We start from the raw sequence: 115,343 nt of genomic DNA on the forward strand, positions 1-115,343 counted from the left end.
CTTTAAATCATAATAAATATCCTGGAGGAACAGGTAGCCACCATTGAATAGACAAGGCTGATTTTTTTCGATTTGTTTGATAGGGGATAAGGGAGCGAGGATTTCTCGCTGGTTTTCTTTTTCCTTCGCAGTAAGCTCCGACACATACGTTTTTGCCCATGCATAAGGATCTTGCCCATCCAGTTTTTCACGGAGCTCCTTTTCAGTGCCGAGCTTCTCTACCGTGATGGTTCGTTCCTTTCCGTTCTCATAGATGGTTTTGGTAACGTAGAAGGAGGCAGCGTTTTTAGATTTTGAAACTTTCAACCGCATAAGAACAGCTCCTTTTTATTTTCATTATAACAAATCACGCTAAGTCACGCAAAATTTAACCGATAAATTTGACAAAAAAAATAAGCCCTCTCGGGCTTTCCGGATGCTTTTTCGATTCGTAAGTGTCAAACTCCCGCGTATCGGTGTTTCGAAGAACAGATCCAACTGAGAAAAAGAGGCCAGAGATGGCCTCTTTTTTTTGGAGCCATTTATTTATTTCCTGACAATTAATTAGTGGACGCGACGATATGCACAAATTATCTGCAGAAATAGTTCACAATTTCATTCTGATGTATTGTAACATATTATTATACCTGATAAAGAATATGAATGTAAACGATTTTCTTAGTAAATTCTTAGGCGATAGTCCGACAAAAAACAGCTTGTTGGTTTTTTTTTCAAAATATTTATGTTAGTATAGTTTGAGAATATGGGAGGAGTGCGTCACTTGGACTTAACGCTGTTTAACGGTATAATAGTATTGCTTTCCCATATGATATTCATTTTCATTTCTTTTTGGTCGTTAAAAGCCATCAGGCTGGAGAAATGGATCAGAAAGGGACACATACGCGAAGCAAGGGTGCTCTATTTCTTTCTGTCGATTGCTTTAGGCTTTACGGTAAGTAAGTTTCTGCTTGAGTTGGTGACAACCTCGCGAAATATCAGTTACTTACTGTTCTCATGATCCCGCTCACAGTTGCACAATAGAATGTGCCTGTAAAGGCAGATCAGAGTTCCATTTTTTACAATAGTTGCATACAAACATACAAATGAAATCACAATTGACTTTCGGAGGGATTTTTAATGGAAAAAATAATTGTTCGCGGCGGTAACCGTCTTGAAGGAACAGTTAAAGTTGAAGGCGCAAAAAACGCAGTTTTGCCGATTTTGGCTGCTACACTTTTGGCAAGCGAAGGGCAATCTGTATTGACGAACGTTCCGATACTGTCTGATGTTTTCACAATGAATAATGTTCTGAAACATCTGAATGTCGGCGTTGAATTTCAAGAAAACAACAACACCATCTTAGCGGATGCATCAAACGACATCAATTTTGAAGCGCCCTTTGCTTATGTCAGCAAAATGCGTGCGTCAATCGTCGTTATGGGTCCGCTATTAGCACGTCTGGGTCACGCGCGTATCGCTTTACCTGGTGGCTGTGCCATCGGAACACGACCTATCGACCTTCACTTGAAAGGTTTCGAAGCAATGGGAGCTGACATCAAAATCGAGAACGGTTTTGTTGAAGCGAAAGTCGACAGATTGGTCGGTGCACGCATCTATTTGGACTTCCCGAGTGTCGGTGCTACTCAGAACATCATGATGGGCGCTACTTTGGCGGAAGGGACCACCATCATCGAAAACGTCGCACGCGAACCTGAAATCGTCGATTTGGCTAATTTCCTGAACCGTATGGGCGCGAAAGTGGTCGGAGCCGGAACAGAAACAATCCGTATCGAAGGCGTTTCGTCCATGAAGGCAACAGAACATTCGATCATCCCGGACCGAATTGAAGCAGGAACATTCATGATTGCAGCAGCAGTCACGAACGGGAATGTTTTTATCGAAGATGCGATTGCCGATCATAACAAGCCGCTGATTTCGAAACTGAAGGAAATGCACGTTGCTTTCCAGGAAGAAGAAAATGGTCTGCGTGTCATCGGTCCACGTTCTTTGAAAGCGACCGATGTCAAAACGATGCCACATCCAGGGTTTCCTACCGACATGCAGGCACAAATGACGATTGCGCAATTAGTATCCCAAGGAACCAGCACGATGACCGAAACGGTATTCGAAAACCGTTTTATGCATTTGGAAGAGATGCGCCGTATGAATGCTGATTTCAAAGTCGAAGGGCAGACGGTCCTGATTCATGGCAATACTGATCTGCAAGGCGCTGAAGTAGCCGCATCGGATCTGCGAGCGGCAGCTGCTTTGATTATCGCTGGCCTTGTTTCCAAAGGCTATACACGCGTCACGAATCTGTCGCATTTGGACCGTGGTTATTATGAATTCGATAAAAAGCTGCAGGCTTTGGGTGCTGATGTTGAACGTGTAACCGAAGATGAAAAAAATGTTTTCAGCGATGCGGAAGTTGAAGCACTTTTCGTAAAATAAGTCGGACAACGGTCGTCCGCAAGATAGCTATCGCTAAATGATGAATGTTTGAGAGGGGAACAACGTGGCCAGAGATATAGGAATCGATTTAGGTACAGCAAACGTACTGATTCACGTTAAGGGGAAAGGTATCGTCTTGAACGAGCCTTCCGTTGTCGCAGTAGACACAAAAACCGGAAAAGTTTTAGCAGTTGGGGAAGAAGCCTATATGATGGTTGGGCGTACGCCGGCAAACATCAGAGTCATTCGTCCGCTGAAAGGCGGCGTTATCGCAGACTTTGACATCACAGAAGCAATGCTGACCCACTTTATTGATCGCTTAAATGTGAAGGGTTTTTTGACTAAGCCGAACATTTTGATCTGTTGTCCGACGAACATCACTACGATTGAACAAAAAGCGATCATCCAAGCCGCAGAAAAGAGTGGCGGCAAGAATGTGTATCTGGAGGAAGAACCGAAAGTTGCTGCTGTCGGAGCCGGGCTTGATATTTTTCAGCCGAACGGTAATATGGTCATCGATATGGGTGGCGGAACGAGTGATATCGCAGTATTGTCTTTGGGCGGTATCGTAACGAGCAGCTCGATCAAAACAGCCGGTGATAAACTGGATGCCGACATCATGAATTTCGTCAAACGAGAACACAAATTGTTGATCGGTGAACGGACTGCTGAAAAAATCAAAATAACGATCGGGACCGCTTTGGAGCCTGAGAAGGAAGAGAAGATGGAAATCCGTGGCCGTGACATGGTGACGGGACTGCCGCGCACTATTTACATCACTTCGAAAGAAGTATATGAAGCGATGCACGAGACTTTGGTTCTGGTCGTGGAGCAAGCGAAGGAAGTTTTGGAAATGACGCCTCCTGAGCTGGCTGCCGACATCATCAATACCGGAATCGTGTTGACAGGTGGGGGTGCTTTGATCAGCGGAATCGAGAAACTCTTCTCGAGCGAGTTGAAAGTTCCGGTATTTGCTGCTGAAAAACCATTGGATGCAGTTGCTTTGGGAACGGGTATCCTACTGAACAACATCGATCAAAAGAATCGTCCGTCCAGCGGACTTTTCGGTTTGTTGGCGCGACTGATCCAAAAAACAAAAATAAAAAAAGGAAGATAGGTGATCGCTTTGAAATTTGATTTCAAACCTGTACTGTCAACGGTGATGTGGGTTTTGATATTCATGTTGATGGCTTTCATTCTCTTCGGAGCCGGATTGATGGTCGGATACGGTGTTCTGGGTGACGGCAATCCGGCCCTCGTGTTCAGCAAGCAGACCTGGGAACATATCTTTGATTATATCCGTTAAGGAAATAAGAAGGGCAGACAGGAACGATTGCGTTCCGTCTGCCCTTTTTTGATTTTTTTCCTGAATAGGTGCGAGCGGGTGGGGTTTCGGATTATTTCTTTGTTCTTCATTTGCTGTGCTCCGGTGAGCGAAGGCTTCGCCGGAGCACAGACGCAATTAGATGAGCGAACTCCTGAAAGGATGGCCTCGCTGGAGTTTGCACCGATATCAATCGGTCTCCGCCGGTAAGCGGGCGCCTCACCGGAGCTGCGAACTCGTATCCGCTGTTGTGCCAATGAAAAAGGTCAAATCTTTCTACCCATGCTCCACAAAATCAGCCATATAAAAACGAGGACGGCCAGCATCCTTCTGCTGGTCGTCCTCGCTTTTGTCGCATATTTTTATTTCAATGATTTTGAATTGACCATGACTTCGTCGATCAATCCGTATTCTTTCGCTTGTTGCGCGGTCATGTAGTTGTCGCGGTCGGTATCGCGTTCGATGACTTCCATCGGTTGTCCTGTGCGTTCAGCCAAAATTTTATTCAGGCGTTCGCGTGTCTGTAGGATATGGCGGGCTGCGATTTCAATTTCGGTTGCTTGACCTTGTGCACCGCCAAGAGGCTGGTGGATCATGATTTCAGCATTCGGCAACGCAAAACGTTTGCCTTTCTCGCCGGCAGTCAGCAAGAAGCTGCCCATTGAAGCTGCCATACCCATTGCGATGGTCTGAACATCCGCTTTGATGAAGTTCATTGTATCGTAGATGGCCAAACCAGAAGATACGCTGCCGCCTGGAGAGTTGATGTAGATATAGATATCTTTTTCGGAATCTTGGGCATCCAAGAATAGCAATTGCGCGATGACTGAGTTCGCCGTATTATCGTCGATAGGGCCGCTCAACATGATGATGCGGTCCTTCAGAAGACGGGAATAAATATCATATGCACGTTCACCACGGGATGATTGTTCGATTACTGTAGGGATTAAGTTCATATATGTTTCCTCCTCGTTCGTTTTGAATGAACAGTTTTTCTTTACATGGTTTATTTTAACTCATTGGTCAGGAAAGGTCAATTGTAATGTTTGTCCATAAGTCTGACGATTTCTGGTGAAATATACCTTAGTCAATCATATCGTTTCAGTCAGCAAATGTCCAAAAATAGATAGCAGAAATGCGGATTGTATTCAGGGTGAATAAAAAATCGAATAAAAAAATCTCCTCTTCCGCGAGGGAAAGGAGATTTTTTGCATTTGCTTTGCATTCAAATGCTGGGAACGTTGATGCATCAATAAAATAATACGTCTCCTGAGGGAATCGAACCCCCATCTCAAGAACCGGAATCTTACGTGATATCCATTACACTAAGGAGACAAGCAACATTAAAATTATAACCTATAGCGTGAAAGATGGCAAGGGGGAAATTCAATTTCAAATTCCAGAGTTGTCTGGGACGTCTCTTTAAGTCGGAAGAACGTCCTTTAAACTACAGAATCACCAATCCTGCTGCGATTGAAATCCAATCCCTTTAACTGAAAACGATTTCAATAAATGCTTGTGTGTGATAAAATGATTCTGAAAAGGGGAGGAGGGGTTGATGTGTCAGTTATATCAAGTGTGCATATGGATAAGGAAAGCTTAGAGGAATCGCTGAAGCTTGTGGGATACGACAACGAGGAGTTGTTCGCTTATCTTCAACAAAAAGCGTTGGGCAATCCTTTGATCGAAGTGAAAATAAATAAAGAATTCGACGAACGCGCTGTAAAAGAAAAAACGGTTGTATACAAGCCGGATAAGGACGACCCTATGGACACTGCTTCCGCAATGGATCAAGTGTCTGAAGAAGTGCCGGCGTTGGATACTTTTTTATTGGAACAAATCTATGCAAATATGCGGGATACACCCTTGCGCGATTTGGTGTTATTCTTGGTGGCGTTCATCAATCCGGAGGGGTACGTCACCATCAATCTGAATGAAGCCGCGGAACAGAAGGGCGTCGAACCGATTGAGATGTTGGATGCATTGACGCTTCTGCACCAATTGGATCCCCCAGGTGTGGGTGCCCGGAATCTGCAGGAATGTCTGATGCTGCAGACGGAGCGGGATGAACACGCGCCGGAAATCGCCTATTATGTCTTGGAAAATTTCTTCACGGCTTTCAGTGATAAAAACTGGCAAGAAATAGCGGATGAAATGGCAGTTGATCTGGCCGACGTGAAAAGTGTATTCGAGTATGTCCAATCGTTGGACCCGACACCGGGATCCGCATTCGGCGATGACAATCTATTTTTGCCGAGACCGGATCTTTATCTGCAACTGCTGGATGGGCACCTGACTGTGAAATACAATGAGTGGGCTTCTCCATTTGTTGTTTTTCAAAAAGAATATTATGAAGAGATGCTGCAGCATGATGATGAAGACGTACAACAATTTCTGGCAGCGAAGAAAACGGAAGGGGAGCAACTGCGGTCGGCGTTGGCATTCAGAAAAGAAATGTTGCTTGCGGCGGGAGAATTGATCTGTTCCTTGCAGAAAGGCTTTTTCCTGGAAGGCCGAGAACTGGAGCCGCTCGATGTGACTCGCTTGGCTGAAGATTTAGCGGTCCCGGTCACTGTCATGCGCGAAGAAATATTGGAGAAAATGATTGAAACGGACCGTGGGACATTTTTGTTGCGCCAGCTATGCGGTGAATAGCCACGAAAAGCGGTTAAGATAAGTAAAAAGATGCGAAGCGCTAAACAATAACGGGACGAAAAACGACCCTTTTTGAATGGTTGTTGTATCAAGGTTTTTTGAAAGCGCATATCTGAAAGGCAATCGGATTATAGGTTACTCGTGATATATTGAACGAATCTATTTTGAAGGAATTTGAATTAATTTATCAAAACGCTTGAAACGTCTAGTATTTACTGTTAAAATGATGGAGTAAAGACGAGGGAGAATAGACGGAAGTAAAAAAATATTTACAGTCTTATTCCATCTCTCCTGATATGAAATAAACGAGGACCGCCTTAGATTGCAGCGGGGCGAAAAGCGTCCACGTGCAAATGAAGAGGGTTGTTATGGAAGAGTCTATTTCAGTCTTGCAGCAAATAGTCCCGGATATTATGTCAGCCCTTCAAAATCGTTACCACATCATGCGTAATATCCAAATGTACGCTCCAGTCGGAAGACGCGTCCTGGCCGATAAAGTTTCCTTATCAGAAAGGACTATGCGGACTGAGACAGATTTTTTGCGGAAACAAGGTCTCTTGTCGAGTTCTAAGAACGGAATGGAGTTGACCGAGGAAGGCGAAAATGTTTTCCGTCACCTGGAAAAATTCATGCGGTTATTGCTGAATATGAATGCGAAAGAGAAGGCCTTAGCGGATTATTTGAACATTCAGTTTTGTAGGATTGTTCCTGGTGACAGCGATGAAGATGCATCCATTCTGGATGAAATCGGAAAAACGGCCGCCAAAGAACTGCATGCGTTATTGCCGGCAGGCGAATTTATCGTTGCTGTGGCTGGTGGGAGTACAATGGCACGGGCTGCCGAACATTTTTCACCTGAATTGTCCCAGAACAGGAATTTTATTTTTGTTCCGACACGAGGTGGTTTAGGCGAATCGATGTCGATACAAGCCAACAGTGTCAGCGATCGTATGGCGCAATTGGTCGGCGGTGAGAACATGGCACTTTTCGTTCCCGATAACTTGAGCGAAAAAGCTTATGCATCAATGAAATCCGAGCCATCGATCAAACATACTTTATCCGTCATGAAAAAGGCAAACTGCTTGTTATATAGCATCGGTAATGCTAAAGTAATGATGGAAAGACGCAGGATGTCGCATGGGATGATTTCGTCCCTGGAAGCGCACAATGCGGTAGGTGAAGCCTTTGGTTGTTACTTCAATGAAAATGGAGAAATCGTCTATCGGTTGTCCCGCTTCGGGCTTCAGATTGAAGAAATCGAAAAGATCCCGTACGCAATGGCCATTGCAGGGGGAAATACGAAAGCCAAGGCAATTAAAGCATTCATGAAATATGCCCCGCATCAAACATGGCTGATTACAGATGAGGGTGCAGCTAATCTGATTTTAAAAGGGGTAACCCTTTAAAATAAAAATTTTGACTTATCCTAAGGAGGAAATCTCAGTATGACAGTAAAAGTTGGTATTAACGGTTTTGGACGTATTGGACGTTTAGCATTCCGCCGTATTCAAGAAGTAGAAGGAATCGAAGTTGTAGCAATCAATGACTTGACTGACGCTAAAATGTTGGCTCACTTATTGAAATATGATACAACTCAAGGCAGATTCAATGGTGATGTAGAAGTTAATGACGGATTCTTCACTGTAAACGGAAAAGACATCAAAGTGTTATCACAACGTAACCCAGCGGATCTTCCATGGGCAGAACTTGGCGTAGAGTTCGTATTGGAATGTACTGGTTTCTTCATGAGCAAATCAGGCGCTCAAGCTCACGTTGATGCAGGTGCTAAACGTGTTCTATTGTCTGCTCCAGCAGGCAGCGACGTTAAAACAATCGTTTATAACGTTAACCACAACATTTTGGATGCTGACGATGTTATCGTTTCAGGCGCATCTTGCACAACTAACTGCTTGGCTCCAATGGCTAAAGTATTGAACGACGAATACGGAATCATTGAAGGCTTAATGACTACAATCCACGCTTACACTGGCGACCAAAACACTTTGGATGCTCCACATCCTAAAGGCGACTTCCGTCGTGCACGTGCTGCTGCTGCAAACATCGTTCCTAACACAACTGGTGCTGCTAAAGCTATCGGTGACGTATTGCCTGAATTGAAAGGCAAATTGGACGGAGCTGCTCAACGTGTTCCTGTTGCAACTGGTTCATTGACTGAATTAGTTACTGTATTGGAAAAAACTGTAACTGTAGAAGAAATTAACGCTGCTATGAAAGCTGCTTCTAACGAATCTTACGGCTACACTGAAGACCAATTGGTTTCAAGCGATATCGTAGGCATGAACTTCGGTTCTTTATTCGATGCAACACAAACTAAAGTAATGACAGTTGGAGACAAACAATTGGTTAAAACTGTTGCTTGGTACGACAATGAAATGTCTTACGCTTCACAATTAGTTCGTACTTTAGTAGAATTTGCTAGCTTATAAGATCTCATCTTTCATCTAATGAAAGCTGAATCGTAGAAGATATCAAAAGCGGGGAGGCAACGCGCTTCCTCGCTTTTCTTATGTAGATACACATATCAGGAGGCGACGTAATGACAAAGAAAGTTGTAACAGATTTAGATGTAGCTGGAAAAAAAGTATTGGTTCGTGCTGATTTCAATGTTCCTATGAAAGATGGAGCAATCACTAACGACAACCGTATCGTTCAGGCTCTTCCTACAATCAACTACTTGATCGAAAATAACGCAAAAGTCATTCTTTTCTCTCACTTAGGAAAAGTAAAAACTGAAGAAGACAAAGCGAAGTTGAGCTTGAAGCCTGTAGCTGATCGTTTGGCTGAATTATTGGGCAAAGAAGTCACTTTCGTTCCTGAAACACGCGGAGAAGCTTTGGAAACTGCTATCGCAGCATTGAAAGACGGAGATGTTTTGGTATTCGAAAACACTCGTTTCGAAGATGTTGACGGCAAAAAAGAAAGCAAAAACGATCCTGAATTGGGCAAATACTGGGCTAGCCTGGGCGACTTGTTCGTGAACGATGCATTCGGTACAGCTCACCGTGCACATGCTTCCAACGTCGGAATCGCTTCTAACCTTGAAAGCGCAGCTGGATTCTTGATGGAGAAAGAAATCAAGTTCATCGGCGGAGCTGTTGACGAGCCTGTACGTCCATTCGTAGCAATCCTTGGCGGAGCAAAAGTAAGCGACAAAATCGGCGTCATCAAACACTTGTTGAACAAAGCCGACAAAGTACTTATCGGCGGCGGCATGGCTTACACATTCATGAAAGCACAAGGCTTGGAAATCGGCAAATCCTTATTGGAAGCTGATAAAGTCGAATTGGCGAAAGAATTGTTGGAGAGCGCTGGCGATAAATTGATTTTGCCTATCGATGCTAAAATGGCTCATGAGTTCGGCAACGATGTGGAAATCACAATCGCTAAAAACGAAGAATTCCCTGCTGACCAAATGGCATTGGATATCGGACCTGCTTCCGTTGAATTGTTCGCTAAAGAACTTGAAGGCGCGAAAACAGTTGTATGGAACGGACCAATGGGTGTGTTTGAATTATCAAACTTTGCTCAAGGAACAATCGGTGTCTGCGAAGCAATCGCTAAATTAAGCGATGCTGTAACGATCATCGGTGGTGGAGACTCAGCTGCAGCAGCTATGCAATTAGGCTTTGCTGATGATTTCACGCACATCTCAACAGGTGGCGGAGCATCATTGGAATACCTTGAAGGTAAAGAATTACCAGGTGTAGCATCAATTTCTGACAAATAAGCAACCTATCTTAAGGAGTGAGTATATTGCGTAAACCGATTATTGCCGGTAACTGGAAAATGAACAAAACAGCTAAGGAAGCACAAGCATTCATCGAGGCTGTAAAAACTAAGGTTCCTGCTTTTGATAAAGTAGAAGCTGTTATTGGATCACCGGCTTTATTTTTAGAAAACATGGTAGCAGCTACAGAGGGAACTGATTTGAAAGTTGCCGCGCAAAACTGTTACTTTGAAGAAGAGGGTGCCTTCACAGGTGAAATCAGCCCGAAAGCTTTAGGCGACTTAGGCGTCGACTACGTCATTATCGGACACTCTGAAAGACGTGAGTACTTCCACGAAACAGATGAAGACATCAACAAAAAAGCGCACGCTATTCTTCGCAATGGTATGACACCGATCGTTTGCTGCGGCGAAACATTGGAACAACGCGAATCAGGCGTTACAAACGAGTGGGTTTCAGGACAAATTACAGCTGCCTTGAAAGATTTGACTGCAGACCAAGTAGCTAACCTGGTTATCGCTTATGAGCCAATCTGGGCAATCGGTACAGGGAAATCTTCTACTGCAAAAGATGCGAACGACACTTGCGGCGTAGTGCGCGCAACTGTAGCTTCAATCTTCGGCCAAGAAGTGGCTGACAAAGTCCGCGTTCAATACGGCGGCAGCGTTAAACCTGAGAACATTGCAGAATACATGGCTGAAGAACATATCGATGGCGCTTTGGTCGGTGGTGCGAGTTTGGTTTCTGATTCATTCTTAGCATTATTGGAGGCTATTAAATAATGAGTAAAAAACCGGTAGCGATAATTATTTTGGACGGCTTCGGCTGGAGAAACGAAATGATGGGCAATGCGGTTAAGCTAGCAAAGAAACCGAACTTTGACCGTTATTGGAACAATTTTCCGCATGCAACGATGCTGGCTTCCGGATTGGCTGTAGGACTTCCTGAAGGCCAAATGGGTAATTCCGAAGTAGGGCATACAAACATTGGTGCCGGACGAGTTGTCTACCAAAGTTTGACCAGAATTGATAAAGCCATCATCGATGGTGAATTCTTGACGAACGAAGCGCTTGTCGGTGCTTACGATCACACGACTGAAAATGATTCTGCTTTGCATCTTTTCGGTCTGCTTTCCGACGGTGGTGTGCACAGTCACATCAATCATGTCATCGCTTTGATCAAGAGCGCTAAAGAAAAAGGTGTCAAAAAACTTTATCTGCATGCTTTCCTTGATGGCCGCGACGTGGATCCTCACGCTGCACCAGGCTACATCGAAACAGTGGAAAAAGCGATGGAAGAGATCGGACTGGGCGAAATTGCGACTGTTTCCGGTCGCTACTACGCAATGGACCGTGACAACCGTTGGGAACGTGTTGAATTGGCGTACAACGCCATCGCACACGGCGAAGGCGAGAAGTTTGAGTCTGCACAAGATGTCGTAAAAGCAAGCTATGCAGACGGTAAAACGGATGAGTTCGTACTGCCGACTGTCATCGTTAAAAACGGCAAGCCAGTAGGACCGCTGCAAGACAATGATGCGATCATTTTCTTCAACTTCCGTCCGGACCGCGCGATTCAATTGTCGAATGCCTTCACTAACGAAGAGTGGACGAATTTCGATCGCAAAGAGCGCGCAACAAACGTGAAATTTGTGACAATGACTTCTTACCAAGACACAGTTATTGCGGATATCGCCTTCAAGCCGATCCCGATGACGAATGTGCTGGGTGAAGTGTTGGCACAACACAACCTTTCACAACTGCGTATCGCGGAAACTGAAAAATATCCGCATGTAACTTTCTTCATGAACGGCGGACGTCACGAGCCTTTCGAAGGCGAAGGACGCATCCTGATCCCTTCACCGAAAGTTGCAACCTATGATTTGAAACCTGAAATGAGTGCTTATGAAGTGGGCGAAGCATTAGTGAAAGAGATCAATGACGACAAATACGACGCCATCATCCTTAACTTTGCGAACCCTGACATGGTAGGCCATTCAGGTATGTTGGAACCTACAATCAAAGCGATTGAAGCAGTGGATGAGAACTTGGGTGCTGTCGTTGACGCTATCCATGCAAAAGATGGCTATGCCATCATCTTCGCTGACCACGGTAACGCGGATACTATGTCCACTGAAGACGGACAACCGCATACTGCGCACACAACCGTACCGGTTCCTGTGATCGTAACCAAAGAAGGCGTTACGTTGCGCACCGACGGCAAATTGGCCGACGTTGCTCCAACTATGCTTGATTTGTTGAACGTAGAAAAACCAGCAGAAATGACAGGCGAATCGCTGATCGTTAAAGCGTAAGCAAAACGCTTCAGCTATTGCATAAAGTAAGATAATTGTCTAAAATGATACTTGGTAACACAAGTAATTCAGCCAACTAAAAGGAGAGAAAACCATGCCATACATTACAGATATTTTAGCTAGAGAAGTACTTGATTCACGCGGAAACCCAACTATCGAAGTTGAAGTTTACACAGAGAGCGGCGCTTTCGGACGCGGAATGGTTCCATCAGGAGCTTCTACCGGCGAACACGAAGCAATCGAATTACGTGACGGCGACAAAGCGCGTTACCTTGGAAAAGGTGTTTTGAAAGCTGTAGCGAACGTAAACGACATCATTGCTGATGCTATCCTAGGTTTCGACGTACGTGACCAATTAGCTATCGACAAAACAATGATCGACTTAGATGGCACTCCTAACAAAGAAAAATTGGGCGCTAACGCAATCTTGGCAGTATCTATCGCAGTAGCTCGCGCTGCAGCAGATTACTTGGATGTACCTTTGTACCAATACTTAGGCGGATTCAACGCTAAAACATTACCAACTCCAATGATGAACATCATCAACGGTGGATCACATGCTGACAACAGCATCGACTTCCAAGAATTCATGATCATGCCTGTAGGCGCTCCTTCATTCAAAGAAGCTCTACGTATGGGTGCTGAAGTATTCCACGCATTGGCTGCAATCTTGAAATCTAAAGGTTACTCTACTGCTGTAGGTGACGAGGGTGGATTCGCTCCTAACTTGGGTTCAAACGAAGAAGGTTTCGAAGTAATCATCGAAGCTATCGAAAAAGCTGGCTATGTACCTGGTAAAGACGTTGTTCTTGCTATGGATGCTGCTTCTTCAGAATTCTACAACAAAGAAAAAGGTGTTTACGACTTAGCTGATTCAGGCGAAGGCGAAAAAACTGTCGATGAAATGATCGAATTCTACGCTGACCTATGCAAAAAATACCCAATCATCTCAATCGAAGATGGCTTGGACGAAAATGACTGGGAAGGTACTAAGAAATTAACTGAAGTTTTAGGCGACAAAGTTCAAATCGTTGGTGACGACTTGTTCGTTACAAACACTGAAAAACTTTCTAAAGCTATCGAATTAGGCGTTGCTAACTCAATCCTGATCAAAGTTAACCAAATCGGTTCATTGACTGAAACTTTTGAAGCTATCGAAATGGCTAAAAAAGCTGGTTACACTGCAGTTGTTTCTCACCGTTCAGGCGAAACAGAAGATGCTACAATCGCTGACATCGCTGTTGCAACAAACGCTGGACAAATCAAAACTGGTTCATTGAGCCGTACTGACCGTATCGCTAAATACAACCAATTGTTACGCATCGAAGATCAATTAGGTGAATTGGCTGTATACGATGGTTTGAAATCTTTCTACAACCTAAAAAACAAATAATTTTAATTGATTAACAGGAAGGCAGTGCTTGGAACACTGTCTTCACATAAAGACCGTCTGGGATGACCAGACACGAGAAAAGTCCGGCGCTTGGAACGCCGGACTTTTTTTGTTGCGTAAAGCTATAACGTTCGGGTTTTGGTCGATAAATTCGACTTAGGTTCCAATATTATGATATTTTCGAGGTTTGTTCCTAACATCCGTATGTAATTATTTTTGGAAAATAGGCATTTTCGCTTTCATTCGTCGCATAATCTGCTATAATAAGATTAAATTATTATTAATAAATAATGAGGACAATTGATAAGGGGGAGACAAAAGGATGAAAAGAGCAAGAAATTTTTCCGCTGGTCCAGCAATATTACCAGAATCAGTCTTAGAGAAAGTACAGAGTGAAATGCTATCCTACAAAGATAGTGGCATGTCAGTTATGGAGATGAGTCACCGCTCCTCCTTGTTCGAAGAAATCATTCAGGATGCAGAACAATTATTAAGGGAATTAATGAATATTCCGGATGGATACAAAGTTTTGTTCCTGCAAGGTGGTGCAAGTCTGCAGTTCTCCATGATTCCGATGAATCTTGGAAAAGGCGGCAAAGTCGGTTACATCAACTCCGGATCATGGGCTAAGAAAGCCATCTCTGAAGCTAAGATTTTAAAAGTGCCCAATATTGAAGTATTGGCAAGTTCCGAAGCGGATAATTTCACTTACATTCCTGAAATTCCGGAAACAGACGAAGCATATGACTACATCCATATCACAACCAACAACACAATCGAAGGAACAGCATTCCAAACAATCCCTCGTTTCGTGAATGCACCGATCGTTGCCGATATGTCTTCCAACATTTTATCCAATCGTTACGATGTCAACGACTTCGGATTGATCTACGCTGGAGCACAAAAAAATATCGGGCCTGCAGGATTGACGATTGTGATCGTGAAAGAAGACCTGATCCAAACCGAGAATGCATTACCAAGCATGCTTGATTACCGTACACACATCAAAAACGATTCTCTATACAATACACCACCAAGTTTCTCTATCTATGTAGCTAAATTAGTCTTCGAATGGTTGAAGGATTTGGGCGGCGTGGAAGCTATGGTAAAAATGAACGAAGAAAAAGCTGGCTTACTGTACCGTACGATTGAAGAATCAGATTTATTCTCTTCTCCAGTTGCTGTCAATTCCCGATCATTGACGAATATCCCATTCGTTACCGGAGATAAAGAATTGGATGCGAAATTCGTCAAAGAAGCTACAGCGTTAGGCTTCCTTAACCTGAAAGGCCACCGTTCCGTAGGCGGTATGCGCGCAAGTATCTACAATGCATTCCCGTACGAAGGTGTCAAAGAATTAACAGAATTTATGAAAGCTTTTGAAGCTAAGGAAGGGAAATTCAAATAATGTTCGAGATTAAAACTTACAACGCGATTGCCCCAGAAGGTTTAAATTCACTGAATGCAGATCAATTTGTCCTTAATTCAGGCGCAAATCCTGACGGCATCATCCTCCGCAGTGAAAAACTGCATGGCATGGAATTCCCTGAGAGCTTGAAAGCCATTGCCCGTGCCGGCGCCGGCGTCAACAACGTACCCGTTGAAGAATGTTCCGAAGCAGGCGTCGTTGTCTTCAACACACCAGGCGCGAATGCCAATGCGGTCAAAGAGCTTGTGTTGGCAGCTATGATCATGGCTGCCCGTCCAATCAAAGAAGGACTGGATTGGGTCCAAACATTAAGTGGTGACGATGTTGAGAAGCAAGTTGAAAAAGGCAAAAGCCAATTTGCGGGGACGGAAATCTCCGGTAAAACATTGGGTGTCATCGGCCTTGGTGCTATCGGCGCGATGTTGGCCAATGATGCATTCCGTTTAGGCATGGAAGTCATTGGTTATGACCCATATGTTTCAGTGGAAACAGCATGGAACATCAACCGTCGTGTCCAAAAGGCAGCTTCAATCGCTGAAGTATTGGCTAAAGCTGATTACATTTCCATCCATGTGCCCGTCAATGCCGAAACAAAAGGTATGGTTGATGCAGCTTTCCTGGCTCAAATGAAAGACAATGCTGTTCTTTTGAATTTTGCCCGTGGCGAATTGGTCAACACAGCTGATATGCTGGCAGCATTGAAAGAAAAGTGCATCCGCAAATATGTTACAGATTTCGCTGACGAAGCTTTGCTTCATAATGATGACATCATTGTAATGCCTCACTTGGGCGCTTCTACTGAAGAAGCTGAGGTGAACTGCGCAATCATGGCAGCCCAAACATTAAAATACTTCCTGGAAACAGGGAACATCGTGAATTCCGTGAACTTCCCGGGAGTCGATATCGCGATGCATTCTCCTATCCGCATAACGGTCATCAACAAGAACATCCCGAACATGGTCGGACAGATTTCATCCGGTTTGGCTAAATACTTCATCAACATCGAAGATATCCTGAACCGCAGCCGCGGCAACTATGCCTACACTGTCATCGATATCGCCGAAACTGACCAAGCAGTACTGGATGAAGTTGTCGAGAATTTCAAAAAAATCGACGGCATCGTAAACGTCCGCGTCATCAGAAGATAAGAGAGTGTGATGATTCGCGTTTAGACACCCGTACGTTGGAGAAACCAGCTGTCGGTCACCTCTTTTGTGAACGACAGCTGGTTTCGAAACGGTAGTGGTGTCTGCGAATCAGAACACATTTCAAAGAGAGTGTGATGATTCGCGTTTCAAGAAGAGTGTGACGGATCCCTGTTTTAAACGTGGGACATCCCCCTAAAAAAGAACGGCAAAAGTGTCCGGACAGTCCCCTTCGTTGGAGGCGGCAGGTCCGGGCGCTTTTCTTTTCTGAAATTGCTAGCAAAACCCTATAATTTGTGCTACAGTTAGTAGTAGAAAATTATTATAGGGAGGTCCATCCTTTGTCATTATACGATGTACTATTAACGGCCCTGTTGGTTGTTTCTGTGCTGTTGATCATTGTTGTGCTGATGCAACCGTCAAAAACAAATGCAGCCAGTACACTTACAGGTGGAGCAGAGCAATTATTCGGAAAACAAAAGGCAAGAGGTTTTGAAGCGGTATTGCGTCAGATCACAGTCGTTCTCGGAGCGCTGTTCATCCTGATCGCCCTGGCTTTGACCTATCTATCCTCAAATTAACTATTGCAGGCAGAGACCCACTATCCGGTTTCTGCTTTTTTTAGTTAAGGCACGCAAACAGACCAAAATTCCCGGCGAGGAGCAGTTCACCGAGAATTTCCAGAGCGGGATCGACATCGAGCAAAATATTTTCCCAATGGACAAACGGTCAAAATTATTTATAGTCAGATTGGATATATTAGGAAAAAAGCTGTAAATACAGTAAAATGAAGATGAACGAGTTGGGAGGAATATTATGAAAGCAATCCATTTACCAGAACCCTTTTTCTTCGAAGCAGGCCCGCGCGCCGTCCTTTTGCTGCATGCCTACACCGGCAGTGCAAATGATGTGCGTTTGTTGGGACGGTTTTTGGAACGGAATGGGTATACTGTATATGCACCGAATTTTACGGGGCATGCAACCGACCGATTTGAGGATATCCTCGATTTAGGCGGCCCTGATATCTGGTTCGCTGATGCCATGCGTGCAAAAGCAGAACTGATGGAAAAGGGATACGATCAGCTTGCCGTTTTCGGACTGTCGATGGGTGGCATTATGGCAACAAGAGCCATCGAAACTGGCGGATTTATCGGTGGCGGATCTTTCAATTCACCAATCATCAGTTTTGAGGATTCCCGCGTGCCGATCAGTTTTATGCATTTCGCCAAGCTGTCGAAAAAGAAACTCGGTATGGCGAATCTGGAAATCGAGCACGAATTGGCGCTGATGAAGCCAAAATTGAATGCCCAGCTTGCCCAATTGGATGAGTTTACGGAACTGATCAAGGCGAATCTTGCCGACATCACAGTTCCCTATTACATCGCACAATCCGGCAAGGATGAAATGATCAGCGCCGACTGCGGGAAATTGTTGGCGGATCGCCTCGTAAATGCAGAAGTGGATTATCATTTCTTCTCTGAAGCAACGCATGTTATTACTGTCGGGAAAGACAGAAACGTATTTGAGGAAACAGTTTTGGCATTTTTGAACCGACTATATTGGAATGAGGGATAAGTATGAGAAAGATAGATCAGATCCAAATTGACGTTCTAGCCTATTTTCAAGAGCATGCCGCAAAGAGCATGACCTTGAAGCAAGTAAGTGAAGCGTTGGGTTACACGGAATCCGATGAATTCAAAGCACTAGTAAAAGTCTTTGCTCAGTTGGAAGAAAGAGGGATTCTGGTGCTGAACAAAACCGGACAATTCCGTCTTAAAACGCAAAGTGCCACAATGACAGGTACTTTCAGAAGCAACGATCGTGGTTTCGGCTTTGTGACGATCGATCCGAATGAGAGTGATCTCTTCATCCCGCGCGGCAAAACCGGCAGCGCGATGGAAGGGGACACGGTCGAAGTTAAAATCACCCGTGAGGCCGAGCCTTGGAATGACAGAGGTGTCGAAGCCGAGGTAACTGCTGTTTTGACGCGCAAGTCGAATCAGGTCGTCGGTGAGTTTGTTCCTTACGATTCGGACCGTCGTGAAGAAACTGGGTTTTTGGGGTTTGTCATCCCACAAGATACTAAAATCAACAGCATTGTTGTCTACATCAAGCCAGAAGGCCTTCATCCTGTGGAGGGCAGTGTCTGTCTGGTTGAAATCACCAGCTATCCGACACCGCAGAATCCAATCAAAATGGAGGGGCTGGTCACGAAAGAAATCGGCCATAAGGATGCGCCTGGTGTGGACATTCTGGCCATCTTGTATAAGTTCGGCATCCCTTCCGAATTTCCGGAGGAGGTGTTGGCCCAGGCCGAAAATATTCCTTTGGAGATTCCGGCCGAGGCGTTGGAAGGCAGACGGGATTTGCGTTCGGAACAGATCGTCACGATTGATGGCGCTGATGCAAAAGACCTGGATGATGCGATTTCCCTGAAACGACTGGAAAATGGCAATTATCTGTTGGGTGTACATATCGCGGATGTTTCCTATTACGTGACGGAAAATTCTCCAATCGATCGCGAAGCTTATGAACGCGGAACCAGTGTCTATCTGACGGATCGGGTCGTTCCGATGCTTCCCCAAAAATTATCGAATGGTATCTGTTCCTTGCTGCCGCATGAAGATCGTTTGACATTATCCTGTGAGATGGAATTGGATGCGGATGGGGAAGTGGTTGCTTATGATATTTTCCCGAGTGTCATCGAGTCGAAACAACGGATGACCTACTCCGACGTCAACGCAATCTTGATGGATCACGACAAAAAACTACGTGATAAATACAGCGATTTTGTGTCGATGTTCGAAGATATGGCAATACTCCATGAAACCCTTTTGAAAAAACGTCAAAAACGCGGGGCCATCGATTTCGAATCCGATGAAGCGAAAATCATCGTGGACGAAAACGGCCGCCCGCTGGACATCTATGTGCAGGATCGCGGTGTCGGCGAGCGCCTCATCGAATCTTTCATGTTGAGTGCGAATGAAACGATCGCCCATCATTTCACGAAGGCAAATCTGCCTTTCATCTACCGGATCCACGAGCAACCGGACCCGACCAAAATGATGCGCTTCCTGGAATTTGTGACGACCTTCGGCATTCTTGTGAGCGGTACGCATGAAAACGTAAAACCGAAGCAACTGCAGGCTGTCTTGGCGAAAGTCAAGGACGAGCCCTACGAAGCCGTTGTTTCGACCACGCTGTTGCGCAGCATGCAGCAAGCGAAATATGATGCAGTTCCCGTGGGCCACTACGGGCTGGCTGCAAAAGATTATACTCACTTCACTTCACCGATCAGAAGGTATCCCGATCTGATCGTTCACCGGTTGATCCGCACGTATGGAAAAGGTATCGTCGATCCGAAGGTGGTTGAGAAATGGAAGGGGCAATTGCCGGATATCGCTGTTCAGAGTTCGCAGATGGAACGCCGCTCCGTAGATGCGGAACGCGAAACCGAGTCGCTTAAGAAGGCAGAATTTATGATGGACAAAATTGGACAAGAGTTCGAAGGCGTCATCAGTTCCGTTACAAAATTTGGTATTTTTGTGCAGTTGCCTAACACCGTGGAAGGCCTCGTGCATATCTCGAAAATGGCGGAAGATTACTTTAACTACATCGAAAGTCATATGCTTTTGATGGGTGAACGCACCGGGGTCATGTACCGCATTGGCCAAAAAGTCAAAATCAAAGTAGAAAATTCTGATCCTGTCACGCGCGCCATCGATTTCTCATTGGTCATCGATAAGGATAGGACTCAGAGCCAGAGCGATCAGGATCTGGTCAAACAGATCCGCTCGAAGATTCCGAAGGGCAAAAAACGGAAACCGGGCCAATCCGATCGCGACAGCGGGCCGCGCAAAAAGACCGCAAAAGGAAAAGAGCCATTCTATTCCCGTACAGGCAAAAAAACCAAAGGGAAAAAGGACAGAGGCAAAAAGAAGTAAGCTAACGAAATGAAGGTGTCGAAGTATGCCAAAAGGCGAAGGAAAAGTTTTAGCGCAGAACAGAAAAGCCAGTCATGATTACATCATCCTGGATACGATAGAAGCCGGGATGGTGCTGACAGGAACGGAAATCAAATCCGTCCGCAAAGCGAAAATAAACTTGAAGGATGGCTATGCAAGTATCCGGAACGGGGAAGTATTTCTCCAGAATGTGCATATCAGCCCATTCGAACAGGGCAATATCTTTAACCACGACCCGCTGCGTACCAGGAAATTACTGCTGCATAAAAAACAAATCAAATATTTGATTGAAGAGACCAAGACGACAGGCGTCACGTTGGTGCCGTTGAAAGTCTATCTCAAAAATGGAGTTGCGAAAGTGCTCATCGGGCTGGCAAAAGGGAAAAAGAGCTACGATAAGCGCGATGCATTGAAACAAAAAGATATGAAACGTGAAATCGACAGAGCAATGAAGGAAAGATAAGCATAAATGTGAATAACGAACGCGCCCGCATTCCTGATGGAGTGCAGGCGCGTTTTTTCGGTATGTGTGGTAAATTACTGTCAGCTCCGGCGAAGACGTCTTGCGTCGGAGGAGAATTTAGAATCCGCATCCCGCTCCGGCGAAGCAGGCTTCGCCGGAGAAGCGGGTCATGTTGTCGTCGCCAACTCCGATGAGGCAATCCTCACCGGAGCTGGCGCACTCCGGTTTGGACTACAGCAACCATCGGACAGGTACACTGTCGAAATTGTGACCAATTGTGTAATTTTTGTATCTTGTCTATCATTTTTTTTTAATTCAAGCTATGATAGAAGTAATCATCTTGTCACCAAAAATAAAGATAATCCTGTAAGCAATGTTTGTCTTGCGGGGTTCCGTTCTGAGTGAAATGAAAAAAGTAGGGGTGTAATTGTAATGATAACGAAAGACAAGTATCTCCGATTGCTGGCAAAAGAATATCCGACAGCAGCAAAAACAGTAACCGAAATCATCAACTTGGAAGCCATCATGAACTTGCCGAAAGCAACCGAGCATTTCATCAGCGACTTGCACGGGGAGTATGATGCCGTGCAGCATGTGCTCAGGAATGGATCCGGAAACGTCAAAGAAAAGATCCGCGAGATTTTTCAGGGGAGATTGAGCACCCGTGAGATGAACCAGCTCGCGACGATCGTCTACTATCCGGAAGACAAAATCGATATGATCGTGGACAGCTTGGAGTCCGAGGAAGAGATCAATGAGTTTTATTCGTTGACCTTGTTGCGTATCACGGAACTTTGCGCTTTCACCGTTTCGAAATACACGCGCTCAAAAGTCAGAAAGGCGATTCCGGCCGACTATGCCTATATCATCGAAGAGTTGCTGTTCAAAGATACGATCATGACAAATAAAGAGGATTATTACGAAAAAATCATCAAGACCGTTATCTCTTTGGACCGCGCGCCCGAACTGATCGCGGCCATCTCACATGTCATCCAGCGCCTGGTCGTCGATCACCTGCATGTTGTCGGGGACATCTACGACCGTGGTCCATTCCCTGACAAAATTATCGATACCTTCATGGATGGCCACGAACTGGATATCCAATGGGGCAACCATGATGTCCTCTGGATGGGTGCCGCTAGCGGGTCAGCAGCCTGTATGGCTAATGTCATCCGCATCTGTGCCCGCTACAACAACCTTGAGATCATCGAGGATGCCTACGGAATTTCTTTGCGTCCGCTGATCACATTTGCGGAAATGGTTTACAAAGAGGACCGCTACGAACCGTTCATGCCGAAAATCAACACCGAAGACGAAAGTAAAATTTTCCCGGAAGAACTCCGCCAAATCGCTAAAATGAACCAGGCGATTTCAATCATCCAATTCAAGCTTGAAGGGGAAATCATCAAACGCCATCCGGAATTCGATATGGCCGATCGGATGGTGCTGGATTTCATCAATTACGAAACAGGAACGGTGAAATTGGATGGGAAAGAATATCCGATGCTGTGCGATTATTTTCCGACAGTCGATCCAGCTGATCCCTACCGCTTGACCGAAGAGGAAAGATTAGTTGTAGAAAGACTCATGACTGGCTTCTTGAATTCGGAAAGACTGCAGAAGCACGTCCAATTCCTTTTCAGCAAAGGCAGCATGTATTTGAGCTACAATGATAATCTTTTATTCCATGGGTGTGTGCCGCTGAATCCGGACGGCAGCTTCATGGAGTTGCCGATTGCGAACGTCAAGTACAGCGGCAAAGCCCTCCTGGACAAGTACGAAGAAGTATTGCGCAAAGGCTATTTGAACCGCGAAGGAAAGAAACATAATGTGCGTATTCTGGATTTGATTTGGTATCTATGGGAAGGAAAAGCATCGTCCTTGTTCGGCAAGGATAAGATGACGACTTTCGAGCGTCTTTATGTCGCGGAAAAAGAAACGCATATCGAGAAGAAGAACCTGTATTACGAGCAACGCGACAATGTGGAACTATCACACAAAATACTGAAGGAGTTCGGACTGGATCCAAATAAAGGCCATATCATCAACGGCCACACACCCGTCAAAGAAAAAATCGGTGAGAATCCGCTGAAGGCGGATGGCAAGCTGATCGTCATCGACGGGGGCTTCTCGAAAGCCTATCAGAATACGACAGGCCTGGCCGGTTATACATTATTGTACAACTCTTTTGGGATGCAGCTGGTTTCGCATCAGCCGTTCACTTCCCGTCAGGATGCCATCGAGAACGAAAAGGACATCGTTTCGACCCGACGCATCGTCGACAAGGAATTGGAACGCAAGACGGTAAGACAGACAGATGTCGGCAAGAAACTGACCCAGCAAGTCATCGACCTGCAACAATTGCTGCGGGCCTACAAATCCGGCGAAATCGTGGAAGATCTGCTCAGCGACAAATAGTTGTATGAAATAGATGCAATCAGCCGCCGAAATTGTTAAGATAAGGGAAGGAAAGCAAGTATCCTACTGCGAAAATAGCTTGAGAGAGGCGGGTTAACCTTGAAAAAGGGAGTAACGTTTTATTTTATGCGACACGGAGAAACTTATCTGAATAAATACAATCGGATGCAAGGCTGGTCCGATACCCCACTGACGCCCAGAGGCAGACGCGATGTCATGAGAAGCGGAGCGGGCTTGGGCGATGTCAAGTTCGATGCTGTCTATTGCAGCGACTTGAGACGTACATTTGAAACAGCACAGATCATTTTGAAAGAAAATCAGCATGCCGATCATTTGAAAGTAGTGGCTATGTCTGAGTTCAGGGAGATATTCTTTGGCTCTTTTGAAGGGCTGGATGCGAGCGAAACCTGGGGGAACCTGAATAAATTCCTTGGAAGCGCGGATGGTCAACCGAATTATGAAGCCCACCGCTCCGTCATCGAAGAGCTGAACGGATTGAAAGAAATGGATCCGTATCATGAAGCGGAAGATTATATGACTTTCTGGCTACGCGTCGAGCGCGGCTTGATCAAACTGATCAGCGAGCACCGTGATTCCGAAAGAAACATACTGATTGTTTCCCACGGGATGACGATCCGCAACATGATCCACGCTGTCATTCCTGATTTCTCGATCGACCGCCATCTGGATAATGCCAGCATTTCGGTCGTCCGCTATGAGGATGGCTTTTATCACTTGGATCTATATAACGGCACCGATCATTTTGTCGATGACTTCACGCCTGGCGACGAGCAAGAACCGGAAGTCCACAAAGTGACGCCTGCCGATAAAGTCGAAGAGGACGTAAAATAAATTATGGTCAGTACCCTTGGAACAAAAGCCTTTGGTTCCAAGGGTATTTCTATGTTTAAAATTCAAAAACAATTAAAAATCACATCTTTTTTTCCTTTTTGGGAAAAATCAATTGAAAATCTTATCCAGATAGTCTAAAATTAACGTAATCCACACTACTGTACGGGATACAGCGTGGCCAGAACGTCTTTAAATTAGCACAGAGAGGCTAACAAGGCATGTGAAACGATTAATGTAAACAACCGTTGAAACACGCCCATCAATAGGTGTGTTTTTTTTACATTTTCCTATTTTTCATGCAAGCGTGAGGTATGAACCTTGTCAATCAGAAATCAGGAGGAAGAACATGAAACAACGTAGATTTTTAGTTTTAGAAGATGGTAGCTGCTATCCAGGATATGCTTTTGGCTCAGAAAAGGATGCAATCGGGGAGATCGTATTCAACACAGGGATGACGGGTTACCAAGAAACGTTGTCCGATCCTTCCTACACAGGCCAGATCATCACGTTCACATATCCGTTGATCGGCAACTACGGCATCAACGAAGATGACTTTGAAGGCTTACATCCAGGCTTGAAAGGAATGGTCGTGCATGAGTTGGCGGAGCATCCGAGCAACTTCCGCTGCACCAAAACGTTGGATGTCGCTTTGAAGGAATTTGATGTCCCTGGAATCTACGGTGTCGATACACGCAGCATCACCAAAAAAATCCGCAACGCCGGCGTTATGCGCGGTACAATGGTAAAAAATGCGGACAACTTGGATGCGATTGTGGCATCATTGAAAGCCTATGAATTGCCGGTTGACGAAATCCAAGTGAATTCTACAAAAGAAATCAAGAAATATGCAGGTGAAGGTCCAACCGTTGTCTTGCTTGACTTCGGATTCAAGGACAACATCCTTGCTGAATTATTGAAAAGAGGCTTCGAAGTCATTCTGGCTCCTTGGAATACAAGCGCAGAAGAAATTTTGGCCTACAAACCGGATGGCATCATGTTAAGCAATGGACCTGGAGATCCGACATCCGTTCCGGAAGCAATTGAAACAATCAAGCAATTGATTGCCCAGGAAAATCTGCCGATGTTCGGTATTTGCTTAGGCCACCAGTTGATCTCATTGGCGAGCGGCGCGATAACCTACAAATTAAAATTCGGTCACCGCGGTGCGAATCATCCGGTGAAAGATCTCGAAACCGGCAAAATCAGCCTGACGAGTCAAAATCATGGCTATGCCGTGGATGAGGAAAGCCTGAGCCAAACAGATTTGCTCGCAACGCATCATGCTCTGAACGACGGTACGAATGAAGGCGTCAAACACAAAACCAAACCGGTCTTCTCGGTTCAATACCACCCGGAAGCAGCGCCGGGACCGCACGATGCCAATTACTTGTTCGATCATTTTGTAGATATGATGAAAGCAGTCCAAGGAGGAAAAAAACATGCCTAAACGTACCGACATTCAATCCATCTTAGTAATCGGCTCTGGCCCCATCATCATCGGTCAAGCCGCTGAATTTGACTATGCCGGAACGCAAGCATGCTTGGCTTTAAAAGAAGAAGGATACAAAGTCATTTTGGTCAACTCCAACCCTGCTACGATCATGACGGATGTTGAAATCGCCGATAAAGTCTACATGGAGCCACTCTCTGTGGAATTCATCACGAATATCATCCGCAAAGAGCGTCCGGATGCTTTGCTGCCGACATTGGGCGGACAGACCGGTCTGAATATGGCTGTGGAATTGGATAAAGCAGGCGTGTTGGAAGAGTTCAATGTCGAGTTGTTGGGAACCAAATTGAGTTCCATCCAACAAGCCGAAGACCGTGATCTGTTCCGTCAATTGATGGCGGAATTGCATCAGCCGGTTCCGGAAAGCGACATCATCCATACGGTGGACGAAGCGCTTCGCTTCGCAGCCGAAATCGGATATCCTCTGATCGTCCGTCCGGCCTTCACAATGGGCGGTACCGGCGGCGGCATCTGTCATAATGAAGCCGATCTGCGCGAAATCGTCGCCAATGGCTTGCGCTACTCACCGGTGACACAATGTCTGTTGGAAAAATCGATCGCCGGCTTCAAGGAAATCGAGTACGAAGTAATGCGCGACAGCAACGACAACGCCATCGTCGTCTGCAACATGGAAAACATCGACCCGGTCGGCGTTCATACAGGCGATTCCATCGTCGTGGCGCCTTCCCAAACCTTATCCGATAAAGAGTATCAAATGCTGCGCGACGTCTCCCTACAGATCATCCGTGCCCTGAAAATCGAAGGCGGCTGTAATGTCCAGTTGGCGTTGGATCCGTACTCGTTCGACTACTACATCATCGAAGTGAACCCGCGCGTCAGCCGTTCTTCGGCTTTGGCGAGTAAAGCGACCGGTTATCCGATTGCGAAGATGGCGGCGAAGATCGCTGTCGGCTTGACTCTGGATGAAATGAAGAACCCGGTCACCGGCACTTCCTATGCGGCTTTCGAGCCGGCTTTGGATTACATCGTCTCGAAAATCCCGCGTTTCCCGTTCGATAAATTCGAAAAGGGCGACCGCACTCTCGGCACGCAGATGAAAGCGACAGGCGAAGTTATGGCCATGGGCCATACGTTCGAGGAATCGATGCTGAAAGCCGTCCGCTCGTTGGAGTATGGCGTCAACCATTTGGCCTTGCCGAAAGACCAAGGCCAGACCGTGACGATGGCAGAAATCGAACAGAATATTCGCGTTGCTTGCGACGAGCGTCTGTTCTATCTGGGAGAAGCGTTGCGCCGCGGCGTGACACCGGAAACGATCCACGAATGGAGCGAAATCGACTACTTCTTCCTGTACAAATTCAAGCACATCATCGATCTGGAGAAGGAAGTGGCGGCAGCCGAACCGAAAGACCTTGAGATCCTGCGCGAAGCGAAGAAATACGGCTTCAGCGATGAAATCATCGCGGAACTGTGGGGCATGGCTTCGGAAGACATCTACGCGTTGCGTAAAGCCAACGGCATCGTCCCTGTCTTCAAGATGGTGGATACGTGTGCGGGCGAATTCGAATCCTTCACACCGTACTTCTACAGCACGTATGAAATGGAACAGGAATCATTCCCGAGCGACCGCGAAAAAGTCATCGTCTTGGGCTCCGGTCCGATCCGTATCGGCCAAGGGGTCGAGTTCGACTACGCGACCGTGCATGCGGTCTGGGCGATCCAGGAAGCCGGCTACGAAGCGATCGTCGTCAACAACAACCCGGAAACCGTTTCGACGGATTTCTCGATCTCCGACAAGCTGTATTTCGAACCCTTGACCGAAGAAGACGTGATGGCGATCATCGACCTGGAACAACCGTTGGGCGTCGTTGTGCAGTTCGGTGGCCAAACGGCCATCAATCTGGCAGACAAATTGGTCAAACACGGCGTGAAGATCCTGGGCACGAGCCTGGAAGATCTGGACCGTGCCGAAGACCGTAAACTGTTCGAACAGTTGTTGCGCGACTTGGATATCCCGCAGGCACCCGGTAAAACAGCCGTGACCGTTGAAGAGGCGGTCGCAGTTGCCGACGAAATCGGCTATCCGGTCTTAGTGCGTCCGTCCTATGTATTGGGCGGCCGGGCGATGCAGATCGTCTACAACCAAGCCGATTTGGAGAAATACATGCGCGAAGCGGTCGTGGCCAGTCCCGAACGGCCGGTCCTGGTCGATCATTACCTGATCGGACAAGAGCTGGAAGTCGATGCGATCTGCGACGGCGAAACCGTCCTGATCCCGGGCATCATGGAACACATCGAACGCGCCGGCGTCCACTCGGGCGACTCGATCGCGGTTTACCCGCCGCAGAATCTGTCGGCTGAACTGATCCAAACGATTGAAGATTACACAATCCGCGTGGCGCAAGGGCTGAACACCATCGGTTTGGTGAACATCCAGTTCGTCATCAGCAACGGTGTCGTCTACATTATCGAAGTGAATCCGCGCGCGAGCCGGACAATCCCGTTCTTGAGCAAAGTAACCGGCATTCCGATGGCGAAGTTGGCTACGAAGGGTATCCTAGGACTGAAACTGAAGGATATGGGTTACAAGACAGGTCTGGTTCCGTCGAAATCCGGCGTATACGTGAAGATGCCAGTCTTCAGTTTCAGCAAACTGAAGAAAGTCGACACGGTTCTGGGTCCTGAAATGAAGTCTACCGGAGAAATCATCGGTAAAGATGTCAACTTACCGAAAGCTTTGTATAAAGGCTTCATCGCATCCGGCGTGCACGTGCCAGACTACGGTACGGCGTTGATGACGGTATCGGATAAAGACAAAGAAGAAATCATCCCGTTGGCGAAACGCTTGATTTCGTTGGGCTACCATATCGTTGCTACAACAGGTACCGGTAAAGCGTTGGAAGCAGAAGGAATCAAAGTCGACGTCATTGAGAAAATCAATGAAAACAGCAACGACATTCTTGATGCCATCCGCGATGGCCGCATCAACCTGGTTGTCAATACGATGACGGAAGGTAAGACAAGCGAGACCGACGGATTCCTGATCCGCCGTGAAGCAGTCGAAAACAACATCCCATGTTTGACTTCATTGGATACAGCAGAAGCTTTGCTGCAAGCAATGGAAACCATCCATTTCCAATTGGAAGATATGAGTAAATAAGCTAGAAAATGACTGATGGACAAAGAACCACCGGCAAGGGCAAGCGAGCCCCGGCCGGTGGTTCTTTACTTTTTGGTTGTAAAATATTTTGTGCATAATCCTTGCTTTTTGGTATGGATGACGTATAATATGAAATGCAAGATAACTCTGTGCATTCCCATTACGGGGACGTTACGGATTCGACAGGTATAGGTCGAGCTTTTGATGCGCTCCGTAGGTTACGTCTACGCTAAAACGTTACAGTTAAATACAACTGACAAAACACAAAACAACACTTTAGCTTTCGCTGCTTAATTGTAGCTAGCTAAGATCCTCCTGGTATCGCCCATGTACTCAGATCAGGGTCTCAATGATGTGGGATACGCTGTGACCTTCCATCTGGAGGAATCAGAAGAGATCAATCAGATTAGCCAACAATAATGCCTGTTAAACGGCTAGTTCAAGGCGAATTCCAATAGTTTAACTATGAGCGTAGATTTGGAAGTGCCGATATGCTTGGACACGGGTTCGACTCCCGTCGTCTCCATCTAGATGTAGATGAAACCCTTAGAAAGGTTGATATGAAGCGATTCATATGACTTTCTAAGGGTTATTTTTTTTGAAATTACATTTCTCATCATAGGTTAGTTAATGCATATCTTCTTGATTTAAAATCTACTGTAATGTTGATTTCCCTTTTTTATCTTTGATGAGTGGTTTTATTGCTTGATAAATCTCCCCGGCTTGTTTACTTTTATACTTAGATACAAGTGCATTATTAATGCCTTGTTTTGTTTTATAGTTAATAATGTAATCAGTCACTACTTTTGCAATTTCTTTATCATTTACGAGTTTTTCAACTTTTTGAAGGAGCTGCTGCTGTTCCTGGATAATATTTAATCGTGTTAAGTTTGCGACTATTGAAATGCCTATCTTTCTTTTTTTCCAATAATTATAAACGCTAGTATATCCAGTGTCTTTGCTTACAATATAGTACTCATCATCTTTTTTACTGGCAATTTCATAACCCAAAAAAGTCGCTAATTGAAAATCCAATGCGTTTTTAGACCCAACTTCGACCTTCTCAAACGTAATGGTGGCTTTCGACTCATTAAGTCTTTTATGGAGATCAAATGTTAAGGTATCTGCATGTTCACTATAAAATATACACACCTTATCACTTGGTTCGAGTTTGTTAATGCCGTTTAGTCCATCTATCTTTACGTTTTCATAATCAACAAAATAATATCCCATAACTACCACTCTTTCTTTATGTAATTTGATAGATTAGAGTTATCCGTTCCATCTCCATCTTACTTTTTCAAATGGTCCGCACAAGTCTGCGTTCAATTTATGTATCATATTTCGCGGATATAAAATGATTATAAGTTAATTATACAATAAAATTGATTTTTGATATATGATAAAGCCGCATAAAAGTGCAATGGTTCCAATGTTGTATCTGTTTTCAGAAAAAAATATCAAACAATAATCTTGAATGCTTCAACGAGAAGTTGAGATATAGGTTATTCTTTGAGCTTATTCTTTGATAATTATGCAATTGTCCTTTACACTGATTATAGCTAGACAAAAAAACCATGAGAAAGGAAGGATAGGAATGAAACAAAGAAAATTGTTGATGAGTTTGTTCAGTCTATCTGCCGCCGCTTTATTGGCAGCTTGTTCAACGGACACTAACACGGAGGAAGCTTCTGTTGGATCGGAGAGTGTTTCGATGGAAAGCATGGTTGAGGAGTCTTCATCCAGCAGTTCGGAAGGCATGGGGGATATGGTCCATGACGATTCCGGCGTGATTCCGGATGGTTTGATGGAAGCTGAAAATCCTACTTATAAAGTGGGGGATACTGTCATCATGCAGGCAGGCCATATGGAGGGCATGGAAGGTGCGGAAGCGACAATCATTGGAGCCTTCGACACGATCGTTTATGAAGTTTCCTATGATCCAACCAATGGAGGTCCAAGAGTGGAGAACCATCAATGGGTGATCCAGGAAGAAATCATGGATGCCGGAACGGATCCATTTGGTGTCGGCAGTGAAGTGATGCTGGTAGCCGAGCACACGGAAGGGATGAGCGGCGCTACTGCTACTATAGATGCTGCTGAGGCAACTACAGTCTATATGGTGGATTATATAGATACGGTCACTGGGGAAACAATCAAAAACCATAAGTGGGTGACCGAACAAGAACTTTCGCCAATTGAAGAACTATAACAGTAGGTTGAACATATAAAGATTTTCCTGAATATAAGAAAGGACTGGTCCTAATGAAATTCGGGATACGCAAACCAAGCCTGAAACGCTCATTTAAAGCTAGGACAACCGGGAAGGTGAAGCGGGCGATCAAACGTAAAACCAATCCGTTCTACGGCAAAAAGGGGATGGGGCTGGTCCGGGATGCCAAAAGGGCAGCCTACAATAGAATATACAAAAAAGCCACTTTCTCGATTTGGGATCTGTTCAAAAAAAGAAAATAAATCAATAATAATGACCGCCTCCTTAGTTGGAGCGCGGTCATTTTTTTGCCCGAAAATGCTGCGTCAATTCGAACTCATCCGGTATTCGTGCGGCGTCATATCATAGGCTTGCTTGAATTTCTGGTAGAAGAAAGTGACGTTCCTGTAACCGATCTGTTCGCTGATGTTTTCGATCGGGGTATCGGTATTCTTCAGCAGGATGCAAGCGTTGTTGAGGCGCAGTTCCTGGACCAATGCAACATAGGATTTTCCGGTCTGGCTCTTGATGAAACGGCTCAGGTAACTCGGATTGAACTTGAAAGTATCCGCGATCTGTTGCAAACTGCAGTCCTGATAATTCTTTTCGATAAAAAGCAGGATATCACCGATATAGGAATGATCCGCCTTGCGGTGTTCGCTGGATTGTTTCTGCTGGAACGCCTTCAGCAGTTCGGAAAAGAGGATGATCATGTAGGCGTCGGTCACATCTTTTGAATAGGACGACGGTTCATAGTAATTGACGAGCATCCCCTCGATAGCGTCGATCAGGAATTCGCTGTTTGTTGTGTTGAAAAGAAGATAGCGGTCATGTTTCTGTGTTTTGGAAAGCGCGTTGACCGCAAACTGGGTGATGATGCTGTTTGAGGCCAGCCGGCTCAGCATGTGGGTAGAGAAGTACTCCTTCCTCATCAAGAAGTTGATCAGAATATCATTTTCGCCCGTTTCCAGGATCCGATGGCAAACGCCGGTGTCCAGGATGCAAAAATCTCCCTCTTTTAATGAAATTTCTGTCCCATCGATTATAATATCTATATTGCCTGAGTAGACGTAGTTCATTTCGATAAAATCATGGACGTGCAGCGGGGTATAGGAAAAGCGCGCGTGTTTCAGAAGCAGCAGTTGGCTGCCTTCTATAAAAGCGGCTCGTTCTTTCTGTCGCTCTTCGGCACTTTTCAGAATCTTTTCAAACGTATAACGGTATACGCGTTCAGCGTCCTCGTTCAGATAGGAATCAAAATTTTCGAAGAAGTCCGACGGCGGACCATCTGAATTCTGAAGATAAAGTTTCTCTGTCACTGTATGGGTGAATAGTTTTTCGCGAATCTGTGCTTTATCCATAATAACTCCCTAATGTAAGAAATGGTCAATCATTTCGTAAGAATATGATATTAATAAAATATGGTACATCAGTTAAGATGTACTTGTTAGCGATACCATAATGATAATCCGGATGATAAATTTAGTCAATATGATTCGCCTGACATTGTTCTTTGCACAGAAGTATCAAATATAGGAGGAAAATTCATGAATACTGAAAAAATGTCCCTCAGCGACAAGATTCAAAACACCGTTGGACCTTTCGCCACCAAGGTGAACAATAACATTTACCTGACTTCCGTTAGGGATGCCATGTTGGCATACATGCCCTTTACTTTTATCGCTTCGATCTTTTTGATCATCGCCTTTTTCCCGATCACCCAGGTTACTGACTTTATAACGATGATTTTAGGTACAGAGAATGCATTTGTGTGGCAATCTAAATTATTATACGTGAACAGTGCAACGTTGGCAGTAGGCGGCTTGATTGTTGTCATTTCCATGGCGAAATCTTTGGCGGATAAGCTGGAAACAAACGTGCTGCAATGCATCATTACAGCAGTCGTTTCCTTCCTTTTGTTGACACCGCTGGATAATATCGAAGGCGTCGATTTTCTGAACATCACAAAGATCAGTGCTCAATCCATGTTCCTGTCCATCCTGGTCGGCATGTCCAGCACCATCATCTACAAAAAAATTGAAGAAAGAGGAATCAAAATCAAACTGCCGGAATCCGTTCCGCCTGCAGTAGCCGGACCATTTGAATCGGTCATCCCTTCCTTCATCGTCGTGACCACATTCTTCATAATCCGTTTGATCATCGAGTTGTTGCTGAAGAGTGACGCATTGACATTGATCAACGGCACATTAGGCAAACCATTGACTTACTTGGGCGGATCGATCGGCGGATTGGTTGTAGTCAAAATCTTCGAACAATTCCTTTGGTTCTTCGGCTTGCACGGCGGTTCAATTATCCAAGCCGTGATGGATCCTATCCACCAAGTTCTGGAAGATCAAAATAAAGTTGCGTCATTGGCAGGAGCAATCCCTCCGAACATCATCAGCATGAGCTTCCGTAATCATTTCGCATCGATCGGTGTCGTGGGTGCCGTCATCGCGATTCTTATCGTAGCCAAGAGCAGACAGTACAAAGAAGTCGGCAAAATCTCAAGCGTACCTTACATGTTCAATATCGGCGAACCAGCGTTGTTTGGTATCCCATTGATGCTGAATTTCTTGTACTTCATCCCGTTCATCTTCTCGAATGCCATTTCGACTATTGTCGCTTATGTCGTCTTCGCGATGGGACTTGTGCCGCTTCCGACAGGATTGGCGCAGATTCCATGGACAACGCCACCGATCATCAGCGGCTACTTCGTCACCGGCAGTATCAGAGGTTCACTCCTGCAGATTGCCCTGATCGCAATCACGACATTGGTTTGGATTCCTTTCGTTCGAATGGCCGACAAAGAACTGTACAAAGAGGAAAAGGAAATGGACAGCACGGATTCGGATGCGACTGTCCAGGAAGCAGAAGGAATCCGTTAAATGACCGCATTGGATCAAGAAACGACTGACGGAATGGTCCAACCTTTGAGCGCCAGTTTGGGTCAGGCCAGCTGGATTACGCGGTTGGACAATCCGCTTGAAAAAGAAGCAGAATTTCTGAATGAACGGCCTAACATCATTCTTGAAAAGACGTTCGACATTCCCGATGAAATTGCAGAAGCCTTGATCGATATCTGCGGCTTAGGTTATTACACCTTGTACGTCAACGGGCTGCGGATTTCTGATGCCTACTTGAACAACGATGTGACGAATTACGACAAAACGGTTTATTACGACACCTATGACATAAAAAATTATTTGAAAAAGGGCAGCAATAAGTTGTCGGTGGAACTGGCGAATGGTTGGTACAATGCGGCTCCCATCACTATTTTGGGTAAATACAATGTGCGCAAGCAGCTCGCTGTCGGCAAGCCTTGCCTGATCAGTCAATTGACGATCAAGACTGCTGCAGATGAAAAAATCGTGATCGCCTCGGATTCGAGCTGGGAAAGCAAGCCAGGCAACTATCTGTTCAATAATCTCTACATCGGTGAAGTCGTGACGGATGACATCCCGGAGGCAGCCACAAAACAGAAGACTGTGAAAATCGCTGGACCGGGAGGTAGTTTGACTCCCGGTTTCATCCCAAAGATCAAACGGCAGAAGCATTACCTTCCTGCCGTGGTCGCGAACCATTCTGCAAATGAAGGCATGCTGATCGATTTCGGGACGATCCTGTCCGGGCATTTCCTTTGCGATATCGCCGCAGATTATCTGGGCCAGGTCACTTTCCTGTACGCCGAGGAGCTGAACGCTGATGGTACCATTAGTTTTGATTCCAGCATCAGCGGAACCTATGGGGTGACGGATGAGGAGCACGGCATAAATGCGGGCGATCCGATCATCCAGAAGGACGTCATCAAAAAAAATAAGCAAGAGATCTTCCGGTTTGAAAATCAGTACTGCTACCACTCCTTCCGTTATGTGCTGGTGAAGGCAGAACCGCAAACAGATTCGTTTGAGGAGCTGCTTTCAAACATCCAGGCTTACAGCGTCTACACAGACCTGGCTTCTGTTAGCCGGTTCGAATCGTCTTCAGAAGAGTTGAACCGGTTGTGGGAAGCGGCGCAGAATACCCGTCTGAATAATATCCATTCCTACTTCGAAGACTGCACAAGGGAACGTTTCGGTTATGGCGGGGATATCGTCGCCCTGATCGATTCGCAGCTCTACAGCCACGATATGCATAATCTGCTGAAGAAAGTCTTTATGGATTTCGCTTATGATCAGACCCCAGCAGGCGGGATTCCGCAGACAGCCCCTTACGTCGGCATCATGACGAACGGGACTTCCAACGGGGCCGGCTCCTTGGGCTGGCAATTGGTTTTTCCGGTGCTTGCCGCAAAAATCGAGCAGTATTACCAAGATAAGGCATTTGTACAAGCTCAGTTGCCATCATTGGTGAAGCATCTGGAATATCTGCTGGATTACGATTTCGACTATATCCGATACTGTTGCCTCGGCGACTGGGGCTCAGTCGATGCCAGCATCCAGAATAACCGCATCGTCTCGCCGGATCAGGAATTCTGTTCGGCCAGCATGTATCTGATCCTTTTGGAGGAATACAAAGCGTTGTTTGCTGCGCACGATGTTTCTGAAACGATGAGGGAAACCTTGGAATTGCACATCGTGGAAGCTAGAAGTGCAATCATCGCTCTGTTCCGCAATGAGGACGGCAGTTTTGCCTCGGGGGCACAGTCGAGCACTATTTTCGCCTTGAAAGCGGGATTGCATGAAAATGAAGCCGAAAAGCATCAGCTCGAAAGAAACTTGATCGAACGTATTCAGAAAGAAGATGGCGTTTTTCGCTTCGGCATTTTCGGGATGTCATGGGCATATACCATCCTATCAGAGCTCGGTGAAGACGGTTTGATCTATAATTGGCTGTCCCGCCGCCAGGAACCGAATTATCTGAGCATGCTGGCGAACGGCAACCAGACCTTGAGTGAATATTTTCCGCTGCATAACGGTACGAATGAGTTGCAAGGCTCACTGAACCATGCGATGTATTCTTCGTACACGGTCTGGATGATGGAAAAGCTGATCGGCATTTCCGTCAAAAAAGATCGTAGTATTCAATTGGCGCCTTATTTCGCTACGGATCTGACAGAAGTGAATGGTTCGCTCCGCACTGCGCAAGGGGAAATTGAAGCGCAGTGGGTAAGGATCGATGCCAATAATTTTATGTACAGCGTGACGCTGCCGAAATCAATGGACTACGATTTCCGATTAGGGGATACGTATCAAATCATCAACAAAGAGATAACTGCTGCTGGAGTCGATCGCCAAATAATCAAGCTATCGCTCCAAACGACGGCTCCGATTGAAGCCGTAGGAAGGGGAAATGCTTGAGCTTCACCTGTCCCGCTATCCTTGAATGACCATTTCAAAATAATGGAGGCAAAATAATGAATATCAAAAAAATCGGTCAAGCGGCGATGATGCTAGCCTTGCTGAACCTGGCTGCCTGCGCAACGCCTTCCGAAACGGCGGAATCAGCCGTAAGTTCGTCGGAAACAGGCATCACCTTAGAAGCATCGGAAACGGATGAAGCGTCACAGCTGCAGTACTTTACATATGATGCCATGAAGGATGGTTTCACAAGCTCACGCTCGGATGTATTGACTCCGACTTTCTACATCTACGCAGGCCAAAAGACCGAAGAGGAAGCAGAAGAACTGTTGTCCGAAATCGGATTGTTGACGGATGTTCAGGAATGGGCAGGGCAAGCCTACGTAATCAATCCTCTGAATGAGGAGGGGTATCAAGCGGAGGATGCGGAAGCCTTCATCAAATTGTTGGCGAAAGCGCCCGTGAAGAACGTCAAAGTGATCGCGCTGGATGAAGGTGCGACCTTCGTCAACAACTTCCTGGCGCGGAAAAGCTATCCAATCGCAGGGATGATGCTGTACGGCGGGGATATCGAAGCGGACAGCGCTTCGACAACGCCTGTTCCTGTATACCTCAGCAATGCCGGAGAAGCAGTAACGGATTTCTACATCTCGGCCAATGCAGCCGATGGACAGCTGAAAGAGGACGATCTGGCCATTTACCAAAACCAGGATAATGAGTTCCAGCAAGTCGTCGTGAATGCGGAAGAAGAGACTGTGCAGGAAGCCTATGCCAATGCTTGGGAGCATGTCTTCTCGAAAAATTACCGGATGCATAACGAACTGACGGAATTTTACATGGCTGATGTCAGCAAATACACAGAGCCTTACCCGTTTGTTGGGGTTCCCGACTTTGAGGAACTTGGCATCACCTATAATCAGATGATAGCTGAGCCTGTCAACGGGGAGGGTGCGTATACCTGGTACGAATACATTCCTGAAGCAACAATGGGGCAGGATGAAAATACCGTGCCGTTGATCGTGACGCTCCACGGATTTGCGAACGATCCAAGACTGCAGGGTGATGCCAGCGGTTTGACCGAGTTGGCAGCGGAAGAAAATCTAATCGTCGTTTCCCCGGAATGGCAAGACAAAGAAGTGAATTTCGATGGCGTTGAAGGTTTGGGTGAAGAGGATGTCCTGAATCTGATCGAGGATCTGAAAGAAAAATATCCGCAGATAGACCCTTCGCGGATATACCTGACCGGATTGTCGGCAGGTGGATCCAAAGCTACCTTGATGGGCGTCAAATATCCGGGCATTTTCGCAGCTGTGGCAGCTGTCTCAGCACCGGGCGTTGATAAACAGGAACTAACCGCAATTGCGGAAACCTACGCTGGGCCTGAAGTGCCGTATCTTTACATCTGCGGCGATCACGATAATTTCCAGATGATCCCTGTGGACGGTTCCGGCCAATTCGGCACACCGGGCATTTTCCAAAATGACCCGAACGTCGACATGTTCCCGTTCATCCAAGCTTACCAAAAAATCAACAAGCTTGAGGCAGCGCCGCAGTACGACATGTCGTTGAACGAATTCTACGGTGTGGCGTTGGACAATCAGGAATGGACGACACTCGGCGAAAAACAGATGCTGACAGGTACGTTGTCGAATCAGAGCGGCGTCATGATGAAGTTGGCGGCCGTAAAAGATCTGGCGCATTGGAACTACAAACCGGAAGCGGCATTCATCTGGGACTTCTTCCAGGATTACCAGAGAAATACCGAGAACGGAGCACTGATCATCAACAGTCCGGAAAAATAACTGGCTGAAGTAATATCTTTTCTTATTTGAATAGAAAACCAAAGGGGGAACCCTTGAAGGGATTGGATTTATACCTTTTCTTTCAAGGTTTTTCTATATTAGAATAACAGTCATCGATTATATTGCTGCTTCTTGCATAAAATTCTGTATATATTTTGAAAATAAGGGTATAATGAAAGCGTTACCTGACCAATGTGGAAAAACATTACCTCGTTCGATCGTTCAGGCTAACAACGACATAGGAGGCGGTTGCGATGACAATGAAGAAATTCCAAGTGGAGCTACCCGAAGATATGCTTGAAAAAATGAGAAAAGGGTATGCCGCAAAAAGAAAACAGGGCGGCTACGAAGTGAAAAATATCAGCGATGAAGAGCTGGCTGAATATTTCATGAGTATGGGCTTAAATTATGTCGACAGAAAAATATCCGAAATCCTTGATAAAGAAAAAAAATAAAGAAAACAAGAGAAGCAATCCTTTGCGGGATCGCTTCTCTTTATTTTATTTTATTCAAAGTCACAATATTATAGTAGGTAGGGCTTGCACAATCCAAAAATACATGGTACAATGACTTTAACATTTTGTGAAGCGCAGAAAAGAATTGTTTCAAAACATTCCGATTCGTAACGTTAGCAACAATGTATCATAAAGTGCAAGACGCACGAGGAGGATTTTCAATTATGGAACAAGGTACAGTAAAATGGTTTAACGCAGAAAAAGGTTTTGGTTTTATCGAACGCGAAAACGGAGACGATGTATTCGTACATTTCTCAGCTATCCAATCTGAAGGTTTCAAATCTTTAGAAGAAGGCCAAGCAGTAACTTTCAGCGTAGAAGAAGGTAACCGTGGACCTCAAGCAACTAACGTTGTTAAAGCTTAATTCAAATTAAACTTTTAGGAATCTGATCTTCGGATCAGGTTCTTTTTTTTGCATTTGTTCGATGGGTACAGAGCCTTATCCGGTTATGAAGATTTATGATATGATTGCAGTAAGCGCATATAGGAATTATTGTTACGTGCAAAAATATGATTGAGGAGTGTGTTTGAGGATTGGCAAAAGAAACATTTTATTCCAGATTGGACAAACAAGAGAGGTACATCTTGCTTTGTTGCTTCTTTGTATTTGCGGTGAATGGCTTATACGGAATGATTTTGGGCTCAATGCTACCGTTGATAAGTGATGAGTATGGCCTAAGTAATACCGTAAGTGGCACGTTACTGTCCGCCCATTCACTTGGGAATCTCACTGCCGGATTTCTGGCGGGGATTCTTCCTGTCTATCTAGGCAGAAAAAAAGCAATCATCTTTCTGTGCAGTTTCGTCGTGGTGGGCTTTGCCATCATGATAATGACCGGAAATCCAGTCCTGTTGATATTGGGCTTCCTGTTTACCGGCATCAGCCGGGGAAGTATCTCCAATTTCAACAATAGTGTAGTCAACGAGGTGTCGGACAGCAGTCCTGCTGCCCTGAGTTTTTTGCACAGTATCTTCGCAGTAGGGGCATTGAGCGCACCTTTTTTGGTCATTTTTTCAACGCGATTGTTCGGACTTTCGGGCTGGAAGGTTGCTGCGGGCATTATCATTGTCTTGGCCCTCGTGTCTATGGTCCTTTTTTCGAGAATGAAACTCAGCGATAGTGCGGTGAAAAATAAGAATGCGACCTCCTATACTTTTTTGAAATTGAAAAGCTTTTGGGTCGGGGCAGGCATTCTCTTCTTTTATCTGTGTGCGGAAGCGTGCATCAACGGGTGGATGGTCAAATATTTTGTGGATTCAAATCTGATGACGACGGAATACGCGCAAGTCCTGGCTTCGCTCCTTTGGGTGGCGATGCTGGCCGGCAGACTGCTTACAGCCTTCTACGGTGACTTCTTTAAGAAGGGAACCCTTTTGCTGTTGACTTGTTCCGGGACGACAGTTTTCTATTTGTTGCTGCTGTCCACAACAAATGTCCGTTTGATAACATTTGCGATTTTTGGTGTAGGTTTCTCGATGGCCGGCATTTATCCGACGATCATCGCCGCTGTCGGGAAAACCTTGCAGACCTATCCCATGGCTTTGGGCACTTTGTTGGTCATTGGTGGTTTGGGTTCCATCATCATGCCGATGGTCACAGGGGCTTTATCCGATGCATTCGGGATTTTTGCCGGTATGAGCGCCGTCATCGTAGCTATTTTATTCTTGCTGGGCTTTGCCGGTAGCTATATCTTGGAGGAAATAAAATCAGAAAAGAGACCTGAAGAAGCAAAAGAGATTTGACTGGAAGTGGATTCACGAAAAAAATAGAGAAACAGCCTGTCAGTTGTGGCTTTTATCAATAAAGTTGTCGTTTTTCAGATTGTTTGCCATTTCGATTTGCATTATTGAATAAAGCATGATACAATGAATTTAACATTTTGTTGGGTTAGAGAAAAGAATTGCATTACGAAAATTCCGATCCGTAGCGTTAGCAACAATGTATGATAAAGTGCAATAGCACGAGGAGGATTTTCAATTATGGAACAAGGTACAGTAAAATGGTTTAACGCAGACAAAGGTTTTGGCTTCATCGAACGCGAAAGCGGAGACGATGTATTCGTACATTTCTCAGCTATCCAATCTGAAGGTTTCAAATCTTTAGAAGAAGGCCAAGCAGTAACTTTCAGCGTAGAAGAAGGTAACCGTGGACCTCAAGCAACAAACGTAAACAAAGCTTAATTCAAAATTAAACTTATAGGAACCTAGTCTTCGGATTAGGTTCTTTTTTTGGCATCAAATGGATCAATCTTCCTCCGAGGAAACAAATCTTCTCTTGAGAAGCGGATCGAAATATAGACAAATAAGCCTCTGGAAGCCGAAGCAGCATCGGATTCCTGAGGCTTTTGCTATTTTTTTCAGTATTTCTTCTTGGGATGGCGGTCGACGACTTCCGGATATTTTGCCAGGATCGCTTCGCCTGCCGGAGTGATGCGGTAGCCCCTCAGTGGGAATTGGGAGGCGAGCTGATCTTCGCTCAATTCCTGTTTAGCGAGCTTCATCAATTCCGGCTTCTTCATCTTAGAATACCCGGTTACTGCGTAATGTTTCAGGATGGCTTTCAGGCCGGCTGCGTTCAGGTGGTCCAGCGAATCGGTCGCTGACTGTTCCACCGCATAGCCTTTTTCGATCACTTCATCCAAAGCTTGACGGCCATTGATACCGTAATTGTATTCGAAATATTTCGGATAAACGCTCTCGTTCGTGAAGGTGCCAAACTGAATGCGCCACAACAAGATCAGGTGTCCAGGTAGGATATCTTCTTCAAAACGGATTATATTGCGTTTTGGGACAAGCTGTTCTGACCCGATCCGGACGGCACTGAGCCAACCTTCCTTGTCGCGTTTTTCGGAGATGTAAGGCACTTCCGGATAATCCTGATAGAGCAAGAAAATATCCTGCACCGCTTGATCCTGCAAGTTCAAGTGGCTGTTTTGTTTTTCGATGTTGTTGGTATTCATAAAAATCCCTCCTACTCGTTCCTGTTTTTATGCTTCAAAATCAAAGGCGTAACCCATTCCTTTTTCGAGTGCTCTTCGGTAAACTTCTCCGGCGATCGCAACATCCATCGCTCCGGTGCCGATCGGGATGCAGAGGGTGATGCCCTGTGAAAGATCGCCTGCATCTTTCTTTCCGACCGCTAATTCGCCCAACGTCGCAAAAATATTATTTTCGGATAATTTTCCTTCACCTGTCAGTTTTTTTAAAGCACCGCGATGGAGAGCTTGGTCCACATGGTCAACGATGATCTTGTCCGCCTTCAGGATGAGTTCATCCTCGATTTCCTGGAAAGATCCCAACGGAAAAATGATGGTGCTTTGTTTGATCCACTCTGCTTTGATGAGGGGAGTCTGCGCTGAGGTGACGGTGATGAGGACCTCAGCCTGACTGGCTTCTTGGGGGTCCTCGACGACCCGGATGGCGCCTTTGACGTGTTCCTGCATATTTTCGGCAAATGCTTCCGCGGTGCTGCGTCTGTGGTTCCAGACGGTCAATTCGGTGATGTCGAACAGATCCGCGATTGCCCGGATGTTGGTGCTCGCTTGCATCCCTGCTCCGTAAAGGCCGATCGTGACGGTCGGTTTCTTAAGCAAATACCGCAATGCGTTTGCGGTCTGGGCTCCGGTGCGCATATTGGTGATATAAGCGCCTTCAAGTGCAGCGGTGAAAGTACCGAGATGCGGATTGATCAGCAAAATCATCCCTGTGATATAAGGCAGTCCGGCAGTTTTGCGTTCGCCTAAAAATCCGCCGACCCATTTCAGGCCGGCGATATCCTGCGAGCCGATGTAGGCCGGCATTGCGTTCATGAATCCTTCGTAAGGCGGATAACCGCCAGTTTCGCCCAGATCCAGCGTCAATTTTGTCGGGTTGATGACCGTACCGTCGCCGAGTCCTTGGAAAGTCTGATGCACGAGATTGTTGAAATCTGCAATATCCAATAATTCCTTGATGGTGCTCTGATTGATCAAAAGCGTATTGCGTTCTTCCATGGCCATTCTCCTTTAAACGAGATGTGTACAAAAGTATCTTTCCATTTGGACAGTCACATAAAGTATAGCATTTTTCGGAGCAGAACAAAAAATCGCAAGCACCGGATATCAAAAACTATCCATAAAATCATATCAATTGGAAAGCATTTTTTATTGGTATATACTGTGTGTAAGCATGACACAGGAATATGAGGTGAAGAAATATGGAAAAGAAATCCGAAAAGGCTAAGGTGAGAAAACCGGAACTGGTTTTCTATGCTGGATCGACATTGTTGGAAGGACCGCACTGGGATGCGCAGAACAATCTGATTTATTGTGTTTCCATCGAAGACAACATGATCTACGCCATCGATCCTGAAACTGGGGAGGTGGGGACCTACTTAACTGAGGGGCCAGTCGGATGCGCCGTTCTCGATCAGAAGGGCATGATTCTGGAGGCTGAAAAAAGCGGTATTTTCCGGATCGATCCGCGGACGAAAGAAAAGCAACTAGTGGCAAAGGCACACGACGATGAACGGATGCGCTACAACGACGGGAAGCTGGACCCGAAAGGCCGTCTGCTTGTCGGGACGATGGGCTATGACGATACCTATGAAGGGGAAGCCGCTTTATACGCCATCGAAAAGGACGGTACGGTCCGAACAGTTTTGGATGGCCTCACTTTAGCCAACGGGATGGGCTGGTCACCGGATGGAAAGACGCTGTATTTCATTGACACGCCGACCAAAAAAGTGGGCAGCTATGCTTATGATCCTGAAACAGGTGAAGCGATATTTGAAAAATATGTGATTGAAATTACTGATGGTAGCAATCCGGACGGCATGTGTGTGGACCTGGAAGGTATGATCTGGGTGGCGCAATACGGCGGCGAAAAAGTCTGCAGGTGGGACCCGGAGAGCGGCGGAAAGCTTGAGGAAATCCGGATGCCGGTTAAGAATGTGACGTCCTGCTGTCTGGGTGGGGAAAATTTGGAGTATCTGTATATAACGACCGCAAAGGATGGCGAAACGCAAGAGCCGTTGGCTGGCGGATTGTTCCGCGTGAAGTTGTCTTAGAAGAGGCTTCTCTGGTAAATCAAATCATTGGAAAAGGTAGTTTTGTTTCACTATAATAAGAGTGTGAAGCAATTCAAAAATAAGAGAGGCGATGATTTTTATGGTGAAGAAGATCGGATTCTTGGTTGGCAGTCTGCGCGAAGAGGCCTACAGCAAAAAAGTGGCCTTGGCGTTTGCGGAACTGTTCCCGGACGGGTATGAAACTGAGTTGATGGAAATTGGCCATTTACCTTTGTATAATCAGGATTTCGACGATGTGGCGGGCATGCTTCCTGATGCATACACCCCGTTCCGTGAAGAAATCAAAAGCTATGATGCCTTTGTGCTTGTGACCCCTGAATACAATCGTTCCTATCCGGCGGCTTTGAAGAATGCCTTGGATGTCGGTTCGCGGCCTTATGGTGCCAACCTTTGGGACGGTAAGCCGGTCGCGGTCATCAGCCAATCCCCGGGTGCGCTAGGGGCATTCGGTGCAAATCATCACTTAAGGCAAGTGCTTGTTTTCCTTAATATGGTGCCTTTGCAGCAGCCGGAAGCCTATATCGGAAATGTCCACAAATTGTTGAACGAAGACGGTTCCGTTAAGGAAGAAACGACGAAAGAATATTTCCAATCAATTGTGGATGCTTTTGTCCAATTGATCGAAAGCACAGAACAACCGAAATAGTAAACGCTGGAAATACCCGTCCTCACGAAAAAGCGTGAGGATGGGTATTTTGTTTGTCTCGGTTCTTTTTTCCTCTGCTATAATGAAGGCAGACAACTATCACCCAGAAAAGGAAAAACAAATGGATAAACATACAAATAAACCTTCTTTGTCGGACAGACTGAAAGCACATGCGGCATCCAACAGCATTCCGATGCACATGCCGGGGCATAAGCGGAACACCGCTCTGCTTGGCACAGATCTGCCTTACAGCATCGACATTTCGGAAATAGACGGATTCGACAATCTGCACGGCGCGAGCGGCATCCTCAATGAATATATGGAAGAAATCGCAGACTTCTACGGCACCGAGCGCTCATTCTACCTCGTGAACGGCAGTACCTGCGGAATCTTGGCGGGAATCCGCGCCGCGATGAAACGAGGTGGCAAGATTGCCATCGCCCGGAATTGCCACAAGTCAGTCTACCATGCGATCGAGCTTTTTGGATTGGAAGCCGTCTATCTGATGCCTGAGATGGACGAAGCGTTTGGAATCTATGGTGGTATTGCGACTGCGAGCATCGCAGATACGCTAAAAACGCATCCGGATACGCAGTTGGTCGTATTGACTTCGCCGACGTACGAAGGCGTTGTCAGTGATATCGCGGCGATTGCGGAAATCTGCCATGCATACGGCATCCCATTGTTGGTCGATGAGGCGCACGGCTCGCATTTCAATCACTCGGAACATTTTCCGTCCAGCGCGACCGCACTGGGCGCTGACATCGTAATTCAGAGTCTGCATAAGACGTTGCCATCGTTGACCATGACGTCTTTGGCCCATCTTACTGGCGACCTGATCAGACCGGAAGAAGTGGCACGGCAACTCGCCATCTTCGAAAGCAGTTCACCGTCCTATGTATTGATGGCTTCGATCGACCGCTGTTTCCGCTTGCTGCGGGACGAGGGAGAGCAGCTATTCGAAAACTACAATCAAAGGTTAGCCGGCTTCTCGGAAAAAATGGAACAGCTACAGCATCTCAAGGTGCTTTGCCACGGGAACGATAGGTCGGCGCTGCACCCAACCTTTTTCGCCTTCGACAAAGGCAAAATTTTGATTTCGACGCAAGGAACCGGATTGACCGGACAGAAACTTTCCGAAATGTTGCGGAGCGAATACCATATTGAAATGGAGATGGCTTACGGCGATCATGCGTTGGCGATGACCAGCGTCTGCGATACTGACGTCGCTATGGATGCTTTGGCCGATGCGCTATTGGCCATCGACGGCACGCTCGACTCTAAGTCTGGCGAGCACACTCTGTACAACGGAACGTTGCTATTCTCCTTACCCGATAAGCAATGCGAAATCTGGCAGGCCTTGGAATCGGAAAAAGTAGATTGCCCGATTGAAAACGCGATAGGGCAAACAGCAGCCGAATACGTCTGGGCTTATCCGCCCGGAATTCCTTTGCTGGTGCCTGGAGAAGGGATCAGCAATGGGTTTATCCGCCAAGTCCATACGCTTTTGGAAAAGGGAACAAAGGTCTACAGCGATGCCGATGGGCTTCCGGAAAATATCCAAATTATGCATCACGAAAGCCTTGCTCACTAACTTGCATTTTGATAGTTATTGGATGAATCACGATAGCGATAAAAACGGTCACTATGCTGATAGGACGGTAGATTGACGGGCTAACAATTTGTTGGTAAAATTAATCACAAAGGGAGCGTTTTTCTGTCAAGCAATATGCTTCCTTAACCTGTTTCAGAGGAGATGTCGTTATGAAAAGAATCGTGACATTAAGCACCCGCAACCTGAAGGATACTGCCAAACACGGCGGCTGCGGCGCATGCCAAACATCTTGCCAATCCGCATGCAAAACTTCTTGCGGAATCGCCAACCAAAGCTGTGTGAACCCTAGACAAACAGCGAAGTAAAAAAGAGTCCGCCCGATTGATTCCAGTTGGGCGGCAATTTTATGGACAAAAAGGAGTTTGAAACCGAAATGATTCATCAATATAAACTGAATGGATACAATATCGTAATGGATACCTACAGCGGTGCTGTGCATGTCGTGGACGACCTTGCCTTCGACATCATCGCACTCTACGAAGCAACGCCGGTCGAAGAGATTGTGACGATGATGCTGGAACAATATGCGAACGACCCTGAAATCAATGAACAGGAAATCCGTGATACGCTGTCGGATGTCGAAGAATTGAAGGCAAACGGGGAATTGTTCACGGAAGACTTGTACCAAGATCTTTCCATCGACTTGAAGAACCGCCAAACGTTCGTGAAGGCTCTTTGCCTGAACGTGGCACATACTTGCAACCTGACATGCGATTACTGTTTCGCGAGCCAAGGCAAGTACAATGGTGACCGGGCGATCATGAAATTCGAAGTCGGCAAGCAAGCGATCGATTTCCTGCTTGAGAATTCCGGATTCCACCGCAACCTGGACGTCGACTTCTTCGGCGGCGAGCCGTTGATGGCGTGGCGCGTCGTCAAGCAAATCGTCGAATACGCGCGCAGCAAGGAAGGGGAGTCCGGAAAGACTTTCCGTTTCACTTTCACGACAAACGGGATGCTTTTGAACGACGAAATCAATGAGTTCCTGAACAAAGAAATGTACAACGTCGTTTTGAGCTTGGACGGACGCAAGGAAATCCATGACCGTCTGCGCCGTACTGTTAACGGAAAAGGCAGCTACGACTACATCTTGCCGAAATTCCAGAAATTCGTGGAAGGGCGCGGCGATAAGGAATACTACGTCCGCGGCACTTACACAGGCAATAACGTCGATTTCACAAATGACATTTTCCACGTTGCTAATCTCGGATTCGACAAATTGTCGATGGAACCTGTCATCTGCGATCCTTCCGAACCTTACGCGTTGACGGAGGAACATCTTCCGGCACTGTACAGACAGTATGAAATACTGGCTGAGGAAATGCTGAAACGTGGCGAAGAGGGCAACGATTTCACTTTTTACCACTATATGCTGGACCTTTCCGAAGGCCCTTGCATCCAGAAACGCATCTCCGGCTGCGGATCAGGAACGGAATATATGGCTGTCACGCCTTGGGGCGAATTGTTCCCTTGCCACCAATTTGTGGGTGATGAAGAATTCAGCTTGGGCAATATCTGGGATGGCGTGACCAAACCGGAACTGCAGTGCCAATTCAAGGAAGTAAACTGCTATTCCAAACCGGAATGCCAGGATTGCTGGGCTAAATTGTACTGCAGCGGCGGTTGTCCTGCAAACTCCCTGCATGCGACCGGTTCTTTGAAAGGCAATTATGAATTCAGTTGCGATCTGTTCCGCAAACGCGTGGAATGCTCGATGATGGTGAAGGTCGCGGAATCGATCCGCGAAATGGAAGCCGAAGCGATGGCTGCTGAGTAAGAAATAACGAGATAATACGATAGAAGTGCGCGCTGGTTAGTTACCGGTGCGTGCTTCTTTTTGTTGTTGGGATGGGTGGGCGGCTGCTCCTCCGGCTAAGGCAGTCTTAGCAGGAGGACAGAAAATAATGTGACCCCCATCTCCGGGGAAGCCACCCTCCCCGGAGGAGAAAGCCAAATGTCGGCCGCAACTGCGGCGAGGCCGGCTCTCGCCGGAGCAAACCAAAAAAATGCGGGCCGGATCTCCGGCCAACAATTAAAACCCCAAACCCAACACAAAAACCGCACAATCGGGCGATTGTGCGGTTCAACATTTATTCCCTTATTTCTTGTTCAATTCTTCCAGGAAGGCAACGATCCTTCGGCAGCCTTCGATGACGTTCTCATCGCTGGCGGCGTAGCTCATGCGGAAATAGCCGACTCCTGATTCGCCGAAAGCCGATCCAGGGATGACGCCGACGCCGGCTTTACGCGCGAGGTCGATGCAGAAGTTCCAATCATCGTCGCCGTATTGCTCGGGAATGCGCGGGAACAGGTAGAAGGCACCATCCGGATTGTTCATCTTCAGACCAGCAGCAGTCAGACCTTCCAACAGGATGTCCCGGCGTTTGCGGTAGGCGGCTTTCATCGTGGCTGTCACTTCATCGCCGTTGCGGAAGGCCACGCCAGCCGCCATTTGTGCAGGCGTGGAACCGCATGTGACCAGACTTTGGTGATATTTCAAAATTTCGCGGATCAAGTCTGCTTTGGCAGCGACAAAGCCGACGCGCCAGCCGGTCATCGCATAGCTTTTCGAAGTGCCATTGATCACGATCGACTGCTCAGGGATAAACTCGGCAATGGATGTATGACCACCGTCGTAGGTCAGTTCGCTGTAGATCTCATCGCTTAGCACGAAAACATCATATTTCCTGATGACCGCGGCCAATGCTTCGACTTCTTCTTTTGTGTAAGTCGCGCCGGTCGGATTGTTGGGATAGGTCAGCACGATCATCTTCGTTTCCGGATTCGCATCCAACGTAGTCGTCAGGTCCTCCGGTGTGATCAGGAAGCCGGTCTCCGAAGTGTCGATCTTGACGCTGTGCCCGCCCGCCAAATGCGTAACGTATTCATACTGCGGAAAAGCCGGCGATTGGATGATCACCTTATCGCCCGGGTTCATCAGCGCGAACATCGAGGCGGTGATCGCTTCCGTTGCGCCGACCGTCAGGACGATGTCGTTCTCCGGGTTGTAGTGCAAGCCGTATTTCCGCTCCATGAATTTTGCGATTTCCTTGCGGGTCTCGAGAACACCGGCAGAAGGGGCATAGTGCGTTTGATTCTGGTTCAAGGCCTCTGTGGCGGCAGCCTTGATGAAATCCGGCGTATCGAAATCAGGTTCTCCCATCGTGAAACGGATCAGGTCCTTCACATCACTGATGGCGGCGTCGAAGTTACGGATGGGCGATCCTTTCAGTTGCTTGACAAAACGATTCGTTTCTCTACTCATAATTTATTGTCTCCTCCGGATGAAATATCCTTGATCTGATGTATAGCCGAACATACGCCAACCGACTGCTGACGTCCAAACTCATGAAAATAACATAACACGATTGCAGGCGTATTTCTATGCAAAGTTGCACACGCTGGGATGAAAAATTAGAAAACCGCGAGTTTGATGAGCGTTTTCACATAGGGAAGGCCGATCCTTCCCGTTACTTTCCGATCCGGAGTCCCGTCCATATCCAAATAAGTGCCTCCGAAACACCCAAAGGACAAGCGGAAACAAGCTTATTCCTCCGAGCGGTTGACAGGCCTGCCGGATAAGTGTACGATTAGAAAAATAAATGAATCGCCAAGCAAAAAGAGGTCGCGGCTGGTCAAGAGTACCGCAAGGGAAAGGGACGGTCGCCGAAGCATGCGAATGCTGGACCCAGGTTGAACAAATGTGGGGCTGTTCCATTGTCGTTGCCCGATGACAAAGGATTGCGCTTTAGCTTGGTTGGGCGAATGCAGGTCTCCGTAGCCGTAAGCACTCGCTTACCGCTATTTTTTTTGCATTTCAGGAACAAACGGTCGTCCGCCGCATAGGGCAAAAATAGGCTGGCATGCTATAATAGGCATGTTGGAACAGAAAAAATGATCGGGAGGAAACATAAAATGAGCGAACTATTATTGACAGATGCTTATGAAATCGCGGCTTACATCAAAGCTGCCGAAAAGCAAACACCCATAAAACTTTATATCAAGGGGGATTTTGAAAATCCTGCCTACGAAGGCTTGAAATTCTTCGGAAGCGGAGACAGCTATACCGTCTTCGGCGACGCTTCAGCGATTTATCCTTTCTTGGAAGCAAACAAAGACAAGATCAAGGATCAAGTCATGGAATACGACAGACGCAATTCTGCGATTCCGCTGTTGGACACTACCAAAATTGATGCACGCATCGAGCCTGGCTCATTCATCCGTGATCATGTAACAATCGGCAAGAGCGCTGTCATCATGATGGGTGCGGTCATCAACATCGGCGCAGTCATCGGCGAAGGCACAATGATCGACATGGGCGCAGTAGTCGGCGCACGCGGCACGATCGGCAAAAACTGCCACATCGGAGCAGGTGCAGTGGTTGCAGGCGTTCTTGAGCCACCATCGAAATCACCAGTCATCATCGAAGACGGCGTTTTGGTCGGCGCGAATGCTGTCATCATCGAAGGCGTGCACATCGGCGAAGGCGCTGTTGTCGCAGCTGGCGCAATCGTATTGGAAGACGTACCGGCTAATGCGGTAGTTGCGGGATCCCCTGCAAAAATCGTGAAGATGAAGGACGAAAAGACAAGTGAAAAAACGCAATTGTTGGCTGATTTAAGAGACTAATAACTACACGCGGAGGGACCAGGTGAACAGCATGCAGATTGCAGAATTATACGATACGGTGAAGATGATTCGAAGGGAGCTCCACCAGATTCCGGAGATCGGCTTCGATCTGCCGTTGACTTCGGAATACGTCCGCCAGAAGCTGGTGTCGTTCGGTTACGAACCGATCAGCACCGCCGAAACGGGCTGGGTAGCAGTTCTGGAGGGTAAGTCCCCGGCAGCAGTTGCCTTTCGTGCGGACATGGACGCCCTTGAGGTAACCGAGGAAACTGGAGCGGATTTCGCTTCCCTTCACCCTGGTAAAATGCATGCGTGCGGACACGATGGGCATATGGCCCTGTTGTTGGGTTTCGCGAAATACCTGAAGTCCCTGCCGATGCTGGAAAAATCACTCGTTTTGGTCTTCCAGCCCGCTGAGGAAGGGCCTGGCGGTGCGAAATGGATCATGGATTCCGGGATCCTGCAGGAGTTGCAGGTCGAAAAAATCTACGGTTACCACCTGTATCCGAGCCTGCCGGAAGGTATTCTCGGCTTGGCCAAGGGTCCGTTGATGGCGCGCAACGGCGAATTCGACATCACGCTTGAAGGCGTCAGCTCGCATGCCGGGCAGCCGCACTTCGGCAAGGATGCCTTGATCGCCGCCGCGCAGATCCTGCTTTCGGTCCAGAACATTCTGGCCCGCGATCTCGATCCGCTGCAACCAGCTGTCGTGAACATCGGTACGCTGCTTGCCGGGGAAGCCCGCAATATCGTGGCCGGAAAGGCTGAATTGACAGGGACGATCCGGAGTTACGACAAGGCGGTCTATGCTTCCATCAAGGAACGCCTTGCCGACATCTGCGCCGGCGTCGAACGTATGACTGGCGTCAGCTGTAAGCTGGATATCCGCGATTTCTATCCGGAAGTCACGAACGATGCCGAAATGATCGGTACGTTGATGGATGCTTTGCCGGCCGATGCTTACGAAGTCATCAAACCATTGATGCTGGCCGAGGACTTCGCTTTCTACCAAGAAAGTATCCGCGGCGCCTTCATCCTGCTCGGTACCGGCCGTCCCGACATGGGCTGGACACATCCGCTCCACAGCAGCCGCTTCAACTTCGACGAGAAGGTGTTGCTGAAAGGGATCGCATGTTACGACCTGATCCTGGAAAAGGAAAGGCTGAAGGGCTGAAAGCCAACAGCAAATCACCGAACACATAATATAAGGGAAAAAGCACCCCGGTGAGGGTGCTTTTTGCTTTCAGGGTGGATGATGATTGCCGTCCTCCGGCGAGGGGGTTCGCCGGAGCAGCGGGTCATCATACTCATCATGCATCGCCGTCCTACGATGAAGGTTTTCTTCACCGGAGTTCCGGACGGCAACACTATCTTTCCGCCCTGATGAACTGCTGCAATATTGCGCCACATCCAATAAAATTGTAAAGGTTCGATTAAGTTGATGGATCGCAAAAGCAATTTCTCCGCAAAAAAGGTACAATAGAAACATATACTGTATGAAAGAAGGGGAATTATGCAAAAGAAGAGATTATCCGCATTTCTTTTAGGATCAACCGCGTGGCTGCTTGTCGCTTGCCAAAATCCGGCAACAGACACATCAGCTACCGAGAAGGCGACAAGCACCTCACAAGTTCAATCCGATACACAAGCAGCCAGCGAAGCGAGCGATCAAGCAGCTTCCAGAGCAAGCATTTCGGAAAAATCCGAGAGTGTCCAGACTCAAACACCATCGGCAAGCAGCCTTACTGCAGATTCCGCAACTAGCGTTGGCACTGACCAAACCGCTGAGCAGGCTACGCTGATCACTGAAGCAAAACAGACAATCACGCAATTGACAGGTTATGTCGAAAGCGAAGTGTACTTGTTCATTGTCGAATCAGTCGAGGGGAATGAAGCCACCATCAACGTCCGCGAAAATGGGGCCGAAGTGTCCAGTTCCGTCGGTTTTTACCGCTATAACGGCGAAACCGGGGAATTGTTGGAAATGGATATCGTCACCGGCGAATACGTCCGCCATCCTGCACAATACTGATGGACCGAACGGTAGAGAATAATAAGGAGTGATGGTGATTTTCGATTTAGGATTATTGGCAAAAATATTTGCAATCAATTTGAGTTATGTGACGCTGAATACGATCCGCTTCATGCTGACGATGAAGGGTTACCGCATCTTGGCTCCGCTCTTGAGCATGGTGGAGATCGTCATATATGTATTGGGTCTGTCGATGGTCATGAACAGTCTAGACAATCCGCTCAACCTGGCGGCCTATGCACTCGGCTATGGCGCCGGCATCGGTATCGGCATCAAAATCGAGGATTGGCTCGCACTCGGTTATACGATGATTACGGTCATGACACAAGATGTAGGCAGTACGATGCCGAATCAACTGCGCGATCTCGGCTACGGGGTTTCCAGCTACCGAGCCAACGGAAGAGACGGCGAGCGCCTTGTGCTCGAAATCCTGCTGACGCGTAAGGCCGAACGCCACCTGCAAAATAAAGTGTTGGAAATCGATCCGAAAGCTTTCATGGTATCATACGATCCCAAATACATCCATGGAGGTTTCTGGTCCAAGCGCGTCCACCTCGGCAAATAATGAATAAAAAAATGAATGGACAAGGAAAGGGGAAACGACATGACAGAACTTGTGAAATTGGGAAGAACCGACCTGCTGATCCATCCGATCGGGCTGGGTGCGAACAAAATCGCCGCAGCCAATCCGGAAACGAACACCGAATACGGCGGTGACGTGCTTTTGAGCGCGATCAATAAAGGGCTTAACTTCATCGATACGGCGTTTATGTATGGAATGGGCACTTCCGAAACGATCATCGGCAAGACATTGAAGGAACACAACCTGCGCAATAACGTGGTCATCGCCACAAAAGGTGCACACGAGGTGACTGAAGCGGGAATGGTCCTGAACAACAATCCGGGTTTTCTGACGGAGCAGGTCGAAAACAGTCTGAGACGTCTGCAGACCGATCATATCGATCTTTACTACATCCATTTTCCGGATGAAGCGACACCCAAAGCCGAAGCTGTCGGCGCGCTGCAGCGATTGAAGGAACAAGGAAAGATCCGTGCCATCGGCGTCTCCAATTTCAATCTAGAGCAGCTGAAGGAAGGCAATGCCAACGGCTACATCGACGTTGTCCAGGATGAATACAACCTCCTGAACCAGTCGGCCGAAGAAAATCTATTTCCTTACTGCCGCGAACAGGGCATCTCCTTTATCCCGTACTTCCCGTTCGCATCCGGGCTATTGGCCGGCAAGTACACGGAAACTTCGGTTCTGTCGGAGAAACAACAGCAGCGTCCGCAGTTCCAAGGTGATACTTATCTGGATATCCTGAAACGCGTGGATCTGATTCGGCCGCTCGCTGTGAAGCACCACACTGGTCTGCAGAATATCGTTCTGGCCTATTATTTGACCAAAGACGTCGTCGACGCCGTCATTCCTGGCGCGCGCAACCGGCAGCAAGTGCTTGAGAATCTCGAAGCCGCTGAAGTCCGTCTGGATGCAGCGGACATTGCTTTGATCCAGCAGGCGTTCCCGGCATCATACCGCTTGCCGAAATGATTTTTTGTTCATCAAAAAGCTTACATTACAAAATGATGAAAAAAGCATTTGACATTCATTAGTTTCAGGCATAGAATTACATCATAATCTAACAAACAAAAGGGGGAGAATGAGAATGGATGCGACTTGCGGAATGTGCACACTACAGAACAAAAAGAGAGCGTTGTTCTCATTCGATGCCCTAGTCATTCTAGAAGTGATTTAGCCCAGGATTCTTACTTATTACAAGTAGAGTCCTCTTTCCGTTTCATTGGGCTCTCATAAAGAATGAGCCTAATCACATAGGCTCATTCTTTTTTTCAGTATGACAGGTAAATAATAGAGATATGGAGTGGTTTGGATGACAGAAATGACACAGACAGAAGAACAAAAAGCGTTGAACATCGATTGGAAAAATCTAGGATTCAGTTACATCAAGACGGATTACCGCTTCATTTCTTATTGGAAAGACGGCAAATGGGACGACGGCGAAATGACGACCGACAACAAAGTCCACATCAGCGAAGGCTCTCCGGTACTGCACTACGGCCAATCCTGCTTCGAGGGGATGAAGGCGTACCGCACAAAAGATGGCAGCATTAACCTGTTCCGCCCTGAAGAAAACGCCAAGCGGATGATCAACAGCTGCCAACGACTGTTGATGCCAGAGTTTCCGGTTGAAAAATTTGTCGAAGCGGCTAAAGCGGTCGTAAAGGCGAATGAGAAATGGGTTCCGCCGTACAACACAGGCAGCACACTTTATCTGCGTCCATACCTGATGGGAGTCGGCGACAACATCGGCGTCAGCCCGGCGACCGAATACATCTTCTCCATCTTCGCGATGCCGGTAGGCCCTTACTTCAAAGGCGGCTTGACGCCTACGAACTTCATCGTGTCCGACTACGACCGCGCCGCACCGCATGGTACGGGTGCAGCGAAAGTCGGCGGTAACTACGCAAGCAGCTTGCTGCCCGGTAAAGAAGCGCATGATCGCAATTTCAGCGACTGCATCTATCTTGATCCGGCAACGCACACGAAAATCGAAGAAGTAGGCTCCGCAAACTTCTTCGGCATCACGAAGGACAACCGCTTTGTGACACCGAAATCACCCTCAATCTTACCGAGCATCACCAAGTACTCTTTGTTGTACTTGGCCGAGCACCACTTGGGCATGCAAGTCGAAGAAGGCGATGTCTACATCGACAAGTTGGATGAATTCAGTGAAGCCGGGGCTTGCGGTACCGCGGCTGTCATCTCACCAATCGGCGGCATCCAGCATGGGGACAATTTCCATGTCTTCTATTCGGAAACGGAAGTCGGACCGGTGACGCGCAAATTGTATGAAGAACTGACCGGCATCCAATTTGGAGACATCGAAGCGCCGGAAGGTTGGATTGTGAAAGTGGACTGATCCGATTGAACGAAATGCAGCTCTCCCAAAGCTTTTATGCTGGCGGAGGGCTGTTTTTTTGGTTCTGGCTGCCGGAACAGGTCGTCAGCTCCGGCAAGGGAGCGCTAGCCGGAGAACAGCGTGCGTGTCAGCGACCAACTCCGGCGAGCGAATGTTGGCCGGAGGACAGGCGTTATCCGGGGGCCGACCTCCGGCGAAGCCGAGCCAACCGGAGGTGACATTTTATCGGGATATTCATCTCCGGCAAGGGCCGCCATCGCCGGCGGAAAACGCTAGCGCCGGTGAGCGGGTCGCTCCGCGGAGAACAGCATGCGTGCTGGCGACCAGCTTCGGCGAGCGAATGATGGCCGGAGGAGAGTCGTTATCCGGGGGCCGACCTCCGGCGAAGCCGAGCAGGCCGGAGGTGACATTTTATCGGGATCTTCATCTCCGGCAAGGGCCGCCTTCGCCGGCGCTGACGGAGCAACTAGGGTGAATCGAACAATCAATGCTTTTCGGTGGCATTCCTAGCTGCTTTTGTCTATGATTAAGCTATAGATCTTGGCGGGAGGAAAAAGCAAATGAACGCATTAAGAAAATACATCAAGAATCCAAAAATTCGCCAAATCATGGTCCTTTTCCAGCAACATTGGGGCCGGATGGAAATCGGGCGACAGTCGGCTGAGATGGCGTACTATGTTTTGTTGGCGCTGCTTCCTACACTGTTGTTGCTGGGGAACATCATCCCGTTATTACCGTTGCCGCGGGAGCAGGTACTCTCCTACGTGGAGATGGCCCTACCGCTTGAAGTCAGCAATACACTCACCCCGATACTGGAACAATACTTGAACAGTGGCAGCAGTGGGGTCGTTTCATTCGGACTAGTGCTGTCGATCTGGACGGCGTCGAAAGCATTCAATGTCTTCCAGAACGTTTTGAATCAAGTGTACAACACGAAGATGCGGAAAAATTTCATCGTCCACAGAATCTTTTCGTTCGTGATCGCCTTTCTGCTTGTCGCCATGATTGCGTTTGTCGCTTTCCTGTTCATGTTCGGCAGGTATATCCGGGATTTCTTCGAAGAGTTTTTGTCCATCCAGTTGGACTTCATCACAGCCTTCGAAAATTTTCGCTGGATCGTTGCCTTTTTGATCATCGCCATTATCATGACAGTCATTTATTACGTGGTGCCGAATGTGCGCTGGTCATTTAAATATTCGCTACCGGGTGCAGCGTTCGCAACGATCGGCTTCCTCTTGATTTCGCAGCTGTTCTCCTTGTATGTCGGTGTCGCCGGCAATCAGGCCAGCGGTAACAGTGCGATCGGGGTCGTGATCACGTTGCTGTTGTGGTTGTATCTGATGGGAACGGTGCTGATTCTTGGTGGCTTCTTGAATGTGATGCTGTACCATTACTTCCAGCCGTTGCCGGTCGCGCTGAAGGAAGAGAGCCGCTACTTAATCCGTTATTCGAAGAACGCATTGGCGCTGAGTGTCAACGAGCAATCTCTGAAACGGCGTCTGATCCGTAAAAAACTGCGTATCCAAACGAACAAACAGGCAGACATATGATCGAATCCAGAAAGACAGGGCAAAGAGGTTTAGGTTTTTTTAAACCTCGGCGCCTTTTTTTTTGCGCGAAGTTTCTATATAATGAAAGGATAGCACGCCTATTGTTTTTGAAAGAAAGGATTTAATCATGCGAAATCAACAAACTACGCAGAATGCGGATGTTTCGAAGATCGATTACGGCATTATCCTGTCCGTATTCCTTCTGGCCATCATCAGCGTCCTGACGATTTATTCAACGACCGTCCTGCAGACGGATGGTGACATCAGTACGACCATCATGCAGATCGTCTGGTATGGTATCGGCATCATCGCCGCCGCCATCGTGATGCATTTCGATTCTGAACAACTTTGGAAAGTTGCCCCGATCGCATATGGGGCCGGCATCCTGCTTCTGTTCCTGGTCCTGATCTTCTATGACCGCAATACTTACTATCTCCAAGGGGCAAAAAGTTGGTTCCGCTTCGGTGGGGTCACTTTTCAGCCGTCCGAAGTCGTGAAAGTTGCGCTCATCATCATGTTGGCGCGGGTCATCACCGAGCACAATATGCAGATTGATGACCGGACCGAAAAGACCGACATGAACCTGCTGCTGAAGATCGCCATGTGGTCGGCGCCGCCGCTCCTTTTGGTCATCCTGCAGAACGACCTCGGTACAACACTCGTTTTTCTGGCGATCATCATCGGCATGACGTTCCTTTCCGGGGTTTCCTGGAAAATTTTGCTGCCTGTATTCGGGACGATCGGTGCCATCGGATCGCTGCTTATCTACTTAGTCGTCTACAACCGCGAAGTGCTCCTGAATTTCGGTTTCCAGAATTACCAATTCGCCCGGATCGATTCCTGGCTCGACCCGTTTGGTGACAGTACCGGGGACGCCTATCAATTGGCGCAAAGCATGAAAGCGATCGGATCAGGCAAACTGTTCGGCAAAGGCCTCGGCGTTTCCGAAGTCTACGTGCCGGTGCGCGTCTCCGATATGATCTTTTCCACTATCGGCGAGAATTTCGGTTTCATCGGCGGTTGTTTTCTCATTTTTATCTATTTTCTGCTGATTTACCAAATGATCCGCATCTGTTTTGACACGAAAAATGAATTTTATGCCTACATGGCGACAGGCGTCATCATGATGATCCTGTTCCACGTATTGGAAAATATTGGCATGACGATCGGGTTGTTGCCGATCACCGGTATACCGTTGCCGTTCATCTCGCAAGGTGGCTCGGCTCTCCTCGGCAATATGCTGGGGATCGGACTGGTCATGTCCATGCGCTACCATTACCGCAGCTACATGTTCTCGGAAGAGGACGAACATTTCGGAATCTGAATCTAAACCCAAGGAGGCACTTATATGATCACAATTTACCAACATCCCCAATGCTCGACCTGCAAAAAAACGCGCACTTGGTTCGACGAAGAAGGCATCGCCTACGAATTGAAGGACATCCGCGAAGAGCGTCCCGATCGTGAAAGCATCCGCCAAGCAATCGCATCCGGCAATTTGACGCTTCGCCGTATGTTCAACACGAGCGGGAATCTGTACAAGGAAATGCAACTGAAGGACAAACTCGACAGCATGGAACTTGAAGAAGCGCTTGACCTGCTGGAATCGGACGGCATGCTGATCCGCCGGCCATTCGTAACGGACGGCACGCAGATCACGGTCGGCCACGACGAAGAAAAATTAAGCACGACCTGGAAATAAGCGAAGGAGGGAAAAACATGACTGAAAATACAGTGAAATACAGTGAGAACGGCTTCTGGATCAAAAAGGAAGCGGACAAATACATCGTCGGCCTATCCGAAAAAGGCCAGGACGATCTGGGCGAAGTCAGCTTCATCGATCTTCCTGAAACGGGCGCAATCAAAACGACCGATACGCTGATCGGCGTCGAAGCCGCTAAAGCGATGACCGACTTGGCTTCTCCATTTGCCGGCACGATTACGGCAGTCAACGAAGCACTGGAAAACAATCCGGAGAATCTGAACAGCACCGATGCAACAATGAACTGGATCGTCGAGCTGACGGATGTATCTGCTGAAGCTTTCGAAGCTTTGCCGAACGAATCCGGACTTTAGAAGAATGTGAAAAGATGAAAAGGCAAGCATGCGGACATCGTGTCCGAGTGCTTGCCTTTTTGATGTTCAATTGTATTCCGGCGAAGGCCGGGTCGGCCGGAGGAGCCGGCCAGGAACTGTTCTTTTCTCCTGTGAGAGGGATTTAGCCGGAGGAAAACGGATTATCCTGTGCGATCCTCCGGCGAACGTTTCCTCACCGGAGGACGCGAAACTATTCCGCCACCAACTCCGGCCAAGGTTCCCTCGCCGGAGCTGGTGACCCGAAACCCGAGACCCGAATCCGAAAACCGAAATCCTCCTAGCGCGCAGCCCGCGCGACCAGATCCTCAAAGAACAGACGCATGTTTTTAGCTTCCGGTATCATCGTCTCCGGGTGCCATTGGATGGCGAGGATGCTTTGTTCCGGATCAGTCGCTTCAACGGCTTCAACAAGACCATCAGGGCTGTATCCGACCGGCTGCAAACCTTTGGCAACAACTTTCAACGCTTGATGGTGGAAGGAATTCACCGACAGTTTTTCACCGACCAGTTCGTGGAGGTGGCTGCCTTCCATCACGATGACGGAGTGGGTCGCATATTTGAAGTCGGTCTTTTGTACATGCTGGATGCGCATATCCGGATATTCATGCGCAAGGTCCTGATATAAGCTGCCGCCCATCTGAACGTTCAGGATCTGCAAGCCGCGGCAGACGGCCAGGATCGGTTTCTTCTGTTTCAAAGCTTCCTCCACGAGCGCCATTTCGAAGTCGTCGCGCAAAGGGAAGGTCGCGCCGATGTGCAGGCTCGGTTCTTCGCCGTAAAAATTTGGGGAAACATCTTGTCCCCCAGTCAGCAGCAGTCCGTCGATTTTAGCGATATAGTCGGCTGCCGTTTCGGGGGCGCCGATGGGAATGATCAAAGGATTACCTCCCGCGGCCTGTACGCCTTTCACGAATCCGATGGGTGTGTAGGCGACGGAAATTCCTGAGAAAGCAGGGACAGCCTCCAGTAATTGGTTGCCGGTGATGCCGATCAATGGTCTCATATATGATGTCTTCCTTTCTTTCTTGGCTGATTTTCATCATTTTACATCATAATCGTGAATATGGGAAAGAATCGTTCTTATGAGTGGACAAAATCGGTCGATAGTTTATAATGATTATAAATTGAAAAGAAGTATCGTTGATTAATGGGGTTTTCATAATGATTCCATTGCGAAAGGTTTTCAATTGGGTTAAAATAGTCGTAGTGTCAATAATGTAGGTTCGATTAAAATATATAGATTGTGAGGAGTTAATTTATGTCTACTTTAGAAATAATAGATCTGCATGTCTCCATTGAGGATAAACAAATTTTGAAGGGCGTCAACCTGGTGATGAACACCGGTGAAATCCACGCCATCATGGGGCCGAACGGTACAGGTAAATCGACTTTGTCACAAGCAATCATGGGTCATCCGAGCTACACAATCACAAAAGGCCAAGTTCTCTTGGACGGCGAAGATGTGACGGAAATGGAAGTCGACGAACGCGCACGCGCAGGCCTGTTCCTGGCGATGCAATATCCGAGCGAAATCGCCGGCATCACAAACGCTGAATTCATGCGCGCAGCCATCAATGCCCGCCGCCCGGAAGACGACAAAATTTCGGTCATGAACTTCATCAAGAAATTGGACGAAAAAATGGAAATCCTGAACATGCCGGAAGAAATGGCCGAACGCTATTTGAACGAAGGCTTTTCAGGCGGAGAAAAGAAACGCAACGAAATCCTGCAACTGATGATGATCGAACCGAAATTCGCGATTCTTGACGAAATCGACTCCGGTTTGGATATCGATGCTCTGAAAGTCGTTTCCAAAGGCGTCAATCTGATGTCCGGTCCTGACTTCGGCGTCCTGATCATCACCCACTACCAACGTCTCTTGAATTATGTACACCCTACATTCGTCCACGTCATGATGGACGGCCGCATCGTAAAATCCGGCGACGCCAGCTTGGCGAAACGTCTGGAAGCGGAAGGCTACCGCGGTATCCGCGACGAATTAGGTCTAGATATCCAATTGGATGAAGAATAGGAGGACGTCACATGCTGAACGAAGAAAAAACGTCCTTGTTGGATGCGGTTCGCCTGTTTTCCATTGAAAAGGAAGAACCGGAATGGATGCGCAATAAACGTTTGAAATGGCTTGAAAAATACGAAGAGCTGGCTTTACCATTGATGGAACGCATCAGCTACCACCGTTGGCCGCTGTTTGAAACGACCATCTCCGCCGGTGCATACGGCGAGGAATTGGTGAACAGCCAAGGTCTCCAATATGATTTGGGCGACACACCGAAAATCGTACAATACGGAAATGTGACGCTGATGGAGCAATTACCGCAGCATTTGATCGATCAAGGCGTCATTTTCACCGATTTATACACAGCCGCTCAGGATTATCCTGAACTGGTCCAAGAATACTATATGACGACAGCCGTGAAACCGGAAGAAGATCGTTTTACTGCTTTCCACACAGCCTTCATGAACAGCGGCGTCTTCCTTTATGTGCCGAAGAACGTCGTCATCGAAGAGCCGTTGGAAGCTCTGTTCATCCAAAACTCCCATGTGAAGGAAAGCTTCGTCAAACACGTGCTTTTGGTCGCTGACGTGAACAGCTCCGTCAAATACGTGGAGCGCTATGAAACTGAAGGCAATGAAAAGAACAGCGCCAACATCATCGTCGAAGTCATCACGAAAACCGGCGCGCAAGTCAAATTTTCGGCAGTCGACACGCTGGGCGAAAACACATCCGTCTACATCAACCGCCGCGGCCACCTGTTGAAAGATTCCTCCATCGAGTGGGCGATCGGCGTCATGAACGATGGCAATGTCATCTCCGATTTCGATTCCGATCTGATCGGCGAAGGCTCCCACAGTGAAATCAAAGTCGTGGCTGTTTCCACCGGCAGACAAGTGCAAGGCATCGATACCCGCGTCACGAACTACGGCAAGCACTCGATCGGCCATATTTTGCAGCACGGGGTCATCATGGACCGTTCGACTTTGACTTTCAACGGCATCGGCCACATCATCAAAGGCGCGAAGGGTGCAGATGCGCAGCAAGAAAGCCGCGTGCTGATGCTGTCCGATAACGCCAGAGGGGATGCGAACCCGATCCTGTTGATCGACGAGAACGACGTCACAGCCGGCCATGCCGCCAGCGTCGGACGCGTCGATCCGGAAGAGATGTTCTATCTTCTTTCCCGCGGTATCCCTAAGGCAGAAGCAGAACGTCTGGTCATCCGCGGATTCCTGGGTACGGTCATCGCGGCCATCCCGGTCAAAGAAATCCGTGACGGTTTGGTGGAGATGATCGAAAGGAAGTTGATGAAACTTTGATCGATGCAAAGAAAATCAAACAAGACTTCCCGATCCTTTTCCAGACCGTAAACGACGAGCCGCTGATTTATCTGGACAATGCGGCCACTTCCCAAAAACCGAAACAGGTGCTGGAAGCCATCCAACACTATTACGAGCATGACAACGCCAATATCCACCGCGGCGTGCATACGTTGGCGGAACGCGCGACTTCAGCTTACGAAGCCGCCCGCGAAAAGCTGCGCCGCTTCATCAATGCCGCTTCAGAAAAGGAAGTCCTTTTCACCCGCGGCACGACAACCGGCCTGAACTGGGTTGCTGTCGGCTTCGGCGATCTGATCGTCGAAGAAGGCGATGAAATCTACATCACGCCGATGGAACACCACTCCAACGTGGTTCCTTGGCAACAGTTGGCTAAACGCAAACAGGCCAAATTGGTCTACTTGCCGCTAACAGAAGACGGCTTCGTCGATGTCGAAAAATCGGCGGAAGTCATCACAGCAAAAGGCAAAATTCTGTCGGTCTGCCATTCCTCGAACGTGTTGGGAGTCACTAACCCGATCAAGGAACTGGCCGCATTGATCCACCAGCACAACGGCTACATCGTCGTGGACGGCGCCCAATCGACGCCGCACATGAAAGTCGATGTGCAGGCATTGGATGCCGACTTCTACGCTTTCAGCGGCCACAAGATGCTCGGTCCTACCGGGTCCGGCGTGCTTTACGGCAAGGAAGCCTTGCTTGAAAAGATGGAGCCAGTCGAATTCGGCGGCGAAATGATCGATTTCGTTTATGACCAGGAAAGCACTTGGAGTGTCCTGCCTTGGAAATTCGAAGCGGGCACACCGAACATCGCCGGCGGAATCGGCCTTGGAGCTGCCGTCGACTATCTGGAAGCGATCGGCATGGATGCCATCGAAGCCTATGAAAAGGAAATGGTGCGCTACGTACTGCCGAAACTGCAGGCGATCGAAGGCATCACTGTCTACGGTCCTGCCGATCCGGAAAAGCACACGGGTGTCATCACTTTCAACCTGGAAGGGATCCATCCGCATGACTTGGCTACGGCTTTCGACATGGAAGGCATCGCTGTCCGCGCCGGCCACCATTGCGCGCAACCGTTGATGCGTTATTTGGACGTATCCTCGACAGCCCGGGCGAGTTTCTATTTCTACAACACTTTCGAAGAGGCCGATCAATTCATCGCCTCCTTGCATAAAATAAAGGAGTTTTTCAAAGATGGCTTTATCTAAACTAGAAAACCTATACCGCCATGTCATTCTTGACCACTCCAGTCACCCGCACAATTACGGCACCTTGGAAAACGCCGACGAACAGATCGAGTTGAACAACCCGACCTGCGGCGATGTCATCACACTGCAATTGGCGATGGACGGCGACACGATCACGGCCGCGAAATTCTCCGGTCACGGCTGCAGCATCAGCACAGCCAGCGCCAGCATGATGACCGACGTTGTCATCGGCAAGACGAAGTCAGAAGCAGTGGCTTTGGCGGAAGAATTTTTCCTGCTGGTCCAGGATAAAATCGAGCCGAATGAAAAACACCTTGGCGAAGCGATCGTCCTGAACGGCGTCGCAAAATTCCCTGCCCGCATCAAATGCGCCACTTTGGCTTGGAAGGCTTTGGAAAGAGCGATTATCCAGGACAAAAAAGAAAAAGGGGAAGAACAAGCGGAATCCCCGCATGAAGGAGAGATTGTATGAGTGAAGTACCAGTAGTTGACGATTATAAATTTGGCTTTCATGACGACGCAAAAATCATCTATTCCACCGGTAAAGGACTGACGGAAGAAATCGTCCGGGAAGTATCCGCATCAAAGGATGAACCGGAATGGATGCTGGATTTCCGTCTGAAATCATTGGAAGCCTACAGAAAAGCAGGGTTGCCGAAATGGGGGCCGGATCTATCCACTCTCCAATTCGATGACATCACCTATTTCCAGAAAGCCACCGATAAAGTTGCCCGGACTTGGGATGATGTGCCGGACGAAATCAAGGAAACCTTCGAAAAAATCGGGATTCCTGAAGCCGAACGTGCATACTTGGCCGGCGTAACGGTCCAGTACGAGTCGGAAGCCGTCTACCACAACATGAAGGACGAGTTCGAGAAATTGGGCATCATCTTTACCGATACAGATACAGCCCTGAAGGAATATCCGGAAATCTTCAAGGAACATTTCGCCACTGTTGTACCACCGACAGATAACTTCCAAGCAGCCTTGAATTCGGCCGTTTGGTCCGGAGGTACGTTCATCTATGTGCCGAAAGGTGTCAAATGCGATGTGCCGTTGCAGACTTACTTCCGTATCAACAACGAAGGCTCTGGCCAATTCGAACGCACGTTGATCGTCGTCGACGAAGGCGCCAGCGTCCACTATGTTGAAGGCTGTACTGCACCGACTTATTCCGCTGACAGCCTGCATGCCGCAGTCGTTGAGATCATCGTGAAGAAGGATGCTTACTGCCGCTATACGACCATCCAAAACTGGTCCGGAAACGTCTACAACTTGGTTACGAAACGTGCAGTAGCCCTGGAAAATGCGACCATGGAATGGATCGACGGCAACTTGGGTGCCAAAGTGACCATGAAATACCCAAGTATCTTCCTGAACGGCCGTGGCGCCAAAGGAACGATGCTTTCCGTAGCATTCGCCGGCAAAGGCCAACTGCAGGATACCGGCGCGAAAATGATCCACAACGCACCGTACACGTCCAGCTCGATCGTCTCCAAGTCGATCGCCAAAGACGGCGGGGCAGTGAACTACCGCGGACAAGTGAAATTCGGCAAGAAATCGGAAGGATCAATCTCGCATATCGAATGCGACACGATCATCATGGATGACATCTCCACTTCTGACACAATCCCGTTCAACGAAATCCACAACGGTAGAGTCTCCCTGGAGCACGAAGCGAAAGTTTCCAAAATCTCTGAAGAGCAGCTTTACTACCTGATGAGCCGTGGCCTCAGCGAGTCCCAAGCGACCGAAATGATCGTCATGGGCTTCGTGGAGCCATTCACCAAAGAACTTCCGATGGAGTACGCAGTCGAGTTGAACAGACTGATTGCTTATGAAATGGAAGGGTCAGTGGGATAATACACTAATAAAGAACCGCAAACGTTGATGTACTGACGTTTTCGGTTCTTTTTTGCACTTTCCGGTAGATTTGGTTTTAAACCTGAAATTTGAAAAGGGCCTCACCTCCGGCGAAGGGCCCTTCGACGGAGATCAACACCGAAAATGGATCCTCATCTCCGATGAGGACCGCGCAACCGGAGGAGGCGGTCAAAATGGGATCGGATCTCCGGCGAGGAGCCGGCAACCGGAGAAGAGCAGGAAAAACGAACCCGATTCTCCGGTTGTCCTGCAAAGATAGCAATCCCCCTCCCACTTTTCTCACAAAATAATCTAACCATGGTTACGCTTCATTTTTTATTTTCATAATCAAAAGCACGATATTTACGAATTAAAGTATCAAGAAGGCACAACATATTGTGGAAGCAGCGGATAGTAAGGTATTCTATTGGAAATTCAAGAAGTTCAGAAAGTTCTGACAGTAATGAATTTAACGAAATGTGAGAGGAGGGAATAAAATGTCAAGTTTCTTTAGTTGGGATCTAGTGTGGGAATTTTTTCCTAAAATTCTCAGTGCGTTGCCCGTGACATTGTTGATTGTAGGCATTGCGACTTTTGTAGGCTTGGTGTTGGGAAGTTTTATTGCGTTCATACGGGTGGAAAAAATACCGATATTGAATCAACTAGCCGCAGTATTTGTTTCCTTTATTCGCGGGACGCCGATTCTAGTCCAGCTATACATCGTTTATTACGGTGTGCCCAGCCTCTTACAGGCGATCCAAATTGATGTGTCATCATGGGACAAAATTATTTTCATCTACATTACCTATGGATTGAATACCGCAGCGTTTCAATCTGAAACCATCCGGGCCGCAATCTTGAGCGTACCCATTACACAGAAAGAAGCAAGCATCGCTTGTGGATTGACGAAGTCGCAAATGTACCTGCGTGTTATTCTTCCGCAAGTTGTTGTCGTGGCGTTACCCTCGTTTGGCACAACGACCGTCGCGTTGTTGCAGGATACATCTTTGGCATTTACGATCGGAATCGTGGATGTGGTAGGAAAAGCGCGGGCCATTGGTGCCGTGACCTACCACACGTTGGAAGGCTACGTTGGCGCGGCAATTCTGTTCATTACGTTGAGCATTATTCTTGAAAGAGTCTTTGACGTGTTGGAGAAACGGATGAATTTCACAGAAGCAAAAAAATCGTCATTCCAACTACCAAGATTATTACTTATTAAAAATAAAGAGGTTCAAATCAAAAAGGTTAAAAAAATCGAGACAAATTTGAAGGAGGAATTATTATGAAACAATCAACAGTGGGTTTTGGAGCAAGTTTATTGATGGCAGGGGTTATCTTGGCTGGATGCGGCAGCGGCTCTGCTGAAACCGAGAGCGCCGCAGACAGCGGGGCAACAGAGAATCAAAGTAGGTACAGGGAATGAAGCTCTGCCTTATGCTTATTTGGATGAAAATGGCGAATACGATGGCTATGATGTCGCTGTAGTGAAAGCCATTGATGAAAAACTGACGGAGTACACGTTCACATTTGAAGGTGCGGACTTCCCGACAACTTTGTCGAATCTGGAGAGCGGCAAAGTTGAGATGGCGGCCTATGAATATGAAGTGAACGCAGAACGCCAAGAAAAATTCGTCTATGGGGATGTCGGTTACGTAGTGTGGGATACGTACATCGTTTCGGATCCGGATGCAGGAGCGGTTTATGAGTCCTTCGACGATCTTGCCGGGAAAAAAGTTTATGCCACAACTGCGACGAACCAAGCAGCAATGGCTGAAACCTATTTAGAAGAAAACCCGGGTGCTTTCGAATTGGTTTATGGCGAATATAACAATGAGCAGATTGTCCAAGCAATCACTTCCGGAGCAGTGGACGCGAGCTTAGCGCCGAAATATCAAGTCGACAACTGGAACAAATCCTTCAGCGAAAATTTAGCGATCGGCAGTGAACCAGTCCACAACTCAGATGCATACCTGCTGTTCAACAAAGAAACCGACCAAGCCTTCATTGATGCCGTGAATACAGCGTTAGAGGAATTAAAAGCGGATGGAACCATTAAAGAACTTTCCGAAGAATATCTAGATGGTGATTACGTTCCAGAATAAGAAAGGATGAGGGCCATGAGTTTCAAATTTGAGGTGATGATCCAATCATTGCAAGTAGCAAGCCAATACATCGGCACAACATTATTCATGGCCATCACAGCGATCATCATCGGCGTTATTTTAGGGTTAGGGATAGCGCTGATCCGGCTGTATCGCATCAAAGGACTGAGCCAGTTTTTCCAAGTGGTTGTCACTTTGTTGAAAGGCATTCCGATGGTATTGATTATTCTCGCGCTTTACCTGATCGCTTCCAAACAGTTTGATGTTTGGTCGGAATCCATGAACTGGTCGCTGCGGTTCAGGGATTTCAACATGGTTTGGATCGCCATTTCCGCACTGAGTCTGTTGGCCACGATCAACAGCAGCGAGATTTTCCGCGGTGCCTTCGCGGCTATCAAAAAAGGCCAGTTCGATGCCGCCAAATCGATGGGCATGACCAACCTGCAGACAATCCGCCGGGTGCTGCTTCCCCAGGCAATCCCGATTTCATTACCGATGTTCAGCAATTTATTGATCAGCTTGATTAAGGCTTCATCCTTAGCCTCGATGGTCAGTGTCGTCGATGTCTTTGCAGCCGCGAAGATCACAGCCCAGCAAAACTACCGCTTCCTGGAAGCCTATGTGGCGGTTGCGGTTATCTACTGGGGCATCAGTCTGGTGATCGAGAAAGGTGCGCAAATCCTTGAACAGCGCATGACCCGTAAATTGAGGAGGGCGATTTTATGATGGAAGTACGCAATATCCACAAACGCTTCGGCAAGCAGGAAGTCCTCAAAGGCATCGATATGGATGTCGCCAAAGGGGAAGTTGTAACCCTTCTGGGGCCAAGCGGTTCCGGCAAAACGACTTTTCTCCGCTGTCTGAATTTTTTGGAACGGGCAGATGAAGGCAGCATTCTCCTGGGAGAGACCGAAACGATCGTTAACAAAGCGAATCCAAAAGAGATTTTGACGCATCAACGCCAAACCGCGATGGTCTTTCAAAATTATGCGTTGTTCCATAACAAGACAGCGCGCGAAAACATCGTGATGCCGCTGTTGCTGACGAAAAAAAGAACCAAGCAGGAAGCGTACGAAGTGGCGGATGCCTTGTTGGAACAAGTGGGACTGACAGAACGCAAAGATTTTTATCCCAGCCAATTATCCGGTGGCCAGCAGCAACGCATCGGAATTGCGCGTGCCTTGGCGCTGAATCCCAAAGTGATCTTGTTCGATGAACCGACCTCAGCGTTGGATCCGGAATTGGTCGGACAAACGCTGACGCTCCTGCGGGACATCGCAGAAACTGGCGCAACGATGGTGCTGGTGACGCATGAGATGAAATTCGCTTATGAAGTCTCGGACAAAATCGTCTTTATGGAAAACGGCCTAGTGGTTGAACAAGGGTCACCCAAAGCAGTGTTTGAACAAACAAAAGAAGAGCGGACCAAAGCCTTTTTGGCCCGTTTCACAACTCAAATGGCTAGATAGAGGAGGAAAACAGATGGGATATCGTTTCGCAAATCGTATGAAGGAACTGAAATCATCCCCTTTACGGGAGAATGCAAGTAAAAACATGGAGCTTAAAGATGTGATTTCATTTGCTTACGGCTTTCCGCCGGTGGAAGCTTTTCCGATGGAGACACTCCAAAAAATTTCGCAAAAATTATACACGGAAGTCGATCCGGAAACATTTTTGCAATATGGCGCGTCCGAAGGCTATCCCTTATTGCGTAAGCTGGTCAAAGAACGGTTGGCGGCAACCGCTAATCTTCATAACGAAGAACAGGTGTTGATTACATCGGGTTCCACTCAAGCGATGGATATCGCCGTGAAAGTCCTGTGTGATGAGGGAGACGTCGTGTTGTGCGAAGAACAAACCTTTTCAGGGGCGGTGAATGCGATCAAAGGATACGGAGCCATTCCTGTACCGATCCCGATGAACGTCTCAGAAGAATCCGTCGATTTGGAAGCACTGGAAGAGCTGTTGCGTTTTGATCAGCGCATCAAGTTCATCTACCTCATTCCCACGTTCCAAAATCCATTGGGAACATCGATCCCTCTGGAAAAACGCCAAGCGATCTACAGCTTGGCCCGAAAATATGATGTGCTGATATTCGAAGATGACCCTTACGGAGATCTCCTGTACTACGGCGATCCGATCATGAAGCTGAAGGAAATGGATACGGATGGGCGCGTCATGTACGCGGGTTCGTTTTCCAAAATTTTGGCACCGAGCGCACGCTTAGGCTTCATTATGGCGCCGGATGCAATCATGGAAAAACTGGCTTTGGCCAAGCAAGTCTCCGATTCCCACACCAATTTTTACTGGCAAGTGATGTTGGCGGAATTCATGCAGAATCATCAGTTTGAAGAACATGTATCGGAGTTGAAGCTGTATTATAAGGGGAAATTTGAAGCAATGATTGCCGGTCTGGAAGCATTGCCTGAAGACAAAATTCAATTCATCAAACCGACCGGCGGCTATTTTATCTGCTGCAAAATGTCGGACGAATTGGATCCGGAGACATTCTATACGGCATTGGACGAAGCCAAAGTCGCCGTTATCCCGGGAAATATAATGAGCGTGGCGCAGGAAGGCTACGACCGTTATTTCCGCTTGAATTTCACCAAACCGACACTATCGGAAATCGTGGCTGGTGTCAAAGTAATCGGTGAAGCTTTGGAACAAGCGACACCCGCATCGTACAAACAAGTGATTTGAGGAGGTCAAATATGAGACTGATTTATTATGGAGTCAGCGCTGACGAAGAAAAATTCATCAAACGCTGGAGTTTCAGCAACAAAATACCCGTGACCATCATCAATGAAGGCATATCCAGCGAAAATGTCCATTTTGCCGGCCCGCACGATGGAGTCTGCCTGTATCCGAGTCCGGAAATGCGCCAAAGCGAGCTGCTTTACCGCAAGCTGCGGGAACAAGGGATCCACCAATTGTCGATCAAATCAACAGGGGTGGATGGCGTCAACTTCGAATGGGCGCAGAAATACGGTTTGACAGTGACGAACGTTCCTTCCTACAGCCCCACTTCAGTCGGTCATTTTGCGATCATGTCCATTTTGATGGTGCTGCGGAATATCCCGACCGTGCTGCAAACAAATCCATCCCGCAAAACAACAATCGGTCGGGAACTGCAGGATGTGACAGTCGGCATCCTGGGGACAGGCCGCATCGGTTCTGTAGTCGCAGAAGGGATCCATGCTTTGGGCGGTCGTGTGATCGCCTCAAGCTCAAAAGAAAATCCGCGCTTGAAAGGGAAAGTCAGCTATGTTTCTTTTGAAGAACTGTTGGAAGAGTCGGATGTCCTTTCTATCCACATTCCTTTATCCGATAAGTCCACGCATCTTTTTTCTGAAGATACTTTTGAAAAAATGAAACCTGGTAGTTGTCTTGTGAACACAGCACGCGGAAAAATCGTCGACACCGAAGCGCTTATCCAAGCTTTGGCAACCGGAAAACTGGCGGGTGCGGCCTTGGATGCGTTGGAGGACGAGGAGAAATATTTTTCCATCGGTTGGGAAAAGAACCCGTATTATGCCCGCTTAATGGCCTTCCCGAATGTGTTGATCACACCCCATATTGCCTACCATACAGAATTGGCCGTGCAAGAAATTGTTGAGACCTCGTTGAATAATGCGCGGGATATCATAACAGCAGGAAGTTCGCGCAACACGATTTCACTTTGAGAACCAAAAGGAAGGAGGAGATGACGATGATCCAGGCGCAAATAACAGGACTGAAAAAAAGTTTCGGAAAGAACGTAATATTGAAAAACGTGGGTATGACCATCAATAAAGGCGAAGTTGTCTGCATTATCGGACCGAGCGGATCGGGAAAAACCACCTTCTTGCGTTGTTTGAATCTCTTGGAAAGGCCGGATGCAGGCATGTATGAACTCGGCGACCTTCGATATGACCTCAGTCGTATCGGTTCGCATCAGAGCCGGGAAATAGCCAGAAAAACAGCGATGGTTTTTCAATCCTATGAACTGTTCAGCCATATGACGGTTCTGCAAAATGTGATGGAAGGATTGGTTACACCCCGGAAAGTCCCGAAAAAACTGGCAGAAACGATTGCCACTTCCGTCCTGAAAAAAGTAGGGATGGCAGACAAAGCAGGGATGTATCCGATTCAACTATCCGGCGGGCAGCAGCAACGGGTCGGAATTGCCCGTGCGATGGCGTTATCTCCAGAACTTCTGTTGTTCGATGAACCCACATCGGCCCTTGATCCGGAACTTGTCGGAGATGTGTTGAATGTGATGAGGCAATTGGCTGACACGGGTCAAACGATGATCATCGTCACCCATGAGATGCAATTCGCACAAGAGGTGGCTGATAAAGTTGTATTTATGGCTGATGGGGTAGTTGTTGAAGCAGGCACACCAGCGGAAGTTTTTGATGATCCTAAACAAGAGCGGACAAAACAATTTTTGATGCAAGTTCGTTTCAAAACAGCAGTCTGAGAGGGATGACAAGTGGAATATACGGAAGTAAAAAGCAAGATTTGGACCAAGGATTTCCTTTTGGTCAACAGCATCACGTTTTTGACAATGACGGCAATCACGACCCAAATGGGAACGTTACCCCTCTACGTGACTGCCCTGGGTGGGTCTAAAGCGGTTGCCGGAAGCATCGTAGGAATTTTAGGCATTTCGGCTTTATTTTTCCGCTTGCCGATCGGAATATTATTGGACCGATATGGTCGCAGACTGTTGCTCACGATCGGGTTAGGCATTCTTTTCATCGATTTCGCCTTATTGAATGTGCTGCAGACGCTCCTGATGCTGTTTTGTCTGCGATTGATCCAAGGCATCGGCAACAGCATCCAAGCGACAAGCGCAGCGACGATGGCGGCGGATTTGATCCCAAAGGAACAGTTATCCGTCGGCTTGGGCTACTTCAGCATCGCCCAAGCAGTCCCTGGCGCAATCGGACCTTTGCTGGGGTTGGCGGTGGTGGAAACATACGGATTCCAGGCCTTGTTTCGGGTGGCGCTATTGTTGACAAGTGTCGCTTTTGGTTTAAGTTTTTTCTTGAGTGCGGAGTCGCCAAGAACGCTATTTTTTGGAGGAACACAAAAGACGAAGAGCGGAGCGATTGAAGCATTGTCCGTCATGAAGAATCGAGGCGTTACCTTTCCGAGTCTGATCATGTTTCTGATTTGCTTCGCGAATTCAGGTGTGATTGCATTTATCGCGCAGTTTGCAATCGAAAAGAATATAAGCGGAGCCGGCTACTACTTTACGGTGATGACGGTCATCACGGTTCTGATTCGTTTTCTCTTCCCCCGTATGATGAATCGCATCAATCAAACGTTTTTGATTTGCGGCAGCATCCTGAGTATCAGTGCAGCGTTTGGGATACTTGCTTATGCCGATGATCTTGTCCATCTTCTTTTAGCGGCTACTCTTTATGGAATCGGCTTTGCTAGTTTGCTGCCGGTCATGAATACGATTGTTTTGCAAAGTATTTCAGACCAAGAACGCGGACGCGCGATAGCGATTTTCTCGGCAGCTCTGGATGTAGCGTACGGCGGAGGGGCAATGCTTTGGGGCATCATCGCCAGTGTGTTCGGGTTTCAAGTCATGTACCTCTTCTGTGGAGGATTCGGACTGGCAGCGCTGTTTGTGTACCTATTTTTTGATGGCAGGAAGAAGCAAATGTCATAAAGCATGACACATCTTGTGAGCCCCACCTTGCAACTCTTATCATTTCTTACTAAAATTAAGAAAATGATGAGAAATGTTAGGGTGGAGGGGTCATTATGGATGCATTAGATCGGAAAATTTTGAATATCATGCAAAAAAACAGCAGGATTACTGTCAAACAGATTGCAGAGGAATGTTTCATTTCGTCACCTTCCGTATCTGTGCGTTTGCAGAATTTGGAAGGCCTTGGATATATTCGTACCTATCAAGCTATTCTGGACCATCAGAAATTAGGCTTTTTAATCAAGGCCTATGTGAATTGTGCAGTCCCGGCAAAGGATAAAAAAGATTTTTACCGTTACATCGAAGAAATCCCCAATGTCGTGGAATGCGACTGCATTACCGGTGACTACTCAATGTTATTGAAGGTCTACTATTCCAACACTATCGAACTTGACGAATTCATTAACGACCTACAACGCTTCGGCGATACGAAAACGCATATAGTCTTTTCAACAAATGTCGGTCCCCGTGGCCTTCAGATCCAAGTAAACGAATAAGCAAAAACGCCGAGAATCATTACCGGCGTTTTTGTTTTTTTTTTGTGTGTGGCGTGGGGGTCCCGTACCTCCGGCGAGCGACCGGCTGGCCGGAGGACAATACCGAAAACAACAGTCATCTCCGATGAAGCCCGCTCCACCGGAGGTGGGCGGGGAAATGTAGTCTGTCCTCCGGCTAGGGCTGCTTCGCCGGAGCAGAGCAAGAAAAATAGACCGGTCCTCTGCGTGCCGTTCAAGCAAATGAATCCGAATTTCCCAGAGAGGCTCGCCTCACAAAGAAAAAACAACGTTACTGGATTTGATTCACCGGCGAGGGTCGGTTCAACGGTAACCCGTCCGTCCTATACATAATAGGTATAGGAAAATAATGATTTTAAGCATTAGACATACTTGACCAGTACGTTTATAGTACAGTTAGAAATTAAAGCACAAATATTGAAGGAGGGTAATTGTTGGTAACAGATCAGAAGCAACCAAGAATTTTACAACAAGCGTTGAATGGAGAACGAATAGTGGCTAACGATCCGCAGCTTGCACTTATTAGTGAAATGGTTTCCTTAAACGATAAATTACTGGCAGAATTTAATTCTGCCAACGACCGAACGACAGCTAAATCACTGTTAAATCAGATTACAGGAAAAATTGTGCCTGTTTCATCAACTATAAAGGCACCATTTCAAACTGATTTTGGTCGTCATATTTTTGTTGGTGAAAATGTATTTATAAATCGGGATTGCATGTTTGTTGATTTAGGTGGTATTTACATTGAGGATGATGTATTGATTGGACCTCGAGTCACATTAGTTTCCGTTAATCATGTGGAAGACCCAAAACAGAGGCGAGACTTGCTTCCAAAAGCCGTGCTTATTAAAAGTAATGCTTGGATTGGAGCGGGCGCCACTATTTTGCCCGGGGTTACTGTTGGCAAGAATGCGATAGTTGGTGCTGGTTCAGTCGTCACAAAGAATGTTCCTGACAACGCGGTAGTTGCGGGAGTTCCCGCAAAATATATTAGAGAGATCCATATTGATTGAGCCCAGTTTATGACGAAGAAAATTAATATATTTCAAAAAGCAATCTTCTTGATTGCTTTTTTTTGGTAAAGAAAAACACTGTCCAGAAAATGCTACATTTCTGGACAGTGTGACTAGTGATTTTTAACTTAATTGCGTAAACAAAGTAAGCCTGAGATATTAAGATAAAGTCTTCCCTTATGCCAACTTGCGTGTTTCGCAGATCAGGAAGTGGGAATTTCTTGTTTGGATGACCCAAGTGCCCTCAAATAAATGCGAGTAGGTGTCGTTGTAGAGAATGCGATGTTAGATAAAACGCGTTATAATTCTTATTGAAGAGAGAGAAGAAAGCTACCCGACAATGATCAGATTTGCCAAGAAGCATACGCCAACACTATCTGACCCGTTACATCAAAAATGGTCATTGATCGTTTACTCTTGACTTGGAGTCAACTCCAAGTTCTATAATTGCACTAATCATAAAGATTTGACGACTATAGAAACAGGAGAAGAGGAAAAAACATGGACGAACAACAAATTATTGAATTGTACCGCGCTGTGAATCAAGCGATGGTTGCCAAAGACATAGACAAACTGGATCGCATTCTTGCAGACGGCATGTATCTGGTCCATATGACGGGATATGATCAGACTAAAGACGAATGGTTTGCACAAATCAGAAGCGAACAGATGCGCTATTATTCAACCAAAGAAGAGAACATCAAGGACATCAAGATCGAGGGCAACAAAGCCAGCTTCATCGGGCAAAGCAGAGTGGATGCGCGCATCTATGGCTCAAGGCACACTTGGAGACTTCAAGTCAAAAATTATTTTGAAAAACGGAACGGGGAATGGATCATTGTTCGGCAAGAGGCCAGCACGTATTAAAGCTTGCTAAGTTTCAGCAGATTTGATCTACCAAGATTATCAAAAGGGGAAATGAATATGGATAAGGACAGATTGATCGCTTTTACGGACGCAATTCTGGCTATCATCATGACTATTCTGGTTTTGGAGTTGAAGGAACCGGAGACCCTCAGTTTGCAAGGATTGTGGGCGCTGTAAGGCAGTTATTCGACCTATACACTTTCCTTCTTTTGGATTTGAGACGATGTGGATCGGCTTGCACAATGAATGGCAGGACGTAAAAAAAATATCCATACCGGTCATTTGGTACAGCCTGTCCATCCTCTTCTTCTCATCGCTCTTTCCTTATGTGACGAAGATTGTCAGCAATCATTTCGATGATTCCTCTGCCCAAGGGCTGTATGGCGTCATTGTAGTGCTGACCACTTTAAGCAATATCTTATTGAGCGATTCGCTGGTGAAGGCGAATGCTGAAAATGAGGTGCTCCGGAGAAAAATTTCCTTCCGGAAAAGGTGGCTGACCATCGATCTGCTGATAAAAGGCATTGGCTTCATTATCGCCATTACCGTCTATCCGCCTGCGATGATGATCAGTGTTCTGTTGGTTGCGGTATTTCTGGCCCTGCCCGCGCACATGAAAGAGGTAGAACATCTGTAAGAATAGCACTTCCTGATTATCAGGAGGTGTTTTTCTCGTTTTATAACTTGAATTCAGTGACGTCCATTTGAAAAGAACAGCTCTATTGGAAAGTTTGCGATTGACTTGGAGTGAACTTCATGGTCTACACTGAGGATATCGAGTATATGAAAAGGGGAATTTGACATGAAAATATTGATTTTAGGAGCCGCAGGACAAATCTCAAAAATGTTAATCAACAGATTATTGCAGGAAACCGATGCAGAATTGGTTCTGTATGCCCGTAATGCGAACAGACGAATCGCCAACAGTGACCCGAGCCGAATCACGATCGTCGATGGGGATTTCAATGATTCCGCTAAGTTGCTGGAAGCTATGGAGGGTGTCGCGATAGTTTATCTGAATGACATGAATTCTCCGGAAGCTACCCAAACGATTGTGGATGCCGCCAAAAAATCCGGCGTTGCCAAAATAATCGCGGCCACGATTCTTGGGATTTATGACGAAGTGATCGGCGAGTTCGGGAAATGGAATGCCAGAATGGTCGGCCGTACCGGCACAAACCGCCACAAAGAGTCGGCGAAAATCATTGAAGATTCCGGGATTGATTTTACATTGCTGCGCTTGACTTGGCTTTACAATCAGGAAGACAATGAAAGATATATGGTTAGCCAAAAAGGCGAACCTTTCATCGGCGCCCAAGTTGCCCGCCAAGCGGTTGCTCGACTGATCATGGACATCATTGAAAATCCTGCTATCTATTCAAACAAAAGCCTGGGCGTCAGCGAACCCAACACAGATTTCCCGAAACCATCCTTTTATTAAAAATGTTTTTGATTTTTTAGGTGTTTAAATTCTCCAAGAGTAAAGGAACTTTCTGCTAATCATGGTATTATGGAAATATTAAGTAACGCAGGAGGCGATAGAGTGGTAAAAACAAATCCAGTATTGATTGTTTTATTCGGAGCGACAGGTGATTTAGCTCAAAGAAAGTTATATCCTTCATTTTTCCGATTGTTTCGAAGCGGTGCGTTGGCAGAACGTTTCGCAGTGATCGGGACGGCAAGAAGAGAATGGAGCGACGCGCATTTTCGGGATGTTGTTTCGGATTCTATTCAATCATTCCAGCCGACAGACGCGGAAAAAGCTGCCTTTTTAAGCCACTTTTATTATCGTGCGCATGATGTTTCCGATGTGGAGCATTATGTTCACCTCAAAGAGTTGGCTGACAAATTGGATGACAAGTATGATTTAGAACAGAACCGCATGTATTATTTGGCGATGGCACCGCAATTTTTCGGACCGATCGTGACGCATCTGAAAGGGCAACAAATCGTGACGGACAAAGGGTTCAACCGCGTCGTCATCGAAAAGCCATTCGGGATGGATTATGCATCAGCCGAAAAATTGAACAATGAAATCACAAAAGTGTTCCCGGAAGAGGATATTTTCAGGATCGACCACTATTTGGGTAAAGAAATGATCCAAAATATTTTGGCCGTCCGTTTGACGAATCCGTTCCTTGAACCCTCGTGGAATCGTGAGTACATCGAAAATGTTCAGATCACTTTTTCCGAAGAACTGGGCGTGGAAGAACGCAGTGGCTACTATGACCATAGCGGCGCCCTGAAAGATATGGTCCAAAACCATATTCTGCAAGTACTGTCTTTGCTGGCGATGGAACCATTAGCTTCCGTATCGGATGCAAATATCCAAACAGCGAAGATTAAAGCCCTGAATGATGTGCGTGTCTATTCACCGGAAGAAGTCCGCGAAAACTTCGTGAGAGCGCAGTATGCGGCAGGCCGTTTGGGTGATGATGGATTTGTTGCCTATCAAGAAGAGCCGAATGTCGCAAGCGATTCGAGGACGGAAACGTTTGTAGCCGGGAAGTTCATGGTGGATAATCCACGCTGGAAGGGTGTGCCTTTCTATGTGCGCACCGGCAAACGGATGACGGAAAAAGGAACGCGCGTCAATATCATTTTCAAAAAAGTTCCTGTGAATCCGTTTGATGCTGAGAAGGATGTTCCGGCAAACGATCTGACCATCTACATCCAGCCGACAGAAGGCTTTGCTTTGACCATGAACCGGAAAGAAATCGGTCAAGGATTCAATACGCAGCCGATCAAATTGGAATACCGCCACGACAGCGAAATGATGGAGAATACGCCGGAAGCTTATGAACGGCTGACTTACGATGTTATTTTGGGTGATGCAACCAACTTTGCGCGTTGGGAAGAAGTTGCACAATCCTGGAGAATCATTGACGCAATCCGCGAAACGTGGGACAGCGACAATGAAGAAATTCCGAAGTATGCGGCAAGGACAATGGGACCAAAAGAAGCATTTGATTTGTTGAAAAAAGAAAACCACGAGTGGGTCTGGACACCGGATGAGTGGTACCGCGAACGCGGATTGTTGAAGGGATAGATTCGGTATCGATGTGGGGATGGCTCTCCTCCGGTGAAGGGCTGCTAGCCGGAGGAGATTGAAGATACCGGGGCTGTTCTCCGGTGTGAACCGATCAACCGGAGAACAGTCTAACGTACGGATTCCCAACTCCGGCCAAAGCCGCTTAATCGGAGAACAGCGAAAAAATTAATAGAGGAGTGCTCACCAACCAGTTGAGCACTCCTTTTTGTGGTTTTCGGTAAGCTGATTTTCTTTACGGATTAAATGAGAAGTGGTATTGTGTATTGAGAACGTTCATTCTAGAAACGGAATCGGATTTTGAAAGGGGGAAATAATTTGGCTAGAAGTAAAGAATTTAATGAAGAAGAGGCCCTGGATAAAGCGATGGAAATCTTTTGGAAACAAGGATATGAAAAAACGTCGATCCAGGATTTGGTGGATCAGATGGGGATTCATCGCCGGAGTTTATACGATACGTTTGGAGACAAACATTCTCTTTTTGTACAAACTTTGGAACGCTATGAATCGCTGATCGCTGCTCAAATCACCAATCAGATTACAGAAGAGATGACCACTGTCGAATCCATCAGAAAAATATTTGAACTGGCCGTATACTCTGATAATGCCTCTCCGAAAGGGTGCTTGATGGTCAACACGGCAGTTGAGTTGTCTTTGCTTGATAATGAAATTTCTCAAAGAATAAAGTCCGCTTTTAAGCAGACTGAAAATTTGATAGCGGATCTGTTGATCAGAGGACAAGCAAGAGGGGAAGTTTCAAGTTCATTTGATAGCAGCGAACTCGCACGTTACATCCATAATGCCCTTATTGGTGTCAGGGTTTTAGTGAAAACGACGTCAGATCCCCAAGAGTTGGAGTCAACGATCGATTTGACGCTATCGATATTGAAAAACGATCAATGATGATGGTGATTACAAATTTTGTAGAAGCAAATAAATTTGTAATCACCGATCATCCATTTTTTTGGCTCTTTTGAGAATGGTCGTTCTCGAATGGCGTCATCATCGGTATATAAATAAAGGAGACATGAATATGAAAGCAGTTCAAATCAAAAAATACTCGAAAAAAATTGAAACAGAAGTTGTAGAAATTCCTATCCCGGAGATTGGTGATCACGAGGTTTTAGTGAAAGTAAAGGTAGCGGCGGTCAATCATTTGGAAATCCTGAACATCACTGGCAGCGTCAAATTAATTCAAGATTACGATATGCCTTTAACGATCGGCAATGAGTTGACCGGTGTCATTTCTGAGGTCGGAAAACTTGTTTCAAGATTTAAGAAAGGCGATACGGTCTATACACGACTACCGTTGGACAAAATAGGCGCTTTTGCTGAATATGTCGCGGTGGATGCTAAAGCAATCTGGCATTTGCCTAAGAATCTTGATTTTGTTACAGGGGCGGCTGCACCATTGACTGGCCTGACTGCGTATCAAGGCCTGCATGAAGAACTAAATGCTAAAGCCGGGCAAACGGTCTTCATTCCTGGTGGGTCAGGGAGTTTCGGACAAATGGCTGTTCCGATAGCTAAAGCCATGGGACTGAATGTCATTGTATCGGGGAATCCATCTGCTCGTGAACAGCTACTCGCTGCCGGTGCGACTCAATACATTGATTATACAAAAGAAAATTATTGGGAAATTCTAAAGGGAGTGGATTTTGTCATTGACACACTCGGGGCTGCTGAATTCGATCGGGAATTATCAATCATCAAACCTGGAGGTAGACTGTTGAGCCTGCGAACAGGTCCAAATAAACAGTTTGCAAAAGACCATGGATTTCCAAAGTGGAAACAACTGCTGTTCGCTCTGGCAGGGGCGAAATTTGATAAAAAAGCTAAAAAACATAGCATTGAGTATCGTTTTATATTTGTTCGTTCTGAGGGTTCGCAGCTGCAAGAAATTTCAAAAATTATTGAAGAAAATAATATTATCCCGGCTGTCGATCCGACTGAATTTACGCTAGACCAAGTAAATGAAGCCTTGCGTCTGGTAGCGAGTGGACATCCAAAAGGGAAAGTTGTCATCAGGGTTTCCGAATGACAAAAAAAGAAAGGAGGACGTATAAGTATGCGAGAATCTGAGACCTATATTCATGCCCCAAATAAAAGCATCCGAACGGCTAATGGAATAACCTATGTGTACCGTGAGTTAGGGGGAAAAACAGGGATTCCCATTGTTTTCTTCACGCATCTATCAGCGAATCTCGATAACTGGGATCCAAGAATAATTGACGGCATCGCAAAACAGCATTGGGTGATTACATTCGATAACACAGGAGTAGGCCTATCCAGTGGACAAGTTCCCGGTACGATAAAAGAAATGGCCGAAGATGCGATTGCTTTTATCAAGGCACTAGGATTTAAGCAGATCGATATTCTGTCCTTTTCGATGGGTGGGATGATCGCTCAAGAACTCTTAGAACTGGAACCAACTTTGATTAGAAAAGTAATTCTGACCGGAACGGGTCCTCGTGGTGGGAAGGGGATTGAAAATGTTACGAAGATTTCCAATCAGGATTTAGTGCGGGCCATTTTCACATTAAAAGATGTAAAAACATACTTATTCTTTACGCGCACACTAAATGGCAAAAGAAAAGCAAAAGAATTTCTGGCAAGAATCAAGGAACGGAAACATATTCGAGACAAAATGATCAGCTTAAAGGGATACCTTACACAACTGAAAGCAATCAATCGTTGGGGGAAATCAACTCCAGCGGACCTTTCAAAAATAAAGCAACCGATTCTAGTCGTTAACGGTGAAGCTGACCGGATGGTACCGACCGAGAACTCCTATGATCTGGTTCAACGCCTCCCTAACAGTAAACTTGTGATATATAAAGATGCCGGTCATGGCGCAATCTTTCAATACCATGAAGAATTCACAAAAGAAGTGTTAGCATTTTTAAATAAGTAATCCTTGGGCTCTCCTCCGGTGAAGGGCTGCTGGCCGGAGAAGGGCTGAGATACCGGGGCTGTTCTCCGGTGAGGATCGGTTAACAGGAGAACAGCGAAACGAACAAGATCTTATCTCCTGCAAAGGCCCCTTCACCGGAGATCACCGTTCTGAAGTCAGCCAAACATTTTGAACTTTCCAGCTTCTGTCTCTTGACTTCACCTTGAGGTTAAGGAGTAAGGTTCTAATAAGCCTAAAAAAGCACCCGGTGGTATAATAAAAATGGATAAACAGTTGTCAGATGCAGAAAACCGTTTTTCGATTCTTTATTGATACTCCGGGTCAGAATGGAAAGGATGAAGATAATGGCAATCAAAGACAAAGTAGTAATCATCTCGGGAGCTTCTTCAGGAATTGGCGAGGCGACAGCCCGACTGTTGGCAAGCAAAGGAGCCAAGTTGGTTTTGGGCGCGCGCAGAGAAGAGCATTTGCGGAAATTGGTTGATGAAATCGTCCAGGCCGGCGGGGAAGCTGTTTACCGTGTTACGGATGTCACCAAAATCGAGGATAACCACAAGTTGGTCGAACTGGCAAAAGAAAAATTCGGAAGAGTGGATGTCATTTTCCTTAATGCCGGCGTGATGCCGAACTCGCCGTTATCGAAGTTAAAAACGAAGGATTGGCATCTGATGGTGGACGTCAACATCAAAGGCGTTCTGAACGGGATCGAAGCGGTCCTCCCAGAATTCACGAAACAAAAATCCGGTCACGTGATCACCACCTCGTCCGTCGCGGGTCTTAAAGCCTATCCGGGCGGAGCGGTTTATGGCGCCACGAAATGGGCAGTCCGCGATCTGATGGAAGTGTTGCGCATGGAATCTGCGATGGAAGGCACTAACATCAGAACCGCCACGATCTATCCGGCCGCCATCAACACGGAATTGCTGGAAACGATCAGCGACGATAAAATGGCCAAAGACATGGGAATCATCTACAAACAATACGGTATCAGCCCGGATCGCGTAGCCAATGTGGTCGCCTTCGCGATCGATCAGCCTGAGGATACGAACGTCAACGAATTTACAATCGGACCGACGATTCAACCTTGGTGATAAAAGTCAGTAACAGCAAGCCTTCTGCGCCCAACTGAAAGGGGTGCAGCGGGCTTGCTTTATAGTTTTTTTCGAATGTTACCGGGGGAACTCTCCTCCGGTGAAAGAATGCTTGGACGGAGGAGAGCGTCAAAAACGACTCTGTTCTCCGTCCAGCGTCTCCCCGCCGGAGCAGAGCGACGTGATCGGTATCGTAGCTCCGGCCACACCCGCCTTGCCGGAGGACAGCACCAAAACGGACAGCCACCTCCGGCCGTCGCCACACAACTCCAACCGAAACCCACAAGAATGAAAGTAAGCACAAAATATATCACAAAATAATTGACAACCATCCATCATTCTTGTATATTTATTAAAAATATATGAAACTTTGATGAGATAAGTAGCTGGGAAAGAAACCACAGAGAGTCTGTGAATGGTGAAAGCAGATGTTTCGGAATCAGCCAGCGAAAATGGTCTTTGAGTTATCACGTGTGAGGGAAACTTAGCAAGTGACGGGTACGCCCGATAGCGCGTGAAGGGATGACAGTCCCTTGCTGAGATAATCTTTTTGATTATGAACAAAGGTGGTAACGCGAGCACTCGCCCTTTCATTAGGGGGAGTGCTTTTTTTTTATATTTTAATACATTTTTGGAGGGAAAAATTTATGGAGCAATCATTTGTAAGGGAAATGACATCAAAGCATCTAGTTATGCTTTCATTGGGTGGAGTTATAGGAACCGGAATCTTTTTGAGTTCGGGGTATCTCATTCAAACGGCGGGTTCGATCGGAACAATCATTGCGTATCTGATCGGAGCATTTTTGGTGACGCTGGTCATGATGTGCTTGGGCGAATTGTCGGTCCACGAGCCTAGTACGAGTTCGTTCCACAACTACGCTTCAAAATATATCCATCCCGGAGCAGGTTTCGTGGTGGCGTGGCTTTATTGGCTGACGTGGACAGTGGCATTGGGTTCGCAGTTCATCACCTTGGCGATTTTGTCACAACGCTGGTTCCCCGGCATTCCCACTTGGCTTTGGTGCATCTTTTTTATCGGCATTATTGTACTTTCAAACATTATTGATGTGCGTTGGTTTTCCGTCAGCGAATTTTGGATGTCGTTGATCAAAGTGCTCGCACTGGCAATTTTCCTTATCCTGGGTCTGGGTGGCATATTCGGATTTATACCGATCCAGGGAAATGAATCAGCACCACTTTTCAGCCATCTGACGGAAAACGGTTGGTTCCCGAAAGGCGCAGGCTCCGTTTTCTTGGCGATACTGTCTGCTAACTTCGCTTTTTCCGGTGCAGAACGGATCGGCGTAGCCGCTGGCGAAACGACAAATCCCAAGAAAAATATCCCGAAAGCAATCTTGCAGACAATCGTCATTTTGGTGGTCCTTTTCATCGGGACGATTGTTGTGATCGGTGCGCTGCTTCCGGATTCTGCAGCTAATTTGGATGAAAGTCCGGTGACCGTCATCCTGAATTTGATGGGTATCCCATACGCCGCAGACATCATGAATCTCGTCCTGATCACTGTAGTTCTTTCCGGCGCTAACTCCGGGGTCTACGCCGCATCGAGAATGCTGTGGTCATTGGCCAATGCAGGAACGTTGCCGAAACGTTTCGCGAAATTATCCAAACGCGGGTTGCCGATCTACGGGTTGTTGCTCACCATTTTGGGCGGACTGCTTTCGCTCTTTTCCAGCATTTATTCCGCGGACACCGTTTACCTGGCTCTGGTATCCATCTCGGCATTCGCGGTCGTGGCTGTTTGGTTGAGCATCGCTTGGGCACAACTGAATTTCCGCAAGCACTATCTGAAATCGGGGCATAAATTGGATGAACTGGCTTACCAAACACCATTCTATCCAATCGTTCCGTGGCTCGTCATTATCCTTTGCTCCGTTTCGATCATCGGCATCGCGTTTGATCCGAACCAGCGGATTGCCTTGATCATCGGCATCCCATTCACGATCTTGTGCTTCTTTTATTACCAGTTATTCTTCAGCAAAAAGGCTTCTGTAGCAATCGAAAATCAAGAAGTAGGTGAGCTTTCCGATGAATTTTAAAGAGTGGCAACAGAATCAAAAAGTGATCCTCATCGATGGGTCCATGTCGCTAGGCCTGGAGGAACAAGGCTTGGACTTGAATGATAAGTTATGGACCGCAAAAGCCTTGGTGAATGAACCGGATAAAATCGAAAAGGTGCATCAAAACTATTATGATGCAGGGGCAAACATCGCCATCACAGCGAGCTATCAAGCGACGGTTGCCGGGTTCGAGCGTTTGGGCTATACAACCGAAGAAAGCCGGGCTCTGATCAAAAGAACGGTTGAACTAGCGAAACAGGCCCAAACGAAAAGCCAAGGCCTGCAAGAAAAATGGGTGGCGGCTTCGGTCGGACCATACGGAGCCTATTTGGCGGACGGCTCTGAATATCGGGGCAATTACGGTCTGTCGCAAACCGAATTGGTCGATTTCCATCGCGAAAGGTTAGAGTTGCTGCTGGAATCCGGGGCTGATTTGCTGGCCATCGAAACCATTCCGGATCTTACGGAAATCCAGGCGCTGATTGAATTGCTGGCCCAACATCCGAAGGCGACAGCCTGGCTGACAGTGACATTGAAAGACGCCCATCATTTATGCGATGGAACCGATCTGCGAGTATTCCAGCTATTGGCAGAGTCGTCCGAGCAAATCATTGCCTACGGCGTCAATTGTGTGCAGCCTGCTTTGGTCTTGCCCGCCTTGGAATATCTGAAGGAGAATGCGACAAAGCCATTGGTCGCTTATCCCAACTCGGGAGCGACCTACGATCCCACTACCAAAGTATGGACGCATAGTCATGCGGTTGATGAAGTATTCTCAAACGAAGCATTGAAATGGCATGAGTCAGGATGCAAATGGATCGGCGGCTGTTGCTGCACGTCCTCTAAAGAAATCAAGCTGTTGAGGGAAACCTTCGCTGTTCTTTAGGTGGAATTAACATAATAAAATAAACCCATCATCCTTAATGTGAAAAACTAAGAATGGTGGGTTTTGTGTCTTCTAGTAGTGGGTAGTCATACCTCATGTATTTCTTTCAAGCCTTGTTTATGACTTTTGTACTACTTTCGTAGTTAGTTTGCTGTATATAAATCAAATAAAGTGGTGAGTACAGTGACGGCAAATCAAAACAAAGCATTGAATAAGAACATTCCAACTGCTTAATGTATCTGCAACTTCTCCTTCAATACTTCCGTCAATGTTTGTGAAAAATTTATGCCTTCCTTTTCCGCGAGTGCATTGACATAATTCGGAATTGTCAAAGTTTTCTTGATCATTTTCGTGTTTTCCTTGAGTCTTGCCACTTCGAGATTTGCTTCGATCGGAATCAACAAATCTCCCTTAGATGGAGAAATTTCATCATATTCGGACGCCGGAGGAAAAGTCTCTTTTTCATCCTCAAGCCAAAGCAGATATCCTTCCAAAGCATCTTTTGCCATGTGGAGGGCATCGGACATGTCATCTCCGCTAGTGAACAGCTCTGGTAAATCTGGAAACGATATATTGAATTGCGAACCTTCGGGATTAAAAATCGCATAATACAGTACCATAAGGATACTCCTTTCTCATTGCGATGTTGAGTAAAATCGTCAATTATAATCAGCGTAATCAATTCTCGAGAGTTTGCATCGACCCTTTTTAATACGTAATATAATACGTATTTATGCTAGTGTCAATTATAAGTGGATTTACAAAATTTACTCAAAACGAAACCCCTCTAGAAATGCTTTGTGTAAGCATTTCTGGAGGGGTTTCAAATTACTCACATCTTAATTAATCAGCCGGCACAAATTGGCTGAGCGCTTCTTCTTGTTCGGCAAGTGTCCGTGTGTAGTAGCGGAACCCTTTATCCAATTGGCGGATTTCGTTCATTTCTTCCTCAGTCAATTCAAAATCGAAGATGTCGATGTTCTCTTTGATGTGCACCGGATTTGAGGATTTCGGGAACACAATCGTGCCTTCCTGAATGTGCCAGCGCAGGATAATCTGGGCATTCGTTTTTCCGTATTTTTCTGCCAACTTGGTGAAAACGGGCTCCTCAATCAAGGCAGCATCCCCATGTCCCAGCGGATACCAGCTTTCGATGACTGTGTTATAAGGGGCGATCCGTTTCTTCAGATCATTTTGTTGATAGTAAGGGTGGCATTCAACCTGCAGTACAGATGGATTGATCGTTGCGGCAGCGAGTACTTCTTCCAAACGCTCGGATTCGAAGTTGCTCAAGCCGATGCTCTTCACTTTGCCTTCAGCGACAGCTTTTTCCATATCTTTCCAAGCACCCAGGTAATCGCCGAACTGTTGATGCAAAAGAAGAAGGTCGATGTAATCCGTCTGAAGACGCTCCAGCATTTTGTCGATGGCTTTTGCCGTCTTGCCTTCTCCGTATTCGCTTGGCCACAATTTCGTCGTGATCCAGATTTCTTCTCTCGGAATGCCGCTTTCTTTTACAGCTTGACCGACTCCGCGCTCGTTTTGATAGGCATGCGCAGTATCGATATGACGATAGCCTAATTTGAATGCTTGCAAGCAAGCTTCCTTAGTTTTCTCGTCTCCGGGAATCTGGAAGACACCCAGTCCGAATTGTGGGATTTTGTTTCCATCATTCAATGTGATATACGTTTGCTTCATAGTGATTTTCCTCCAGCTATTTATTTGTATAAGCCTACTTTAAACCTTGGAGTGTACTCCAAGTCAAACGTAAAGTGCTATTATTTGAAATTTTATTATGCGTTTACAAAACGAAACGAGCAGCAATATTTACTTAAGTTGCATCCCTTGCAAATTTTCCGGATTAGTCATACAATGATAGCGATTACAACATTCGAAAGGGCGGATTATATGACTCAAACAGTGTATACCAACTATTGGCAGAATCGAATCGGCAACATTCGGAAGGAACACGGCAGCTACAAGAGCGAAGAAGAGGCAATTGCGGGAATCAAAGCCTGGTGGGAACTGCATAAGGAAAATCATAAAAATGTGCAGTATAACCGCACCAACAGCGGCGCTCTCGAAATCGTCTACGACGACAAAAACTATGTCTATCGGATAGAGAAACGCACAATCGAAGGCGCCTTGCCCAAACGAACGTACCGACTGAAAAAAGCCGGAGAAGTGGAATCACTGCGAGGGAAGTACAATCTCAACAAAGAATCGTTCCTTTTCGATGAATTGCCCGAACCAATCCGCGACAGGCTCATCCTTGCGATGGCCGACATCAATAAAGCCCGAGCCCATGTCTATGACAGCGAAGGCCGCCTCATCCGCGGACTTGAAGACAAAATCGTGGTCGGCAGTAGCGGGACTTCGCTCAGAAATAAAATTCCTAATCTAAATATTTAGAAAAATATAAACCAGCACAAACGCCTAAAAAAACGTTTGTGCTGGTTTTCATCTTATGATTAAGGTGTGTTAATATGTAAAGTGTAATCAATTGACTAAGTGGGTGACGAAATGATTGATAAGGAAACGGCCCAAAAAATTCTTGATAAATATGACCGAGACTATGCTACCTTTTCTTAGAAAGCAACGCGTAAGGAGTTTCACACAGTATTGAAATATGTCGCGGATGAGTCCAACTGAAGGCAACGAAAACAAGTTGGGTTGGACAAATAAAGGACCGCATAAAGTGAATTATGATTATATGAAAAACCAGCACAAACGCCTAAAAATCGTTTTTGCTTATTTTTTTTTACCCAATTTAAACAAATGCTTAAATAAAATTGAAAATACTTACGTTTGCTTATATAATTCAATTGAAGGTGGTGGGATGATGTACCAAGAAGAGCGCATCCAGCAGATTCAACAGCTGTTGGAGGAGAGAAAAAGACTTTCCAAAAAAGAAATAATGGAAGAATTCCAGATTTCATCCGACACTGCGCGTCGTGATATCCTGGAATTCCTAAAAATCGGAATAGCTGTCCGTACGCATGGAGGCATTATGTTAGCGGAAGACAGCCCAAAGATAATCAGTTTTGGGGAGCGGACAGGCATACATAAACCTGAAAAAGAAAAAATGGCTGAGAGAGTTTTGGAAGAAATACCAGAAAACAGCACGCTGTTTTTGGATGTCTCGACTACGTTATTATTAGCAGCGCAGAAACTGAACAAAAAGTGTACGGTTTATACGCATTCGCTGGACAATGCTTTTGCATTGGGAATGAATCCCAAAATAAAGGTTCATCTTTTGGGTGGAGAGTTCAATCCTGAAGATCGGTTTTTCTTTTCGGTCCGAAGTTTGGAAGAAATGGATACGATAAAATTTGACATCTGTTTTATCGGAGCAGCAAGTCTGGAGAAAGAGGGCATCTTTTTCAAAGAAGCGAACAATGCCTTGATCAAGCAAAAAGTGGTGAAACAAAGTCGCCAAGTGGTACTGGTTGCTGAAAATCAGAAATTCAGCAAAGAAGCGCAGTATAAAGGCGCAAATTACCAGGACATTGATTGCTTCATTACAGATAGGGCTCTGGCACCAAAACAGCAGGCTTATTTCGAGGATCAAACAGAGATTATCTTTGAGGAGGAAACGAAATGACAAAAGTCGAGTTGGTATTCAGCGATATAGATGGCACGTTGTTGAATTCGAAGCATGAAGTTACAGCCGAAGCAAGCCAAATCATTCAGGACTTGGTGAAGCAAGGCACGAAAATCATTTTGGCATCCGCTAGACCGCCAGGGGCAATGACTTCTATCGCCGATGAAGTCCACTTGTCTTCACCACTGGTATGCTTCAACGGAGCGTTGATCACACAATATACAGAAGGGTCGTTTGTTGATCTGTACAGTCTGACTTTAGAGCGACTGGACGCGTTACAACTCTATCAAACAATATCCACAAATTTTCCGGATATAAGCTTCAATATCTATTCCGGCGAGCGGTGGTACGTTGAACAAGAAGATGAGTGGGTCAAGCAGGAAGCGGCAATCACCAAAATGGATCCAGAATCCATCTCAATGGAAGATTTCTTTAAGGAGCATTTTCCCGTTCACAAAATACTGTGCATGGGAAATCCGGATGATATTCAGAAACTGGAGCATGAGCTGGCAGAGGCAAACTTATCAAACATTTCCTACTACCGATCAAAAGACACCTATATGGAAATCGTCAATAATCAAGTATCAAAATTAGGAGCCCTTCACTTTTTGTGTGAAAAATATGGCGTGGAACTTAATAATGCCTTAGCAATCGGAGACAATTTCAACGATATGCCGATGATCATACACGCTGGCAAAGGAATCGCGATGGGTAACGCTCCTGGTGAAGTAAAACAAGCAGCTGATTGCGTAACGGATACGAATGATGAGAATGGATTTTATAAGGCATTGATGAAGATTTTTGGATAAAATGGAACGGTAGTTTTATGAATTATTTGAAATTAGAATGTTTGGAACGACAATGATCCTTATGCACGCGCTTATTGAATTTAAGACTTCAACATATAGCAAAAGCACAACCGCCTGTTCATAGTGAATAGCGTTTGTGTTTATTTTTGTGACTCTATGTGTTTCCTTGTTTCGCGTGCTTCTCGGAACCGCTCAGAAAATTTTGAGATTAATAATTCCGTGGAATATACGGTAGGATGGTTTTGCATATCGATGATTGCTAATATTGCTATACCTATAGTCTACTTACATTGAATTGTGCAGCAAACTTATCTATAATTAAAATTATAATAAATATTTTGCGTAAATACGAAACATTCACCCTAATATATTTTCAAAAATCACAAAAATTCTCTGCAGAAAGTGTGATCCCATGCTCAATCCAGGCTTATACGAACAAGTCATCAATTCACAAATAAAAGCGTTGTTGCAAGAAATTCCAGAGGTCCGTAAATCGGTCGCGCAGATTGATCAGGCGGAAGCATCGAAAGTATTGACGCAATACCTTTCGGAAATCATCCAGAAAGGTTTGGATAATGTTTCGGATAATGGTGGAGGTATCACTGCCCAAGTCGCCCTCATCAATAAAGTCGTCGAGACCATTACTAAGACGACGCAGGAAACGGATTTTGCTCAAATGTCGGTGGACGAACGTGCGGAACAGCTTATGGCACTTTTAGGTGAAAACGACGTGGATATCCATGCCGGAAAAACAGCGGCCAAACTGATTCGTCCCGAGACTTCCATCGCACAAAGCAGTCTTTTTACGGGTGCAATCCACGAGCCACAAATGTTCTCAGAGCTCAAAAAGGAGATCCAATCAGCAGACCGTATCGATATGCTCGTTTCTTTCATTAAGTGGAGCGGGCTGCGCCTCATCATCGATGAACTGCGCGATTTCACCGCGGGAGGCGGAAAACTGCGCATCATCACGACTTCTTATATGGGGGCGACCGATGTAAAGGCAATTGAAGAACTGGGTAAGCTGTCGAATACGGAAATCAAAATTTCCTATGACACAAAAAGGACGCGCCTTCATGCAAAAACATACACTTTTTATCGCGAAACGGGCTTCTCGACGGCTTATGTCGGTTCATCAAATCTATCGAATGCGGCTATTTCTAGCGGTTTGGAATGGAATCTGAAAATTACTGCGAAAGACCAACCGGACACCATCCGTAAAATCGCCGCAACGTTGGAAAGTTATTGGAATTCTTCAGAGTTTGAGTTTTATCAAGATACGGAACGGGAACGTCTCGTGCGTGCCCTGAAGGCTGACCGTTTCATGGGTGACGGAGAGTCCCGCCGCTTTGTTTTCGATATCCATCCTTATCCCTACCAACAAGAGATCCTCGATAAGCTGCTTGCTGAGCGGGAAGTGCGCGGGTTTTACCGAAATCTTGTCGTAGCAGCTACGGGGACGGGGAAGACCGTGATCTCGGCGTTCGATTACCGACGTTTTTGCCGAATGAATGCAGCTAGACCATGCAGACTTATGTTTGTGGCGCATCGAGAAGAAATCTTGAGACAGAGCCAGGAAACTTTTCAAGGTGTTCTGAAAGATCAGAATTTTGGAGAGTTGTTTGTGGGCAACCATAAACCGGAAAGTTTGGATAATTTGTTCGTTTCCATTCAAACGATGAACTCCCAAGCCTTGCATGAAAAATTGCCTGAAGATTATTACGATTTCATCATCGTGGATGAATTCCACCACGCAGCTGCCCCTACTTACCAAACTTTGCTGAATCATTTTAAACCAAGTATTTTGTTAGGCTTGACTGCTACGCCTGAACGGATGGACGGCAAAAGCATTTTGGATTATTTCGATAATCGTATTGCTGCTGAAATCAGACTTCCAGAGGCAATCGATCGCAAATTATTGAGTCCATTCCAATACTTCGGTGTCACCGATGCCATCGATTTGAGCGAGCTGCGCTGGACTCGGGGAGGCTATGATAAATCAGAGTTGAACAAGCTTTACTCGCTGAATCGCGGAGTCGCTTTGCGCCGTTCTAATAACGTGATCCAATCTTTGGATAAATACGTTACGGATATCGAAGAAGTTAAAGGATTAGGCTTCTGCGTTTCAATCGAACATGCCCAATTTATGGCGGAACAGTTCAACAATAATGGCATTCCATCGATTCATTTGACTGGTCAGTCCAACGATCAAGATAGACGTACCGCTCAGAAACGCTTGGTTTCAGGGGAGATCCGCTTTATTTTCGTAGTCGACATTTATAACGAAGGGGTGGACATCCCGGAAGTAAACACAGTTCTCTTTCTGCGTCCGACCGAGTCCTTGACGATTTTCCTGCAACAACTCGGCCGCGGCCTCCGGTTGGCTGAAGGTAAGGAGTGTCTGACCGTACTGGACTTTATTGGACAAGCCAACAGAAAGTACAATTTTGAAGAAAAATTTTCAGCGCTTCTTGCCAATACGACCCACAGTGTCCAAAGTGAACTGAAAAATGGTTTTGTTTCGGCTCCAAAAGGTTGCTACATACAGTTGGAAAAGAAAGCCGCCAAATACGTGCTGGACAACATCAAATCTTCCTTCAGCGCCAAAAATGGTTTGATCAGCCGGATCGCGACCTTTGAAGAAGACAGCGGCCTGCCTTTAGATTTGGCCAATTTCGTTGACTATTATCATTTGGATGTCCGCACGATTTTCTCTAGAGCCAACTTTGCGAGATTATGTGTCTCGGCAGGGGTCCGGGAAGAATTCGAAGAGGAACTGGAAGAAATAATCAACAAAGCGTTGAAACGCATTTGTGCCATCGATTCTCGACGTTGGATTGCTTTTTTGCTGGATATTTTACCGCGTCTGGACAAGGTCGACTTGAAGAAGCTGTCACCGATTCAGCAACGCATGTTCCAGATGTTCTATATCACCGTCTGGCAAAAAGCCATCGAAGATTGGGAAAGTGCAGAAGTCAAAGGAAATTTGGCTTTGCTTTCACGTAATTCTGTGATGTTGGGGGAAATGATGGGACTTCTGCGCTATAACTTCGATCGGATCGACTTTATTGACGAACCTGTCAATTTGGGATTTGAGAGCCCGCTTGATCTGCATTGCACCTATACGCGTGATCAACTGCTGGTGGCAATGGATCACATGAATCCGAGTAATGTCCGAGAAGGCGTCAAATGGTTGCCCGAGAAGAAAATCGACGTGCTCTTCGTTACCTTGAATAAGGCGGATAAAGACTACTCCCCAACGACAATGTACAATGATTACTCCATCAATGAAACGCTCTTCCATTGGCAAAGCCAAAGCACGACAGGAGACCATGCCTCAACCGGGCAGCGCTACATCAACCATCGAGAGCGCAGCAGCAAAGTCCTCCTATTCGTCCGCGAATTCAAGAACGATCGCATCGGTGCAGCCCCATACACCTTCCTGGGACTGGCCAACTATGTCCAACATTCCGGAAGCAAACCGATGAACATCACCTGGAAATTGGAACGTCCAATCCCGGCTAAGTTTTTGAAAAAGACGAATAAGTTGGTGGTGGGATAGGGAGGAAAGGGACTATTTTTGTAAAGCGTATAGTAAAAGAGCGTCATTGTTGGTACTCTTTTTACTATAGAACAAAAAGGAAAATCAGACGCTTAAAAAACTAACCTAAAAAATACTGATTACTGAAAGTTCGATCACATGCTAAATCCGAGATTATATGAATAAATGGTTAATTTCAAATTATCGATAGGTTATCGGATTTTTCGGAAGCGCTTAAATAGTCGTAACTATTGATAAAGTTGGAACATTAAAAATTTTGGTGCAGTGTTTTTCAGACATCGAAAAAAGTTGGGGAAATTTTATGAATTCTATTGACTGTAAACTTTGTTCATAGATTATGATACACATATGAAAGGAGGAATCCATCGTGAAAATGAAGGATGTTGAGGAGACGCTAAACATTCCAAGGTCTCATATTCATTATCTGGAGAGAGAAGGATTGTTCACAGCGAGCAGGGGTGCAAATGGCTATCGAGAATTTTTGGAGCAAGACTTGCTTAATATCAAAATGGTTCTAATCTTAATGACGGCCGGTGCATCTGCTGAAACTGTTAAAAAACTCCAAACCCATGACATTACCTTGGATGATGCACTCAAGCAAACAGAAATAGATATGCGGAAAGAGGTCGATGAAATGCTTGGTTCTCTGGAACTGTTTCAGCAAATTCGCGCTTCAAATGTATCTTATGATTCTTTACCACGAGACTCGTATTGGGCAGACATCCAGATAAAAGAACAAAACGGCCAGCACTTTCGGGGACATTATGAATTAGAGGTTATAAGTGACTGGGCATCTCCGCAGGTTAGTATGGAGCGTATTGTCAGCTGCCCCTATTGTCATGCAATGAATAGAATAGATCTTGAGGAGTATGTATACGATGAGGATTCCACTGAAAAATCAATGGGGCAAGAATTGTATCGTTACTTTCAAGCAGATGACTGTCATTGCAGTAAATGCGGCAAAAAATATCAGGTTGTGGGTAGCATTTGTGAGTATCCTTATGGCTCGATTGATTCGGAACAGATAGAAATCAAACCAATAGAAGAGGAGCAACGTTATGAATAGAAAAGAAAAAAGTGAAAAGAAAAGAATAATAAGTGAGTACATTGATTTGGGAAATGGTCGGTATAAAGATAGTGAAGTTGATTCTTTACATGAGCTTGCAACTGAACCTGATAAGTACAATGGCAAATCCAAAACGATTAGGAATAAATTCGATGGCGTGTCTTCTGATGGTAAGTACACTCGTGAAGAGGAGACAACTTATACTTTGAGGGGAGACAAGGAAGGCGTTCGGATTGAAAAAAAATATCAGTATCATGATGATGATGGACAGACGGGGGAAAATGAGACTGTTTATAATACAGGACGAGATATACTTAACCTGTTTAAGTCATTCTTAAACGATTAACTGCCAACAATAAACAGGCTCCCAATTACTGGAAATAATCCAGCGATGAGTAGCCTGTTTTGGTTGTGTTTATACCTGGACTTCCTGAATGCTCTGAAAAGTGAGTCGAAAGCTCGTACTCAAAAGACGCATATACTATTGTACATGAACTTCTATATTGGGTCGAAACCTTGCCATTTTTTGGAAATAAACTCAGCTAAAGTAGTCGAGTATAAGTTTAAGCAGCGTAGATGGTTTGATGGCGTTTGTTTGAGTTGGGTAGAAAACGCCAAAACAATGGTGTCAATTTCTAAGAATAAATCATGAGGCAATTTCGGAATTTACGGAAGCTGAATTTCTACCAAAACGTAGCATTACTGGATCGGTACTTGCCTTTGTCAAAAAAATTCAGGAATTAGCGGGAACATCGCATGGTATACGGTTATTTATAATGCGCCCATTTAAGTGTGCATTTATTCTTTGCTTACGCTTTTCCACATCGTAAGCTATAATGATAAGATGGATAACTATACACTAAAGGGGTTTTAAAATGGGAGCTGAATTAAATCAGAAGCTATTTAGCGCTGCTGACAATCTGCGCAGTAAGATGGATGCGTCTGAATATAAAAATTATTTACTAGGGTTAATTTTCTACAAATATCTCTCAGATAAACTTTTAGAAAAGGTTGTTGAATTAGCTGGTGAGTCATTGGATGAATTTTCCAATGCGGATAAGCAGACGGTTTTGTATCGTCAGCTACTTGAAGATGAAGATACAAAGAGCGATTTGATCGAAACGTTAGTCGATACTCTTGGCTATGACATTGCTGCGGATCATTTATTCAATGTTTTGACGATGCAAGCAAATCAGAATATATTCCAACTGAATGACTTAAATAAAGCATTCATTGACTTGTCCACTAAGTACGTTCAATTTAATGGGTTATTCGATGATGTCGATCTAAAATCAAAAAAACTGGGTGCAGACGATCAGCAACGTAACGTTACCATCACTGAAGTGTTAAAAAAACTCAACGGCATTGATGTGCTTGGACATAACGGCGACGTTATTGGCGATGCCTATGAATTTTTGATCAGTCAATTTGCCTCCGAAGCAGGGAAGAAAGCCGGAGAATTTTACACGCCACATGAAGTTTCGGATATGATGGCAAGGATCGCTGCAATAGGGCAAGAGGATAAGAAATTGTTCAGCGTATTTGACCCGACGATGGGATCCGGTTCTTTGATGCTCAACATCCGTAATTATTTGAATTATCCGAAGAGCGTAAAATATCATGGTCAAGAGTTGAACACGACCACGTTTAACTTAGCAAAAATGAATTTAATTTTGCACGGCGTCGACAATGAGGATATTCGTCTACGCAACGGAGATACCTTGAATAAAGACTGGCCAACAGACGAACCATACACGTTTGACTCCGTGGTAATGAATCCGCCATATTCTGCAAAATGGTCTTCTGATGACACGTTCCTAGATGATTCGCGGTTTAATCGCTACGGTAAATTAGCGCCGAAATCAAAAGCTGATTTCGCATTCTTGTTACATGGTTTCTACCATTTGAAAGATTCTGGAACGATGGCAATCGTATTGCCGCATGGTGTCCTGTTCCGTGGTGCTGCTGAAGGTGTCATTCGTAAAAAGTTACTGGAAGATGGGAGTATTGACACAGTTATAGGAATGCCAGCGAACTTGTTCTTTGGTACATCGATTCCTACGACAGTCATCATTTTGAAGAAAAACCGGACATCCAGAGATGTTTTATTCATTGACGCAAGCAAGGACTTCATCAAAGGTAAAAATCAGAACAAGCTATCGCAAGAAAACATCGACAGAATTGTTGGAACCTACAAAAAACGTGAAGATGTTGAGAAGTTTGCGCACGTCGCCAGCTTTGAAGAGATCAGAGATAACGACTTCAACTTAAATATCCCACGTTATGTCGATACATTTGAAGAACAGGAAGAGATTGATATTGTTGAACTCGGGAAAGAGCTTGTAGCCCTCAATCAACAAATAAAAGCAGCCGAAAATGACTTCCTTACAATGCTGGATGAACTGGCGGTAACAGACGAGACGCGCGAGATCATCGAAGCAACAAAGGCGGTGTTTCAGTGATGTCTGAGGAAACTAAAAAGGCGCCAGCTATACGTTTTCAAGGATTCACTGATGATTGGGAACAGCGTAAGTTAGGTGAGTTAGCATCCTTTTCAAAAGGAGCTGGATACACTAAAGGAGATTTAACGGCTACAGGTAAACCAATAATACTCTATGGACGGTTATATACCAAGTATGAAACGGTTATAGAAAATGTTGACACTTTTGTAGATGAAAAAGAAAAGTCTGTGATAAGTACTGGAAACGAAGTAATCGTTCCCGCATCAGGAGAGACTTCAGAAGATATTTCAAGAGCATCAGTAGTGGCAAAACCAGGAATCATCCTTGGTGGGGATTTAAATGTTATCAAACCTAATACAGAAATTGTCCCGTCATTTCTAGCTCTGACAATTTCAAATGGTAGACAACAAAAAGAATTAAGTAAAAAAGCTCAAGGGAAATCAGTTGTTCATTTACATAATTCAGACTTAAAAGAAGTTGATCTTGTGTACCCACATAAGGAAGAACAAACTAAAATCGGTACTTTCTTTAAACATCTCGACGATACTATCGCTCTTCATCAGCGTATGTCTGATAAACAGAAAGAATTAAAAGCGAACCTGCTTCAGATGATGTTTCCTAGAAACGGAGAGAAAATTCCAGAGGTTAGACTTGCTGGATTCGCAGAAGATTGGTCACAGCGTACTCTTGAGGACATATCAGACAAAGTCACAGAAAAAAATAAGGCTAGGGAGTTCACTGAGACTTTAACGAATTCAGCTGAATATGGAATTATTTCTCAAAGCGATTATTTTGATAAGGACATCTCAAACATCAACAACATCGATGGATATTATGTAGTTAGACCAGATGATTTTGTTTACAATCCAAGAATTTCCAATTTTGCTCCTGTTGGGCCCATAAAACGAAACAACCTTAATAGAATCGGTATAATGTCACCGTTATATTATGTATTTCGACCTAAGAGAGTTGATCATACTTTTCTTGAAAAATATTTTGAAACCTCTTATTGGCACATATTCATGAAAATGAACGGTGACTCTGGTGCTAGAGCAGATAGATTTGCGATAAAGGATACAATTCTAAAAGAAATGCCAATTCCATATCCTATTAAGGAAGAGCAAGTTAAAATTGGAATTTTCTTCAACCAGTTGGATAAGTCCATTGTTCTACATCAAGAAAAGATTGCTCATCTAAAAGTACTGAAAAGTACTTTACTCAACAAAATGTTCATTTAAAAAAGGCACTTCGTGTGCCTTTTTGTTTATCTTACATCAGTAACGCCAAGTGTTTCATGATCTTGTCGTTGTCTTGATTTTCGAGTTCTTGAATGATGTGGAGATACGTTTCTTGTGTGGTAGTCATGCTGGAATGTCCCAATCTAGTTGCTACACTCGCAATCGAAACCCCTGCAAACAATAGTAATGAAGCATGCGTATGTCTGAGGCAATGAATGGTAATGATTGGAATATTTGCATTTGTGCAAAGGACCTTCAGGCGATAATTGATTGTAGAATTGAATACCCTGTTCTTCACAAAGATTGGTTTTTCAGGATCTAAATTTTTTATCAGCTGCGAAAATTGCATCGCAGTTTGCCAATCAATTTGCATCGTTCGTTTTGAGGATTCATTCTTCGTAGGTTGAAAGTTCCCTGTAGTACCCTTGTAGTTCCAGGTTTTTGTAATACTTAGCTTTTGCTTGGAAAAATCGAAGTCATTTGGAGTAAGAGCAAGAGCTTCAGAAAAACGCAATCCTGTTTTTGCCACCAATAAGATAAACCAATCCCAATTGATTTCAGATGCCAGATTCAGTTGTCTAATCAGCGCTTGAATTTCAAACTGATTTAAAAACTTCGTGCGCTTTTCTTTCGGCTTTTTACCCTTGATGATAATTTTTCGCGTGGGATTTGTAGCAATCAACCCCTCATCAACCGCATCAAGTATTGCTCCTTTTAATTGATGGTGAAAATCCATTGTGGTTTGTTTTTCGTGGGTGAGTGCATAGTCATTCAATAGCTGTTGGTATTTCCGTCTATCTATCTCCCCAACCTTTAAACTGGGCGCTAGTTCATACACTCGTTGGAGGGACATATTATATTTACTTAACGTTACGGACCGCACAGCCCCAACCTTGTATAATTCGATCCATTCCTCGAAATACTCGTAAAACAACTGATCTGACTTTCTTTTTCTAACCAAAATAAAAACCTCCTGATAATAAATTTGATGAACATTTCATCACTTTATTATCAGGAGGTTATCTGTTTTCTGCAAAAATTTGACTACACGAGCATCTTTGCTAATAGAGTTTTCTTTAGTTCTGCAAGTTTCTGAAGCTTGCTTTGATGAAGAGCGATAGTGTCGTCAAGTTTAGTGAAGAAGTCTCCAATCTTTGTCTGCTCTTCAATATGGCAGATTTGAATAAATGCATCTTTTAAGTCTGCTGAATTAATAGACTCAAAGGTAGACCCTGAACTGTATCTTGTCCAAAAACCTTGTTCTTTCATGCGTGACAGTGTCTGAAAGATGAAAGCATTGCCTTTTATACCAGCAACTCCTCGTCCTAACACTACTGCGTAATCGGTTCTTCCTACATCACCTACTGGTGCTCGTACGCTTAAAATAATATCCTCAGGGTCAGCTTTCTTAGTTACCTGCGTGGTCCATACACGTGGACAAACTCGCCCATTTTTCATATCTGCGTTTCCTTGCACAAGTATATGATCTCTTGGATTGTCAGTATAATTTTCTCCGTTAGGTGACTGTCCCATAGTAATTTGAACCGTGTCTCCCAACTTACGCTGTTCCCAATGTTCGGAAAAACCAGCAAATCTCAGCGCTGGAATATTCTTCTCACTTTGGGGAAATAGTTTTTGTAGGTAGGTTTGCTTTAGCTGTTCTAGCAAGGTCAATTTTCGCTGATGAAGAGCGATAGCATCATCGATCTTATCAAAAAAATCTGCAATTAATACTTGCTCACTCACAGATGGCAAAACAATCGGAAGAATTTTTAATAATTCAGCATTATAGCTTTGTTGCTTTGTTCCTTGTGTGTATTGAAGTCCATATTCTTCTCCAACCTTTCGATACCATTGAAACAAGAACGATGAATCAAGTGATTTTTTTTTAGGAAACAGAGCCATACATGATTGGTTCATAGTCGTGTCTATTCCCAATTTCGCACAGTTTCCACGAGTTCCGGCAGCTTCTAAACCAGTTATAGCCATCACAAATGTACCTTTAGGAACAATTTTTAGATTTGCATTTTTTCTTCCATCTTCGGTAATTTTTTCAATTGTTTCAGAAACAACACCTCTGTTTAATTCACCACTGGAAAGCCAATTAATTTCTCCATTCCAAAAACTAGCATTCGCTCTGGAAGGAGTTTGACCATTATACTGATTATCTATTACCTCTCCCAACTTACGCTGTTCCCACTCGAAAATGGGTCCGGTTTTCTCAGAAATTCAACATTAAATAAAACAATCGTGATATAATTTAATAGATAATTTGTGGGGGAATTAAGTATATAGCTTAGGTGGGAAGATTATGTGCAAAATTCCAAGAAATGATGAAGCAACAATTGAAAAACATCTGATTGACGTTCTGGGTCAAGGACATAATCAGTGGAATTATCGCGAGGATCTTAAATCTGAAGAAGATTTATGGAAGAATCTGCGCAAAAAAATTACCCAAAATAACTTATCTGAAATCAAGGAACATCCGATTACGGATAAAGAATTTGATTCGATAAAAATGGAGTTATTAATGCGTACGAAAACGCCTTTTTATGCTGCCAAATGGCTGAAGGGTGAAAACGGCATTGCTCGCATCACAATTGAGCGTGGGGATACTTCTTTAGGTGCTATGTCTTTGATCTTGTATTCCAATCAAGACATCGGCGGAGGCATTTCCACGTATGAAGTTGTCAATCAGATCGCTAAGAAAAAATCGGATGCTGATGAGCGGGAGCGGCGATTTGATGTAACCTTGTTGATCAATGGGTTGCCGATTGTGCAGATTGAGTTGAAACAAGCTGGTGCAAAAGACGGGTACTTCCAGGCGTTCAATCAAATCAAGAAATACGCTGAGGAAGGGATGTTTCGGAACAACATTTTTTCAACATTGCAGCTTTTTGTCGTTTCCAATGAAAAAACAACCCGCTATTTCGCGAATGCGCTTCCAAAAGATATGCATAAGAAATTCCTTTTTAGTTGGCGGACGACGGACAATCGTAAGGTGGACAATGTTTATGAATTTTGTAAGCAGGTGTTAAACATCCCGGATGCCCATCGCTTAATCGCACATTATACGATTGTCAGTGAGGACCACGATAATAAAGCTTTAATGGTCTTGCATCCTTACCAAATCCACGCGATTGAAGCTCTATTTACATCTGCTATGAAGCACGAATCTGGTTATGTTTGGCATGCGACAGGGTCAGGAAAAACGTTGACGAGCTTCGTGGCTACGAAATTGCTTGCCCGCAAATCTGGTGTTGACCGAACCATCATGGTCATTGACAGGAAAGACTTGGATAGTCAGACTACATCAGAATTCACAAAGTTCGCCTCTGAATTTAATACAGGTATTTCTTCTGGAAACGTTCGAGCGAATAGTTTGATTGTGGGTACGGGCAGTTCGATTGAACTCAGCCGAGCGCTGTTGTCGGATACGAACAATAATACAGTCATCATCACGACTCGCCAAAAACTAGAGTCCGCATTGCGCCATGCCCAAAAGCAAAAGGAGAAACGAAATGTGGAACGTTTCAAAAAGTTGTTGGGCCAGCATATCGTCTTTGTCGTGGATGAATGTCACCGTGCTTTGAGTGCGGAAAATATGGATGAAATAAAGCAGTTCTTCCCGAATTCCACTTGGTTCGGATTTACTGGTACACCTATCTTTGAAGAGAATAAAAAGCAAGCCAAAGGGCAATTGGCCAGAACGACGCACGATCAATATGGGGAGAAATTACATACTTACACGATAAAGGATGCTTTGGACGATGCTGCTGTTTTGGGATTTCAGGTGGAGCATGAGGATACGATTGAACAGACCTCTTTAAATAATCACATTTTCAAAAACCTCCAAGTCAATGAAAAATATGCAAGCTACAGCGTAGATGGCATCAATGACATGATCGATCAGATGCCGCCGGTCGAAAAAGAAGAGTATTTGGATGCAACGATCTATGAACGGGATGAGCATATTCAAAAGGTGCTACATAAAATTTTCCGACCGGATAACGCCTATATGAAATTTGATTTTCAAAATGGCCGGCCGAGAAAGTCAGCGATTCTGACGACTAGTTCGATCGATATGGCAAAACGGTATTATCATGCCATTAAGGAGATGACGAAGGACCCCAGCTGGATTCAAAGAGAATTTTCTCACCATCCGATCAGGACAGGTCGCACGATTGAAGACCCAGATTTTCCGAGAATAGCGATCACCTATTCTATGCAGGAAAATGAAGTGGATTCAGCCCAAAATCAAAAAGAAATGAAAAAAATAATCAAGGATTACAACGCGTACTACGGTACTGCTTGGGGCATCGATGACATTGACCGCTATAACGGGGACATCAACAATCGGCTCGCGCGCAAAAAAGGGGAATTCAAAGAATTCGGGAAACAGATTGACTTGGTTATCGTCGTCGATAGATTGCTGACAGGTTTCGATGCGCCGACGATTCAGACCTTATTTGTTGACCGGAATCTTAGCTATGCCAACTTGATTCAAGCCTTTTCGCGTACGAATCGTACCTACCCGGATAAAACGAAAGGCTTGATCGTCACTTTCCGGAAGCCGCACTCCATGGAAAAAAATGTTGCAGATGCAACAAGACTCTATTCCGAAGCTAAAGAAGAAACCAATCTGATTTATCCGACTTATGAAAAATCTAAGAAAAGATTCAATGGCGGTCATAAGAAGTTCACTGGCATCGTTGAAACACATCCGGATATAGATGAGCACTCGCCGCTGGAATTGAGGATTGATTTTGTCAAAGCATTTCAGGAATTCACGAATTCGTTTGAGGCGCTTGTTACTTATGATGATTATAATGATGAGATGGAAAAATCAGGTAATTTGAAGAAGCAAGTGATGGTATTGGAAGAAAATTTAGGTTTGTACCAGACCATTAAAGGATCATTGGTAGACCCGCCTGTACCACCCGACATTATTCCAAAACTGTCAGAAATTGAGTTCTATTCAGACAATGCGGTCAAACTATATGATATCGACGCTACCTATATCGATCAGCTGTTGAACACGTACTCCGCAAACAACAAATCTGTGCGTGAAGACATTGAAAAAGCGATGCAGAAGTTGAACAAAGCAGAGGTTGTAAGGGAAGTTTACCGTGCAATCTTGAACGATATCGACTCAAAACGAGTTGATCCAGAAGAAGATATTTTTGTCCTCAAGCGGCATTACTTTACTCTAGCTAGAGATCAGGCTATCGCTCATTTTGCGCAGGAGTGGTTTGTTTCACCTGATGAATTACATTCCTCGGCAGTACAATATGTTATCGGGGCAGACCCGATTCCAAATATAGGTGGTATCATCGACAGCAAAAACTTTGAAAAATACAAGACAGTGCATCCCGAAGCTAAACCACTACGATATGCTCCAGAAATGAAACGGCAGTGGCGGAAGGTATTGGATGAGGTTGTTGTGCCGTTGGATAATGAATTAAGATAGGGAAAATAGGGGGATAATCATGAAGGCAGATACTGTGAAGTTTTTTGAGTTTTTAGAACAGAAAAAAACTATTTTTAATATTCCTGTTTACCAAAGAAATTATGAATGGTCCAAAGAACAATGTGCCCAGCTTTTTAATGATGTACAAAATATCATTGAGGATGATTTCAATCGTAAACATTTTCTCGGGACAATAGTCTATGTTGATGAGCGTGGTCCGAAACTTAGCAAAAATTTTATTATCATCGATGGTCAGCAGCGTATTACAAGTTTTATGCTATTTTTAAAGGCAGTCGCCGACTTATCAGAAGATGAGGAACTATATAACGAAATTTTGGATGATTATTTGTTGAATCCGAGAAGTGAAGAAAATGACAAACTGAAGCTAAAGTCCGTAGAAAAAGATCGAATCATATTCAGACAAGTTATTGAGAATAAACCAGTCTCTTTGACATCAAAAATATACGAGAATTACCAATACTTCAAAGAGTGCCTGGAAAATTCACCTTATGAACCGAAGCAGTTTTTTGATGCGCTGAGCGTGATTGAAATTGTGTATATTGAATTAAATGGCAATGATGACTCTGAGAATCCGCAAATAATATTCGAAAGTATAAATTCTACGGGACTTTCTCTTACGGCATCAGATCTTATCAGAAATTTTCTATTAATGGGAATAAGCTACGACTTGCAGAGTCAACTTTACAAAGACTATTGGATGTCGATAGAAAGCAGGATTCCAACTATTCAAATTTCAACCTTCATCAGGTTTTATTTAACAATAAAGTATGGAAATACTGTAAATGAAAAAAAAGTTTATGATGAATACAAACGATTCTTTATCAATGAAGGGTACTCACCTGAAAAGGCAATCAATGAACTAGATCTGTATTCAAAGTTTTATCATTGGGTAGTGAACGAGACTATACCACACACTCCAACAAATGAAATTATTAAACGAATTAATTTAATGAAAGCAACAATTGCTTATCCGTACATAATGGAAATATTAAAACTTAATGCCGATGGTGCTTATACCTGGCCAGAGACGAATGAAATATTTTCTGTGGTGGAATCCTATTTATTTAGGAGGCTGATAACGGATAAAAAAACAAATGTGTTGAATAAATTGTTTGCGGCTCTGTCCAAAGACATTTCACGTGATAGTGAGAAAGAGCGACTAGTTTCAGAGTTGGTTAGTAAGGCAGGGACTCAAGTATTCCCAAGAGATGATGAATTTGTCAGCAGCTTAAAATCCATAGATCTGTATAACAGAAGAAATCATTTGGCGAAACTTACCTTGACTATGATTGAAAATAGTTTATCAAAAGAGACGGTTGGATTCGATACACTCCAAATTGAACATATTATGCCGCAAACGTTGACGAATGAGTGGAAGCTTGCTGTTCCTCAAGCAGCAGAAGTACAGTTGAAGTACGGGAACACACTGGGAAACTTGACTCTCACAGGGTATAACTCTGAGCTTTCTAATAAACTGTTTGAAGAAAAAACTCATTTGTATCGTAACTCTAACATAAAAATGACTCGAGAATTATTTGAAAAATATACTGAATGGAGCGAGTCTACTATCATTGACAGAGCGAATAGGCTAAGTCAAATAGCTTTAGATATCTGGAAAATTCCGACACTGATTCCTGATGTGGAATTTACCTCAATTTCAGGAGAACATTTTTTAGATGAGGATGTTGTCGTTACGGGTACCAAACCCACATCATTAATTATCGATGGAAATGAATTTGAAGCAGAGAACTGGAAGCAGATTTTGGTACAATTTTTGAATTTTACATGGGAATTTGATAGCTCTACTTTTGGAAATCTGGCTAGCAAAGAAGCGCTAAAACGAGTTTTTTCCTCTCCGGATGAGCAAATTAACCCATACAAATTACAGAATGGTATAAGTATCGAAACCAATTTTAGCGCAAATTCAATCCTCTATATTGTTAAAATAATAGCAAATGAGTACGGAATTTCTGATGTCGTAAGCTACACTATAAAGGGATGACACACATGAACACAATGGACAAAATCAACAAATTCCGGGATGACCGCGATTGGCGCCAATTCCACAACGAGAAGGACCTTGCCATCTCGATTTCGTTGGAGGCCGCTGAATTGTTGGAGCTCTTCCAATGGAAATCTCCAGAGGAAGTCAGAGAGACCAACATCGAACGGATCAAGGAGGAACTAGCGGATGTGTTGATCTATTCGCATATGCTGGCCAGCAATCTTGATCTGGACATTGATGAGATCATCGAGGCGAAACTGGAGAAGAACAATATCAAGTATCCGGTGGACAAGAGTAGAGGCAACAAAGAGAAGTATACGGAGCTGTAAAGATAGACCCATAAGACGAGGATAAGGAGCACAAAATGGACAATCTGACAATCAAACAAGCTGCAGAAAGATCCAAAAAAATCCGGGAGCATTACCGCTCTTTGGAAATGAAGCACCACGGCAGCGAGTGGTCCGTGGAAGAGGATGCGTTGGCATTTTTGACCGATGCGGGCTTGGTCGGGCGCCTGACGATGGCGCAGCAGGGGCGTTGGCCGGTCGACGATTCGAATGAAGTCGATTTGGAGCACAAAATCGGTGAAAGCATCTGGTGGCTGATGGTGCTGGCGGACCGGATGGGCATCAACAGTGAAGAAGCGTTGGAGAATTTCTTGAGCACGACCGAGAAGCGGTTTAATCTTTAACATTTTGCTAAGACACAGTTGGGAGGTTTCGTTGCATGTACAATCATCAATTGGATACATTCATTAAAGTTGCCGATTCCGGCAGTTTCAATAAAGCGTCCGAAGAACTGTATGTATCACCAAATGCTGTCATGAAACAAATCAATCTTCTGGAAAACAGTCTGGGATTTGACTTGTTTGTCCGGACGCATCGGGGTGTCCAATTGACACCGGCAGGGGAATCCTTGTACCGGGATGCGAAGTATCTCATCCAGTATGCCAAAGATTCGATCGCCCGGGCTGAAAAAATGCTGGCTGAATCCAAACACGTGCTGCGGATCGGAACCTCATTGACGACGCCTGTCCAGTTTTTGGTCAGTCTGTGGCCCCAGATCCGCCAGCACAATCCGGATCTGAAATTCGAACTGGTCTCATTCGAGAACACTCCGGAAAATGCGCGGGAAATCATGAATCATTTCGGCAGGAACATCGATGTGGTCGCCGGCATCTACAGCGAGAACATATTGAGCGAGCGGAATTGTTCGGCCTTGAAATTGTATGATACACCCCTTTGTGCGGCGGTCCCGCTCCATCATCGCTTGGCAGCAAATGATGAAATAGCGATCGAGGATCTGTTCGATGAAACGGTCATGCTCATCAAACGCGGCTACATGAGTGCCTTTGATGAAGTCAGGGAGGATCTGGCAGAAAATTATCCGGAGATCCAGCTTGAAGATTTTTCATTTTTTGATGTGAATGTCTTCAACAAATGTGAAAACGACAATGCGGTTCTGATCGGTGTGAAGGAATGGGAAAATGTCCACCCTTTGCTGAAAATTATTCCGATCAGCTGGAAGCATACGATTCCGATAGGGATTCTGCATTCAAACACGCCATCCAATGATGTCAAAAAATTCCTGGAAATAATCAGTCAGATATACGAGGTCCAGTCCTAACCTTTGGGTTGCAACTCGTGAGCCAAGAGAGACTTCTCAATAGTCTCTTTTTTACTATACTTAAGTTGTAATGATTCGAAGGGGGAAATGGAAATGAACACAAGAGTATTGGGAAGAGGCTTGGAAGTATCCGCAATCGGGCTTGGCTGCATGGGGATGGATCATGCCTATGGTGCAACCGCGGACAGGGAAGAAATGATCAAGCTGATCCGGCGCGCTGTCGAATTAGGCTGCAATTTTTTTGATACCGCGGTCATCTACGGCGAAGCGAATGAAGTGCTGTTGGGAAAAGCCCTGGAAATATACAACCGTGAAGACGTGATCATCGCCACAAAATTCGGCATCTACGGCCAGAAAATGGTTGACGGCAAGCTTGAAAATCAACTGAACAGCAAACCGGATTCCATCAGGGAACAGGTGGAAGGCTCATTGAAACGCTTGGGCGTTGATTATATCGACTTGTATTATCAGCACCGTGTGGACCCGGAAGTTGAACCGGAAGCGGTTGCCGGGGTCATGAAGGAATTGATGGCTGAAGGCAAAATCAGACATTGGGGCTTATCCAACGCACCTCTGGATTACTTGAAAAGAGCCCACGCTGTCTGCCCAGTGACCTGCATCGAAAATCAATATTCGATGGTTTTCAGAGAACCGGAAAAGGAAATCTTTCAGGTATGCGAAGAATTGGGCATCGGCTTTGTGGCGTATTCCCCACTCGGAAATGGTTTCCTGAGCGGGAAATATGATGCGAACACGGTATATCCGGAAGGGGACTTCCGCAGCAAAATGGGCAGATTCAGCCCTGAAGTGATGCAAAAAAACCAAGCGCTGTTGGATTTGCTGAAAGAAATCGCCGACAGCAAGAACGCAACGAGCGCGCAAATCGTTTTGGCTTGGGAACTGGCGCAAAAACCATGGATCGTCCCGATTCCCGGCACAACGAAAATGCACCGTTTGGAAGAAAATTTGGGCGGGGCGGATATAAAATTGAGCCCAGAGGAATTGACGGACATCAATGCTGCCTTGGATGCGCTGGACATTGATGAGACGTATTTCTGAGTAGAGTCTACCGTATTATGTAAAACCCCATCCGAAAATGACCCGCTAAATAATGCGAGCCAATTTCGGGTGGGGTTTTCCTTTCTTTGAGGATTCCTGCTCTCTGGTGTATGATTAGGATAGACAGAAAATACTCATCTATACGCAAGATTTACATGCCCTATACTGATTAACTAACTACAAAGGTGGGATTATCATGAAAAAAGTATTCAAGAAAAAGACGATCACCGGAGAAACAGGAAATCTGGAAAAAGAGGAGGTAGCGGAAGTACAAGTTGAAACAGCACTTCAAGGTAGTGATCTGAAGCAAGAAGATAAAGAATTTGAATCTTTCTTCTCTGAAGTGCTAAAAAAATTACCGCAAAAGACATCAGCCAGTGTCCTAAACGCTTATGACAAGTCAAAAGAGCAGGCTGAAAAAATCCTCGACAAAAGCAAAAATCAATTTGATGGGATCTTCGACGAATTTCTGGAAGGTGTCGATGAAGAAAAACGCAAAAAATGTCATAAGACTGTTCATGCTGCGTCTTTGACAGCAGCCATAATCGGTTGTTCGCCAATCCCTTTTTCAGATGCTTTCTTGCTGGTTCCGGTCCAATTAACAATGATGTCTCGTCTGCACAAAATATTTGGTCAATCATGGTCCGAAAGTCTTGGGAAAAGCCTATCCAGGGAATTGATTGTTGTTGGCTTAGGCAGAGGTGCAGTCGGCAATATCCTGAAATTGGTACCTGCAGTAGGCACTGTTGCAGGTGCCGCAATCAATGGGGCCGTTGCCAGCACCATCACAGAATCTTTAGGCTGGGTAACCGTCAAAATGTTGAATGACGGCGAAGATATTTTCGATCAAGCCATGTCCTTCAAAGGACAGTTCAACACGTTGTTCAAAACACTTCAGAACTCCAGTAAATCACCAAATAAGAAGTGAATTTCATGATAGATAAATTCTTTAGGGACAAAGTTGTAGTTACTTTGTCTCTTTTTTAATTCACTTAGGTGGCAGTAATGGATGAAGTACTTGGAAAGACAGTGATATAATAGCTCGCATATCACTGTTTAAGGGGAGATGCACATGTTTGATTTAGTGAATGATTTCCATATTGCGGTCCCGACCGCATTTTACGAAAACGAGGATTTGAATACGGAAGCGACGTTGCAGCATATCCGGAATCTCTATGACCAGGGTGTGAAATCCGTCCTGGTATGCGGCACGACAGGAGAGCAGCACAGCCTGTCCTTGGCGGAGAAATTGCAACTGCTGGAAAGCCTGGACGCGGCCAGTTTCCTGCCGGATGACTTGGAAATCCTCTTCGGAGTCGCCAGCTTCAGGCAAAAGGAAGCCCTGCAACTTGCTGAAAAAGTCAACGCGAGCCTGAAAATCAGCGGAGTGCTATTGGGATTTCCTCCTTACATCCTGCCTTCACAAAAAGAAGCGAGGCTCTACGTGGAATCCATCGCAAAAGTCATCAATAAGCCCATCATTCTCTACAACAATCCAAGGCGCACCGGCTTCAATCTGGAACTGGATACTTTTGCTGAATTGATCAAGCTGCCGAACATCATCGGCATCAAGGATGCGGGCGACAGCGCGCGCATTCCCGAATTGCTTTCCGCTGCGGGCAAAAAGATCTACGTCTATTCCGGAGGGGAGATTGATTTGGACAAAAAGATCGTATGGGGCGCAAATCGGTTGTCCTCCATGGCGGGCAATCTGTATCCGACCGAGGTAGAAGCATATTTCACGGATTTGTTGCGCGGGCACGCGGACGAAATAAAAAACGCCGGAATCGAAGAGAAGATTCACAACGTTTTTTCGGATAACCCGATTATATACATTAAAAACGAAATCACGAAGCACATGCAGATCGATATGGGGATTGCGCGATCGCCGCTGGGTAATCAATAATAGCTCAGATTTAGGTGAAAGGGCTGAACTCCGGTCAGAGACGCTTCGCCGGATGAAATAGTCATTCAAACATCGGCATCTCCGGTGAGCGTGCCTTCACAGGAGAATAGAATTGAAATATGATCTCAATCTCCGTCGAAGGCCCCTTCACCGGAGATGCCTGAAGAATGGACTGTCTTCCGATTGTTGGGTTCAGCGGAAGGCATCTCCCTTGCCGGATGTTACATAAAAAAGTAGTATATTGAATAGATAGTTTATTTGAGAATGTTATCATGAAAAGTGAGGAGATCTATTTATGTCGACACCTGAATTAAGAGCACAAATCATTGAAGCGCATCAAAGCCGCTATGCCACAAAATCCTTCGATCCGACGAAAAAGATTGCCAAGGAAGATTGGGAAACGATCATCGAATCAGCACGTTTATCGCCGAGTTCCTTTGGGTATGAGCCGTGGAAATTCCTTTTGATCGACAATCAGGAAATCAAGGATGATTTGAAAGGGATCGCTGCGGGAGCAGTCAACAGTCTCAACGGCGCCAGCCATTTCATTATTGCGCTGGCCAGAAAAAATGTGACGATCGAAAGTGATCATGTCCGGCACATTGTGGAGGATGTGCTCGGCGCGGAATTTGCGATTGACTCGCCGCGTAGCCAGTACTTCGACAACTTCCAGAAGAACAATCAGCAGTTGACGGACGAGCGTACCTTGTACGATTGGGCCTCCAAGCAGACATACATCGCGATGGCCAACATGATGACCACCGCAGCTCTTTTGGGAATCAACAGCTGTCCGATCGAGGGCTTCAATAAAGTTAATGTTGAGAAATACCTGGCGGAAAAAGGTCTGGTCGACCTGAAAGAATTCGGCGTTTCTTATATGCTCGGGTTGGGCTACCGCAACGAACCGATCACGCCGAAGAAACGACAAGCTTTGGATGAAATTTTGGAAGTCATCGATTAGTTGTATGATTAAAGTATAACGAAAACTGCAAACATTGCTCGTAAATACACAAAAAGAACAACAAATGCAACAGGAAGACAATCCCATCTGGAATAGGATTGTCTTCCTTTTTTTTGCATTTTAATCGACCAAAATATGATTTTGGAACAATATTGGCTGAGCATCATTCTTGACTTGAAGCTCAAATCATTGTATAAATTTACTACACCTTATCAGGAGTCTGCCAATCGCGGTTGCTTTTACAATCAGCCTTTTACATAAGTTTTATACAAGGAGGAAATGCTATGAAAAATTACTTTAATACAAACGAAATGACGTTGCAGGAACGCGAGCATCTGCAAATTGAAATGGAAATGAAGAAAAACTACTACGGTGCTTTTGTCAGCAACGTGCTGACGGATGAAATGACCGAAAAAATGGAAAATATCTGTGGAGATGACTTGTGTCAGTAAATACCACTAGCTGCATGACACTGATGAGGTGCACGAATAATTATACTGGAATGAAGGGCTACCTCAACTAAGGGGTGGCCCTTTGTTTGGTTTATGCTCAATTATACATTATTCTGCGCTATAATCATGAATGGCAACTTGCCCCGAAAGGGGGTGCTGTTTGTGTTTGATTTAATTTCATTGGTTATCGCACCATTTTTTGTGGGACTAGTATTATTGCTAGTTGAGCATTGGTTAGATGATTAGCGGATAACTACGCAAGTTGTCGCTAACCTACACGCCTATTGTCGCAGTAGACGTAAAAAAAGCCACTCCCTTTCGTCGCAGTCAGGGAGTGGTTTTTGTGCTGTTTGCACTGATTTAATTTCATATCGCAAAGCCACTATAACATGGAATATTATAGTTATCAATTCTCCAATTAAATCGCTACATCTTTTCCCCGCCAGTATCTTCCTGCATGATATCCGAACTGGTCTTCCTTTTGTCGGCTATTTTGCCCAAGCGGATGACATGGGCCAGATTTTCCTCGTAATTTTCGGCAAATACGACCGAATACAGGACGTCCAGCAGGTAAATGATGGAAAGGTTGATCGTAAAGTTGCCGATTTTGGAATACAGTTTTTCGCGCGTCGTGATCGGTAGATAGCAGTCGACCACCCGCGAAAGATAGTTGTCACCGATGCCCGTAATCCCGATTGTTGGAACGCCTTCCGCTTTCAAAATATTTGCAATCTGTTTCATCGCAGTGCTTTCGCCGGTATAGGAAATCAAGATGGCGCAAGTGCCTTCAGGACTAGTGTAGGCTGTATAGACGTCTTCGCCTTTGATGGTGGAAACGGCTGTGTGGTGCTTGATCCTGTTCATCTTCAGGGCAAAGTCCTGCGGGATGAGCATGTTGGCGTTGTTGGCGAAGATTTGGATATGCTTAGCCATCAGCAGCATCTGCTTAGCCTGCTGCAGCGTGTCGTGGTGGATGAGCGAGAGCGTATCCTCGATTGTTGATTGTCCGAGAGAGGCCATCTTATTGCTGATCGTCATGATCGAGTCGTTAGCCTCGAAGGGCAGATTGGCATCGATGTTTACGAAGTTGCGGGTCAAATAGTCGTGTTCTTCCTGGTAGGCTTTTTTGCATTCCACCCATCCGTCAAAACCCAATTTCTTGGCGATGCGGATCAACGTGGATGGTTGCGTATAGGTTTCGGCTGCGATCTCCTGCATTGTCTTTTCATCCAGTACTTCAGGATAGCGCAACAGGTAATCCACGACTTCCTTTTCAGCCGGAGAAAACTTGAATGTTTCCATTTTTTCGCGTATCAGCATAGGTGGCGCTCCTCCTTTTCTTCTATGTATTGCGATTGAATTCTCCCATAAATCACTATTGATCCATTTACAAAAATTATAAATTAATGTAAATGACATGTAAACGATATTATGCTCAAAAAAAGTCTAAAAGCGAAAAAGATTTGAATATTTAGGCGGATTTTGCGTGAATTTTGTAAAAAGGTTTTGAAGTGTACCCAGAACCCTTGTTATCGGTATTTACATGATGGATAATAACCTTGTAAACGAAACGAGGAGGAATATACATATGACAAAAGGCGTTAAAATTGTAACAATCGGCGGAGGAAGCAGCTACACACCTGAATTAATGGAAGGTTTCATTAAACGTTACGATGAACTGCCTATCCGCGAAATCTGGTTAGTGGATATCGAAGCAGGGAAAGAAAAATTAGAAATCGTGGGTACAATGGCGCAACGTATGTGGGATGCTTCCCCTTACGACGTGAAGATCCATATGACTTTGGACCGCAGAGAAGCTTTGAAGGATGCTGACTTCGTAACGACGCAATTCCGTGTCGGTTTACTGAATGCTCGCGTCAAAGATGAGCGCATTCCTTTCTCCTATGGCATGCTGGGGCAAGAAACGAACGGCGCCGGCGGTATGTTCAAAGCCTTCCGTACAATCCCTGTCATTCTGGAAATTGTTGAAGACATGAAAGAACTTTGCCCGAATGCTTGGTTGGTCAACTTCACAAATCCGAGTGGCATGGTAACAGAAGCAGTCGTCCGCTACGGCAAATGGGACAGAGTAATGGGCTTGTGCAACGTTCCGGTTATGGCTACCATGACTGAGCCGAAAGCATTAGGCGTTGAAAAAGAGGATCTGATTTACAAATTTGCCGGATTGAACCACTTCCACTGGCATAAAGTCGCTGACAAAAAAGGCAATGATGTTACTTACAAAGTGATCGATGCCATGTTCGACAAAGATGCGGGCCTTCCGAAAAACATCCATGATATTCCGTTCTACAGAGAACAATTGGAACAAATGGGCATGATCCCATGCGGCTACCACCGTTACTACTACCGTGAAGAAGAAATGCTGGAACACGGTCTGGAAGAGTTCAATGGCGTAGGCACGCGTGCGCAACAAGTGAAAGAAACAGAAGCTGAATTGTTCGAATTATACAAAGATCCGAACTTGGATCACAAACCGGAACAATTGCAAAAACGTGGCGGAGCGTACTACTCCGATGCTGCCTGTGAGACAATCGCAGCCATCTACGCCAACAAAGACACGCAAATCGTTGTATCGACCAAAAACAATGGCGCTGTTCCTGACCTGCCAGCTGACTGCGTAGTCGAAGTAACAGCTTACGTTGGTGCACAAGGCGCTCGTAACGTTGCTTTCGGTGAATTGCCGACTGCTGAAAAAGGCTGGTTGCAAGTGATGAAAGCGATGGAGTTGTTGACGATCGAAGCGGCTGTAACAGGCGACTACGGTACAGCATTGCAAGCATTCACAATCAACCCGTTGATCCGTTCAGGCGAAACGGCAATCAAAATCATGAACGAATTGTTCATCGCACACAAAAAACACTTGCCGCAATTCGCTGAAACGATCGAACGCTTGGAAGCTGAAGGCGTGACTGTTAAAGACGAAATCGCAAGAGACATGGACTAATTACGACAAGAAAACCCTATCATTCACTTTTTTTCAAAAAACCATTTGACATTTCCTTGAAAAATGAGTATATTCTGAGAAACAACATAAAAAGTGATGATAAGAAGTAGTACGTTATTGAGCTGACCAGAAAGGTGCCGGTCGATGCGAGGCACACATGCGAGATAGCCGAATTCATCTTTGAACTTCGCACTGAATCAAGTAGGCTGCGACGGGTGATAGCGTTCGTTATTTCGCTAGGGTATTATAATGTACCTATCGAGGTAGACTTGCGCGAGTGGTCTATGAACAAAGGT

General features: G+C 45.7%; 104 protein-coding genes, 1 tRNA gene, 1 other RNA gene, 2 pseudogenes, 1 riboswitch and 2 other annotated features (1 of these 111 running past the window's edge). Of the genes and pseudogenes, 94 read left to right on the plus strand and 14 right to left on the minus strand.

All coding sequences use genetic code 11. The features are described from left to right. Positions 1-312 (minus strand): annotated as a pseudogene (locus TES5_RS06550) (transposase); the annotation flags it as partial. 430 nt (positions 313-742) lie between these two features. Here TES5_RS06550 and TES5_RS06555 point away from each other — a divergent pair. The 4 genes and pseudogenes from TES5_RS06555 (at position 743) to TES5_RS06570 (ending at position 3,736) form a co-directional block, all read left to right on the plus strand. After that, on the plus strand, positions 743-997 hold the full coding sequence (locus TES5_RS06555) for a DUF1146 family protein (RefSeq protein WP_068561068.1): 255 nt from the start codon (positions 743-745) through the stop codon (positions 995-997). 119 nt (positions 998-1,116) lie between these two features. Beyond that, a complete protein-coding gene (murA, locus tag TES5_RS06560; RefSeq protein WP_068561069.1) occupies positions 1,117-2,430 on the plus strand; it encodes a UDP-N-acetylglucosamine 1-carboxyvinyltransferase in 1,314 nt (437 codons plus the stop codon). A gap of 64 nt (positions 2,431-2,494) precedes the next feature. After that, a pseudogene (locus TES5_RS06565) lies at positions 2,495-3,466 on the plus strand (rod shape-determining protein); the annotation flags it as partial. A gap of 81 nt (positions 3,467-3,547) precedes the next feature. Then, the gene (locus TES5_RS06570) at positions 3,548-3,736 is read left to right on the plus strand and encodes a DNA-directed RNA polymerase subunit beta (protein ID WP_068561070.1); all 189 of its coding nucleotides are present in this window, start codon (positions 3,548-3,550) and stop codon (positions 3,734-3,736) included. Between the two features lie 380 nt (positions 3,737-4,116). Here the strand turns inward: TES5_RS06570 and clpP are convergent, their stop codons facing one another. Next, positions 4,117-4,764 (minus strand): ATP-dependent Clp endopeptidase proteolytic subunit ClpP, encoded by a 648-nt coding sequence (clpP, locus tag TES5_RS06575; protein ID WP_255356051.1) that lies wholly within the window; start codon positions 4,762-4,764, stop codon positions 4,117-4,119. 253 nt (positions 4,765-5,017) lie between these two features. Beyond that, positions 5,018-5,089 (minus strand) — tRNA-Arg (locus TES5_RS06580). Positions 5,090-5,314: 225 nt separating this feature from the next. On the opposite strand from TES5_RS06580, the gene TES5_RS06585 reads away from it, so the two are divergent. The 18 genes from TES5_RS06585 to ssrA all read left to right on the plus strand — a co-directional run bounded on the left by TES5_RS06585 (position 5,315) and on the right by ssrA (position 29,296). After that, positions 5,315-6,409, plus strand: a complete 1,095-nt coding sequence (locus tag TES5_RS06585) for an RNA polymerase factor sigma-54 (protein ID WP_178137788.1) — start codon at positions 5,315-5,317, stop codon at positions 6,407-6,409. A 368-nt stretch (positions 6,410-6,777) separates the two neighbouring features. Beyond that, positions 6,778-7,815: a sugar-binding transcriptional regulator gene (locus TES5_RS06590; RefSeq protein WP_068561073.1), complete on the plus strand. Its 1,038-nt coding sequence runs from the start codon at positions 6,778-6,780 to the stop codon at positions 7,813-7,815. Positions 7,816-7,854: 39 nt separating this feature from the next. After that, positions 7,855-8,856 (plus strand): type I glyceraldehyde-3-phosphate dehydrogenase, encoded by a 1,002-nt coding sequence (gene gap / locus TES5_RS06595; protein WP_068561074.1) that lies wholly within the window; start codon positions 7,855-7,857, stop codon positions 8,854-8,856. A 110-nt stretch (positions 8,857-8,966) separates the two neighbouring features. Beyond that, the gene (gene pgk, locus TES5_RS06600; protein ID WP_068561075.1) at positions 8,967-10,157 is read left to right on the plus strand and encodes a phosphoglycerate kinase; all 1,191 of its coding nucleotides are present in this window, start codon (positions 8,967-8,969) and stop codon (positions 10,155-10,157) included. Between the two features lie 26 nt (positions 10,158-10,183). Further along, positions 10,184-10,939: a triose-phosphate isomerase gene (tpiA, locus tag TES5_RS06605; protein WP_068561076.1), complete on the plus strand. Its 756-nt coding sequence runs from the start codon at positions 10,184-10,186 to the stop codon at positions 10,937-10,939. After that, positions 10,939-12,471, plus strand: a complete 1,533-nt coding sequence (gene gpmI / locus TES5_RS06610; protein WP_068561077.1) for a 2,3-bisphosphoglycerate-independent phosphoglycerate mutase — start codon at positions 10,939-10,941, stop codon at positions 12,469-12,471. The genes tpiA and gpmI overlap by 1 nt, the downstream gene beginning before the upstream one ends. A 94-nt stretch (positions 12,472-12,565) precedes the next feature. Continuing rightward, positions 12,566-13,864 carry a phosphopyruvate hydratase gene (gene eno, locus TES5_RS06615; RefSeq protein ID WP_068561078.1) on the plus strand — a complete coding sequence of 433 codons (1,299 nt, stop codon included), beginning with the start codon at positions 12,566-12,568 and terminating at the stop codon, positions 13,862-13,864. 322 nt (positions 13,865-14,186) lie between these two features. Beyond that, a complete protein-coding gene (gene serC / locus TES5_RS06620; protein WP_068561079.1) occupies positions 14,187-15,272 on the plus strand; it encodes a 3-phosphoserine/phosphohydroxythreonine transaminase in 1,086 nt (361 codons plus the stop codon). Continuing rightward, positions 15,272-16,441, plus strand: coding sequence for a phosphoglycerate dehydrogenase (locus TES5_RS06625; protein WP_068561080.1), 1,170 nt, complete (start codon positions 15,272-15,274; stop codon positions 16,439-16,441). The genes serC and TES5_RS06625 overlap by 1 nt, the downstream gene beginning before the upstream one ends. A 338-nt stretch (positions 16,442-16,779) precedes the next feature. Next, positions 16,780-17,019 carry a preprotein translocase subunit SecG gene (gene secG / locus TES5_RS06630; RefSeq protein WP_068561081.1) on the plus strand — a complete coding sequence of 80 codons (240 nt, stop codon included), beginning with the start codon at positions 16,780-16,782 and terminating at the stop codon, positions 17,017-17,019. Between the two features lie 235 nt (positions 17,020-17,254). Beyond that, a complete protein-coding gene (locus TES5_RS06635) occupies positions 17,255-18,013 on the plus strand; it encodes an alpha/beta hydrolase (protein WP_068561082.1) in 759 nt (252 codons plus the stop codon). 2 nt (positions 18,014-18,015) lie between these two features. After that, positions 18,016-20,382: a ribonuclease R gene (rnr, locus tag TES5_RS06640; RefSeq protein WP_068561083.1), complete on the plus strand. Its 2,367-nt coding sequence runs from the start codon at positions 18,016-18,018 to the stop codon at positions 20,380-20,382. A gap of 25 nt (positions 20,383-20,407) precedes the next feature. Next, positions 20,408-20,866 carry an SsrA-binding protein SmpB gene (gene smpB / locus TES5_RS06645; RefSeq protein ID WP_068561084.1) on the plus strand — a complete coding sequence of 153 codons (459 nt, stop codon included), beginning with the start codon at positions 20,408-20,410 and terminating at the stop codon, positions 20,864-20,866. 432 nt (positions 20,867-21,298) lie between these two features. After that, positions 21,299-23,284: a fructose-bisphosphatase class III gene (locus tag TES5_RS06650; RefSeq protein ID WP_068561085.1), complete on the plus strand. Its 1,986-nt coding sequence runs from the start codon at positions 21,299-21,301 to the stop codon at positions 23,282-23,284. A gap of 99 nt (positions 23,285-23,383) precedes the next feature. Beyond that, positions 23,384-24,136 (plus strand): histidine phosphatase family protein, encoded by a 753-nt coding sequence (locus TES5_RS06655; RefSeq protein ID WP_068561086.1) that lies wholly within the window; start codon positions 23,384-23,386, stop codon positions 24,134-24,136. Positions 24,137-24,482: 346 nt separating this feature from the next. Further along, on the plus strand, positions 24,483-25,583 hold the full coding sequence (gene carA / locus TES5_RS06660; protein ID WP_068561087.1) for a glutamine-hydrolyzing carbamoyl-phosphate synthase small subunit: 1,101 nt from the start codon (positions 24,483-24,485) through the stop codon (positions 25,581-25,583). Continuing rightward, the gene (gene carB, locus TES5_RS06665; RefSeq protein ID WP_068561088.1) at positions 25,576-28,767 is read left to right on the plus strand and encodes a carbamoyl-phosphate synthase large subunit; all 3,192 of its coding nucleotides are present in this window, start codon (positions 25,576-25,578) and stop codon (positions 28,765-28,767) included. Before carA ends, carB begins: the two co-directional genes overlap by 8 nt. A 164-nt stretch (positions 28,768-28,931) precedes the next feature. Continuing rightward, positions 28,932-29,296: a transfer-messenger RNA gene (gene ssrA / locus TES5_RS06670) on the plus strand. A 125-nt stretch (positions 29,297-29,421) separates the two neighbouring features. Here the strand turns inward: ssrA and TES5_RS06675 are convergent. Further along, positions 29,422-30,000 (minus strand): PIN domain-containing protein, encoded by a 579-nt coding sequence (locus TES5_RS06675; RefSeq protein WP_068561089.1) that lies wholly within the window; start codon positions 29,998-30,000, stop codon positions 29,422-29,424. Between the two features lie 364 nt (positions 30,001-30,364). Here TES5_RS06675 and TES5_RS06680 point away from each other — a divergent pair, with 364 nt between their 5' ends. Both TES5_RS06680 and TES5_RS06685 read left to right on the plus strand, forming a co-directional pair. Continuing rightward, a complete protein-coding gene (locus tag TES5_RS06680; RefSeq protein ID WP_068561090.1) occupies positions 30,365-30,979 on the plus strand; it encodes a YdhK family protein in 615 nt (204 codons plus the stop codon). Between the two features lie 53 nt (positions 30,980-31,032). Beyond that, positions 31,033-31,242 (plus strand): hypothetical protein, encoded by a 210-nt coding sequence (locus tag TES5_RS06685; protein ID WP_068561091.1) that lies wholly within the window; start codon positions 31,033-31,035, stop codon positions 31,240-31,242. Between the two features lie 63 nt (positions 31,243-31,305). Here the strand turns inward: TES5_RS06685 and TES5_RS06690 are convergent, their stop codons facing one another. Beyond that, positions 31,306-32,340, minus strand: a complete 1,035-nt coding sequence (locus tag TES5_RS06690) for an AraC family transcriptional regulator (RefSeq protein WP_068561092.1) — start codon at positions 32,338-32,340, stop codon at positions 31,306-31,308. A gap of 186 nt (positions 32,341-32,526) precedes the next feature. Between TES5_RS06690 and TES5_RS06695 the strand changes: the two genes are divergently transcribed. From TES5_RS06695 to TES5_RS06725, 7 genes are all read left to right on the plus strand, one after another. Beyond that, on the plus strand, positions 32,527-33,867 hold the full coding sequence (locus TES5_RS06695; protein ID WP_068561093.1) for a PTS sugar transporter subunit IIC: 1,341 nt from the start codon (positions 32,527-32,529) through the stop codon (positions 33,865-33,867). Next, on the plus strand, positions 33,868-36,279 hold the full coding sequence (locus tag TES5_RS06700; RefSeq protein WP_083546433.1) for a family 78 glycoside hydrolase catalytic domain: 2,412 nt from the start codon (positions 33,868-33,870) through the stop codon (positions 36,277-36,279). A gap of 56 nt (positions 36,280-36,335) precedes the next feature. Beyond that, on the plus strand, positions 36,336-38,081 hold the full coding sequence (locus tag TES5_RS06705) for a CE1 family esterase (RefSeq protein WP_143148198.1): 1,746 nt from the start codon (positions 36,336-36,338) through the stop codon (positions 38,079-38,081). A 254-nt stretch (positions 38,082-38,335) separates the two neighbouring features. Continuing rightward, complete coding sequence (locus TES5_RS06710) at positions 38,336-38,536, plus strand: hypothetical protein (protein WP_068561094.1); 201 nt, start codon at positions 38,336-38,338, stop codon at positions 38,534-38,536. 224 nt (positions 38,537-38,760) lie between these two features. Next, positions 38,761-38,961, plus strand: coding sequence for a cold-shock protein (locus TES5_RS06715; RefSeq protein WP_068561095.1), 201 nt, complete (start codon positions 38,761-38,763; stop codon positions 38,959-38,961). Positions 38,962-39,131: 170 nt separating this feature from the next. Then, positions 39,132-40,340: an MFS transporter gene (locus TES5_RS06720; RefSeq protein WP_068561096.1), complete on the plus strand. Its 1,209-nt coding sequence runs from the start codon at positions 39,132-39,134 to the stop codon at positions 40,338-40,340. A 237-nt stretch (positions 40,341-40,577) separates the two neighbouring features. Further along, a complete protein-coding gene (locus TES5_RS06725) occupies positions 40,578-40,778 on the plus strand; it encodes a cold-shock protein (RefSeq protein ID WP_068561097.1) in 201 nt (66 codons plus the stop codon). Positions 40,779-40,954: 176 nt separating this feature from the next. Here TES5_RS06725 and TES5_RS06730 read toward each other — a convergent pair whose 3' ends face one another. Further along, positions 40,955-41,557, minus strand: a complete 603-nt coding sequence (locus TES5_RS06730) for a hypothetical protein (RefSeq protein WP_083546434.1) — start codon at positions 41,555-41,557, stop codon at positions 40,955-40,957. A gap of 27 nt (positions 41,558-41,584) precedes the next feature. After that, complete coding sequence (locus tag TES5_RS06735; RefSeq protein WP_068561098.1) at positions 41,585-42,589, minus strand: ornithine cyclodeaminase family protein; 1,005 nt, start codon at positions 42,587-42,589, stop codon at positions 41,585-41,587. Positions 42,590-42,792: 203 nt separating this feature from the next. Between TES5_RS06735 and TES5_RS06740 the strand changes: the two genes are divergently transcribed. The 5 genes from TES5_RS06740 (at position 42,793) to scfB (ending at position 47,703) form a co-directional block, all read left to right on the plus strand. Further along, complete coding sequence (locus TES5_RS06740) at positions 42,793-43,644, plus strand: SMP-30/gluconolactonase/LRE family protein (protein WP_068561099.1); 852 nt, start codon at positions 42,793-42,795, stop codon at positions 43,642-43,644. 100 nt (positions 43,645-43,744) lie between these two features. Beyond that, the gene (locus TES5_RS06745; protein WP_177187516.1) at positions 43,745-44,311 is read left to right on the plus strand and encodes an NADPH-dependent FMN reductase; all 567 of its coding nucleotides are present in this window, start codon (positions 43,745-43,747) and stop codon (positions 44,309-44,311) included. A gap of 121 nt (positions 44,312-44,432) precedes the next feature. Further along, entirely contained in the window at positions 44,433-45,905 is a 1,473-nt protein-coding gene (locus TES5_RS06750) for an aminotransferase class I/II-fold pyridoxal phosphate-dependent enzyme (protein WP_178137789.1), read from the plus strand. A gap of 170 nt (positions 45,906-46,075) precedes the next feature. Further along, the gene (scfA, locus tag TES5_RS14920) at positions 46,076-46,231 is read left to right on the plus strand and encodes a six-cysteine ranthipeptide SCIFF (protein WP_072763719.1); all 156 of its coding nucleotides are present in this window, start codon (positions 46,076-46,078) and stop codon (positions 46,229-46,231) included. Positions 46,232-46,272: 41 nt separating this feature from the next. Beyond that, positions 46,273-47,703 carry a thioether cross-link-forming SCIFF peptide maturase gene (gene scfB / locus TES5_RS06755; RefSeq protein ID WP_232309304.1) on the plus strand — a complete coding sequence of 477 codons (1,431 nt, stop codon included), beginning with the start codon at positions 46,273-46,275 and terminating at the stop codon, positions 47,701-47,703. A gap of 321 nt (positions 47,704-48,024) precedes the next feature. Here the strand turns inward: scfB and TES5_RS06760 are convergent, their stop codons facing one another. After that, entirely contained in the window at positions 48,025-49,191 is a 1,167-nt protein-coding gene (locus TES5_RS06760; RefSeq protein WP_068561101.1) for an aminotransferase class I/II-fold pyridoxal phosphate-dependent enzyme, read from the minus strand. A 346-nt stretch (positions 49,192-49,537) separates the two neighbouring features. After that, positions 49,538-49,683, plus strand: a riboswitch (Lysine riboswitch). Positions 49,684-49,841: 158 nt separating this feature from the next. Here TES5_RS06760 and dapD point away from each other — a divergent pair. The 10 genes from dapD to TES5_RS06815 all read left to right on the plus strand — a co-directional run bounded on the left by dapD (position 49,842) and on the right by TES5_RS06815 (position 59,155). Then, entirely contained in the window at positions 49,842-50,555 is a 714-nt protein-coding gene (gene dapD / locus TES5_RS06765) for a 2,3,4,5-tetrahydropyridine-2,6-dicarboxylate N-acetyltransferase (protein WP_068561102.1), read from the plus strand. Positions 50,556-50,586: 31 nt separating this feature from the next. After that, positions 50,587-51,729, plus strand: a complete 1,143-nt coding sequence (locus TES5_RS06770; protein ID WP_068561198.1) for a M20 metallopeptidase family protein — start codon at positions 50,587-50,589, stop codon at positions 51,727-51,729. Positions 51,730-52,068: 339 nt separating this feature from the next. After that, the gene (locus TES5_RS06775) at positions 52,069-52,587 is read left to right on the plus strand and encodes a hypothetical protein (RefSeq protein WP_068561103.1); all 519 of its coding nucleotides are present in this window, start codon (positions 52,069-52,071) and stop codon (positions 52,585-52,587) included. Positions 52,588-52,621: 34 nt separating this feature from the next. After that, positions 52,622-53,152: a DUF2179 domain-containing protein gene (locus TES5_RS06780; RefSeq protein WP_068561199.1), complete on the plus strand. Its 531-nt coding sequence runs from the start codon at positions 52,622-52,624 to the stop codon at positions 53,150-53,152. Positions 53,153-53,191: 39 nt separating this feature from the next. Continuing rightward, on the plus strand, positions 53,192-54,139 hold the full coding sequence (locus tag TES5_RS06785) for an aldo/keto reductase (protein WP_068561104.1): 948 nt from the start codon (positions 53,192-53,194) through the stop codon (positions 54,137-54,139). Positions 54,140-54,488: 349 nt separating this feature from the next. Next, on the plus strand, positions 54,489-55,529 hold the full coding sequence (locus TES5_RS06790) for a branched-chain amino acid aminotransferase (RefSeq protein ID WP_068561200.1): 1,041 nt from the start codon (positions 54,489-54,491) through the stop codon (positions 55,527-55,529). A gap of 560 nt (positions 55,530-56,089) precedes the next feature. Beyond that, entirely contained in the window at positions 56,090-57,079 is a 990-nt protein-coding gene (locus TES5_RS06800) for a YihY/virulence factor BrkB family protein (RefSeq protein ID WP_068561106.1), read from the plus strand. 127 nt (positions 57,080-57,206) lie between these two features. Next, a complete protein-coding gene (locus tag TES5_RS06805; RefSeq protein ID WP_068561107.1) occupies positions 57,207-58,403 on the plus strand; it encodes an FtsW/RodA/SpoVE family cell cycle protein in 1,197 nt (398 codons plus the stop codon). Positions 58,404-58,427: 24 nt separating this feature from the next. Further along, a complete protein-coding gene (locus tag TES5_RS06810; RefSeq protein WP_068561108.1) occupies positions 58,428-58,781 on the plus strand; it encodes a Spx/MgsR family RNA polymerase-binding regulatory protein in 354 nt (117 codons plus the stop codon). Between the two features lie 17 nt (positions 58,782-58,798). Then, positions 58,799-59,155: a glycine cleavage system H family protein gene (locus TES5_RS06815; RefSeq protein ID WP_068561109.1), complete on the plus strand. Its 357-nt coding sequence runs from the start codon at positions 58,799-58,801 to the stop codon at positions 59,153-59,155. Positions 59,156-59,453: 298 nt separating this feature from the next. Here the strand turns inward: TES5_RS06815 and TES5_RS06820 are convergent, their stop codons facing one another. Beyond that, positions 59,454-60,179 (minus strand): gamma-glutamyl-gamma-aminobutyrate hydrolase family protein, encoded by a 726-nt coding sequence (locus TES5_RS06820; RefSeq protein ID WP_068561110.1) that lies wholly within the window; start codon positions 60,177-60,179, stop codon positions 59,454-59,456. Between the two features lie 255 nt (positions 60,180-60,434). Between TES5_RS06820 and sufC the strand changes: the two genes are divergently transcribed. The 28 genes from sufC to mmuM all read left to right on the plus strand — a co-directional run bounded on the left by sufC (position 60,435) and on the right by mmuM (position 85,841). Beyond that, entirely contained in the window at positions 60,435-61,208 is a 774-nt protein-coding gene (gene sufC / locus TES5_RS06825; protein ID WP_068561111.1) for a Fe-S cluster assembly ATPase SufC, read from the plus strand. Positions 61,209-61,219: 11 nt separating this feature from the next. Then, positions 61,220-62,512 (plus strand): Fe-S cluster assembly protein SufD, encoded by a 1,293-nt coding sequence (gene sufD / locus TES5_RS06830; RefSeq protein ID WP_068561112.1) that lies wholly within the window; start codon positions 61,220-61,222, stop codon positions 62,510-62,512. Next, positions 62,509-63,744: a cysteine desulfurase gene (locus TES5_RS06835; RefSeq protein WP_068561113.1), complete on the plus strand. Its 1,236-nt coding sequence runs from the start codon at positions 62,509-62,511 to the stop codon at positions 63,742-63,744. The genes sufD and TES5_RS06835 overlap by 4 nt, the downstream gene beginning before the upstream one ends. Next, positions 63,731-64,216, plus strand: coding sequence for a Fe-S cluster assembly sulfur transfer protein SufU (gene sufU / locus TES5_RS06840; RefSeq protein WP_068561114.1), 486 nt, complete (start codon positions 63,731-63,733; stop codon positions 64,214-64,216). Before TES5_RS06835 ends, sufU begins: the two co-directional genes overlap by 14 nt. After that, complete coding sequence (gene sufB, locus TES5_RS06845; RefSeq protein ID WP_068561115.1) at positions 64,213-65,607, plus strand: Fe-S cluster assembly protein SufB; 1,395 nt, start codon at positions 64,213-64,215, stop codon at positions 65,605-65,607. Before sufU ends, sufB begins: the two co-directional genes overlap by 4 nt. A gap of 497 nt (positions 65,608-66,104) precedes the next feature. Next, a complete protein-coding gene (locus tag TES5_RS06855) occupies positions 66,105-66,896 on the plus strand; it encodes an amino acid ABC transporter permease (protein WP_068561117.1) in 792 nt (263 codons plus the stop codon). Further along, complete coding sequence (locus tag TES5_RS15545) at positions 66,893-67,033, plus strand: hypothetical protein (RefSeq protein ID WP_232309305.1); 141 nt, start codon at positions 66,893-66,895, stop codon at positions 67,031-67,033. The genes TES5_RS06855 and TES5_RS15545 overlap by 4 nt, the downstream gene beginning before the upstream one ends. Positions 67,034-67,052: 19 nt before the next feature. Continuing rightward, positions 67,053-67,712, plus strand: a complete 660-nt coding sequence (locus TES5_RS06860) for a transporter substrate-binding domain-containing protein (RefSeq protein WP_232309306.1) — start codon at positions 67,053-67,055, stop codon at positions 67,710-67,712. Between the two features lie 15 nt (positions 67,713-67,727). Continuing rightward, positions 67,728-68,438, plus strand: a complete 711-nt coding sequence (locus TES5_RS06865; RefSeq protein WP_068561118.1) for an amino acid ABC transporter permease — start codon at positions 67,728-67,730, stop codon at positions 68,436-68,438. Beyond that, complete coding sequence (locus TES5_RS06870) at positions 68,435-69,181, plus strand: amino acid ABC transporter ATP-binding protein (RefSeq protein ID WP_068561119.1); 747 nt, start codon at positions 68,435-68,437, stop codon at positions 69,179-69,181. The genes TES5_RS06865 and TES5_RS06870 overlap by 4 nt, the downstream gene beginning before the upstream one ends. Before the next feature lie 13 nt (positions 69,182-69,194). After that, positions 69,195-70,415, plus strand: coding sequence for an aminotransferase-like domain-containing protein (locus tag TES5_RS06875; protein WP_068561120.1), 1,221 nt, complete (start codon positions 69,195-69,197; stop codon positions 70,413-70,415). 11 nt (positions 70,416-70,426) lie between these two features. Next, on the plus strand, positions 70,427-71,398 hold the full coding sequence (locus tag TES5_RS06880) for an NAD(P)-dependent oxidoreductase (protein WP_068561121.1): 972 nt from the start codon (positions 70,427-70,429) through the stop codon (positions 71,396-71,398). Positions 71,399-71,424: 26 nt separating this feature from the next. Next, positions 71,425-72,177, plus strand: coding sequence for an amino acid ABC transporter ATP-binding protein (locus TES5_RS06885; RefSeq protein WP_068561122.1), 753 nt, complete (start codon positions 71,425-71,427; stop codon positions 72,175-72,177). Between the two features lie 12 nt (positions 72,178-72,189). After that, a complete protein-coding gene (locus tag TES5_RS06890; protein WP_068561123.1) occupies positions 72,190-73,383 on the plus strand; it encodes an MFS transporter in 1,194 nt (397 codons plus the stop codon). Positions 73,384-73,478: 95 nt separating this feature from the next. Further along, positions 73,479-73,922: an Lrp/AsnC family transcriptional regulator gene (locus tag TES5_RS06895; RefSeq protein ID WP_068561124.1), complete on the plus strand. Its 444-nt coding sequence runs from the start codon at positions 73,479-73,481 to the stop codon at positions 73,920-73,922. Between the two features lie 452 nt (positions 73,923-74,374). Next, complete coding sequence (locus tag TES5_RS06900) at positions 74,375-74,956, plus strand: sugar O-acetyltransferase (protein ID WP_068561125.1); 582 nt, start codon at positions 74,375-74,377, stop codon at positions 74,954-74,956. Positions 74,957-75,457: 501 nt separating this feature from the next. Further along, on the plus strand, positions 75,458-75,823 hold the full coding sequence (locus TES5_RS06905; RefSeq protein WP_068561126.1) for a nuclear transport factor 2 family protein: 366 nt from the start codon (positions 75,458-75,460) through the stop codon (positions 75,821-75,823). 57 nt (positions 75,824-75,880) lie between these two features. Next, on the plus strand, positions 75,881-76,000 hold the full coding sequence (locus tag TES5_RS15550; protein WP_232309307.1) for a DUF1211 domain-containing protein: 120 nt from the start codon (positions 75,881-75,883) through the stop codon (positions 75,998-76,000). A gap of 46 nt (positions 76,001-76,046) precedes the next feature. Continuing rightward, positions 76,047-76,460, plus strand: coding sequence for a hypothetical protein (locus TES5_RS06910; protein WP_232309308.1), 414 nt, complete (start codon positions 76,047-76,049; stop codon positions 76,458-76,460). 165 nt (positions 76,461-76,625) lie between these two features. Next, a complete protein-coding gene (locus TES5_RS06915; protein WP_068561127.1) occupies positions 76,626-77,264 on the plus strand; it encodes an NAD(P)H-binding protein in 639 nt (212 codons plus the stop codon). A gap of 69 nt (positions 77,265-77,333) precedes the next feature. Beyond that, entirely contained in the window at positions 77,334-78,872 is a 1,539-nt protein-coding gene (zwf, locus tag TES5_RS06920; protein ID WP_068561128.1) for a glucose-6-phosphate dehydrogenase, read from the plus strand. Between the two features lie 318 nt (positions 78,873-79,190). Next, complete coding sequence (locus tag TES5_RS06925) at positions 79,191-79,775, plus strand: TetR/AcrR family transcriptional regulator (protein WP_068561129.1); 585 nt, start codon at positions 79,191-79,193, stop codon at positions 79,773-79,775. 130 nt (positions 79,776-79,905) lie between these two features. Next, complete coding sequence (locus TES5_RS06930; protein WP_068561130.1) at positions 79,906-80,913, plus strand: NADP-dependent oxidoreductase; 1,008 nt, start codon at positions 79,906-79,908, stop codon at positions 80,911-80,913. A 27-nt stretch (positions 80,914-80,940) separates the two neighbouring features. Then, the gene (locus tag TES5_RS06935; protein ID WP_068561131.1) at positions 80,941-81,786 is read left to right on the plus strand and encodes an alpha/beta fold hydrolase; all 846 of its coding nucleotides are present in this window, start codon (positions 80,941-80,943) and stop codon (positions 81,784-81,786) included. A gap of 344 nt (positions 81,787-82,130) precedes the next feature. Then, positions 82,131-82,877, plus strand: coding sequence for an SDR family oxidoreductase (locus tag TES5_RS06940; RefSeq protein ID WP_068561132.1), 747 nt, complete (start codon positions 82,131-82,133; stop codon positions 82,875-82,877). Positions 82,878-82,977: 100 nt separating this feature from the next. Then, positions 82,978-83,169, plus strand: a complete 192-nt coding sequence (locus tag TES5_RS15150) for a hypothetical protein (RefSeq protein WP_143148199.1) — start codon at positions 82,978-82,980, stop codon at positions 83,167-83,169. Positions 83,170-83,238: 69 nt separating this feature from the next. Next, positions 83,239-83,470, plus strand: a binding site (T-box leader). Between the two features lie 54 nt (positions 83,471-83,524). Next, positions 83,525-84,934, plus strand: coding sequence for an amino acid permease (locus TES5_RS06945; RefSeq protein ID WP_068561134.1), 1,410 nt, complete (start codon positions 83,525-83,527; stop codon positions 84,932-84,934). Next, positions 84,924-85,841, plus strand: a complete 918-nt coding sequence (mmuM, locus tag TES5_RS06950; protein ID WP_068561136.1) for a homocysteine S-methyltransferase — start codon at positions 84,924-84,926, stop codon at positions 85,839-85,841. The genes TES5_RS06945 and mmuM overlap by 11 nt, the downstream gene beginning before the upstream one ends. A 230-nt stretch (positions 85,842-86,071) precedes the next feature. Here the strand turns inward: mmuM and TES5_RS06955 are convergent, their stop codons facing one another. Continuing rightward, positions 86,072-86,461 carry a type II toxin-antitoxin system HicB family antitoxin gene (locus TES5_RS06955; RefSeq protein ID WP_068561138.1) on the minus strand — a complete coding sequence of 130 codons (390 nt, stop codon included), beginning with the start codon at positions 86,459-86,461 and terminating at the stop codon, positions 86,072-86,074. Between the two features lie 223 nt (positions 86,462-86,684). Then, positions 86,685-87,539: an aldo/keto reductase gene (locus tag TES5_RS06960; RefSeq protein ID WP_068561140.1), complete on the minus strand. Its 855-nt coding sequence runs from the start codon at positions 87,537-87,539 to the stop codon at positions 86,685-86,687. A gap of 210 nt (positions 87,540-87,749) precedes the next feature. Here TES5_RS06960 and TES5_RS06965 point away from each other — a divergent pair, with 210 nt between their 5' ends. The 8 genes from TES5_RS06965 to TES5_RS07005 all read left to right on the plus strand — a co-directional run bounded on the left by TES5_RS06965 (position 87,750) and on the right by TES5_RS07005 (position 98,582). Then, entirely contained in the window at positions 87,750-88,253 is a 504-nt protein-coding gene (locus TES5_RS06965; protein ID WP_068561142.1) for a hypothetical protein, read from the plus strand. Positions 88,254-88,680: 427 nt separating this feature from the next. Continuing rightward, positions 88,681-89,445 carry a DeoR/GlpR family DNA-binding transcription regulator gene (locus tag TES5_RS06970; RefSeq protein WP_232309310.1) on the plus strand — a complete coding sequence of 255 codons (765 nt, stop codon included), beginning with the start codon at positions 88,681-88,683 and terminating at the stop codon, positions 89,443-89,445. After that, complete coding sequence (locus TES5_RS06975) at positions 89,442-90,254, plus strand: Cof-type HAD-IIB family hydrolase (RefSeq protein ID WP_068561143.1); 813 nt, start codon at positions 89,442-89,444, stop codon at positions 90,252-90,254. Before TES5_RS06970 ends, TES5_RS06975 begins: the two co-directional genes overlap by 4 nt. Before the next feature lie 412 nt (positions 90,255-90,666). After that, entirely contained in the window at positions 90,667-93,816 is a 3,150-nt protein-coding gene (locus tag TES5_RS06980) for a DEAD/DEAH box helicase (RefSeq protein WP_068561146.1), read from the plus strand. Positions 93,817-94,189: 373 nt separating this feature from the next. Continuing rightward, the gene (locus TES5_RS06985; RefSeq protein ID WP_232309316.1) at positions 94,190-94,882 is read left to right on the plus strand and encodes a MerR family transcriptional regulator; all 693 of its coding nucleotides are present in this window, start codon (positions 94,190-94,192) and stop codon (positions 94,880-94,882) included. Continuing rightward, a complete protein-coding gene (locus TES5_RS06990; protein ID WP_068561148.1) occupies positions 94,875-95,228 on the plus strand; it encodes a hypothetical protein in 354 nt (117 codons plus the stop codon). Before TES5_RS06985 ends, TES5_RS06990 begins: the two co-directional genes overlap by 8 nt. Positions 95,229-95,757: 529 nt before the next feature. Next, entirely contained in the window at positions 95,758-97,344 is a 1,587-nt protein-coding gene (locus TES5_RS07000) for a type I restriction-modification system subunit M (protein ID WP_068561150.1), read from the plus strand. After that, positions 97,344-98,582 (plus strand): restriction endonuclease subunit S, encoded by a 1,239-nt coding sequence (locus tag TES5_RS07005; protein WP_068561151.1) that lies wholly within the window; start codon positions 97,344-97,346, stop codon positions 98,580-98,582. The genes TES5_RS07000 and TES5_RS07005 overlap by 1 nt, the downstream gene beginning before the upstream one ends. 31 nt (positions 98,583-98,613) lie before the next feature. On the opposite strand, the gene TES5_RS07010 is transcribed toward TES5_RS07005, so the two are convergent. Together TES5_RS07010 and TES5_RS07015 are read right to left on the minus strand one after the other, a co-directional pair. Then, on the minus strand, positions 98,614-99,543 hold the full coding sequence (locus tag TES5_RS07010) for a site-specific integrase (RefSeq protein ID WP_068561152.1): 930 nt from the start codon (positions 99,541-99,543) through the stop codon (positions 98,614-98,616). Positions 99,544-99,626: 83 nt separating this feature from the next. Then, the gene (locus TES5_RS07015; protein ID WP_068561153.1) at positions 99,627-100,811 is read right to left on the minus strand and encodes a restriction endonuclease subunit S; all 1,185 of its coding nucleotides are present in this window, start codon (positions 100,809-100,811) and stop codon (positions 99,627-99,629) included. Positions 100,812-100,893: 82 nt separating this feature from the next. On the opposite strand from TES5_RS07015, the gene TES5_RS07020 reads away from it, so the two are divergent. The 11 genes from TES5_RS07020 (at position 100,894) to TES5_RS15160 (ending at position 112,328) form a co-directional block, all read left to right on the plus strand. Then, positions 100,894-104,052 carry a type I restriction endonuclease subunit R gene (locus TES5_RS07020; RefSeq protein ID WP_068561154.1) on the plus strand — a complete coding sequence of 1,053 codons (3,159 nt, stop codon included), beginning with the start codon at positions 100,894-100,896 and terminating at the stop codon, positions 104,050-104,052. Between the two features lie 19 nt (positions 104,053-104,071). Beyond that, complete coding sequence (locus TES5_RS07025) at positions 104,072-106,075, plus strand: DUF262 domain-containing protein (RefSeq protein ID WP_068561155.1); 2,004 nt, start codon at positions 104,072-104,074, stop codon at positions 106,073-106,075. 5 nt (positions 106,076-106,080) lie between these two features. Continuing rightward, on the plus strand, positions 106,081-106,407 hold the full coding sequence (locus TES5_RS07030; protein ID WP_068561156.1) for a nucleotide pyrophosphohydrolase: 327 nt from the start codon (positions 106,081-106,083) through the stop codon (positions 106,405-106,407). Between the two features lie 35 nt (positions 106,408-106,442). Continuing rightward, a complete protein-coding gene (locus TES5_RS07035) occupies positions 106,443-106,769 on the plus strand; it encodes a MazG-like protein (RefSeq protein ID WP_068561157.1) in 327 nt (108 codons plus the stop codon). Positions 106,770-106,804: 35 nt separating this feature from the next. Next, positions 106,805-107,704, plus strand: a complete 900-nt coding sequence (locus TES5_RS07040) for a LysR family transcriptional regulator (protein ID WP_068561158.1) — start codon at positions 106,805-106,807, stop codon at positions 107,702-107,704. A gap of 93 nt (positions 107,705-107,797) precedes the next feature. After that, positions 107,798-108,763 (plus strand): aldo/keto reductase, encoded by a 966-nt coding sequence (locus tag TES5_RS07045; protein ID WP_068561159.1) that lies wholly within the window; start codon positions 107,798-107,800, stop codon positions 108,761-108,763. Positions 108,764-108,959: 196 nt separating this feature from the next. Further along, positions 108,960-109,691 carry a YcjF family protein gene (locus TES5_RS07050; protein ID WP_068561160.1) on the plus strand — a complete coding sequence of 244 codons (732 nt, stop codon included), beginning with the start codon at positions 108,960-108,962 and terminating at the stop codon, positions 109,689-109,691. 144 nt (positions 109,692-109,835) lie between these two features. Then, entirely contained in the window at positions 109,836-110,669 is an 834-nt protein-coding gene (locus tag TES5_RS07055) for a dihydrodipicolinate synthase family protein (RefSeq protein ID WP_068561161.1), read from the plus strand. Between the two features lie 295 nt (positions 110,670-110,964). After that, positions 110,965-111,630, plus strand: coding sequence for an NAD(P)H-dependent oxidoreductase (locus TES5_RS07060; RefSeq protein WP_068561162.1), 666 nt, complete (start codon positions 110,965-110,967; stop codon positions 111,628-111,630). A gap of 284 nt (positions 111,631-111,914) precedes the next feature. After that, on the plus strand, positions 111,915-112,082 hold the full coding sequence (locus tag TES5_RS15155; RefSeq protein ID WP_157080392.1) for a hypothetical protein: 168 nt from the start codon (positions 111,915-111,917) through the stop codon (positions 112,080-112,082). 126 nt (positions 112,083-112,208) lie between these two features. Next, complete coding sequence (locus TES5_RS15160; RefSeq protein WP_143148200.1) at positions 112,209-112,328, plus strand: type I toxin-antitoxin system Fst family toxin; 120 nt, start codon at positions 112,209-112,211, stop codon at positions 112,326-112,328. Positions 112,329-112,508: 180 nt separating this feature from the next. Here TES5_RS15160 and TES5_RS07065 read toward each other — a convergent pair whose 3' ends face one another. Next, positions 112,509-113,402: a MurR/RpiR family transcriptional regulator gene (locus TES5_RS07065; protein ID WP_068561163.1), complete on the minus strand. Its 894-nt coding sequence runs from the start codon at positions 113,400-113,402 to the stop codon at positions 112,509-112,511. A gap of 268 nt (positions 113,403-113,670) precedes the next feature. Between TES5_RS07065 and TES5_RS07070 the strand changes: the two genes are divergently transcribed. Beyond that, positions 113,671-115,047, plus strand: coding sequence for a 6-phospho-beta-glucosidase (locus TES5_RS07070; RefSeq protein ID WP_068561164.1), 1,377 nt, complete (start codon positions 113,671-113,673; stop codon positions 115,045-115,047). An 87-nt stretch (positions 115,048-115,134) separates the two neighbouring features. Beyond that, positions 115,135-115,343, plus strand: a binding site (T-box leader); it runs 33 nt beyond the window's last position.

This window comes from Trichococcus sp. ES5 (assembly GCF_900067165.1).
GTDB lineage: Bacteria > Bacillota > Bacilli > Lactobacillales > Aerococcaceae > Trichococcus > Trichococcus flocculiformis.

Bases quoted from the DNA above. Each gene is read 5' to 3' on its own strand.
- mmuM (WP_068561136.1), top strand. From the start codon at position 84,924: ATGAATTTTAAAGAGTGGCAACAGAATCAAAAAGTGATCCTCATCGAT.
- TES5_RS06725 (WP_068561097.1), top strand. From the start codon at position 40,578: ATGGAACAAGGTACAGTAAAATGGTTTAACGCAGACAAAGGTTTTGGC.
- TES5_RS07060 (WP_068561162.1), top strand. From the start codon at position 110,965: ATGTCGACACCTGAATTAAGAGCACAAATCATTGAAGCGCATCAAAGC.
- TES5_RS15545 (WP_232309305.1), top strand. From the start codon at position 66,893: ATGAAACAATCAACAGTGGGTTTTGGAGCAAGTTTATTGATGGCAGGG.
- TES5_RS06760 (WP_068561101.1), bottom strand. From the start codon at position 49,191: ATGAGTAGAGAAACGAATCGTTTTGTCAAGCAACTGAAAGGATCGCCC.
- TES5_RS06815 (WP_068561109.1), top strand. From the start codon at position 58,799: ATGACTGAAAATACAGTGAAATACAGTGAGAACGGCTTCTGGATCAAA.
- TES5_RS07045 (WP_068561159.1), top strand. From the start codon at position 107,798: ATGAACACAAGAGTATTGGGAAGAGGCTTGGAAGTATCCGCAATCGGG.
- TES5_RS06855 (WP_068561117.1), top strand. From the start codon at position 66,105: ATGTCAAGTTTCTTTAGTTGGGATCTAGTGTGGGAATTTTTTCCTAAA.
- TES5_RS06805 (WP_068561107.1), top strand. From the start codon at position 57,207: ATGCGAAATCAACAAACTACGCAGAATGCGGATGTTTCGAAGATCGAT.
- TES5_RS06715 (WP_068561095.1), top strand. From the start codon at position 38,761: ATGGAACAAGGTACAGTAAAATGGTTTAACGCAGAAAAAGGTTTTGGT.
- TES5_RS07025 (WP_068561155.1), top strand. From the start codon at position 104,072: ATGAAGGCAGATACTGTGAAGTTTTTTGAGTTTTTAGAACAGAAAAAA.
- rnr (WP_068561083.1), top strand. From the start codon at position 18,016: ATGAGAAAGATAGATCAGATCCAAATTGACGTTCTAGCCTATTTTCAA.
- TES5_RS06790 (WP_068561200.1), top strand. From the start codon at position 54,489: ATGACACAGACAGAAGAACAAAAAGCGTTGAACATCGATTGGAAAAAT.
- dapD (WP_068561102.1), top strand. From the start codon at position 49,842: ATGAGCGAACTATTATTGACAGATGCTTATGAAATCGCGGCTTACATC.
- TES5_RS07030 (WP_068561156.1), top strand. From the start codon at position 106,081: ATGAACACAATGGACAAAATCAACAAATTCCGGGATGACCGCGATTGG.
- TES5_RS06970 (WP_232309310.1), top strand. From the start codon at position 88,681: ATGATGTACCAAGAAGAGCGCATCCAGCAGATTCAACAGCTGTTGGAG.
- TES5_RS06730 (WP_083546434.1), bottom strand. From the start codon at position 41,557: ATGAATACCAACAACATCGAAAAACAAAACAGCCACTTGAACTTGCAG.
- TES5_RS06935 (WP_068561131.1), top strand. From the start codon at position 80,941: ATGCGAGAATCTGAGACCTATATTCATGCCCCAAATAAAAGCATCCGA.
- TES5_RS06650 (WP_068561085.1), top strand. From the start codon at position 21,299: ATGATAACGAAAGACAAGTATCTCCGATTGCTGGCAAAAGAATATCCG.
- TES5_RS06875 (WP_068561120.1), top strand. From the start codon at position 69,195: ATGGGATATCGTTTCGCAAATCGTATGAAGGAACTGAAATCATCCCCT.
- TES5_RS07000 (WP_068561150.1), top strand. From the start codon at position 95,758: ATGGGAGCTGAATTAAATCAGAAGCTATTTAGCGCTGCTGACAATCTG.
- sufB (WP_068561115.1), top strand. From the start codon at position 64,213: ATGAGTGAAGTACCAGTAGTTGACGATTATAAATTTGGCTTTCATGAC.
- sufU (WP_068561114.1), top strand. From the start codon at position 63,731: ATGGCTTTATCTAAACTAGAAAACCTATACCGCCATGTCATTCTTGAC.
- sufD (WP_068561112.1), top strand. From the start codon at position 61,220: ATGCTGAACGAAGAAAAAACGTCCTTGTTGGATGCGGTTCGCCTGTTT.
- TES5_RS06905 (WP_068561126.1), top strand. From the start codon at position 75,458: ATGGACGAACAACAAATTATTGAATTGTACCGCGCTGTGAATCAAGCG.
- serC (WP_068561079.1), top strand. From the start codon at position 14,187: ATGAAAAGAGCAAGAAATTTTTCCGCTGGTCCAGCAATATTACCAGAA.
- TES5_RS06930 (WP_068561130.1), top strand. From the start codon at position 79,906: ATGAAAGCAGTTCAAATCAAAAAATACTCGAAAAAAATTGAAACAGAA.
- TES5_RS06865 (WP_068561118.1), top strand. From the start codon at position 67,728: ATGAGTTTCAAATTTGAGGTGATGATCCAATCATTGCAAGTAGCAAGC.
- TES5_RS06975 (WP_068561143.1), top strand. From the start codon at position 89,442: ATGACAAAAGTCGAGTTGGTATTCAGCGATATAGATGGCACGTTGTTG.
- TES5_RS06965 (WP_068561142.1), top strand. From the start codon at position 87,750: ATGACTCAAACAGTGTATACCAACTATTGGCAGAATCGAATCGGCAAC.
- TES5_RS06695 (WP_068561093.1), top strand. From the start codon at position 32,527: ATGAATACTGAAAAAATGTCCCTCAGCGACAAGATTCAAAACACCGTT.
- TES5_RS06910 (WP_232309308.1), top strand. From the start codon at position 76,047: ATGTGGATCGGCTTGCACAATGAATGGCAGGACGTAAAAAAAATATCC.
- TES5_RS06985 (WP_232309316.1), top strand. From the start codon at position 94,190: ATGAAGGATGTTGAGGAGACGCTAAACATTCCAAGGTCTCATATTCAT.
- TES5_RS06745 (WP_177187516.1), top strand. From the start codon at position 43,745: ATGGTGAAGAAGATCGGATTCTTGGTTGGCAGTCTGCGCGAAGAGGCC.
- TES5_RS07005 (WP_068561151.1), top strand. From the start codon at position 97,344: ATGTCTGAGGAAACTAAAAAGGCGCCAGCTATACGTTTTCAAGGATTC.
- gap (WP_068561074.1), top strand. From the start codon at position 7,855: ATGACAGTAAAAGTTGGTATTAACGGTTTTGGACGTATTGGACGTTTA.
- gpmI (WP_068561077.1), top strand. From the start codon at position 10,939: ATGAGTAAAAAACCGGTAGCGATAATTATTTTGGACGGCTTCGGCTGG.
- TES5_RS06625 (WP_068561080.1), top strand. From the start codon at position 15,272: ATGTTCGAGATTAAAACTTACAACGCGATTGCCCCAGAAGGTTTAAAT.
- TES5_RS06945 (WP_068561134.1), top strand. From the start codon at position 83,525: ATGGAGCAATCATTTGTAAGGGAAATGACATCAAAGCATCTAGTTATG.
- zwf (WP_068561128.1), top strand. From the start codon at position 77,334: ATGGAAATATTAAGTAACGCAGGAGGCGATAGAGTGGTAAAAACAAAT.
- TES5_RS06785 (WP_068561104.1), top strand. From the start codon at position 53,192: ATGACAGAACTTGTGAAATTGGGAAGAACCGACCTGCTGATCCATCCG.
- TES5_RS06955 (WP_068561138.1), bottom strand. From the start codon at position 86,461: ATGGTACTGTATTATGCGATTTTTAATCCCGAAGGTTCGCAATTCAAT.
- TES5_RS06880 (WP_068561121.1), top strand. From the start codon at position 70,427: ATGAGACTGATTTATTATGGAGTCAGCGCTGACGAAGAAAAATTCATC.
- TES5_RS06960 (WP_068561140.1), bottom strand. From the start codon at position 87,539: ATGAAGCAAACGTATATCACATTGAATGATGGAAACAAAATCCCACAA.
- TES5_RS07020 (WP_068561154.1), top strand. From the start codon at position 100,894: ATGTGCAAAATTCCAAGAAATGATGAAGCAACAATTGAAAAACATCTG.
- murA (WP_068561069.1), top strand. From the start codon at position 1,117: ATGGAAAAAATAATTGTTCGCGGCGGTAACCGTCTTGAAGGAACAGTT.
- TES5_RS06915 (WP_068561127.1), top strand. From the start codon at position 76,626: ATGAAAATATTGATTTTAGGAGCCGCAGGACAAATCTCAAAAATGTTA.
- TES5_RS15160 (WP_143148200.1), top strand. From the start codon at position 112,209: ATGAATGGCAACTTGCCCCGAAAGGGGGTGCTGTTTGTGTTTGATTTA.
- TES5_RS07040 (WP_068561158.1), top strand. From the start codon at position 106,805: ATGTACAATCATCAATTGGATACATTCATTAAAGTTGCCGATTCCGGC.
- TES5_RS15155 (WP_157080392.1), top strand. From the start codon at position 111,915: ATGAAAAATTACTTTAATACAAACGAAATGACGTTGCAGGAACGCGAG.
- TES5_RS06870 (WP_068561119.1), top strand. From the start codon at position 68,435: ATGATGGAAGTACGCAATATCCACAAACGCTTCGGCAAGCAGGAAGTC.
- TES5_RS06820 (WP_068561110.1), bottom strand. From the start codon at position 60,179: ATGAGACCATTGATCGGCATCACCGGCAACCAATTACTGGAGGCTGTC.
- TES5_RS06685 (WP_068561091.1), top strand. From the start codon at position 31,033: ATGAAATTCGGGATACGCAAACCAAGCCTGAAACGCTCATTTAAAGCT.
- pgk (WP_068561075.1), top strand. From the start codon at position 8,967: ATGACAAAGAAAGTTGTAACAGATTTAGATGTAGCTGGAAAAAAAGTA.
- TES5_RS06990 (WP_068561148.1), top strand. From the start codon at position 94,875: ATGAATAGAAAAGAAAAAAGTGAAAAGAAAAGAATAATAAGTGAGTAC.
- TES5_RS06750 (WP_178137789.1), top strand. From the start codon at position 44,433: ATGGATAAACATACAAATAAACCTTCTTTGTCGGACAGACTGAAAGCA.
- scfB (WP_232309304.1), top strand. From the start codon at position 46,273: ATGGACAAAAAGGAGTTTGAAACCGAAATGATTCATCAATATAAACTG.
- TES5_RS06740 (WP_068561099.1), top strand. From the start codon at position 42,793: ATGGAAAAGAAATCCGAAAAGGCTAAGGTGAGAAAACCGGAACTGGTT.
- TES5_RS06980 (WP_068561146.1), top strand. From the start codon at position 90,667: ATGCTCAATCCAGGCTTATACGAACAAGTCATCAATTCACAAATAAAA.
- TES5_RS06885 (WP_068561122.1), top strand. From the start codon at position 71,425: ATGATCCAGGCGCAAATAACAGGACTGAAAAAAAGTTTCGGAAAGAAC.
- TES5_RS07065 (WP_068561163.1), bottom strand. From the start codon at position 113,402: ATGCTGATACGCGAAAAAATGGAAACATTCAAGTTTTCTCCGGCTGAA.
- TES5_RS07050 (WP_068561160.1), top strand. From the start codon at position 108,960: ATGAAAAAAGTATTCAAGAAAAAGACGATCACCGGAGAAACAGGAAAT.
- TES5_RS06775 (WP_068561103.1), top strand. From the start codon at position 52,069: ATGCAAAAGAAGAGATTATCCGCATTTCTTTTAGGATCAACCGCGTGG.
- TES5_RS06705 (WP_143148198.1), top strand. From the start codon at position 36,336: ATGAATATCAAAAAAATCGGTCAAGCGGCGATGATGCTAGCCTTGCTG.
- carA (WP_068561087.1), top strand. From the start codon at position 24,483: ATGAAACAACGTAGATTTTTAGTTTTAGAAGATGGTAGCTGCTATCCA.
- TES5_RS06800 (WP_068561106.1), top strand. From the start codon at position 56,090: ATGAACGCATTAAGAAAATACATCAAGAATCCAAAAATTCGCCAAATC.
- smpB (WP_068561084.1), top strand. From the start codon at position 20,408: ATGCCAAAAGGCGAAGGAAAAGTTTTAGCGCAGAACAGAAAAGCCAGT.
- TES5_RS06735 (WP_068561098.1), bottom strand. From the start codon at position 42,589: ATGGAAGAACGCAATACGCTTTTGATCAATCAGAGCACCATCAAGGAA.
- TES5_RS07070 (WP_068561164.1), top strand. From the start codon at position 113,671: ATGACAAAAGGCGTTAAAATTGTAACAATCGGCGGAGGAAGCAGCTAC.
- TES5_RS07035 (WP_068561157.1), top strand. From the start codon at position 106,443: ATGGACAATCTGACAATCAAACAAGCTGCAGAAAGATCCAAAAAAATC.
- TES5_RS06680 (WP_068561090.1), top strand. From the start codon at position 30,365: ATGAAACAAAGAAAATTGTTGATGAGTTTGTTCAGTCTATCTGCCGCC.
- TES5_RS06895 (WP_068561124.1), top strand. From the start codon at position 73,479: ATGGATGCATTAGATCGGAAAATTTTGAATATCATGCAAAAAAACAGC.
- TES5_RS06710 (WP_068561094.1), top strand. From the start codon at position 38,336: ATGACAATGAAGAAATTCCAAGTGGAGCTACCCGAAGATATGCTTGAA.
- TES5_RS06590 (WP_068561073.1), top strand. From the start codon at position 6,778: ATGGAAGAGTCTATTTCAGTCTTGCAGCAAATAGTCCCGGATATTATG.
- TES5_RS15550 (WP_232309307.1), top strand. From the start codon at position 75,881: ATGGATAAGGACAGATTGATCGCTTTTACGGACGCAATTCTGGCTATC.
- TES5_RS06770 (WP_068561198.1), top strand. From the start codon at position 50,587: ATGCAGATTGCAGAATTATACGATACGGTGAAGATGATTCGAAGGGAG.
- TES5_RS06635 (WP_068561082.1), top strand. From the start codon at position 17,255: ATGAAAGCAATCCATTTACCAGAACCCTTTTTCTTCGAAGCAGGCCCG.
- TES5_RS07055 (WP_068561161.1), top strand. From the start codon at position 109,836: ATGTTTGATTTAGTGAATGATTTCCATATTGCGGTCCCGACCGCATTT.
- carB (WP_068561088.1), top strand. From the start codon at position 25,576: ATGCCTAAACGTACCGACATTCAATCCATCTTAGTAATCGGCTCTGGC.
- eno (WP_068561078.1), top strand. From the start codon at position 12,566: ATGCCATACATTACAGATATTTTAGCTAGAGAAGTACTTGATTCACGC.
- TES5_RS06675 (WP_068561089.1), bottom strand. From the start codon at position 30,000: ATGGGATATTATTTTGTTGATTATGAAAACGTAAAGATAGATGGACTA.
- scfA (WP_072763719.1), top strand. From the start codon at position 46,076: ATGAAAAGAATCGTGACATTAAGCACCCGCAACCTGAAGGATACTGCC.
- TES5_RS06555 (WP_068561068.1), top strand. From the start codon at position 743: ATGGGAGGAGTGCGTCACTTGGACTTAACGCTGTTTAACGGTATAATA.
- TES5_RS06810 (WP_068561108.1), top strand. From the start codon at position 58,428: ATGATCACAATTTACCAACATCCCCAATGCTCGACCTGCAAAAAAACG.
- TES5_RS06940 (WP_068561132.1), top strand. From the start codon at position 82,131: ATGGCAATCAAAGACAAAGTAGTAATCATCTCGGGAGCTTCTTCAGGA.
- TES5_RS06700 (WP_083546433.1), top strand. From the start codon at position 33,868: ATGACCGCATTGGATCAAGAAACGACTGACGGAATGGTCCAACCTTTG.
- sufC (WP_068561111.1), top strand. From the start codon at position 60,435: ATGTCTACTTTAGAAATAATAGATCTGCATGTCTCCATTGAGGATAAA.
- TES5_RS06690 (WP_068561092.1), bottom strand. From the start codon at position 32,340: ATGGATAAAGCACAGATTCGCGAAAAACTATTCACCCATACAGTGACA.